A 115,343-nucleotide genomic window follows, 5' to 3' on the forward strand; every position below is an offset into this window, starting at 1 on the left:
AATAATCTTCTCGAGACATTATACATCCATGCAATTCATTTGGTTTCGACAGGATTTACGCATTCAAGACCATGCAGCTCTTTGGCATGCCACACAAGCGGGATCCTGCATTGCATTGGTCATCATCTCACCTGAACAATGGGCTTTACACAGTGACGCCGCTGTTAAAATAGATTTTTATTTAAGACAGCTTCAGGCGCTTAAAACACAGCTAAAAACGCTGAATATTCCCTTAATGATTCGGCATATTCCTTTTTGGAAAGATGTTCCGCAAGGCATTTTGCAGCTTGCACAGCAACTCAATATCAATAGCATACATGCCAATATTGAACTGGGTGTAAATGAGTTAAAGCGCGATGCCCAGCTTCAAAAGCTCCTTGATAAATATAATAAATCACTTGAGCTGTATCATGACCGCACTTTATTTCCTGTGGGCAGTATTCGCAATAAGAGTCATCAACCTTATCAGGTTTTCAGCGCATTCAAGAAAAATTGCTATGAACGACTCAGTGTGAGTTTACCGCAGTGTTATCCTCAAATTGAAGTACAGGCTGATCTTCAACTTGACTCTCTCGAGGATGAGCCGGTTTGTACTTTTGCAGAATTATATCCAGATCATCCTTCGATAAAATTACAGGATCGTTGGCCCGTCAGTGAAGAATATGCCCTAACTTTATTGGATGATTTTATCAGTGATAAAGTAATTCACTATGAGAATGAGAGAGACTTTCCTCATCTGGACTCAACCAGCCAATTATCACCCTATTTAAATTTAGGCATGATTTCTATCCGTCAATGTATTCAGGCCTTATTTCATCGACAGCATGGACATTTCCATATAGAACATTTAGGCCAGCAAACCTGGCTAGATGAATTATTATGGCGCGAGTTTTATCAACATATCTTATTTGATTTTCCGCAGGTGTCTAAACATCAGCCCTTTAAGGCAGATACACAAAAAATCCAATGGCGTGACGCACCTGAAGACTTGGCTGCCTGGCAGCAAGGGCAAACTGGTATTCCGATTGTAGATGCAGGGATGCGCCAATTATTGGCAACGGGCTGGATGCATAACCGTGTTCGCATGATCACAGCCATGTTCCTGACCAAAAACCTGCTGATTGACTGGCGATTGGGTGAACAATGGTTTATGCAACATTTAATTGATGGTGATTTGGCAGCAAATAATGGCGGGTGGCAATGGTGTGCTTCTACCGGCACGGATTCAGTGCCCTATTTCCGTATATTTAACCCCATCAACCAGTCGCAAAAGTTTGATGCGAATGGTGACTATATTCGCCAATGGGTTCCTGAACTGGCCCATTTGGATGCCAAAACCATCCATGAGCCTTATGCCAAAAATTCTAATTTGGCTTTAAATTATCCCAAACCGATTGCGGATTTGAAACAAACCCGAATTCGGGCAATTGAGGTTTTTAAAAGTATTTAAATCAATCCGCATGAGTTATTTAAGCTGAAATAGCAGAATCAATACACAATAAAAAATCCCAACATGACTGTTGGGATTTTTTATCTCTTTGCGCTGCCTTACTTCCCTGATCTTAAAACTTATAATTTTTTGTTTTTTGTTCCGGAACATCCTGTTCCTGATGTCTTGATCATAAATAATAGTCTATTTGCAAAATATAAGAGATAGACTTGAATTTCTGTCAGTTAAAACTGACAAAAAATAATTAAATTTTTCCATACAAATTGGAGGTTATTTTTGGCTTTAGTAGAAGGCTAAATCGCCACCAAATCTTTAATTCCTTTCTCAGGCATTTCACTTCCCACACCATGAGCAATCACTTGCCCACGTGCCATGACCGTATAGCCATCCGCGAGTTCTTCAGCGAAGTCATAGAATTGCTCAACTAAAACAATCGCCATTTCCCCACCATCCGCAAGTTTACGAATCACCTTGCCAATATCTTTAATAATCGATGGCTGAATGCCTTCAGTCGGTTCATCTAAAATCAATACACGCGGTTCAGAAGCGAGCGCACGTGCAATCGCAAGCTGCTGTTGTTGACCACCCGATAAATCTCCACCACGGCGATGTTTCATTTCATCCAAGATGGGGAAAATTTCATAAAGATGCTCAGGCACTTTCTTGGTTTTAGCGCCTGAAAATTTAGCCATCCCAATCAGGATATTTTCTTCCACAGTCAAGGTCGAAAAAATATCCCGTCCTTGTGGGACATATGCCAAGCCAGCACGAACACGTTGTTCAGGACTCATTTTTGAAATATCTTTTCCATCTAGCAGGATCTGTCCCGATTTGATTGGCAAGATGCCCATCAAACATTTCAATAAAGTGGTTTTTCCTACTCCATTGCGTCCAAGGACAACCGAACATTCGCCTATAGGGGCTTGCAAGGATACGTCACGTAAAATATGACTGCCGCCATAAAACTGATTGACGTCTTTGACTTCTAACATGGTCTACTCCTTAACGTCCTAAATATTTTTCAATCACATCTTCATTGGCTTGAACTTCTGCCAATGTACCTTCCGCTAAAATTGCCCCTTGAGCCAATACCGTCACTTTTTCGCTGATGCTATTAATGAAACTCATGTCATGCTCCACTACAATCAAGGTATGGTTTTTTTTGAGTTCCAGACAAAGTTCAGCAGTTCGTTCCGTTTCGGCATCAGTCATTCCTGCCACGGGTTCATCTAGCAAAATCAGTTTTGGACGTTGCATCAATAACATGCCAATTTCCAACCATTGCTTTTGACCATGAGACAATAAGCCGGCAGGTTTGTTAATGAATTCTTTTAAACGAATTTGCTCGAGTGACTGTTCCAAAGCAAGTTGAGCATCTGGCTCTAGCCTGCTGAAAAAACTTTTCTTTACCTGTTTATTTTTAGGTGCGGCAAGCAACAGGTTTTCCATCACGGTGAAATTTTCAAACACGGTGGGTTTTTGAAATTTACGTCCAATCCCTGCTTCAGCAATTTCTTCGGTACTCATTTTCGCGAGGTCATAGTTTTGACCGAAAAATGCTGTGCCTTCCGTTGGGCGCGTCTTCCCGGTAATCACATCCATGAGTGTGGTTTTACCTGCCCCATTTGGACCGATGATGCAACGTAACTCACCTTCCTTGATGTAAAGCGACAAATCGTTTAAGGCACGAAATGCATCGAACCAAACACTGACTTTTTCTAAATATAAAGCGATGCCATGGCTAAAGTCAGGTCCTGCTTCTTTTAAACGTCCATAGCCTTCGCCCAGTTGACCGCCATGTTGTTGTGCGTTTAATCCTAAATCTGACATTTAGTTTTTCTCCTTTTTAAAGCGGTCGAACATGCCAATCACCCCTTTGGGGAGGAAAATCGTCACCACAATGAAGAGTGCTCCTAAAATCAGCAACCACGCTTCTGGATATGCCACAGTGAAATAGGTCTTCACGCCATTAATTAAACCTGCACCTAGAATGGGTCCAATTAAAGTTCCCCGGCCACCTGCCGCAACCCACACAGCCATTTCAATAGAATTCACCGGATTCATTTCACTGGGGTTAATAATCCCCGCCTGTGGGACATAAAGCGCTCCTGCAATGCCCGCAATGACTGCAGAAAGTACCCATGCAGACAGCTTGTACCAAAGGGTACGATAACCTAAATATTGCAATCGGTTCTCGCTATCTCGAATTGCCCCCAATACACGTCCATAAGGTTTATTCATTAAATGACGTAAGCCGATAAAACACAGTAACAATACTAAAGCGGTGATAAAGCATAAGCTTGCACGCATTGAAGTAGAGGTAATATCCATACCTAAAATGGTTTTAAAACCGGTAAAACCATTGTTCCCGCCAAAGCCGGTTTCATTGCGGAAGAACAACAATGCGGCTGCGAAAGTCATGGCCTGGGTGATGATGGAGAAATACACGCCTTTGATTTTTGAACGGAAAGCGAAATATCCGAAGATAAAAGCGATAAGTCCCGGAACTAAAATCACCAAGCTGAGTGACCATAAAATATGGTCTGTTCCCACCCAATACCACGGCAGTTCCGTCCAGCTTAAAAAGCGCATAAAGTCAGGTAAACCGTCCCCTGCGGATTCACGCATCAGGTACATGCCAAAGGCATAACCGCCGAGGGCAAAGTACAAACCATGTCCAAGACTTAAAATGCCGGCATAACCCCACACCAAATCAAGCGCTAAAGCCACCAGGGCCAAACACATGATTTTGCCAATGAGGGTCACCCAATAAGCAGAAAGATGCAGACTTGAATCGCTTGGCAATAAATGAAACCAGGGTAAAATCAGCATGATGGCAAAACACACCGCAATGGCCACTGCGCTATAAGGTTTATCGGATAGGAAAGATGTGATTTTCATAGTGCTTACTCCACAAATCGACCTTTAATGGCGAATAAACCTTGTGGGCGTTTTTGAATAAACAAAATCACAAGAACCAGTAAAATAATTTTTGCAAGCACAGCTCCCATTCCAATCTCAAGTACTGTACCGCTGATCCCTAAACCGAGTGCTGCAAGAACTGCCCCCCAGACTTGTCCTACACCACCGATGACAACAACAAGAAAAGCATCAATAATGTAGTTTTGACCCAAGTCAGGGCCAACGTTACCGACTTGCGCCAAAGCACAACCTGCCAGGCCTGCTAAACCTGAACCCAAACCAAAAGCCAGCATGTCGATACGGCTTGAACGAATTCCCACGGCACGTGCCATTTGACGGTTTTGAGTTACAGCACGAACGAATAAACCAAAACGTGTTTTATTCAGTAGATAAACCAAAAACAGAAAAACTGCCACAGTAAAGACGATAATGGCGATGCGGTTATAAGGCAGCATCAGGCTTGGGGTGATTGAAATGCCCCCTGAAAGCCATGAAATATTGGAGACTTCGACATTTTGTGCACCAAAAATCATACGCACCAATTGCATAAGAATCAGGCTGACACCAAAAGTTGCCAATAAGGTTTCAAGTTGCCGACCATATAAGGGACGAATCACGGTTCTTTCAATCAACATGCCAATCAATGCACTGACCACAAATGCTGCAGGAATTGCAGCAATTAAGTACCAGTCGACATATCCTGAAAAATGGGTCTTGAACAGGCTTTGCACCACATAGGTGGTATATGCACCAATCATGATCAGTTCGCCATGCGCCATATTGATGACACCGAGCAAACCGTATGTAATGGCTAAACCTAAGGCAGCCAACAATAAAATACTGGCTGTGCTCAAACCTGAAAAGACATGTCCTGTCCATTCACTGGCTTGAAGTCGGGTTTTTATACTGCTTTTAGCATCCACTAATGCCGCTTTTAATTCTGGATTTAAATTCGGTTGTTGGAGTTCTTGCTCAACCAAAGCCAGTACATCGGGACGATTCGATTGTTTGAGTACTTTTACCGCTTGGATCTTGACCAATACATCGGTACTGCTATAGTCCAAACGTGCTTTGAGTTGTTCTAATCGGGCTTTAACCTTGTTATTCGTTTCATTTAAATACAGCGCATTTACCATTGCTGTATCTAATTCGGATAAATTATTTTCCAAAATATCAATAGCTTCTAAACGCTGAGAAGCATCTTCAGACTGTAATCTTACTTTGGCTTGTCCAAAGCTCAAGGCCTTACGCAAGGTGTTCACCAAGGTGACTTGAGATAAATCTGATGGCCAAGTCTCTATGACTTGTTCATTTGGATAGCTGAATAACTTTTCATCATTTTTTAAAATATAGGTTTGTCCAGAACCATCTGTATACAGTTCATTATTATTTACATAGGCAACCAAACGATCGAGCTCTTCAATGCTGGCTGGCCATTGGTTTAACATATTGCGACGTTCAGAAAATCTCGCATGGACAAATTGTTGGATCGCATCACCCGATGAGGCAACTGCCTTATGCATGTTTTCAGTCTGAGTAATGACTTGAGAATTTTCTGCTGAAGAAGAATTTGGCGTCTCTGCATTCAAATTTTGCAGGAAAAAAAATTGAATAATAATGAATAGAATAGTAGGGTAATTTATTCGATAAATCATGCTAAGCCTCCCTATTAAGTGTTAATCCCATGAGGGAAAAATAAATCAAAAAAGCCTGCTGCACCTGCAACAGGCTTAGGGAAAACTTATTTAGGAATATACGGGCTCCATGGCTCCGCTTTTATAGCATTCGGTGTTTTGTAAACGATATCAAACTGACCATCACCACGAATCTCACCAATCATGACCGGCTTATGTAAATGATGATTGGTTTCATCCATTTTTAAGGTATAACCCGATGGAGCCGCAAAAGTTTGCCCCGCCATTGCTTCACGCACTTTATCTACATCTGTAGTCCCCGCTTTTTCTACCGCTTGCTTCCACATGTTAATACCGACATAGGTCGCTTCCATTGGATCATTGGTTACAACCTTCGCTGCATTGGGGAGCTTGTACTCCACTGCAAATTGTTTGTATTTATCAATAAATTTAGTATTAACCGGATTTTTCACGGTCATGAAATAGTTCCATGCCGCCAAATGTCCCACTAAAGGCTTGGTATCAATGCCGCGGAGTTCCTCCTCACCCACTGAAAATGCCATAACAGGAATATCCGAAGCTTTTATACCTTGGTTACCCAATTCACGGTAAAAGGGTACATTTGAATCGCCATTGATTGTGGAAATGACTGCAGTCTTTTTACCGGCAGCAAATTTCTTCACATTACCCACAATGGTTTGATAGTTGCTGTGACCGAAGGGTGTGTACTCTTCCATAATATCGGCTTCGGCAATACCTTTGGATTTTAAGAATGCACGCAAGATTTTGTTGGTGGTTCGTGGGTAAACATAGTCTGTACCTAACAATACAAAACGCTTAGCGTTACCACCCTCTTCGCTCATAAGATATTCAACTGCGGGAATTGCTTGTTGATTTGGGGCAGCACCGGTGTAGAAAATATTTTTTGATTGTTCTTGTCCTTCATATTGAACTGGATAGAACATTAAGCCATTTAATTCTTCAACTACTGGAAGTACGGATTTACGCGATACTGAAGTCCACGCACCAAAAATCACTGCCACTTTATCTTGAGTGATTAACTGACGTGCACGTTCTGCAAACAAAGGCCAATCGGAAGCAGGGTCAACCACGACAGCTTCCAGTTTTTTACCCAAGACCCCCCCATTTGCATTAATTTCATTGATCGCCATTAAAGCGGTATCTTTTAACGATGTTTCAGAAATTGCCATCGTGCCTGAAAGGGAATGTAAAATACCGACTTTGATCGTATCGCCACTTGTTGCAGCTGCTTTTGCTTCAGGCTGAGTTGCTTCATTTTTTTCAGCAGGTTTTGAGCATCCTGCAAGTGTAATACTTGCCAGTAATGCAGCAGTAAGTAAACTTTTAGAAATCAATTTTTGTTGCATCATCATTTATTCTCCGACCCTTTTTAAGGCATTTTCTTGTAAAGTCAGAATGTGTTATTCAAATAATGTGCCAACTGTGACTATACACACTTAAATAAATGATCATTATAAATGTTAACGATTAAATGGTCGGCGCTTTCTATTCTATGAGCACTAAAATGGAACGAGCGCTACACCATAGAAATGGAATAAATATAAGTAATTGACAGATGATGATGCAGAATTGAAAGTATCCAGGTTGAATTCATTTTTTCAGTAGAGAATAAAAATATTTAAAAAAAATAAAGCCTTATAGTCTCTCCCAAAACTATAAGGCTTAGATCTGTTGCTTCCTCTTCATAACTTACCTTATAAGAAGGTAAGTTATGTGTTTATAATTATTATTATGCGATTTCCATCTATACATGATGGAATTTATTAAATGAATAATTACATATATTTAAGCTAAATTATAGCGACAATTACTTGTTTTCTTGTAAGCATTTACCTACAAAAATAAAGCGCAATCAATTCTATAGCGCTATTTTTAATCATCTATTTGCAATAGACATCCAATGATTTGTACGAAACGAAAAATCGAAGTAAAACTCCCAATCCTCTACTCGATTTTAGGATTGAGTCCTATTTTTCCATGCTGACTTAAAATATATGAAGTGAGCCACATTATAATTGATGAGGCTTTTATTAATTAAAAGTGAGTAGAAACCATGACACCTGAACAGCGCTTGTAAGCAATATTTGCCAAATCAATACAACATGATGGTGAGCAATCTTATCGATCTAAATTGGAAAATAAGCTGGTTGCAACAAGTCATGAACTTAAAGAGTTAGCGAATAAAATTGAAGAAAAAGTCACAAATTTAATATTTATTGAGATGGATAAATTCTTGGAATCTCAAGGATGGATTTCAGAAATCCATGATGCAAAGAATAAAAGATATACGCAAGCTTTTAAAAACATTTATATAAGTGCTATAAAACCGGCAAGTGGAAAATTCGAATTTATTATTAAGCATGACCTATTTGAGAGCATAGATCATCGTATAGAAGTATCTTTTAAAGATAGTACAACTACAAGTCATTTTAAAACAGCTACTCAAAGTCTAAATATTAAAAAAGACATGTCTATAGAGGTGCTTGAGGATTGGGTGAAAGGCTTACAATCCACTCATCAAAAACTAAAAATAGAAAGTGAAAAATTAAAACTTGAAGATTTGACCTTTGAGGTGATAAAAGTTGGTCAAAGTCACCGAAAAAAACGACCAAACTTTATTGAAGCATTTTTATCAATTTTGGAAAATCAATAAGCCCTTTTATTAAGTAAGCTTCCTCTTATTATGTGCACATATGAAGGGTGGTATTGCTAAAATAAATCAGATCATTAGCGATGTAATTGTTTATATACCCATGTCAGAAACTCGTTTTTATGCCTTATCGGAGGCGCTAAATTAATATTGATTATTTGTCGACTCCCAAATTTACCGATAATTTTAGAAGGTGAATCAAGCCTGACCCCTGTTTTTTGATCCTGCTGTATTTCTGAAAAAAATTCCAATAATAGATCGAGCTCCGCCTTAGTTTTAAAATTTGGTTGCTCTGCTATAAAATTATAAACTTGCTGTAACATCTGAAAATTAGCGGCACTTTTCATTTTTCATTGCTCCAGCAAGCATATTCATTCAATAATATACACCCGAAGAATTTCAAAAATATTCACTGCATTTGTTAGCTGATTGTTCACATTTAGTTATAAAAAAACCAACCTTGCAATGAGTTTTTAATTTCTTGTTTATACATCAATCACTGTTAAAAAAATCACCCCCAACTTGCATGAGTGATTTTCTTAGAGACTGGATCAATCGTAACTGTAATATGAAGAAAATATTTGATGATATGAGCCAGATTTTAATTAAATATAAGACAGTGAATATAGGATTCAATGCCAAGGCTCTATTTACTGCTCACTTTATCTTGGCAAAGACTACAAACATAAATATATAAAAAATCCATAATAACGACTATTTTTTTTATAATAATTCTCATTGAACATATCTTCTTCTTTTCCGAGTAGAAGTCTGGAATGTGTAATACAAAACTTCTATTCATTTTAAAGAAAAAACTTACTCAAATCAGTTGAGGTCTAATGATGATAAAAACAACTCTAAGCGTATTAGGACTATCTCTAGTGTCTAGCCTTGCTTTAGCTTCTGATCCATTACATGGCACTAAATGGAAAACCATCGATGATGAAACCAAAAAGCCATTATCGATTGTTCAATTTTCTGAAACCTCGAACGGTGTCCTTTCTGCAAAAATTTTAGATGTACTAGACGGTACTGAAGGTAAAAAATGCACGAAATGTGCAGGTAAATTCCATAACAAACCAATTGAAGGTTTGCAGATTGTTTCAGGTCTGAAAAAGACTGCAAAGAATGTTTATGATGGCGGAAAAATTACCGACCCTAAAAATGGTAAAACTTATAGCTTTAGGGTCAAATTATCCAATGATGGTAAAACCTTAGCAGGTCGTGGCTATATTGGTATTTCTGTTTTAGGACGTAGCCAAACCTGGATTCGTATGAACTAATCCTGATTGATGTATCAAAAAAAAGCGACTGATTAAAGTCGCTTTTTTATGGGAGGATTACTATGTCTGCTCCTCCCATTATTTAATAATATCGGGAGGTATGCAGATGGTGCTAGCCCATATTGAATCAATATTAAGCAATATCTTCCAGTAAATTCAGTTCCTGACGCATCAATTCCTGTAATTTGAATTTTTGCGCCTTGCCTGAAGCGGTCATTGGAAATTCAGTAAAGAAGCGGACATATCGCGGTACTTTATTGTGAGAAATATGCTCTGCACAATACTTACGAATCGCTTCTTCATTTACCTGATGATGCTCATGCAGAATAATACAAGCGCAGAGTTCTTCACCATATCTGGCATCCGGTAAACCAATGACTTGTACATCCGAAACATCAGGATGGGTATACAGGAAATCTTCAATTTCTTTCGGGAACAGGTTTTCACCGCCACGAATGACCATATCCTTAATCCGGCCTTTAATTTTAACAAAGCCTTCTTCGTCCATTTCTGCAATATCACCAGTATGCATCCACTTGGCAACATCAATGACTTCCTGGGTTTTGTCATTGTCTTCCCAATAACCGAGCATGACTGAATAGCCGCGTACACAAAGTTCACCGAGGTTTCCACGCGGGACAACTTTGCCATTTTCATCGACAATTTTGATTTCAAGATGTGGATGAACCCGGCCAACCGTACCGACACGACGTTCCACAGAATCTGCTGTTGAACTTTGTGCACTCACAGGCGCTGTTTCAGTCATACCATAACAGATCGTAATTTCTGACATATGCATACGGTCAATCACACGCTGCATAATTTCACGTGGACACGGGCTGCCCGCCATGATGCCAGTACGTAAGCTGCTCAGGTCAAATTCATCAAATTGTTCATGTTCAAGCATGGCAATAAACATGGTCGGAACGCCATACGCCGCGGTACATTTTTCTTGCTGGATAGTTTTTAAAGTGTCGAGCGGATTAAACACAGCCGATGGATAAACCATGGTTGAACCATGCGTAATACAGGCCAAGTTCCCCATCACCATGCCAAAACAATGGAATAAGGGAACCGAAATACAGACCCGATCCTGTGGGGTTAAATGAATCGCTTCACCGACAAAATAGCCATTATTCAAAATATTATTGTGCGTCAACATGGTTCCTTTCGGATTACCCGTAGTACCAGACGTAAATTGAATATTAATGGTTTCATCAAACTGTAAATCAGCGGCAATCGCGTGTAACTGATCTAACTGTGCAGCCGTGGGTTCTGGCAATAAATCAGCAAAACGGTGAATACCGGTATGCTGCTCATGGTCAATTTTAATAATGTGCTTTAAATGCGGCAGGCGTTTTGCAGAAAGCTGTTTATCTGTCGATTGGGTAATTTCAGGGGCAATTTTCGTCAAGATGTCCTGATAATTACTGGTTTTAAATTGTGCTGCAATGACCAAGGCCTTGCAGGATACTTTATTCAGCACATATTCAAGTTCACTGCTTTTATACGCTGGATTCAAATTGACTAAAATCATACCGGCTTTAAAGGCTGCAAATTGTGTAATGGTCCATTCCACACAATTTGGTGACCAAATCGCGATTCGATCGCCCTTTTCCAAGCCTAATTGAAGCAGGCTGCAAGCAAATGCATTGACTTGATCCTGTAGCTGTTTATAGCTTAAGCGTACATTTTGATACACGCTGACCACAGCATCTTGTTCAGCATATTGCTGGCAGGCCTGATCAAACTTTTCACCAATGGTCATCCCAAGTAAAGGCTGACTGCTTGTTCCATAGGCATAACTTAACCGTACTTGTGTCATTGAATCACTCTCCTTGATTCTTTGTAATTATGATTCTTTCACTTTAATTGTTTTGACTCAGACAACTTTCCCAAACAACCTTATTTTTTTGTGTTTAACTGATCAAGCACCCTCCTTTAAGCAAACTCCACTTACACAAAAATCGGCAATCTGTTTGACAAAATAGTCCTTATAGGCCTGATCAAACCTGACATTTTTAGAAGGATTCAACGGTTCAATCACCACAAAAGTCATTGCGCCAACCACGCACAGCGCTGCGGTATTTAAATCTTCAAATCCAAACTCACCATTGATTTTACCTTCGGCAAGTATTTCATTAATGCTTTGTTTAATCAGTTGCTTACTACGAAAACGCTCATGTTCTATCGAAGGATCGACAGGTTCAAACATCAGCGAATACGCAAGCTGGGGACTATTCAATGCACGTTTAACGAAAGTTGATACTGCCTTATGTAATTTTTCAGCGACGGGCAGATCACTTGCAGCAATGTTATTCAAAATTTGAATTTCATGCTGAATTGCATCCGACAATACTTCAATTAACACTTGGCTTTTATTATCGAAATAACGATAAACCAGACCACTGGAAACGCCAGCACGCTCCGCAATCGCCTGAATTTGTGCATCTTTAAATCCCCCTTGAGCAATCAGTTCACGAGCAGACTGCAAAATCGTTTGACGATTTTGATCCATTCGTTCCTGCATCAATGATGATCTTTTATAACTCATAATCTTATTCTCAACCAGATAAAATGAATTGTAAATCATTTTGTGAATTTATATTCACTTTTTTGAAAAATAGTTGTATTGTAAAAATCAAGCACAACAAAAATGCTTTTTGGAACAAAAAATATAACCATCAGGATGAATGAAGAAATGAATCTACAAAGCTTAAATTTCGGTTTGGATGAAACGCTAGTTGCCTTACAAGATTCAATCGCAGCATTCTGTGCAAAGGAGATTGCACCGATTGCTCAGCAAGTTGACCAAGACAATGAGTTCCCTGCTCACCTTTGGAAAAAATTTGGTGATATGGGTCTGCTTGGCCTGACTGTAAGTGAAGAATACGGTGGTACTAACCTGGGTTATTTGGCCCATATTATTGCCATGCAAGAAATTTCCCGCGCATCAGCATCGATTGGCTTGTCCTACGGGGCACATTCTAACTTATGTGTAAACCAAATTAAGCGAAATGGTAGCGAAGAACAAAAACAAAAGTATTTACCTAAACTGGTTTCCGGTGATTTTGTCGGTGCCCTGGCAATGTCGGAGCCTAATGCCGGTTCGGATGTGGTGAGCATGAAATTAAAAGCCGAAGACAAAGGCGATCATTACCTGCTCAATGGTTCAAAAATGTGGATTACCAATGGTGGCGACGCTGACGTATTGGTGGTGTATGCCAAAACTGATCTTCAAGCCGGCTCTAAAGGCATGACGGCTTTTCTGGTTGAAAAAGGCATGCCAGGTTTTAGCCATGGCACTCATCTGGATAAATTGGGGATGCGCGGTTCAAACACCTACCCGCTTTTCTTCGACAATGTTGAAGTGCCGAAAGAAAATGTGCTGGGTGGCGTGGGTAACGGCACCAAGGTTTTAATGAGTGGTTTGGACTATGAACGTGCAGTTTTAAGTGCAGGTCCACTGGGCATTATGGATGCCTGTCTAGACACGGTGATTCCTTATATTCATGACCGTAAACAGTTTGGTCAGGCACTGGGTGAATTCCAGTTGATGCAAGGCAAAATTGCCGATATGTACTCCACCTGGCTGGCATGTAAAGCGCTGGTTTATGCCGTGGGTGCTGAATGTGACAAGGCTGAACATAGCCGTAGCTTACGTAAAGATGCAGCAAGTGCCATTTTATATGCTGCTGAAAAAGCCACCTGGATGGCAGGTGAAACCATTCAAACCTTAGGTGGCAATGGTTATATCAATGAATTTGCAGCGGGTCGTTTATGGCGCGATGCCAAACTTTATGAAATTGGTGCGGGAACTTCTGAAATCCGTCGCATGCTGATTGGTCGCGAACTGTTTAATGAAACAGCTTAAATCACGATTTATAAGCACACTGAATAACAAGGAAGTTCGAGAATGAATATATTACAAAGCAAAATTAATATTCGAAGCGAAGATTTTAAAACCAACCAGGCTGCCATGCAGATTTTGGTTGATGATTTGAAACAAAAAGCGCAGCAGATTGCTTTAGGCGGCGGCGAAAAAGCCCGTGAAAAACATTTGGCTCGTGGCAAACTGTTACCGCGTGAACGGGTTGATCATCTGATTGATGCCGGAACTGCCTTTTTAGAAATTGGGCAATTGGCAGCTTATAACGTCTATCCCGATGATGTACCTGCTGCCGGTGTGATTGCCGGAATTGGTCAGGTGAATGGCGTGACCTGCATGATTGTGGCGAATGATGCCACGGTAAAAGGTGGAACCTACTACCCGCTGACGGTGAAGAAACATTTACGTGCCCAAGAGATTGCAGAACAAAACCATTTACCGTGTATTTATCTGGTTGATTCAGGTGGTGCTTATTTACCGATGCAGGATGAGGTGTTCCCGGATCGTGATCACTTCGGTCGTATTTTCTATAATCAAGCCCGTATGTCGAGCCAAGGCATCGCGCAGATTGCGGTAGTGATGGGTAGCTGTACCGCAGGGGGTGCTTATGTGCCTGCCATGTCGGACGAAACCATTATCGTGCGTAATCAAGGCACGATTTTCTTGGGTGGCCCGCCATTGGTGAAAGCCGCGACCGGTGAAGTGGTCAGTTCTGAGGACTTGGGTGGTGGTGATGTGCATACCCGTCTTTCTGGGGTTGCTGATCATCTGGCTGAAAATGATGAACATGCGATTGCGATTGCCCGCAATATTGTGGCGAACTTAAATAAAAAAACCAATAAAACCGCAGATGAAATTGAAGCACCATTATTTAATGCAGATGAGTTGTACGGCATTGTACCAAGTGATGCGCGTAAGCCTTTTGATGTGCGTGAAGTGATTGCCCGTATTGTCGATGGTTCACGTTTTGATGAATTTAAAGCCCGTTTTGGTACCACGCTGATCACAGGCTTCGCTGAACTTTTTGGCATGAAAGTCGGCATCATTGCCAATAACGGCATTCTATTTTCAGAATCTGCACAAAAAGGTGCGCATTTCATTGAACTGTGCACCCAGCGCAATATTCCCCTACTCTTTATTCAGAACATTACCGGTTTTATGGTCGGTCGCCAGTATGAAAATGAAGGCATTGCAAAAAATGGCGCCAAACTGGTGATGGCGGTTGCCAACGCCAATGTACCTAAACTGACTTTGGTGATTGGTGGTTCATTTGGTGCCGGTAACTATGGCATGTGTGGTCGTGCCTATTCTCCACGTTTCCTGTGGACTTGGCCAAACTCACGTATTTCGGTGATGGGCGGTGAGCAAGCTTCAAGCGTATTGTCTACCTTAAAACGCGACCAGATTGAACAAAAAGGTGAAACTTGGTCAGCCGAACAGGAAGATCAATTTAAACAACCGATTCGTGATCAATACGAGCGCCAAGGTCATCCTTATTATGCTTCAGCGCGTCTTTGGGATGATGGTGTGATTGATCCTGCGCAAACGCGTCAGGTCTTGGGCTTAAGTTTGGCAGCTGCTTTAAATGCACCAATTTTACCAACCAAATTTGGCGTATTCCGCATGTAAGGGGTAAAAATAATGAGCTATCAATTTTTACAATTCGAACAACAGAATCAGGTCGCTACGGTGTGGATTAACCGCGCTGAATTGCACAATGCCTTTAACACCCAAGTGATTGAAGAACTGCACGCCTGCTTTCAGTCTTTAAATAACCGTGATGATGTACGTGTGGTGATTTTGGCGGGTCGAGGCAAGAGCTTCTCGGCCGGCGCCGACCTGAACTGGATGAAACAGGCGGGACAAGCTTCGCAAGTGGAAAATCAAGCTGATGCGCTGAAACTGGCGAAAATGTTGCAAAGTTTGGCGACTTTAAAACAGCCAACCATTGCCCGGGTACACGGTATTGCCTTTGGCGGCGGTATGGGTCTGGCTTCAGCATGTGATATCTGTATTGCCAGTACAGATGCCAAGTTTGCCACCTCGGAAGTTCGTCTAGGTCTAGCACCTTCGACTATTAGCCCTTATGTGATTCGTGCCATTGGTGCCCGTCAGGCTTCGCGCTATTTCTTAACCGCAGAACGGATTACAGCTGAACAAGCCAAGACTATCGGTTTAGTGCATGAAGTCACTCCTGCGGATGAGTTAGATGACAAGATTGATGAAATTGTTCAAGCCTTGCTCTTGGGTGGGCCTGAAGCACAGACAGCATCCAAACAACTGATTCAACTGGTCGATCAACAGGTTCTAACTGAAGAATTACTGCTGCAAACAGCGCAACATATTGCTCACGTACGCCAGGGATCAGAGGCGAAAAATGGCTTGAGTGCTTTTTTAGATAAGCAAAGTCCTTCCTGGATTATCTCTACAGCACAACAATAATAAGGATCATACAATGTTTGAAAAAATCTTAATTGCCAACCGTGGTGAAATCGCCTGCCGTGTGATTCGTAGCGCAAAAAAACTTGGAATCGCAACGGTGGCTGTCTATTCCGATGCCGATGCACAATCGCAACACGTCAAACTTGCCGATGAAGCAATCTATATTGGCGAATCACCGGCGGCACAAAGCTATTTACAGATTGATCGCATTATTCAGGCAGCTGTAAAAACTGGTGCACAAGCCATTCACCCGGGCTACGGTTTCTTGTCGGAAAATGACCAGTTTGCCGAAGCCTGCCAAGCCAATAACATCACTTTTATTGGTCCACCGGTAGCAGCCATTTTGGCCATGGGTTTAAAAGCGACGTCTAAAGCCTTGATGGAAAAAGCCGGTGTTCCGCTTACACCGGGTTATCACGGCACCAATCAAGATGCCGATTTTTTAAAACAACAGGCCGATATGATTGGCTATCCGGTGCTAATTAAAGCCAGCGCTGGCGGTGGCGGTAAAGGCATGCGTCTGGTTGAACGCAGTGAAGATTTCTTAGGTTCACTGGCTTCTTGTAAAAGCGAAGCTAAATCCAGCTTCGGTAATGATGAAGTTCTGATTGAGCGTTATGTGATTAATCCGCGTCATATTGAAGTACAGGTATTTGGCGACTCACACGGCAACTATGTGCATTTATTTGAACGGGATTGCTCGGTACAGCGCCGTCATCAAAAAGTGCTTGAAGAAGCGCCTGCCCCATTGGTTTCACAAGATAAACTCGATGCCATGCGCCAGGCTGCTATTGATGCCGCGCGTGCGGTTGATTATATCGGTGCCGGTACGGTCGAGTTTATTGTGGAGCAAGACGGCACCGCGTATTTCATGGAAATGAACACCCGTCTACAAGTTGAACATCCAGTCACTGAAATGATCACCGGCGTTGATCTGGTGGAATGGCAATTGCGTGTTGCCTTTGGCGAGCCATTACCGAAACAGCAAGATCAGTTGAAAATTCATGGTCATGCCATCGAAGCCCGCGTCTATGCAGAAGAACCTGAAAAAGGCTTTATTCCTGCGATTGGGCAAATCAGCTATTTACACTACCCTGAACAGAACCAGCATGTCCGGGTTGATAGCGGTATTGTTCAAGGCGATGAAATCAGCAGCTATTACGATCCGATGATTGCCAAACTGATTGTCTGGGGCGAAAATCGTGAAGCCGCTTTATTGCAAATGCATCATGCTTTAGGACAGTTCCATGTCGATGGTTTGGGTAACAATATTGCCTTCCTGGACCGCATCATTCGCTGTGACTCTTTTAAAAATGCCAAACTGGATACCAACCTGATTCAGCGTGAAGATGAATTTTTGTTTAAAAATATTCAATCACTGCAACCTGAGCTGGTTGTGGCGACGGCATTGACCGAATTATTGTTGCGTTTTAGCAAAAATAAACCAGCCAGCAATCCGGTTTGGCAAAGTGAAACACTATGGCGCGTGAATATCAGCCCAAGCTATGCCATTAAGTTGAAACTCGATGAAGCGCTTGTTCAAGTCAATTTAAGCGCTGAAAAAGAAGGTTTTGTGGCTGAATATCTAGGTGAAAAATTCCATATTTCTGGACAGCTTTTAAATAGCAATACTGCACATTTCAACATTAATGGCAAACAAGACAAAATTGCGTTTAGTCAAAATGCACACGGCCTGACCATTTTCAAAAATGGTCAAAGCCATAAGTTTAGTTATCTGAATCAGAAATTCAGTTCTGAGGATGCACAAAGTACTGAAGGCAATTTAAAAGCACCGATGCCAGGCGTGATTACTCAAGTTCTGGTTGCCGCCAATGATCAGGTGAAAAAAGATGATGTGCTGATGACCCTTGAAGCCATGAAAATGGAATATTCAATTCGTGCACCGCATGACGGCATTGTCGCAGCTTCCTATTTCCAAGCCGGTGACCAGGTCAAAGCCGGTGATGAACTTGTGGAATTTCAGGTACTGGTGGAGGAAGTCGCATGACTGATTTCGTCAAAATTGTAGAGGTCGGGCCACGCGATGGTCTGCAAAATGAAAAAACACCCCTCACCCTGGATGATCGAAAAAACCTGATTCTGGATTTAATGAAAACCGGTTTGCAGGCGATTGAAATCGGTTCCTGTGTTTCGGCAAAGTGGGTGCCGCAAATGGCAGACAGTGATGCACTGTTTGCCCAATTGCCGCAAGATCCCAATATTCAATTCAGCTTGCTGACACCGAATTTGAAAGGTTTTGAGTCTGCATTGACTGTGGGATGTAAAGAGGTTGCGGTGTTTACCGCAGCTTCTGAAAGTTTTACCCGTAAGAACATCAACTGTTCCATTGATGAAAGCTTTGAAAAGTTTGCCGATGTGATGGCAGCAGCCAAAGCCAATGATATCAAGGTTCGCGGTTATGTTTCCTGTATGGTCGATTGCCCTTATGAAGGTGCGATTGATCCGCAGCAAGTCGCCAAAGTCAGTAAACGCTTACTGGATATGGGCTGTTATGAAGTGTCCTTAGGAGAAACTATTGGCACTGCTACCCCGAATCGGGTTAAAAAAGTGTGGGAAGCTTGCCTTGCCGAATTAGACAGCCAGGTTTTAGCCGGTCATTTTCATAATACTTACGGCATGGCGATTGCCAATATCTATCAATCGCTTAATCAAGGCATTCGGATATTTGATTCTTCGATTGCCGGTTTAGGTGGCTGCCCCTATGCCAAAGGTGCTTCGGGCAATGTAGCAACGGAAGACTTGTACTATTTATTGTCCAAGATGGGTTTTGAAACCGGTATCAACTTGGATGCCTTAATGCAGGCCAGCCGTAACATCAGTCAGGTATTAAACCGTAATAATCCATCGAACTATGCCAATGCCTATTGGCAAACAAAGTGTGCTTAAAACAAAACTGCATGATTTTCTCATGTTTAAAAAGTCATGCAGGAAATTTATAAAAAGTTGCAATTCGGTCATACCCAGGACTGACCAGGAATAAAAAGAGGGATCAAATGCCAAATAAAGTTTATGAAAATGCACAGGCTGCATTACAAGATATTGTTCAGGATGGTCAAACCCTGGCGGTCGGTGGCTTCGGTTTATGTGGTATCCCGGAAGCGTTAATTGCGGCACTCAAAGACACAGGTGCCAAACAACTGACCTGTATTTCCAACAATGCCGGCGTCGATGGTTTCGGTTTGGGTCTTTTACTGGAAACCAAACAAATTAAAAAAATGATTTCATCTTATGTCGGTGAAAACAAAGAATTTGAACGTCAATATCTAAGCGGCGAACTGGAAGTCGAACTGACTCCGCAAGGTACACTGGCTGAAAAACTTCGTGCTGGCGGTGCAGGTATTCCTGCCTTTTTTACCCAAACCGGTGTCGGCACTTTAATCGCCGAAGGTAAAGAAGTTCGTGAATTTGAGGGCAAGGAATATATTCTGGAAAATTCCTTAACTGCCGATATTGCCTTGGTCAAAGCCTATAAAGCCGATAAAGCCGGAAATCTGATTTTCCGTAAAACCGCACAAAACTTTAATCCGGTCTGTGCCATGGCTGGCAAAATCAGCATTGCTGAAGTCGAAGAAATTGTCGAAATTGGCGATTTGGATCCTGATGAAATTCATCTTCCTGGCATTTATATCAACCGGATTATTTTAAATAATAATCCTGAAAAGCGCATCGAACAAATGACATTAAAAGCGGAGGCGGTATAAATGGCTTGGACTCGTAATGAAATGGCACAGCGTGCCGCTTTGGAACTGGAAGATGGGTTCTATGTCAATTTAGGCATTGGCTTGCCGACGCTGGTTGCAAACTATATTCCTGAAAATATGGATGTCTGGTTACAGTCAGAAAATGGCTTGCTCGGGATTGGTGAATTCCCAACTCAGGAAACGGTCGATGCAGACTTGATTAATGCCGGCAAGCAAACCGTCACTGCCCGTAAAGGCGCGGCTTTTTTCTCCAGTGCTGACTCTTTTGCCATGATTCGTGGCGGCCATGTCAACATTGCCATTTTAGGCGCCATGGAAGTTTCCCAAACCGGCGATTTGGCCAACTGGATGATCCCGGGCAAAAAAGTCAAAGGCATGGGCGGTGCTATGGATCTGGTTGCAGGCGTACAAAAAGTGGTGGTCTTGATGGAACACTGTGCTAAAGATGGCACGCCAAAAATTGTACAGCAATGTGCCCTGCCTCTGACCGGTAAAGGCGTAGTACACCGGATTATTAGCGACTTGGGTGTACTCGATATCACCGCCGACGGGGTCAAACTGGTGGAACTGGCGAAAGACGTCAGCTTTGAAGATATTCAAAAAGTCACTGGGGTCAAACTGCTTCAATAATGCTGTCTTGATGTGATCTTCTATTCTCCTTCTCCCCTTAAAGCTGACTAAAGTTTTAAGGGGAAATCATTTTGGTAGGAATACCGGTCGAACGCTTAGCTATATTCCAGCTACTTTTTAACAATAAAATATAGAATTAAGGGCATGTAACTATGCCCTTTTTTATGCTGAGTTTCATGCGATATCGCTTTAATAAATATCCCGCTGATAACGTCCTTCAAGTTTCAGTTGTGCTAATTGTTCAGTACCTAGAAAGCCTTAATAAGGCTTGCTCAACTTCTTGCACCATGCTTTTAAACTGCCACATTAAAACGCTTTAACATTACAAAATTTGATTTACCTAAAGAAAGTACTTACCGTATCCGCACTCAAGATGTGCTGGGTAATAGTGGTAAATATGCCTTGGTTGATGGTCGCTGGTTACACATCCGTCCGGTTCGTGCCCTTATACAAGCGCCTGCAGCTAAACCTGCTGAAACAGCAAGCATTCAAAAACCGGCCACTGAAAACTTTACTTATGGTTTAACGATTGAAGTCACAGAATAATGTTGATGAATAGATAAAAAATGATTCATATAAAAAAGCCTCCATTTGAAAATAGAGGCTTTTTATTTTAGAAAGATTAAATATTAAAAATTATAAATCGCTACCATATTAATTCGATTGTCTTCACCCGTTTTACTGCCATTAGGTGTAGCAGCACCAAAAGCTTCACGTTCACCATAAACATATTCAAGACCAAAACTTAAAGGCTTGGTTGGGCTATAAAAAACATTGGCCCAAGCTTGCCATAAGTCTTTATTGGCTTTCGTCTTATCCGTTGCAGTTAGAGCATCAATATAGTTTTGATTTTCATCAAAAGTCATATAACCATATCCCAAAGTACCACGTAGTTTTTCATTAAACTGTTGGGTCAAACCGACAGTAATCGAATCAAACTCACTTTGAGCAGCAATACGGCTATTTGCTGTAATTGCCCCATTATTATTCAGATTAGTAACCGCTACACCACTGTTGGTAAAGGAAACAAAACTGCTATCGCCTTTGACATGGTAATAATCGGCTTTTAAGGTTGTTCCCGGCACCACATCATACTTGGCACCTACGCCTACGCCCCATGCCATTTCTTCATCAGAATTAACCCGTTTTTCATGCCCCATGGCACGTGCACTGATGTTGAAATTATCAGCAAACTGATGGTTTAATCGTGCCGTTAATGCAGGAAAACGCTGTGTGCTTAACTTATCTTTCGGATCTTCAGCCGCTAATACCAAATTGGTTTGTGGACTAAATTTGCTGGTATAACGCACTTGTGGGGTTCGTTTCACAGCACCACCAACAAAAGCCAAGGCATCAATGGTTTCTGGCATGTAGTCAGGTACTGCAAAGTTTGACCAGGTTTGCCCCATCAGCCAGTTACCATAATTCACATAGGCATGACGGATACGCAAATTATCAAGGTTGGCTCCACCCAGGAAGTCGACTTCAATTTTACCCTTCACCTCTTGCTCAGCAGCCTGAGTTTTAAAATCCAGACCTAAACGCGTCGCAGATAAAGTCGATCTGAAACGATCGCTATTCCCAGCAGCACCTTCTAGTGGCACGCTATTGATCTGGTTATATGGCATATCCACACCACCACCTTCAGCCTGATAGGATGCATCTGCACGGACATTACCATACAGATTAAACTCGGCACCTTTGGCAGTTTTCAGTACAGGAGTTGCTGTAGCCACAGGCGCTGGGCGTTGAACCGCTGCAATAGCAGTTGCAGTCTGTGCTGTCTGTACTTTTTGCTGTTCAACCAGATTACGTAAAGCTTGAACTTCCTGTCTGAGTTGTTCAATTTCTTTTTGCTGTTGGGTTTGGGCTTGGGCCGCTACGCTGACTCCACCTAGACTTAGGGCAATCATGCTCATCATGAGCGTACGTTTCATTGTCGGTTGCGTGGTGTTCATCCTAAACTCACTTGTTGTTGTTCGATCAAATATTAGCAATAGATTTTCACTACTACGATGGCAATCTATTTCACTTAGACTATGGTCTTTATTGAAAATGATAAGAGATTATTGGGTTGCTTTTTGCGTAATTGGTTTAGCTTTAACTTCATGTGCTGCAAGGGATTGACCATCGACAGACGCTTTTAAATTAACCAGATAAATAGCCACGGCAGCAATAATTCCAGGAATAGCGATGGCTAAAAAATTTATTTGATGAGGTAATTCAAAAGTAAGCAAGGTGCCAGTTAAGACAGGTCCAACAATGGCACCAATTCGTCCAATTCCTGATGCCCAGCCCATACCTGTTGAGCGAACTGCAGTTGGGTAAAATTGTGCAACAAAGGTATAAAGCAGAATTTGTGAGCCGATGGTTGCTGCGCCAGCAATGGCGATCAGAACATATAGCACCGCTTGTGGGCTGTTAAAACCAAGCAAGATTAAGGCAATCGCACCCACAGTAAACATAATGCTCAGTACCGGTTTTAAATGGAATTTATCTGCAAGCACTCCACCACCAATTGCGCCGATCATGCCGCCAATATTCAGGGCAAACAGGAACATTAAACTTGCACCCAATGAATAACCGGCCTGAATCATCAGTTTTGGCAACCAGCTGCCTAATGCATAAACCATAAGCAAGCACATAAAGAAGGCTGCCCAAAACATTAAGGTACTGAACATACGGCCTTGCTGAAATAATGCGCGTAATGGAGCATCATCGCCAGCAGTCGGTTCATTCAGAACAAAAGTCGTTTGTGGACCAATCTCTTGTTCTGGTGCAATTTTTTTCACAATTACACGAGTCTTTTCTGTTTCACCCTTTTTGGTCAAAAACATCAGGGATTCTGGGAGATATTTCCAGATAACCGGCAAAAGTAATAAAGGCATACCGGCAAGAAGGAACATGATTTTCCAGCCAAACTGCGGTACCAACCATGCACCCAATAATGCAGACGACATTCCACCAATCGCATAACCACTGAACATCAGGGCAACAAGCGTGCTGCGGATACGTTTTGGTGCATATTCGGTCATGAGGGCAACCACGTTTGGCATGACTCCGCCAATTCCCAAACCCGCTAAGAAGCGAAGAATACCGAACTCAGTAGGGTTACTAGCAAAAGAACCTAAAAAGGTAAAACCACTGAAAAGTGCAACACAGATCATAATGGTTTTTTTACGGCCAATTTTATCGGATAGGGTTCCGAAACTCATGGCACCGAACATCATGCCGAATAATGCGGTACTAGCCAGTAAACCCGCCTGTACTGTATTGAGTGCCCATTCCTGCATTAACAATGGTAGAGCCACTCCATAAATCACCAGGTCATAACCGTCGAAAATAATAATCATTAAACACCAAATCAGGACTCCCCAATGAAAACGGGTAAATTTGGCTTCATCCACTAAAGTGTTTATGTTCAGTTTGTTGGTATTCACTGTGCGCTCCTGCATATGAATCTTTAGATTTGTGGCAACAATGCAGCAAAGTGTTTTTTTTGTCCAAAACCGATTACATATATATTCATACCTTAAAAGTTAGAGGAATGAGATTAAAAACAAAAACAATACTTTATAGATATATAAAAACTAGATTCTGCAGGTTGTGACATTTTATTTTCTCTATTGAGCTTTATTTTTCTGAAAAAAAATATGCCTACTGATCAAATATAGACAATTTGATCAGTAGGCATATTTCAAAAATCACGGTCTGATTTGCGAATGACAAGGCTAAAAATTAAGGCTAGAAACTGTAGCGAGATGAGACTTTGGTCTGTTAAATCACGGCACGATCATAAACAATCGCTTCAAGGTCATAAACCTGATAAATACAATCAAATAATGAGCGGATATCTTCACTTTCATCCATGCTGCGTATCGCCAGAAAAATAGGACTGACCGCAGCATCATCGAGTAAAGGAATATAGTGCAAATGCGATAACTGAATGGTTCTAGCACTTTCAGGAACAATGCAAATCCCTTCACCTGCGGCAACCAGCCCCAAAGCCAGCTGAATTTCGCGAACCTCTTTTAAGCTTTTTGGATCGAGACTGTATTCTGAAAAAAGCGATCGGACTTGCGTAGAAAAGTTAGGTTTAGGGTGACTTGGATATAAGAACAGGTTCTCATCCACAATATCGGTCAGAAAGACGCCTTTCTTTTGTGAGGCAAGTGGATGGCTGGCATGCACAGCGACCATTAAAGGCTCTTCACGTAAAAGGATTCGTCTAACTGCAGGATCCGAAATTCGTAGTCGACCAAAGCCTACATCAATCCGCCCTTCCTTGAGCGCCTGAATTTGATCTTTGGTGCTCATTTCAATCAGTTCAATTTTTAAATGGGGTTGTTGTTGACGAAATAAATACACTATTTTCGGTAATAAACCATAAAGTAGAGAACCGACAAAACCCAAAGTTACAGTTTTTTCGACCATTCCCACACGCTGGGTCATAGCCTTGATTTCTTCGGCATTAGACAAAAGTTTAACAGCGTGTTGATAGAAGAACTGACCCGCTTCAGTGGTCAGTAATGGTCGACTTCCACGCTCAAAAAGCTGTATACCCAGCTCAGCTTCAAGGTTTTGTATCTGACGGCTTAAAGGAGGCTGAGCAATAAACAGTTTTTCAGCCGCTTTGGTGAAACTTTGTTCTTCCACCACAGCAACAAAGTATCGTAAATGTCTTAGTTCCATAATTAACCATACCTTTAAAGCATAATAAAATGCAAAATTGATCTTAGACAGCAAATGTTTATTCTTTTAAGGTATACCACATGAGATAGACAAAGCAAGATTGGGAAGCTTAAAGATGTACAAATCCATAGAAACGTTGCTTGTTGAAATTCCAACCATCCGTCCGCACAAGATGGCTGTGGCAACCATGCAAACCCAAACATTAGTGTTGGTAAAAGTCACCACTGAAGATGGTTTCATCGGTTGGGGCGAAGCGACCACGATTGGTGGATTGGGATATGGCGATGAAAGTCCGGAAAGCGTTAAAACCAATATTGAAACATATTTTGCACCATTACTGAAATCACTTTCAGGTCTGAATGTCGCTCAAACGATTAAAACCCTTAAACGCAATATCAACGGTAACCGTTTTGCTAAATGTGCCATTCAAACTGCACTACTTGATATTCAGGCACAACGCTTAGGTTTGCCGTTAAGCGAAATCCTCGGTGGCCGTCTGCGTGATAGCGTGCCGGTACTCTGGGTACTTGCTTCAGGTGATACTGAGAAAGACATTGCCGAAGCGAAAAAAATGATTGAGCTGAAACGTCATAACGTATTCAAACTCAAAATCGGTTCACGTCCTGTAGAAGACGATGTTGCCCATGTTTTAGCAATCAAGAAAGCTTTGGGTTCAGACATCTCGATTCGTGTCGATGTCAATCGTGCCTGGTCAGAACTTGAAGCGGTTAAAGGCATTCAGTTATTGCAAGATGGTGGTGTCGACCTGATTGAACAACCATGTGCAATTGAAAATCTGGATGCAATGCAGCGTTTAACCCGTCGCTTTGATATTGCGATTATGGCGGATGAATCATTATACGGTCCGCAGAGTGCTTATCAGATTGCCCGTAACAACGGTGCATCAGTATTTGCAGTAAAAATTGCCCAGTCAGGTGGTCTGATTGAAGGCTGTGAAGTTGGGAAAATTGCCAAACTTGCAGGCATTGATCTGTACGGTGGCACCATGCTTGAAGGACCAGTCGGTACGATTGCTTCAGCGCATGTATTCTCAACTTTCGAAAGCCTGGCTTATGGCACAGAGTTATTTGGTCCACTACTGCTGACTGAAGAAATTTTAAAAACACCGCTTCAATATCAAAACTATGAGTTGGTTTTACCAACTGTGCCTGGTTTAGGTATCGAACTGGATTTAGACAAAATTGACAACTTACGTCGTCAGTAATTGAAGGAGTTAGACATGCTTTTCCAAGTACGCATGGATGTAAATATTCCGCTAGATATGCCAACTGAACAAGCCAACCAAATTAAAGCGGTTGAAAAAGCTTATTCACATGATTTACAGCGTCAAGGTAAATGGCGTCATATCTGGCGCATTACGGGTCAGTACTCAAACATCAGTATCTTTGATGTCGAGAGCAACGAAGAACTACACAATATTTTACAAGGTCTTCCTCTATATCCGTATATGAATATTGAAGTGATGCCATTAAACCGCCATCCTTCTTCTATTCATGAAGACGACCGCTAAGTTTTAAACATGCCAGATGGCGAACTTCTTCTCCATCTGTGCAAAAAACAGCATTCAAAGGGTAATTAAACAAGGACTGTGGCAGCCAGTGATCTCAAAACAAACACTGAGAAACTAGCCACCCAAAACCATACTTCCAAGGAGTAACAAAATGGATCGTCAAACGATTGAAAATGTAGTTAAAGCTTGTAACGTGGACACTTCTGAAGGTCCAGTAAATGCACGCGTACAACAAGTACTGGTACGTTTAGTTACAGATTTATTCCAAGCGATTGAAGACTTAGATTTAAGCCAATCAGAAGTTTGGAAAGGTATTGAAACTATTATCGACATTGCAAAAGCAGATGAGTTTGCATTGATGGGTTCTGCAGTAGGTCTTGAACATTTCCTTGACTTACGTGCTGATGAAGCAGATGTAAAAGCAGGTTTAACTGGTGGTACGCCACGTACGATCGAAGGTCCACTTTATGTTGCAGGTGCACCTGAATCAACTGGTTTTGCACGTATGGATGATGGTTCTGAAGAAGGCAAAATCCCGACGCTTATCATCGACGGTACAGTAACGGATACTGATGGCAACATCATTCCGGGTGCTAAAGTTGAAGTATGGCATGCAAACAGCCACGGCAACTATTCATTCTTTGATAAGTCACAAAGCCACTTTAACCTACGTCGCTCAATCTTGACAGACGAAAAAGGTCAATACACTGCGCTTACTACTATGCCTGTAGGTTATGGCTTAAACCCTGAAGGTCCACTTCAAGGCGTATTAAACCAGATCTCTCGTCATGGTCAACGCCCTGCTCACGTGCACTATTTCATCTCTGCACCGGGCTTCCGTAAATTAACGACTCAGTTCAACATCGAAGGCGACAAATACCTTTGGGATGACTTCGCATTCGGTACACGTGAAGGTTTGGTTGCAGAAGCTGTTGATGTTACTGATGAAGCTGAAATCGCGCGTCGTGGCTTGAAAGGTCCTTTCAAACACATTCAATTCAACGTCGTTCTTCAACACGATAAAGAAGGTGCACCTTCTACTGAAGTTGAACGTCGCCGCGCAAGCGCTTAATAAGCTCATGATAAGGAACCGAGATGTCAATTTAATGACATTTCGGGGACTTACCCAAATTTGGAAAGTCGGAGAACGGACATGCCACGTATTCCTGTAATTAACACCAGCCATCTCGATCGCATTGATGAATTACTTGTTGAAAACTATGAAACAGGTGAATTCAAGCTTCATCGTTCAGTATTCACAGATCAAGCCTTATTCGATTTAGAGATGAAATATATCTTTGAAGGCAATTGGGTTTACCTGGCACATGAAAGCCAAATTCCGAATAATAACGATTTCTATACCACTTATATTGGCCGTCAACCAATCATCATTGCACGTAACCGTGCAGGTGAATTGAATGCAATGATTAATGCCTGTTCACACCGTGGCGCACAATTGTGTCGCAACAAGAAAGGCAATAAAGCGACCTATACTTGCCCATTCCACGGTTGGACATTTAACAACTCGGGTAAATTGTTAAAAGTTAAAGATCCTTCTGATGCAGGCTATTCAGACTGCTTTAACAAAGATGGTTCTCACGATCTTAAGAAAGTGGCCCGTTTTGAAAGCTATAAAGGTTTCTTGTTTGGTAGCTTAAACCCAGATGTTCCACCGCTAGAAGAATACCTTGGCGAAGCGACTAAAATCATGGACATGATTGTAGGTCAGTCTGATCAAGGTCTTGAAGTTTTACGTGGTGCTTCTACCTACACTTATGAAGGTAACTGGAAGTTAACTGCTGAAAACGGTGCCGATGGTTACCACGTGTCTGCAGTACACTGGAACTATGCTGCAACAACTCAGCAACGTAAAGAAAAAGAAGCCGGTGACAACATTCGTGCCATGAGTGCGGGTTCTTGGGGTAAACAAGGCGGTGGTTCTTACGGTTTCGACAATGGTCACATGTTGCTTTGGACTCAATGGGCGAACCCTGAAGACCGTCCAAACTTCGCTAAAGCAGAGGAATATACCGAGAAATTCGGTGCTGCAATGGCGAAATGGATGATCGAGCGTTCTCGTAACCTGTGTATTTATCCAAACGTATATTTCATGGATCAGTTCGGTTCACAAATTCGTGTACTTCGCCCGTTATCTCCAAGCAAAACTGAAGTGACCATTTACTGTATCGCCCCTGTTGGTGAAGACAAAGAAGCGCGTTCACGCCGTATTCGTCAGTATGAAGACTTCTTTAATGCTTCAGGTATGGCAACTCCAGATGACTTGGAAGAATTCCGTGCATGTCAAGCTGGTTATGCCGGTATTGCGCTTGAATGGAATGATATGAGCCGTGGTGCAAAACACTGGATTCAAGGTCCAGATGATGCAGCCAATGAAATTGGTTTGAAACCAAAACTTTCAGGAATTAAAACTGAAGACGAAGGTTTGTATCTTGCTCAGCATGAACACTGGTTACATCTGATGAAAGACGCGATTACTTCTGAAAAAGAACTTGCTGCAACTGAAGGAGAAAACGCATGAGCGCGATTACTTTAGAAAAAATTGCTCAATTCCTCTACAAAGAAGCCCGTTTTCTGGATGATGAACAATGGGATGACTGGTTACAGTGCTATGCCCCATCAGCAGAATTCTGGATGCCATCTTGGGATGATGATGACAAACTGACTACAGATCCTCAGTCTGAAATCTCTTTGATTTATTACCCTGACCGTCAAGGTTTAGAAGACCGCGTGTTCCGTATCAAGACTGAACGTTCTTCTGCAACCATGCCGGATACCCGTACCAGTCACAACATTTGCAATATTGAAATTGTTGAGCAAAACGGTGATCAAGTCACTGTGCGTTTTAACTGGAATACGTTGAGTTTCCGTTATAAAACCAATTATAGCTACTTCGGTATGTCACGTTATGTGATTGATTGCTCAAGCGAGCAGTTCAAAATCTTGAACAAATACGTGGTTCTCAAAAATGATTACATCAATCAAGTGATTGATGTGTATCACCTCTAAGACTGCTCCCACAGACGAAAAAACCTTTCAGCCAGATGGAAAATTGGCTGAAAGGTCCAGATTTAAAGATTTATATAGGATATTCAGCCATGTCAAACCACAATGTTGCACTTCAATTTGAAGATGGCGTTACACGTTTTATTTCTGTTTCAGACGGAGAAACCCTGTCAGACGCAGCTTACCGTCAAAAGATCAATATTCCTTTGGACTGCCGTGACGGTGCATGTGGAACGTGCCGTGCGTTTTGTGAATCAGGTTCATATGACATGCCTGAAGAAACTTATATTGAAGATGCATTAACTCCTGAAGAAGCAGCTGAAGGCTACATCCTAGCTTGTCAGTGTAAACCGACTTCAGACGCAGTATTCCAAATTCAAGCTTCATCAGAAGTTTGTAAAACTGAAATTCATGAATTCCAGGGTACTTTGGCGCGTGTAGAAAATTTATCTGACTCGACCATCACCTTTGACATCCAGTTAGACGAAGGTCAGCCGGATATTCATTTCCTTGCTGGTCAATATGTCAATGTGGGTATTCCAGGAACTACTGAAACCCGTTCTTATTCTTTCAGCTCTAAACCGGGTAACCGTTTAACCAGTTTTGTGGTACGTAACGTACCAAACGGCAAAATGAGCGAGTTTTTAAGTGCTAATGCCAAAGCTGGTGACAAAATGACCTTCGCGGGTCCATTTGGCAGTTTCTACCTACGTCCAGTGACTCGTCCTGTGTTAATGCTTGCTGGTGGTACGGGTATTGCACCATTTATGTCAATGCTGCAAGTGCTTGAAGAAAAAGGTTCAGAACATCCAGTACGTTTAGTTTTTGGTGTAACCAATGACTTTGACTTGGTGGCCATTGAAAAACTGAATGAACTGCAAGAGAAATTCCCGTGGTTCGAATACCGCACAGTGATTGCTAACCCAGAATCTGCACATGAGCGTAAAGGTTATGTGACAAGTCATATTGAAAATGACTGGTTAAATGCAGGCGATGTTGATATTTATCTATGTGGCCCTGTAATGATGGTAGAAGCCGTGCGTGGCTGGTTAGAGGCTGAAGGCGTTAAACCTGCAAGCTTCTTATTTGAAAAATTCTCTGCAAACTAAGTTTAAGAGACTGAGCCGGAGAATAAAATGAATCGTGCAAAAAGATTTGAAAATAAAGTTGTGATCGTAACCGGTGCCGCTCAAGGCATCGGTCGCGGTGTCGCGCTGCAAGTTGCCAGCGAAGGCGCACAAGTCGTTATGGCTGACCTCTCCCCATATGTGGAAGAAGTGCTGGCTGAAATTGAAGCCACTGGTGGCGATGCGATTACCGTCAAAGCCAATCTGGAAACTTTTGCCGGTGCCCAGTCAGTCGTTGAAAAAGCATTGGACACTTATGGCCGTGTTGACGCATTGATCAACAACGTGGGTGGTGCAATCTGGATGAAACCTTTCGAAGAATTTTCTGAAGAGGAAATTATCAAGGAAGTGAATCGTTCATTGTTCCCGACCCTGTGGTGTTGCCGCGCAGTGTTACCTGAAATGATTAAAAATCAAAAAGGTACGATTGTAAACGTTTCATCTATTGCAACACGTGGTATCAACCGTGTGCCTTACTCTGCTTCTAAAGGTGGCGTAAATGGTTTAACGGCTGCCCTCGCATTTGAACATGCCAAAGATGGTATTCGTGTCAATGCGGTGGCAACTGGTGGTACAGAAGCGCCACCACGTAAAGTGCCACGCAATGCCAATCCTCTGACCGAGTCAGAAAAAGAATGGATGCAGCAAGTTGTGGATCAAACCATTGACCGTACTTTCTTGGGACGCTATGGCACCATTCAAGAACAGGTGAATGCCATTGTATTCCTTGCTTCAGATGAATCTTCATATATGACAGGAACTGTGGTTCCTGTAGGTGGTGGTGATCAGGGTTAAACCTGATCTCATCAAAATTCAACAGGATCATTGAAATCTAAGCATGGAGGCAATAGCGCAATGACAACCCTGTTACAAACATTAAAAGATGATTGGTCCATTTCAGCCACTGTCGCAGGATTTTTGGCAGTGCTGATTTCCTATTCAGGTCCACTCATCATTTTTTTCCAGGCTGCCCAAAAAGCGCAAGTCTCCAGTGCCATGATGATTTCGTGGATTTGGGGAATTTCAATTGGTGCAGCGGTTGCCGGTATTTTTCTTTCGATTAAATACAAAGTTCCCGTGATTACCGCATGGTCTGCACCGGGAACGGCATTATTGGTGACCCTGTTCCCCAATATTTCATTGAATGAAGCCATTGCCGCATACATCACTTCTGCTGTGGTGATTTTTTTGATTGGAATTACCGGTTATTTTGACAAATTATTGAAATGGATTCCCCAAGATGTCGCAGCTGGCATGATGGCCGGAATCCTTTTTCAGTTTGGTCTAGGGCTTTTTACTGCAACTGACACCATGCCGATGATTGTTTTTGGCATGCTGATGGTGTTTCTCGTTGCAAAGCGTTTAGTGCCACGCTATGCCATGGTTTGGGTGCTCGTTTCAGGTGTGGTTCTGAGTCTGGTTTTAGGCAAGATGAATCCGGTGGATGTCAATTTCACTCTCGCCATTCCGCAATTTATCGCCCCTGAATGGACCTGGAATTCAACCCTGAATTTGGCCATTCCCCTGATTCTGGTCAGTCTTTCCGGTCAGTTTTTACCGGGTATGGCCATCATGAAACTCAGTGGTTATGACACTCCGGCTAAACCGATTATCACGATAACCAGTATTGCATCCTTAGCAGTCGCTTGTGTCGGTGGGATTACCATCGTTCTGGCTTCTATCACTGCTGCTTTATGTATGGGTAAAGATGCACATGAACTGAAAGACAAACGTTATATCGCCGGAATCGCCAACGGTATTTTTTACATTTTAGGCGGTTTATTTGCCGGCAGTATTGTCATGTTGTTCAGCTTACTGCCTAAAGAGCTTGTCGCTGCATTAGCAGGTCTTGCTTTACTGGGTGCGATTGCAACCAATATTTCTGTCGCGATGAAAAATGAATCTCATCGAGATGCAGCTCTCATCACTTTTTTAGCCACTGCCTCTGGCATGCATTTTTTAGGGCTCAGTTCCGTATTTTGGGGTATTTGTATCGGTATCATTGCGCATTTAGTTTTAAATAAACGTGAACCGAATAGCACTGCTCTCCCTTCAACTCAAAGCTCTAAAAGTTAATGGGCAAATGATTGTCTAGGAAACATTATGATTGATAAAAGCTCCGCTTCACTGACTGAAGCACTTTCCCAAATTAAAGATGGTGCAACCATCATGATTGGTGGTTTCGGTACGGCTGGACAACCGGCTGAACTGATTGATGGCTTGATTGAACTGGGTGTTAAAGACCTGATCATCGTCAACAACAATGCCGGTAATGGTGATTACGGTTTGGCTAAACTGTTAAAAACCGGTGCGGTACGCAAAATCATCTGCTCTTTCCCTCGTCAGTCAGATTCCTATGTGTTCGATGAAATCTATCGTGCCGGCAAGATTGAACTGGAACTGGTACCGCAAGGCAACCTGGCCTGCCGTATTCAGGCTGCAGGTATGGGCTTAGGTCCAATCTATACCCCAACCGGTTTTGGTACTTTGCTGGCTGAAGGCAAACCGACCCTGAGCTATGAAGGCAAAGACTTTGTGCTGGAAAACCCGATCAAGGCTGACTTTGCCTTGATCAAGGCGCATAAAGGCGACCGCTGGGGCAATCTGGTGTACCGTAAATCGGCACGTAACTTTGGCCCGATTATGGCCATGGCAGCCGATGTCACCATTGCCCAGGTTTCTGAAGTGGTTGAACTGGGTGCACTGGATCCAGAGCACATCATCACCCCAGGGATTTTTGTTCAACACGTGGTTGCAGTAAAACCTGCACAGTAATTGGCATTGGAGTATTAAAAGATGAGTTATACCAAATTAAGCCGTGACCAGATTGCTGAACGTGTGGCACAAGACATTCCTGATGGTGCTTATGTGAACCTCGGGATTGGCTTGCCGACCAAGATTTCCAGCTACCTGCCTTCAGACAAAGACGTGTTTTTACATTCTGAAAATGGTTTATTGGCTTTCGGTCCTCCTCCTGCTGAAGAAGACCGTGATCCAGAGTTAATTAATGCCGGTAAAGAATTTGTCACCTTGCTTGAAGGCGGTTCATTCTTCCATCACGGTGATTCCTTCGCCATGATGCGTGGCGGTCACCTGGATATTGCTGTGCTTGGTGCATTCCAGGTCGCTGAAAATGGTGACCTGGCCAACTGGCATACCGGTGCACCGGATGCCATCCCAGCGGTGGGCGGTGCGATGGACTTGGCTGTTGGTGCAAAAAAAGTCTTTATCACTACAGACCACGTGACTAAAAAAGGCGAGCCAAAAATCGTCGCTGAGTTGTCTTACCCTGCGACTGGCTTGAAATGTGTCGACCGCATTTACACCGACCTCTGCGTGATTGATGTCACCCCTGAAGGCATGAAAGTGATTGAGAAAGTTGAAGGTCTATCATTTGAAGAATTGCAGTCATTGACCGGTGCCAAACTGATTGATGCGACTCAATCCAATTAAGGGGAAGTCCCTCCTTTATTAAAGGAGGGATTTAGGGAGGATTTGAGGAATAAAACTACTTCATTAAATCCCTCCCGACCTCCCTTTAAAAAAGGGAGGAGTTTTCTTCTTTTAAATATGTGAGCAAATACACAATGAAAAATGCATATATCGTAGATGCCATCCGTACCCCATTCGGCCGTTATGCCGGTGGTCTGGCTCCTGTTCATGCCGATGACCTGGGTGCACTTCCAATCAAAGCCTTGATGGAACGCAATCCATCAGTGAACTGGGAACTGGTTGATGATGTGATTTATGGCTGTGCCAATCAGGCCGGTGAAGATAACCGTAACGTCGGTCGCATGTCATCTCTGCTTGCAGGTCTGCCTTATCAAGTGCCTGCAACGACGGTCAACCGTTTATGTGGTTCATCGCTGGATGCTTTAGCAATCGCTGCACGTGCCATTAAAGCTGGTGAAGCCAATCTGATTATTGCCGGCGGTGTGGAATCCATGAGCCGTGCACCCTTGGTGATGGGTAAATCGGAAACTGCCTTTGGTCGTAGTCAAAAACTTGAAGACACCACCATGGGCTGGCGTTTTATCAATCCAAAACTGAAAGAGATGTATGGTGTCGAAACCATGCCGCAAACGGCTGAAAATGTGGCCGCACAGTTCAACATTAGCCGTGCAGACCAAGACCAGTTCGCTTTCTCAAGTCAGCAGCGCACGGCAGCAGCACAAGCAAAAGGTTTCTTTGCCAACGAAATCGTGCCTGTGGTGATTCCACAACGTAAAGGCGAGCCCGTTGTAGTGGATACCGATGAACATCCACGTGCTTCGACCACCCTTGAAGCCCTCACCAAGCTAAAACCGGTAGTGAAAGCCGAAGGTACGGTAACGGCAGGTAATGCTTCCGGGATCAACGATGGTGCAGCAGCCCTGCTGATTGCTTCGGATGATGCTGTAGCACAGTATGGTTTAAAACCACGGGCCAAAATTATTGGCGCAACGGTGGTGGGCGTTGAACCTCGCATCATGGGCTTTGGTCCTGCACCTGCGATTAAAAAGTTGTTGAAACAAACCGGTTTGACTTTAGAGCAGATGGATGTGATTGAGCTGAATGAAGCCTTTTCTGCTCAAGCCTTGGCGGTAACCCGTGACCTAGGTTTGGAAGATGGCTCAACCAAAGTCAACCCGAATGGTGGCGCGATTGCATTGGGTCACCCTCTCGGTGCATCGGGTGCACGTCTGGTGACGACTGCTTTAAATCAGCTGGAACAAACGGGTGGCAAGTATGGCCTTTGTTCAATGTGTATTGGTGTCGGTCAAGGTATCGCTTTGATTATTGAACGCGTTTAAAAATAGAATCCTTCAAAAACCCTTCCTGTGCTTTTTTTATAGCAATATTTAAATTTTGTACAAGAAGGATTGAAGAAGGATAAGTAATAAAAGGAATATCTATGCCAACTTTTAGCTCGAATGGTGCTGAAATCAATTACCAAACCTTTGGTAATGTGACTAAACCTGCGATCATTTTTTCAAATTCGCTTGGGACGAATTATGCAATGTGGCAACCTCAAATTGATCATTTTAAAGATGATTTTTTTGTGATTTGTTATGACACACGCGGTCATGGTGCATCATCAGCTCCACAAGGCCCCTATACCCTTGAGCAATTGGGTCAAGACGTAGTGAACTTGCTTGACCATCTTAATATTGAAAAAGCTGTTTTTTGCGGTATTTCAATGGGTGGCTTAACGGGTCAATGGCTTGCCGTTCACAAGGCCAAACGTTTTAACCAAATCATTGTCTGCAATACTGCAGCGAAAATTGGTCAAGAACAAGCGTGGAATGAGCGCGCAGCACTGGTGCGTGAGCAAGGTTTACAGCCGATCGCTTCAACTGCAGCCGGGCGCTGGTTTACGGATAAATTTATTCAAAGCAATGCAGCAGAAGTTGAGAAGTTGCAAAACAGCTTGGCAGCTGGTAGCGCCGAAGGTTATGCAAGTTGCTGTGAAGCTTTAGCAAAAGCAGATTTACGTCAACAGTTAGAAGAAATTCGTGTACCGGTACTGGTTATTGCAGGTCAAAAAGATCCAGTGACTACAGTTTCAGACGGTCAATATATGGTAAATCATATTAAAAATAGCGCATTATTTGAAATTAATGCCTCGCATATTTCAAATATTGAATGTCCAAACGAGTTCAATCAGGCTGTTCAGCAGTTTATTGCTCAATAGAAAAATAACACAATTAGCCCTCACAAATTTGTGGGGGCTTTTTTTATAGCGGCTCAAAAGTAAAATTGCAGTGCTCTATAAAACCTATCAAAACCTGAATAATTTATGATACGTTTATTTAAATCAAAGACAAAGAACTTAAAAAAATGCCAAAAATCGTGATCTTTTCAGGTGCAGGAATGAGTGCAGAAAGTGGAATCAATACATTTCGTGATCATGATGGGCTCTGGGAAAACCACAAGATTGAAGAAGTTGCCACGCCCGAAGCATGGCAAAGAAATCCGCAACTGGTGCAACGCTTTTATAATGCACGACGCAAAAATGTCTTGGAAGCACAGCCAAATTTAGCACATCAACTCATTGCCAAAATTCAAGACTTTGCAGAGTGTTATGTGATTACCCAAAATATAGATGACTTACATGAACGCGCTGGAAACCAGCATGTTTTACATTTACATGGCAATATTCGCTTGGCCAAAACCTCTGCGCCTGGTGCCCAGTATTCTGAGACTTTCTATCCGATTCAAGGTTGGGAATTAAACTTGGAACGAGATAAATGTCCGCAAGGCTATCCGCTGCGTCCGCATGTGGTCTGGTTTGGCGAGGCAGTTCCGGCTTATGAACACGCCATGCAACTGGTTCAAGATGCCGAAATTTTTATTGTGATCGGCTCCAGTTTAGTGGTTTACCCCGTTGCCGGACTGATCCATGAAATACCTGAAAGCTGTGAAGCCTATTATATCGACCCTAAAGCCGATCACCTTCGAGTACCGCAGCAGTATCATTTGATTCCCCAAACAGCAACTCAAGGCATGCAAATCCTGTTTACCCAGCTTGAAGAAAGATTTTCCAATAAAAACTAAAATAAGGAAATTTTGTCCTTCAATCTTTGCTCCGATTGAGACGAGATATCATTCAGGTCATTCAACTCAACAAAAGATTTGGCAGCATTATTCAATTTTATCAGTTAAAAAAGATGTCATGAACAATACCCTTTCATGACATCTTTTGTATTAAGACATTGCAGCAATGATTATTTTACTTTTTTATAGATTGAGCCTGAACCCACCAGATTTCCGGTTTTTTCGTCAATCGCAAAATCAACCACACCGGCACCTGCATTCACCTCAAGTAAACCATTCTTGCTGACTGAGGCAGGAACAGGATTTTTCTTTTCAGTTTTACCGGTTGCTTTGTCTTTTAAAGTATTGGTAATGAAATAATTGTCACCATTTTTGCTAATCACGAGTGAATTTTCAAGTTTTGGATTTTCTAGGGTATTTTTCCAAGTGCCCTGATAATCCGGTGCTTTGGCACAAGCAGTTAACAGAAGTAATAACGTGATTCCTGAAAAATATTGAATATATTTCAAAATTTTGACCCTGAGTATTGCAAAGTGGCCATTATAGAAAGAACAATCTTTCGGTTAATCGGGTTCTTGTTGGCAAAGCGTTTCAGCAGTATTGCATCTGTTTTGCTTTCGTCATTTTTTGAAATTTATATCCACATTTCATTCATAAAAATTAAAAAACCCATCATTTGATGGGTTCTCTCATGTTCTAGCTAGATGTGATCTTATGCAGTTTTTTGCATGCTACCTGTTTCTTCAAATTGTGCATGCCAAGACAAAGCTTCTTGCAAAATATGCGGCGTGTGTCCGCCCTTTGCACAAGCACGGTCAAAATAGTCGTTTAATGCATCACGATAGCTTGGATGCGCACAGCAATCAATAATCTTGCGTGCACGTTCACGCGGTGCCAAACCACGCAAATCTGCCAGACCTTGCTCTGTCACCAATACATCAATGTCATGTTCAGTATGATCGGTATGACTGACCATTGGAACCACTGATGAAATTGCACCGCCCTTGGCAATCGACTTGGTCACAAAAATCGCCAGATGTGCATGACGGGTAAAGTCACCTGAACCGCCAATCCCATTCATCATTTTGGTGCCGCTGACATGGGTCGAATTTACGTTGCCGTAGATATCAAACTCAAGTGCCGTGTTAATCGCAATGATCCCTAAACGGCGGATGATTTCAGGATTATTGGAAATTTCTTGCGGACGTAGCACAATCTTGTCTTTGTATTGTTCAAAATTGCTCATGACACGCTTGGCACAAGCGTCAGAAAGCGTCATTGAACAACCTGAAGCAAAGGTCATTTTGCCAGAATCAATCAATTCGAAAGTACAGTCCTGCAAGACTTCCGAGTACATTTCCAGATGATGGAAGTTTGAATGCTCAAAGCCCGAAAAGACTGCATTGGCAATTGAACCCACACCTGACTGCAATGGACCCAGATTTTCCGGCAAGCGCCCTGCTGCCACTTCATCCTCAAAGAACTGAATCAGGTGTTTGGCAATAGACAAGGTATTGCTATCGGGTTCATCCATATTGAAGGATGTATCTGGAATATCATTCAGTACAATCGCGGAAATCTTTTCAGGACTGACCTGAATTCCAATCGTACCAATACGATCGCCGGCGTGAATCAAGGGAATCGGTGCACGGTTTGGACGGGCTTTGGGCACATAAATATCATGCACGCCTTCAAGCACAGGATTGATTGTATTATCAATTTCGATAATGACATGATCAGCCATTTCAATAAAGTTAGCCGAATTACCGCATGAACCTGTTGGAATAATCTGGCCATCTTCAGTAATGGCAGTTGCTGCAATGACAGCCACATTAATACGCGGTAAATTATGATGACGAATGTTATCTGCCATTTCAGACAGATGCTGATCGATATACATCACTTCACCGGCGTTTATGGCTTTACGCAAGCCAGGATCAGCTTGATAGGGATAACGGCGCCCAATGGCATGGGCTTCATTTAAACGGCCATCAATTTGATTGCCTAAACTTGCACCGGTTGCCAGGGTGATTTTTAAAGGATGTTGCTGAGCATAATCAGCCAAAGCCAAAGGCACTGTTTTGGCTTCACCGGCCCCACCAAAACCACTTAAACCCACTACAGCACCGTCTTGAATCAATTCAATCGCTTGTTGAGCAGACATTATTTTGTCGCGAAGGGAGACTAAGCGAATGCGTTCTAAACCATTCATAATAAAAATCTCAAAAATAAACATATTTGTTGCCACTGTCCCAGCGGGCCGAAAGAGTGGCTTTTATTGCTTATCGAATTTCAAATTTGTTACTTATAGATTTACTTGATAAAAACTTTTTAAATGAGTTCAATGGCAACGGCTGTTGCTTCACCACCGCCGATACATAAACTGGCAATCCCTTTTTTGCCACCGGTACGTTGAAGTGTATGGATTAGCGTGACAATAATACGTGAACCCGATGAACCCAGTGGATGTCCGAGTGCACACGCACCACCGTTCACATTGACCTTGGCTTCGTCTAAATTGAAAGCATCCATAGCGGCCATGGTCACCATCGCGAAGGCTTCATTAATTTCCCAAAGATCAACTTCTGCAGCAGTCCAGCCAGTTTGCTTCAAGACTTTCTCGATTGCACCTACGGGGGCAATACTAAATTCAGAAGGATGCTGGGAATGGCTGGCATAGGCGAGAACTTTAGCAACGGGTTCAAGTCCACGTTCAGCTACAATTTTTTCCGAAGTGATCACCAATGCAGATGCGCCATCGCTGATTGAGCTGGAGTTTGCCGCTGTAATGGTGCCATCTTTTTTAAACGCTGGACGTAAAGTCGGAATTTTATCTGCTTTGGCATTCAGGGGTTGCTCATCTTGCTCAACCACCACATCGCCTTTACGGCTAGATACGGTTACAGGCGCAATTTCAGCCTTGAAATAACCATTATTAATTGCAGTCACGGCTTTATTTAAAGAGCTGATCGCAAAAGCATCTTGTTGCTCGCGGGTATAGCCTTTTTTATCTGCCATTTCTTGTGCAAGGATGCCCATGGAAAGACCGGTTTCTGCATCTTCCAGACCTTCCTGGAACATGTGGTCTGTGGTTTTCCCATGTCCCATACGGTAACCGCTACGTGCTTTTTCCAGTAAATATGGCGCATTACTCATCGATTCCATACCACCGGCAACCACAATTTGTGCAGAACCGGCTTTAACTGCATCGGCAGCTTGCATCACCGCTTTCATACCCGAACCACAAATTTTATTGATGGTGGTCGCACCGGTAGAATCCGGTAAGCCTGCCTGGCGCATGGCTTGACGTGCCGGACCTTGCTTTAAACCCGCAGGTAAAACACAGCCAAAAATCACTTCATCAATATCTGTAGGCTGTAAGCCTGAACGTGCAACCGCTTCTTTAATGGCCACTGCGCCTAAATCGGGTGCGGTACATGCAGAAAGTGCGCCCTGAAAACCACCCATCGCTGTACGTACACCATTCACAATAACAATCATTTTTTCCATCCTAATTTATAAATTTTGTTGTTTGATATGAGCAGAAGACCCTGCCCATCTCATTTCCTTCTATGTAAATCGAGGTTAAACCCAAGTGCTGAGCTTAAGATTGAGCAGTAAAGTAATCTTCTGGCAACTGCATCATCAAGTTTGAACCGGCTTTAATTTGGGTAATATGTGCAGTTAAGCCGGGTAACACTTTCTCTGCAAAGTACTGTGCCAAAATAAGTTTGTTTTGATAAAAGGCTTCTGTTTTAACCTGAGCTGCTTGCGAAATTTTCGCAAACATATAGCTGAAGCTAAGCAAACCCACTGCATGCAAGTAATCTACCGCAACACCATTGGCAAAATCAGCTGCGCCTTTCGCCTGCTCCAAAATGAACTGGGTAATCGCTTCCACTTCATTACACGCATTTAAAGTCGCGGCTTTAATCGCCAGTGAATCATCCAGTGTAGCGACAAATTCACGAATTTCAGTGATATATTCAGCCATATTCGCACCATTGTTGCGAATGGTTTTACGACCAATTAAATCCTGCGCCTGCACACCGTTGGTGCCTTCATAAATTTGTGAGATCCGTAGGTCACGAACGCACTGTTCCATGCCCCATTCACGGATATAACCATGACCACCAAATACCATTTGTGAATCGAGTACAGCATTTAATGCGGTATCGGTTAAATAGGCTTTAGCAATTGGGGTTAATAACGCCACACGGTCATTGGCTTTTTTAACCGCTTCGGCATCATTCGAAAATTTGGTGATATCCAGTTGCTGACCGACATACACCGCAAATGCACGCGATGCTTCATTGTTAGCACGACCATTCAGCAACATACGACGCACATCACCATGTACCAGAATTGAATCGGCAGGTTTCTCTGGCGATTTCACCCCTGTTGCACTGCGGCCTTGTAAACGGTCTGTCGCATATTGCGCCGCATTTTGATAGGCAAACTCAGATGCGCCTAAACCTTGAATACCCATAGACAGACGTTCATAGTTCATCATCACAAACATGGCCGCCAGACCTTCATTTTCTTTCCCTACAAGGAAGCCTTTCGCAGCATCAAAGTTCAACACACACGTTGCAGAACCTTTAATCCCCATCTTGTGTTCAATCGAACCGGCACCCATGCTATTACGTTCGCCCAATGAACCATCTTCATTAACCATAAATTTCGGCACGATGAATAATGAAATACCGCGTGAACCTGCAGGTGCATCCGGTGTTTTAGCCAGTACCAGGTGAATAATGTTTTCAGATAGGTCATGCTCACCACTGGTAATGAAAATTTTGGTTCCGCTAATGTCATAAGAACCATCTTCATTGCGTTCAGCTTTGGTTTTAATAATGCCTAAATCGGTCCCTGCATGCGGTTCAGTTAGACACATGGTACCTGACCATTCACCTGTGTAAATTTTAGGTAAATAGGTTTGTTTCTGTTCTTGAGAAGCATAGTTGTTCAGTGCCATACCTGCGCCCACAGAAAGTAACGGGTAAAGCATAAACGATGGATTGGTCGCCCAAATCATCTCATCGGCGAGTACCGTCAGCATTTTCGGCATGCCTTGGCCGCCCCATTCTTCTTCAGCACCCAGACCAATCCAGCCGCCTTCTGCATATTGTTTAAATGCTTCTTTAAAACCTTTAGGCGTGGTCACAACACCATTGCTAAATTGAGCACCGCCTTCTTCATCACTTGAGCGGTTTAAATCCAGAATCATATTTTTAGAAAATTTTGCCATTTCTTCTAAAATGGCATTGGCCGTTGCCATGTCAATGTGGGCTAAGTCGTCATTGCCTTGCCAAAAATCTTCAGCCTTAAATACGTCATTTAAAATAAAATCCATGTCTTTAAGAGGTGCGTTATAAATAGGCATATTGCTTTCCTTGGGTGAAGACTTCACATTGAATACTGAAGTACTTTTTTAAGTTGTAAGAACCTAAACTGAAAATAACGAGCTTTATTTCAACCCATATATATTTAAATAAAATTTAGGCGTTCAAACCGGTTCTCAATATCCATCAGGAGAAATGGCATTGAGCTAAAACTGAGTTTGAAGGACAGTCCCATCAAGGTTTAAGAGTTAAAATGTGTTCATCATCTGATGTTCACTCGAATGTTTGCTGAATAAAACATCTTTTCTGTAATTTACTTTGAATTGAACGATTCATCCTAAAACCTAATCTTTAAATCTACGGTTGAAATACTGTTTGATCAGCACATTATTCTGTTTGCGTTAAATCGGTGATTTCACGTTTCAGCGCAAAAAGACAATAAAATAATTATGGATCAATTGGAATTTTATTGGCGATTATTGACCTCTCAGGTTCTCATTTATTGACTTTTAATTTTCGCTATGCAATTGAGAGCTATGAAATTCAGAATAGGGTTAAATATAAATATCTATTTTAAATATTAATTTTCACCCATACCCGACAATGGTGGAATGGTCATCACGATTTTATGGGTATATGTTGAAGGCGCTTTTTTTAATGTCTGCTTGGGACGATTGCAATGAATACAGTACGCCAACAAAATTTTCTATTACGTAAAGAGAAAATTTTAGCCATGGCAGAAACGCTGTTGCTGGATAACAATCAGGATATTACGCTTGGAGAGTTAGCCTCTGAACTGGATATTGCCAAAGGTACAATTTATAAGCATTTTAAAAGCAAGAATCAGCTGTATTTAGAATTGATTATCTTGAATGAAAAAAGACTGTTAGAAATTTCAAAGAAATATAAAAATAATATTAAAACCTATGTCTCCCAGTACATGCTTTACAACATGTTAAATTCCAACCGCACGATTTTATTACATGTGATTGAAGACCGGCTAACCAATAATGAAAGAAAATTAAAAGAATTATTTGAAGAATTATATCAAGTCCGTGAAGAACGGATTATTGAAATTAAAGACATGACCGATGAATATTTAAAATCATTAGATAGCGCCATGTCGATTCGCGATTATTTATCTTATATCTGGACGGTGACCTATGGTGCCTCGTTATTACTCAATTCCACCCATTATCAAAAATCCATTGGTTCACGTGAACGCTTAATCAAGCTTTATATTAATCAGGCGCTCATGACCCCGGATAAAATTTCTTCGGTGGATTAATAATAATCCATGATTGAGCTGGTGGTTCTGATTAGTGCTGAATGATTCCATGAGCTGAACAATCGAGTTCATTCATTTGGCTAAATAATTCATGGCACATCTGACGCAACCATTGATGGCTGGTTTTGTGATGACAAGACATATGCCAATATTGTTTAACCGCATAGGTGGGAAAGGTAATCGGTGCTTCAAAAATTTGTAAATTCCCGCGTGATAATAAGACCTCACTTAAATAATAAGGCACCGTCGCAATTGCATCGGTTTCCTGAACCACCAGCCCGACCCCTAAATAGCTCGGTAAACGCATCAAGATATTACGTTTTAATTCTAAATTTAACAGCTCATTTTCAATATGGTAATGCCCCATGCCGGCATCAATATCAATATGCTGTTCACTAATATATTGTTCCGTGCTTAAACGGTTTCCACTCAGCCTTGGATGATCCTTGGATGCAATCACCACATAATATTGCTCAAATAATTTTTGCTGATAAAAACCATTTTCCAGATTCGGTAAAAAACCAATGGCTAAATCAATTTCCCCATTGGCCATTTGGTAACTGGTTTCAGAAGTAATCGCACGCACATTTAAGCGAATATGGGAGGCATGTTGTTTTAAATACTGGGAAATTTTAGGTAATAATACCAAATGCGACACATCGGTCATGGCAATGGTGAATTTCTGCTGTGAGGTCGACTGATCAAAATTAATGGTGAAATTATTGATGATCTCGACCTTACTCAGCGCCTCACTCACCAAGGGGAAAAGCTGTTTAGACAGTTCGGTCGGCACCATCTCGTTGCCAATTCTTAAAAAAAGCGGATCGTTATAATGCTGGCGGATTTTATTCAGGATATTACTGACCGTCGGCTGGCTCATCGCCAGATATTCAGCTGCAACTGAAACACTTTTATATTTATAGATATAAAGAAAAACACTGAGTAATTTACAGTCAAGTTCAAACACGAATCAAAATCCCTGATCTTCTATTTTTAAAACTGAGATATCATCTGCTTTTTTCGACCTATTTCCAATGTTCATTTATATCGAATATGGCATGTAATTGTAATTAAATTGAGGCTTGATCATATAAGCATGAATAAGAATTCAATATTTTTATTTTATGAATCAAGCTCTAAACTGTATATCTTTTCGTCTAAGGCTTCGGTAAGATCAGTTTTAATAGGTGATAAAAACAATAGAAATATCACTTAAAACAAAAATGACATTCAAGAATAAATAACAGGAACAAGATCCTCTATGGAAAACCAGACGTTTGATTATATTGTCATTGGTGGCGGCAGTGCCGGCTGTGTATTGGCGGGGCGTTTATCCGAAAATCCAGACATATCGGTGTGTTTATTAGAAGCTGGTAGTCATGGCAATACATGGACGGTGAATACACCAGCGGCCGCAGTGATTAGCATTCCAACCAAAATCAATAACTGGGCCTTTGAAACCGTGCCGCAAAAAGGTCTGAATGGCCGTAAAGGCTATCAACCACGCGGGAAATGTTTGGGCGGTTCATCTGCCATTAACGCCATGATTTATGTGCGTGGCCATCAAAAAGACTACGATCAATGGGCAGAACTCGGCAATCACGGTTGGAGTTATCAGGAGGTGCTGCCCTATTTTATTCGCTCGGAAAACAATCAGGATATTGAAAATGAATATCATGGCAATACCGGGCCATTGTCGGTATCGAATTTGCGCACTGACAGCCCATGGCATGAGCGTTATATTACGGCAGCCAAAGAACAGGGTTATAAAATTCTGGATGACTTCAATGGTGCTGAACAGGAAGGTTTAGGCGTGTATCAAGTCACGCATATTAATGGTGAGCGCTGTAGTGCAGCACGTGCCTATTTATTTCCGCATTTGCAACGCCCCAACCTGACCATTTTCACCCATGCATCCACGCAGCGCATTTTAATTGAAAATCAGATTGCGGTTGGCGTCGAAGTCAAACATGCTGGTCAAATCAAACAGCTGCGTGCTAATAAAGAAGTGTTGTTAAGCGCAGGTGCGATGCATTCACCGCAGATTTTAATGCTCTCCGGTATTGGCGATGAAAAAGAGTTACTTAAGCATGATATTGAGGTGACTCAGCATTTACCGGGTGTCGGTAAAAATTTTCACGATCATCCCGACTTTATTTTTAGTTATACCGTCAGTGAGATTGCCGGCACTTTTGGCGTGTCACTGGCCGGTACGATCGATCTGGTGAAACAAATTTCGCGCTATCGTAAAGAACGCCGTGGCATGCTCAGCACCAACTTTGCAGAATGTGGCGGCTTTTTAAAAAGTACACCTGAAAAAGACATTCCGAATCTACAGCTGCATTTTGTGGTGGCTTTGGTCGATAACCATGCCCGCACTTTCCATGCCAGCCACGGTATTTCCTGTCATGTTTGCCTGCTGAATCCGAAAAGTCGTGGCAGCATTAAAATCAGCGGTCCAAGCATCGATGATCCTTTGCTGATCAATCCGAATTTCTTTGATCATGAAGATGATATTGAAGATATGGTCAATGCCTATAAGGTCACAGAACAACTGATGCATTCACCGGCCTTAAAAAGGCTGCATAAAAAAGATCTGTTTTGTGCTTCGGTCAAAACCGATGATGAAATTCGGCATATTTTGCGTGAACGTGCAGATACCGTGTATCACCCGGTCGGCAGCTGTAAAATGGGCGTTGATGAAATGGCCGTGGTTGATCCGCAGCTTTGTGTCTATGGCATTGAAAATTTACGTGTGGTGGATGCCTCCATCATGCCAAATGTGGTCAATGGCAATACCAATGCGCCAACCATCATGATTGCTGAAAAAGCGGTGGATATGATACGCAATAAACAATTGCACGCTTAATTCAAACAGCAAGCTCAATTTATTCTCACCTCACTTAGAGTGACTTGTTGACATATTGGAACTCTTCATAAAATATTTATAATAAATTCAAAGTTATAAGCAAAGTGAGAATAACCAAATCATAATCAAAAATTCAGGTTATTCTCTCTCACCAAAGGCAAAGGATATGTAAGATGTTGAATCACAAAATGGATCAAAATACAGATCAAAATATCTCGATCGAATTACAGCAATTATTCGAGAAACAACAACAGGCATTTACTGAAAACAGTTACCCGAGTTTAGAACAGCGTAGACAGCATCTTAAAACCTTGCAGCAATTGATTCTGCAGAATAAAACCGAGATTAATCTGGTGATTAGCCATGATTTTTCCAACCGAAGTCATTCTGAAACTGAAATGTTCGAGGTCATGACCAGCGTACTCGGCATTAAATACGCGTTAAAAAATTTGAAAAAATGGATGCGTCCCAGCAAACGTCATATTGGTATTCTTTTCCAACCTGCGACAGGTTATGTCCTGTATCAACCTGTCGGTGTGGTGGGTATCGTTGTGCCATGGAATTATCCGCTGTTTTTAGCCATTGGTCCCCTCTGCCAAGCACTCGCTGCAGGAAATCGAGTCATCTTAAAAATGAGCGAATATACGCCTGAATTTTCTGCATTATTCAAGCAACTGATTGCGCAAGCCTTTCCTGAGGATTTGGTTAGTGTGGTCAATGGTGATGCAGAAGTTGCACAGAAATTTACTCAATTACCTTTTAATCACATCTTATTTACCGGTGCCAGTGAAGTCGGTAAACATGTGATGCGTGCAGCAGCCAACAACCTCACACCAGTGACGTTGGAACTCGGTGGAAAGTCTCCAGCACTGGTTTTAGCCGATGCCAATATTCGTGAAAGTGCACGACGGATTGCCTTTGGCAAAGCCATGAATGCCGGACAGACCTGTGTTGCGCCCGATTATGTGCTGATTCCTGCGCAATTGCAGGCCCAATTTATTGAAGAATATGCGACTGCGATTCAGGAGTTTTTTCCAAAATTAGCCGATAACCCTGATTACACCGCGATTATTAACGAGCGACAGCTCAATCGTTTAAATCACTATCTTGAAGATGCAACTGCAAAAAATGCGACTGTTCATGTCATTACCGATGCCTCTTCAGGACGACGTTTAGCACATTATGTTTTAAGCAATGTCACAGATGATATGCAGGTGATGCAAAATGAAATTTTTGGTCCATTATTGCCAATTGTTACTTATCAGCAGCTTGATGAAGCGATTAACTATATTAATCAAAGACCGCGTCCTTTAGCTTTATATTATTTTGGTTATAACAAGCAAGAGCAGCAAAAAGTCCTCATGCAAACCCACAGTGGCGGTGTTTGCCTCAATGAAACTTTGGTTCATGTCGGACAGGAAGATCTACCCTTTGGCGGTGTAGGTACATCAGGACTGGGCAATTATCATGGTTATGAAGGATTTGTCACCTTTAGTCATGCGAAAGCCGTGTTTAACCGACCAAAATTTAGTTTGATGCGATTGTTCTATCCGCCTTATGGCACATTTATTCAAAAACTGATTTTAAAACTGTTTATCCGTTAAGGTTTTGTGATTCATACAAACTGAATAAAAAAGGCTGAAGATCAACTTCAGCCTTTTTACTTATCATCAGAAAAATTCGTGCCGCATTAATCGGCAGAAATATCTTCAAACAAAACCGAAGATAAATAACGCTCACCTGCATCCGGTAAAATCACCACAATGGTTTTTCCGGCATTTTCAGGACGTGCTGCCAGTTGTGCTGCCGCTGCCATTGCTGCACCACTTGAAATACCCACCAGAATGCCTTCATGGGTCGCGGTTTTACGCGCCCATTCAATCGCTGCTGAACTTTCAATTGCAATGACTTCATCAACCAAATCTAAATCCAGATTTTTCGGAATAAAGTTTGCGCCAATACCCTGGATTTTATGCGGTCCTGGAGTTAATGACTCACCACGTTTAGTTTGTCCAATAATCGGTGATTCAGCCGGTTCAACAGCAACCGAATAAAGCGGCTGATTTTTGACCTGCTCAAAATAACGTGAAATACCTGAAATGGTACCCCCTGTTCCCACACCCGAAACTAAAATATCAACTTTACCACCGGTTGCTTCCCAAATTTCAGGACCCGTAGTTTGCTCATGAATTTTAGGGTTGGCCGGATTTTCAAATTGTTGCGGTAAATAATACAGTTCCGGTTGTTCAGTGGCTAAACGCACTGCTTCATCCACTGCACCTTTCATCCCTTTAGCCGGTTCAGTCAGGACCAGATTTGCGCCAAATGCCTTTAAAACTTTACGACGTTCAACACTCATACTTGCAGGCATGGTTAAAGTGATGTCATAGCCTTTTGCAGCCGCTACGAATGCAAGTGCAATTCCAGTATTACCACTGGTCGGTTCGACAATATGCATGCCGGGTTTAAGCAAACCTTTTTCTTCAGCATCTGCAATTAAAGCGGCACCTACACGACATTTCACAGAAAATGCAGGATTACGGCTTTCAATTTTAGCCAGTACCGTTGCAGGTGAAGAAATTGAGCGATTGATACGAATTAATGGAGTGTTGCCAATAGATTCAGCATTATTACTATAAACCGCAATGCCTAAATTATTTGGTGTTGGAAATGCAGAATCTGTACTCATTTTAACTCCTTGAGCGATCTTTTGATTTTAAAGCCATGCCTTTCATCATAAGCCATTTAGACCCTGAAGATAAGATTTTCTATTCCAATTTTTTCGCCTTAAGCGTACTTTTAAGCCTAAAAAAAAATATTTTTTCACATCCTCACCGCTGGGTTTTTCTTAAATAGTTACAACTTAAATGACTTATTTGTCGTCAATAAGATTTGTATTTATCCTTGTTATTGCACACAATATCAAGCAAATGAAAACTGATTTAGGGAATACAATGTCTAATAAGGGTTATAGCCGATTCTATCGACAATTTACGCAAAAGATTCTAGATAAAATCGTGACACCTCAAGTCTTAGGCAATACTGAACAATTAGAAAAAACCATAGAACAGCAACTCGATAAAAAAATAATTTGTTATGTTTTACAAGATGCCTCCATCAGCAATACCGTCATCATTGATACTGAAGCCCAAGCACGAAAACTGCCTTCGGTTTTTACACCATTAAGCATTCAGGAGTTTAAAGAAGATGACTCCATTCTGGCCTTAAATGTACCGAGTTCCAAAAATGAGGCCTACCATTATTCGGCAAAACTCATTCGACTGATTGAAGCTTTGGAAAAATACCCTGAATACGATATTGAACTGGTACCGGTCACCGTTTTATGGGGACGCTCACCTGAATATGAAAATTCCTGGTTTAAAGCTTTATTTGCGGATGCCTGGGCGACCCCATCCAAATTAAAACAAGCCTTGAATATTTCATTATATAGTCGTGAAAACTACATTGAATTTCATAAACCGATTTCGCTTAAATCAGCGATTGAAAAAGCCAAAATTGAATATCCAAACTTTTCTCCGGCACATTCGATTGTCAAAGAACTCAATACCAATTTTAATAAACACAAAGAAGCGATTTTAGGACCCGATTTATCAGACCGTCGTAATCTCATTAATAAGTTAATGAAAACCGAAACGGTTCAAGATGCCATTCGCAAAGAAAGTATTGATCATAAAATTAGTATGTTTGAGGCGGAAAATCGCGCTAAAGGTTATTTAACCGAAGTGGTTTCGGATTTTTCCTATTCAACCTTACGTTTCGCGGAACTTGCCCTGACCAAGTTATGGACGCAACTTTATGACGGTATTGAAGTGCATAATTTCGATACGGTGCGTGAATTAGCCAAGGATTATGAAATTGTCTATACCCCATGCCATCGCAGTCATATCGATTATTTATTGCTCTCTTACGTGATTTTTAACCGTGGACTCATGGTTCCACACATTGCCGCGGGAATTAATTTAAACCTGCCTATTGTGGGTCAAATCATGCGTGGCGGTGGTGCCTATTTTATTCGCCGTACGTTTAGTGGTAATGAACTTTATACTTCTGTTTTTAAAGAATATTTACACAGTCTTTTATCACGTAACACGCCTTTGGAATATTTTATTGAAGGTGGACGTTCACGTACTGGATTATTATTGCCGCCTAAAAAAGGCATGCTTTCGATGACAGTACAAAGTCATTTACGCGGTGCGACCAAACCGATTGCTTTTATTCCGACCTATTTTGGTTATGAAAAGCTGATGGAAGGTACCTCGTACTTAAATGAACTGAATGGCAAACCCAAGGAAGCCGAATCGATCTGGGGTATTTTAAGTTCAGCGCGTAAAATTGAAAAAGTCTTTGGACAAGTCCATGTTAATTTTGGCGAACCCATTTTTCTGGATAAAATTTTAACCGCCAATCGCGCAGATCAGATTAAATTAAATATTAATGATGAATTACCTCAACCTGTCGTTCAAAGCGTGAATCAGGTCGCGAGTTCAATTTTAGAAAATATTAATAAAGCGGTTGTGGTTAATCCTATTTCACTGATCTCACTGATTTTACTCAATGTTGAAAATCATGCTTTAAGTGAAAATGATTTAATCTCGCAGATTGATCAATATCGTCAATTATTAAATGACACAAAATATGATTCCAGAATGATGATGACGGAATTATCCAGTGCTGAAATTATTCAATATGCTAAAAAATTAAAACAGGTTGAAACTTTTAATCAAAATAATGAAAACTGGATTCGTGTGGCTGAAAGTCAAAAAATTCTGTTAAGTTATTTTAGTAATAATATTCTGCATTGTTTTATTGTTCCTGCATTAATTGCCATGCTGATTCAATCTTATAAAAAGATCTCATGTCATTATTTAATCGATAACGTTAAAAATATCTATCCGTATTTTAAAGAAGAGTTTTTCTTAAAATGGAATCTCGATGAACTAGAAAATGAAATTGGATTAATTTTAAATAGTTTGGAACAGTTAGGCTGGATTGTTCAGCAAGACAACACGGTATCCATTGCATTAGATGAACAGATGCAAAATAAGCTGTTATCACTTGCGCATCTATCTAGCTCTAGCCTGAATAACATGATCATGATTTCAGAATTACTCAAGCAGTACGCTCCGACTCAAGCGCTGAGCATGAAAGAGTTAGAGAAAATGGGGAAAGCAGTCTTGCAAAAACTTTTCCAAACTCAAAAAATCCAATCTGGCTATTATTTTGACAGTGCGACCTTAAAAAGCTTCATTTCAATACTGAAACAAAACAGCTTATTAAATATTCAGGATGATCATTTTGTGATGAGTGATGATTTTGAAGAAAAAATATCGGCCATTTTTAATTGGTATGACCTTGATACTCGTCAAGCCATAATCGAAGCACTTCATTTTAATGAAAAAGAATTAAAACAATTTAAGCAGCCGGCTAAAAAATAAGTTCCGCATTTTTAGCGCTGAAATAAGGCATGGAGTTAAAACTCCATGCCTTATTTTATTTATATAAGAATATTTGATATTTAGCTTCATTAAAAACCATTGAAAATATTCCTTTTTCCTCATGTATTCAATTATGCAGCCCTTATACTGCGTATATGACTGATGAGTAGTATGGAAATGCTGTATGAACACCGATCTTGAAATTGCCTCTATGCATGGTTCTGTCGATATCGTTGTCACGATATTAAAATCACTCGCCAATACAGATCGACTACTTATTTTATGTCATCTTGCTAAACACGAACTTAATGTTTCGCAAATTGAAGAAATGACCCAAATTAATCAACCCACCTTATCTCAACAGCTGATGATGTTACGCAAAAGTGATGTGGTTTCGACCCGTCGTGACGGCAAACAGATTTTTTATTCGATTAAGGATGAAAAAATGGTGCAGCTGTTAAATACTTTATATGATTTGTATTGTCCTAAAATATAATTTAATTAAATGAATATCAATTATTTATATTAGTCATTTGAATAGCTTAAGACTTCTTAGCACTTTTTATGCATAATATATCTAAAATAGTGATTTAGTTTTAGATATGTCAGATTTAAAGACTCGCTTAACGACGTTGTTGCCCGCTTGGCAATGGCTGCAAAAATACAATCAAGCCAAATTTAAATCTGACCTGCTTTCTGCACTGATTGTCATTGCAATGCTGGTTCCGCAAGGTATGGCCTATGCCATGCTTGCAGGCTTACCGCCTATCATGGGCTTGTATGCCAGCATTCTGCCGATGATTATTTACGCCATGGTCGGTGGTAGCCCTACGCTATCGATCGGTCCGGTTGCCATTATTTCCATGATGACCTTTGCCACTTTAAATCCACTATTTGAAGTCGGCTCTCCGGTTTATATACAAGCCGCCTGTCTGCTTGCAGTGATGGTCGGTGTCATTTCATTATTGCTCGGGATCTTTAGATTTGGCTTTCTGATTCAACTGATTAGCCATCCCGTGATTAAAAGTTTTATTATTGCTTCTGCTTTGCTGATTGCATTAGGTCAATTCAAATTTCTGGTCGATGTACCCTTGCAAGCCAATAATATCCCTCAGTTTTTACTCAGTTTTTGGCACTATATTCGTTATAGCAATATTGAAACCTTTATTTTTGGCATTCTTGCATTACTGTTTCTTCTCTATCTGCCTAAAGTTTTAAGTTCCAATGCGGTTACAAGTCGCATCGGTTCTACCGCGTTTCTTTCTAAAGCGTTGCCTTTAGTACTCGTGGTTGTTTCAATTGCTGCGGTTTATTTTCTTAACTTGCAAGAAATCGGCATTAAAACCGTTGGAGAAATCCCTTCAGGATTTCCTCCTATTACTATGCCATTTTGGAATTTTGACTTGGTCATCACCTTATTACCGGGTGCTGCGATGATCGCCATGATTAGCTTTGTCGAGTCTTTATCCATCGCACAAGCAACTGCATTACAACAGCGCAGTCATTTAAACAGCAACCAGGAACTGGTGGCTTTAGGTTTAGCCAATTTAAGTGCCGGTCTGAGTTCTGCCTTTCCTGTCACAGGCAGTTTATCTCGAACTGTGGTAAATGCAGACTCTGGTGCTAAAACACCACTGGCAGGTGTGATGTCATCACTGCTGATTGTTCTGGTCAGCCTTTATTTCACCGGATTTTTCCGTGATTTGCCTTTAGCCATCTTGGCTGCAACCATTATTGTTTCAATCTGGAAACTGGTCGATTTCAAACCTTTTATCGAAACCTGGCGTTATTCAAAAGCCGATGGTATCGCCATGTGGATTACTTTTTTTGGCGTGATCTGCATTGATATTACGACCGGTTTAATTATCGGTATTATCTCCACCTTTATCCTTTTATTGTGGCGTATCAGTCGTCCACATATTGCAGTAATTGGTCTGGTTGAAGGCACGCAGCATTTTAGAAATGTGCAACGTCATCAGGTACTGACCTCTGCCAAAGTTATTTCCCTGCGTATTGATGAAAATCTTACCTTCTTAAATACCAATACCTTTAAAGGTTTTTTAATTAATGCGATCAGTCCGTATGCTGATTTGGAACATGTGGTGATTAACTGTTCGAGTATTAGTGCAATTGATTTCAGTGCTTTAGAAATGCTGGAAGATATCAATGCTGAATTTAGCAAACTTGATATCAAATTGCACTTTTCAGAAATCAAGGGTCCAGTAATGGATAAATTGCAGCATTCAAAACTATTAAAGCATTTAAGTGGTCAGATTTATTTGTCCCATTTCCAGGCCATGCAGCAGCTTTCACCTGAAGTTTTTTTAAATGAATGAGATAAATACCCAACTATAAATTGATCCAGCCTATTCACCATCATGGACTAGATTAAATCTAGTCCATGATGGTGAATAAATGAATCACTTCTAGAAAAAATTCCGACACAATATTTGATTTTTTTGAGTTGAAAAATATTTAAAAATAAAAATATCAACTTTAAAAATAAGTATTTAGTTTTTATATAAAAATTAATTTTTAGCAGCAACTCTTTTAGGTATAAAATGGCGAGCATATTTGTGAATTTTTTTAGTCCTCGTATTTGTAACAAGGCACCCTTATGTTCTCTGCTTTAATGCGTTTGAGTTTAGTCTCCCGAATTATTATCGCCATTATTTTAGGTATTGGTGTTGCTGTTTTGTTCCCTAATGTGGCTCCCTATTTAAGCCTGTTGGGTGACTTGTTTATTAAAGCTCTTAAATCTGTTGCACCTATATTGGTTTTTGTGTTGGTTTTATCGTCTATTGCTAATTTTAAAGTCGGACATAGCGCTAAAATCAAACCGATTATGGTGATGTATAGTGTTGGGATGTTATTGGCTGCATTAAGTGCAGTAATTGCCAGTATCATTTTTCCAAGTACCTTGTTTCTGGATATCCCTGCAAACACAGACTTGCAACCGCCAGGTAGCCTGATAGAAATCTTAAAGAATCTTCTTTTAAGTTTTGTGGCGAACCCTGTTGTGGCGATTAGTGAAGCGAACTTTATTGGTATTTTGGCTTGGGCTGTTGCTTTGGGTGCTGCATTCCGTCATGCCAATGACACCACAAAAGTGTTGCTCACCGATGCTGCAAATGCCGTAAATACAGTGATTCGTCTGGTGATTAATTTTGCCCCTGTCGGTATTTTTGGTCTGGTTGCTGTCACCGTTGCAGAAGCGGGATTAAGTACCTTTGAAAGCTATGCACAATTATTGGCTGTGCTGATTGGCACCATGTTTTTTGTGGCATTGGTGGTTAACCCAATCATGGTGGCATTTGTTACCCGTGCAAACCCCTATCCGCTGGTTTTACAATGTCTACGTGAAAGCGGGATTACCGCCTTCTTTACCCGTAGTTCGGCTGCAAATATTCCAGTGAACCTGGATTTAGCCAAACGTTTAGGCGTGAGCGAATCTACCGCAAGTGTAGCTATTCCGCTCGGTGCAACGATTAACATGGCGGGTGCCGCAGTCACCATTACCATTCTTACCTTAGCCACGGTCAATACTTTAGGTATTTCGGTTGATTTCACCACCATGCTGGTTTTATCTGTGCTTGCAACCGTTTCTGCTTGTGGTGCATCTGGTGTTGCCGGTGGTTCTTTACTGCTGATTCCTGTCGCGTGTGGCCTGTTTGGCATTAGTTCTGATATCGCCATGCAGGTGGTTGCGATTGGTATGGTCATCAGTGTGTTGCAAGATTCGACTGAAACTGCATTAAATTCTTCTACAGATGTGCTATTTACTGCTGCTGTAGACCGCGGTTTAGATTAATATAGTCATTCTTAAGATTTTTTTATGACGTTATGCCTCTTCAAACTTTACCGCTTTGGGTTCAATTAGGTGCTTTTTTTCTTGCAATGAATGCAGGAATGATTAACGTCCTCGGACTGGTGACCGTGTTGCATCAGTCCGTTTCACATATGACCGGAAATGTCAGCATGTTAGCCATGGCCTTGCTGCATTGGCAACCTGAACAGATCCTCTACTTGAGCTTGGTTGTCCTATGTTATGTGATCGGCTCCTGTTATAGCGGATTGATATTGGGAAATAGCCAGTTTAAGTTAGGAAGCCGCTATGGTTACCCTTTAAGCTTGGTGGCTTTTTTTATCCTATTGTGTTGGCTTTTACTCCCCTATTTCCCACGTTATGCCTTACTTTGGGCATGTGGCGCCATGGGCATACAAAATGCTATGGTGAGTCATTATAAGGGTACCATCATTCGAACAACGCACTTATCTGGCGTTTTGACCGATTTGGGTTTAGCGTTAGGTTATCGCTTACGTGGCTTAGATGTAGATCGCAGACGGATTATTCTCCACTTGCTCATTTTATTTGGATTTTTCATCGGTGGTTTGCTTGCCAGCGTGATTTATCCTTATTTAAAATTAAACGCCTACCTTGTCCCAGCGATGTTAAGTTGGACCCTTAGCTCGATTTATTGGGTTATTTATTATCGTTATCGACAGACTCAAGAGTAATATCGGAATTTATTATGGTCAAAAATGCATTACAGGCTCAATTGCTAAAAGCGGGTTTAGTCGATAATAAAAAGGCTAAAAAACTGTCTAAACAGGCGGTTCATGAGCAACGTACTGGACAAAGCAACGAAGCCGAATTGAAAGCGAAAATTGCGCAAGACAAGCAAGAGAAACTCGCGAAAGACCAAGCCCTGGATTTAGAGAAAAAACGTCTGCTGCAAGGCAAAGAATTAAAAGCTGCCATTATCCAGATGATCAATCAGCACAAAATTCACGACATTGATGGTGAAGTGGCTTATCAATTTATTGACGAGAGTAAAATCAAAAAGATTTACCTGAATCAGCAAATTTATAATGCGCTGGTTTCAGGTTCATTGGTGATTGCCAAAGAAAGCGAAAGTTATGCAGTTTTACCTAAAGCTTTGGCAGATCGTATTAATGACAAAATGGAAGGCTTCATTATTGTCAATAATTCTGAAAAGAATGAGCAAATCACGGATGAAGAAGATCCATACGCAGCTTATGTGATCCCTGATGATTTGATGTGGTAAGTTCAACTAATCTTTTTATCTTTAATGAAAAATAGCGATGTCAATATACGTATTGGCATCGTTCTAAAATTAAAAACAAGACGGAATAAAATTCCAAAAATACTCGCAGCCTGATCTCAATATGACGCAAGGTCGTTAATTCAGTTTGGGTTCCTGTAGCTAAAACGTTATCTTTAGCGATGATCAAAACATAACTATATAAACTATAAAGAATTTTTAAACTTCTATATTGAGGGTGCAGTTTTGCAGCATTTTGCTTTTATCCAGAATATTCAAGATTGGTCAGATCAATATCCATGGTTGGAGATGCTGACCTCTTTAAGTATCTTGATTTTACTGGCAGTTCTTGCAAATTTTATTGCCAAGCAGGTGGTGGTTCGGGGGATTCGCAAGCTTGTCTCCAAGATGAAGTCGGCGAATTCGAGTATTTTTGCTGAACATAATGTTATCCGCCGTATTTCCAACATTGTGCCTGCAATTGTGATTATGAATGGCATCGTGACCGTTCCGCACCTTTCAGAAAAAATAGTCACCTTTATTCAAATGGGTGCGCAAGCCTTTATTTTTCTGACTCTGGCGCTAGCCATCAGTGAATTTTTAAGCATTTTCAATCTGATTTATCAGCGTAATCCCAAATCAAGAAATAAGCCGATTAAAGGCTATTTACAACTGGTTAAGCTGATTATTTTTATTGTCTGTGGCTTGATGATTTTAGGCACGTTCCTGAAAAAAGATGTCTTTACGTTGCTCGCAGGCTTTGGTGCCATGGCGGCAGTGCTGATGTTGGTGTTTCAAAATACCATTCTCTCTTTAGTTGCTTCAGTGCAGATTTCATCTTATGACATGGTGCGTATTGGTGACTGGATTGAAATGCCGACCCTGAATGCAGATGGGGATGTCATTGATATGTCATTACATACCATTACCGTGCAGAACTTTGACAAGACTTTTACCACCATTCCGACCAACAAACTGGTGACGGATACCTTTAAAAACTGGCGTGGCATGGCTGCTGCTGGTGTACGCCGTATCAAGCGCTCTATCTATATTGATCAGAGTAGCGTGCATTTTATGACAGAGCATGAGCAACAAAAACTCAAAGAATTTTTGTTGCTCGATCAATACTTAGATACCAAACATAATGAACTGGAAAGCTTCAATCAGCAATTGTCGAATCAGGCTTCCTATAATCAGCGCCGTTTAACCAATTTAGGGACATTTCGTGCCTATATCGAGTTTTACTTAAAACAGCATCCCGGCATCGCACAAAATCAGTCTTTAATTATCCGTCAATTACAACCGACCAGTGAAGGTTTGCCACTGGAGATTTATGCTTTTACAAATACCACTGTATGGAAAGATTATGAAGCGATACAATCAGATATCTTTGATCACCTGATTGCGATTATTCCAGAGTTTGGTTTGAAAGTGTATCAGGCTCCTTCTGGCGCAGATTTTAAGCAGTTCTCGGCTGTTTCAGCACCGGGAGCAGAACAAAATGATCCATCAGTTTAAGTTTTAAATTAAAGAGAATGTTATATGTTGCAGTGGTTTGAAAAACTGGTTGATCCTTATCCCACCAAAGGTTTAAACGAACCACTTCCAACGCGCTTTTTCCCTTTTGTCTGGCAAGCGGCGAAAGGCGTTCGCCGGTATTTGCTGTTGCTGGTGTTATGTACTGCAGGCGCTGCAAGCTTTGAAGCCATTCTTTATTCAAAAATTGGCGATTTGGTCAACTGGTTGAGCAAGAGCCAACCTGAAACATTTTTAGCAGAACATACGCAAAATTTGACCCTTTTGACCTGTATTTTGCTGGCCAATATTTTATTCGCAAGCATGCAGTCGATTATCAAGCATCAAATTTTATACAGTTCCTTCCCGATGCGCCTGCGCTGGCGTTTTCACAACCTGCTTTTGCTGCAAAGTCTGGATTTTTTCCATAATGATTTTGCCGGTCGTTTATCTGCCAAAGTCATGCAAACTTCGCTTGCGGTACGTGAGTTCTGGGTAATTTTGGGTGACATGCTGGCCTATGTGCTGATTTATTTTGTCACCATCAGTTTTGTTCTGGGTGCAATCTCCCCTCTGCTGATTGTGCCACTTATGCTGTGGTTGGTGCTGTTTATTACTGCTGCCTGCTATTTTATTCCACGCTTAAGCAAAATTTCCAATAAACAGGCTGATGCACGTGCGGTAATGACCGGTCGTGTAACGGATGCCTATACCAATATTCAAACCGTAAAACTGTTTGCCCATGCGGGTCGTGAAAGTCAGTATGCCAAAGAATCCATGCAAGGCTTTATGATCACGGTTTATAAGCAAATGCGCTTAGGGGTTCGGTATGAAATCAGCATTAATTTACTCAGTGTGGTTTTATATGTCGGTGTTTTAGGAACAGCAATTTGGCTCTGGATCAATGGGCAAGCTCAGCTGGGTATTATTGCTGCGACTACCGCGATGATCTTAAAACTCAACAGTATTGCTGAATTTATGATGTGGCAATCTTCCGCACTATTTGAAAATGTCGGTACCATTCAAGACGGCATGAAAACCATGAGTCGCCCGATTAGCATCCAAGACAAGAAAGATGCTCTGCCCTTACAGGTGCAACACGGTGAAATCAAATTTGAAGATGTCAGCTTTGCCTATAACAATAAAAATGTCATTGATCATTTAAATTTAACCATCAAACCGGGTGAAAAAATTGGCATTGTTGGCCGTTCCGGTGCAGGTAAATCCACCCTGATCCAACTGTTATTGCATTTTTATACCCTGAACCAAGGCCGTATTTCGATCGACGGTCAAAACATTGCAGATGTGACTCAAGACAGTTTGCGTAAAAGCATTGCCTTGGTGACTCAAGATACCTCTTTATTGCACCGCACTGTGGCTGAAAATATTAAATATGGTCGCCCGCATGCAAGCGATGAAGAAATGTTTGAAGCCGTTCGCAAAGCCAAAGCAGAAGATTTTATTCCGCAACTTACCGACTTGCGTGGCAAAACGGGTTATGAAGCCTATGTGGGTGAACGTGGTGTCAAACTCTCGGGTGGACAACGTCAACGTGTGGCGATTGCGCGGGTATTTTTAAAAGATGCGCCAATCTTGATTTTAGATGAAGCGACCAGTGCTTTAGACTCCGAAGTTGAAGCTGCAATTCAATCCAGTCTAGATGATTTAATGGAGGGTAAAACTGTTATTGCGATTGCCCACCGTCTGTCGACCATTGCCCAAATGGATCGTTTAGTTGTGCTGGATGAAGGAAAAATTGTGGAACAAGGCACGCATGATGAACTTGTCGCCCTGAATGGTATTTATGCGCATTTGTGGCAAAGACAGACCGGCAGTTTTTTGATAGAACAACAAGCATTGAAGAAAAAGGAAGCACATTAATGCTGTATTTAGAAGATATAAAAATCGGTGATCGTTTCATCAGTCGTGAATATGAAATGACCCTGGAAGAAATCAAGCAATTTGCGCATGCGTATGATCCGCAAGTTTTCCATACCGAGGAAGATCAAGCTAAAGAGCATCCTGTTTTTCAAGGGATTGCAGCCAGTGGCTGGCACACTTGTGCCGTGACCATGCGTTTATGGACAGAATGTTTTCCGGTGGCTTATGGCCTGATTGGTTCGGAATCCAACCTGCGCTGGCCACGACCGACTCGCCCTGGCGATAAAGTTCATGTTGAAGTGGAAATTGTTGCGATTACGCCATCAAAAACCAAAACTGACCGCGCTATAGTGAGCTATGTTACCCAGGCATTGAATCAAAATAATGATGTGTTACTGATTTCTACAACGAAAATTGTGGTCTTTAAAAAGGCATTTAAACCTGTTTAATTGATGGACTTTGAACAAGTTGTCGAACAATTTTAATAGGATGCTGTTTCTTTTCATGCCAATATGAAAAATTAACAAATAGAAAAAATGACTAAAGTGCAATGGATAGCGCATGAAAACAATTTCTCCAAGACAAGATCAAGGAATACCTGGGGTTTACGGTCTGCTCCTTTTAGATGTGGTGTCACGTTGGGGCTACAATGCAGAAGCATTGTTTACCCCTTTTCATTTAAGCAGTGAGCAGTTGGCGGAGCCAAATTTTCGTATTCCAACACCTGTTGCCAATGAACTGGTTAAACACGCATTATGTTTAACCGGTGAACCGACGTTGGGTTTTCATTTGGGTACCCAAATGCGAATTTCCATTCACGGTTTTATTGGCTATGCCATTATGACTGCGCATGATATTAGCGATGCCTTGGTCTTGGCCAACCGTTTTATTCAGCTACGGTTGCCTTTTTTACAGCTTTATTTTTCTACTTTTGGTGACAAAGCTACGCTGCAATTGCAATGTGATTTTGAGATTGAGCCTTTAAGAACTGAAATTGCCATTGCCTTGACCTTTGGCATTATCAGTATGGCAAAAGCCTTGACTGGCTGTGATGAATTATCTGGCGAGATTGATTTTGATTTCCCAAAACCGCCCGGTTTTGAGCGTTATATGGCAAAATTCCCATCACATACTTTCCGTTTTGAACAGCCACATTTACTCTCCAGCTTTGATAAAAAATACCTGAGTTTAAAAATGGTCAATGCCGACCCCCTTGCCAGCCAGATTGCGATTAACCAATGTGAAGCTGAACTATCGGCATTAGGTGAACGTCGACGTTTGGCCATGCGGGTGCGTGATATTTTGACCAATTCAGAACAGCATTATTTAAGCATCGAAAATGTCGCGGATCGACTGCATATGTCCGATCGGACTTTAAAACGTCAATTGGCTGCCGAAGGTACCTCCTTTTCAACCCTCGTGGACGAAGTGCGTTATCGTCATGCCACATCGCTGCTTTCCCGAACCGATTACACCTTAGAGCTGATTGCAGATGAACTGGGTTATAGTGATGTGGCCAATTTTAGTCGTGCATTTAAGCGTTGGAGTGGCCGCAGTCCAAGCAATTGGCGTAAAGATCCTTACTTATAAACTTTTGTTTTTATCAAAAAACCTGTATAAAACATGGCAAAAATGATTTGAATATTTTAAAGGAGTCATCAATGAATCACCCTTCAGAATTAAAGTACGCCAGTACGCACGAATGGGTCAAAATTGAAGGTAATCTGGTTGTTACCGGTATTTCCGACCATGCACAGGATGCTTTAGGGGATTTGGTCTATGTGGAAGCGCCAGAAGTAGGACAACAAATCACTGCAGGTGAACAAGCGGGTGTGGTGGAGTCGGTTAAAACAGCTTCTGATATTCATGCGCCTGTTTCAGGCGAAGTAGTTGAAGTGAATCCAGCGCTTGAAGATGATCCGGACTTTGTCAATGATGATCCGTATGGCAAAGGCTGGATTTATAAAATCAAGCCAAACAATATGGCAGATATCGAAAAGTTACTTTCAAGCAGTGAATATGAAGCAGGTCTATAATCCTGTTTTATATAAAAAAATCAGTCTTTAGGACTGATTTTTTTATTTCAGGTAATTCTAATTTAAAAAATTATTTCAAAATCACAATATGATATTAAGCACCAATAAAAATACCAATATTGATTAAATCATTATATTGTATTCTTACATAACTGTACTTTCTAGTAATATTCTTCTAGAATTAATCCCATCCAACGATGATCTGACTTATCTTCAATTACAAAAATGATTTATAACTAAAAAATAGTGACCTCGATAAGCCTCTTTAGTCGTCTTTTTCTTATAAATTTAGGTAAATCATGACTCCAGTAAATACACAACAGTTATGGAATAAGTCCTTTATTCTATGTCTAGCCAATAATCTATTTTTGTTTATATTTTATTTTGCACAAACCACAATTTTACCGATTTATATTGTAAATGAATTAGATGGAACTTTAGCGCAAGCGGGTTTAGCCATGACGTTATTTATGGCCTCCTCGATTGCAGTTCGTCCTTTCAGTGGTTTAATTATCGAGAAAATTGGTCGAAAAAAAGCGCTTTATATTTCAGAAACTTTGTTCTGTCTTTTTTCATTTGCCTATATTTTTGCAGATAATCTGACTTTTCTTTTAGTCATCCGCCTGTTACACGGTATCTGGTTTAGTATTTTAACCACGGTTACCGTTCCGATTGCCAATGACTTTATTCCTGCAAACCGTAAGGGTGAAGGCATGGGATATTTTGTCATGTCAGTCAACTTGGGGATTGTACTCGGTCCTTTAATTGGTCTTAGCTTGATTCAGCCACTTTCTTATCAAATGGTTGCAGCAATTTTAGCCGGAATTATTTGCGTAGGCTTTGCATTTTGCTTCCTGATTCCGATTCAAGAAAGCATAAAAAGCCACGTTGAAACCGTTAAACGTAAATTATCTGTTCATGATTTTGTTGAAAAGAAAGCCTTACCCATTTCTATTATGGCCATGATCATCTCTTTTTCTTATGCCAGTATCATGTCCTTCATTTCGACTTTTGCCGAATCAAAAAATTTACTTGCCTATGCCAGTTTATTCTTTGTCATCTTTGCGATTTCCATGATGAGCTTGCGACCCATCACCGGGAAAATTTATGATCGTAAAGGGCCAAATTCTGTGGTTTACCCTGCTATTGCGCTATTCTCCATTGGGCTGATTGTTTTAAGCCAAATCAATAGCGTGACTGGATTGATGATTGCAGCAGTATTTGTCGGTATGGGTTTTGGTTCAGCTCAACCCTGCTTGCAAACCATTTCCATTCAGCACTCACCAAAAGATCGAATTGGGCATGCAACCTCAACCTTCTTTACCTGTTATGACATCGGTATTGCGATTGGTTCAATCTTGCTAGGTGTGGTGATTGCTCATCAGGGCTACAGCTTTGCCTATCTACTCTGTGCATTGATCACGGCATTAAGTTTGGTTTTTTATAAATTATTTGTAGATCGTAAACATACAGCGGCATAAAAAACTTCAAACCAGACTCATATAATAAAAATATGCATCGCCCTAAAATTGGATGATGCATATTTTTTATAGTTTCGCTTTATAATATTAAAATATTCCTCAACTAAGCTTGGTTCGTCTCCTTGGTTTCACTTTCTTCAGGATTACTTTCCTCCATCATGCTAAATGATGGGGCTGAACCAGCTACAGATTGATCGTCTCTTGGACTTTCTAACTTGATCTGTAAACGCAATTCATTCATGGAATCTGCATTACGTAAGGCTTCTTCATAACTAATCGCACCTTCGTTATACAAGTCAAATAAGGCCTGATCGAAAGTTTGCATGCCCAATTCACGGGATTTTTTCATGATTTCTTTGATTTCATGCAATTGGCCTTTCAAAATAATATCGCCGATCAAAGGAGTATTCAGCAAAATTTCAATGGCAGCTCGACGACCGCTGCCATCTTGAGTTCGCACCAGACGCTGGGAAATAATCGCTTTCATATTGGAAGACAAATCCATCAACAATTGATTTTTTCGTTCTTCCGGGAAAAAGTTGATGATTCGATCAAGCGCCTGGTTGGCATTGTTGGCGTGTAGTGTTCCTAAACATAAATGCCCGGTTTCCGCAAAAGCAATCGCATGTTCCATGGTTTCGGTATCACGGATTTCACCAATCAAAATTACATCGGGTGCTTGGCGTAAGGTGTTTTTCAAGGCATTGTGCCATGAGTGGCTATCTACACCCACTTCACGGTGAGTCACCATCGATTTCTTATGCTTATGGACATATTCGACCGGATCTTCAACGGTAATGATATGCCCTGCTGAATTTTCGTTACGGTGATCAATCATCGCCGCTAAAGACGTGGATTTACCTGAACCCGTAGCTCCAACGACAAGAATCAACCCGCGTTTTGCCATCATTACGTCTTTTAATGTTTCAGGCAGTTTTAACTTGGTGAAATTTGGAATTTCCGCGGTAATGGTTCGAATCACCATACCGACTTGTAACTGTTGTTGAAATACATTGATCCGGAAGCGTGAAACATCGGGAACGCTAATGGCAAAATTACATTCGAGTTCTTTTTCAAATTCCTGACGTTGTTTTTCATTCATTAAACTGTAGGCAAACAATTTTGTCTTATCTGCAGTTAATACCTGTTGCCCAATTGGTTTCATTAGGCCTTGATGTTTAATGCTGGGCGGAAAATCGGCTGAAATAAATAAGTCCGAGCCGCCATATTCCACCACCTTAGTCAGCATATGAAATATTATTTTACGAGCTTCTTCCAGTAATTCCGCACTATACATATTTTTCCCCCATTTAAAATTATTTCAAGTACTCAGCAATATCTATATTAAATTGTATTTATTAAACAATTAGTTATTACTGAGTATCAATTTCAATTATTGTGCCTAAAGAAGCTAGACGACTCAAATTTGTTAATTCCAATCAGTTAAAAGAATTAATAAAAAATGTATAGAGCATCAACAAAGTATTGTTCTAAATTTAAACAGACAACATAAATGTGCTTATAAGAAACAATAAAGCCCCGATCAATGGGGCTTTATTAGAAAATAATCATGCTTTTAAAAAATATTAAGCACTACGCTTTAATTGAGAAATACGCAATGAATCTGCAATTTCCAATAAAAGTTGCTGGGTTTTATCCCAACCTAAACAACCATCAGTCACAGATTGACCATAGGTCATCTCACATGAAATCTTTTGCTGACCATCAACCAGATAGCTTTCTAGCATCACGCCACGAACATTGCTTTGTACGCGTTCATCTACAATGCTACGTAAAACTTCAGGTTGCAATAAGGGATTTTTGTGACTATTACCATGACTACAATCAATCACCAAGGCCGGCAATTCAGCTTTGGATTTTTCTTTAATGTTCTCAATTTCAGCCAATTGGTAATTAGGACCCGAATTTGCACCGCGTAAAATCAAATGCGCTTTTCGATTGCCTTGTGATTCTAAAATACAAGGTAATCCTGATTGGCTCATTCCTAAGAATTCATGTGGATGTGAAGCCGATTGAATGGCATCAAGCGCAATTTGAATAGAGCCATCCGTGCCATTTTTGAAACCAATGCTGTAAGGCATGTGGCTTGAAATTTCACGGTGAATTTGCGATTCGCTGGTACGGGCACCAATTGCACCCCAAGCCAGTAAATCATCGAAATATGCAGTCGCCATTGGGCTTAAAATTTCCGATGCAATCGGCAAACCTATTTCTATAATTTGCAGATATAACTCACGTGATTTTTCCAAACCCAATTGCATGTTGGATGAACCATCTAAATTTGGGTCATATAAAAAACCTTTCCAACCAATCGTGGTACGTGGTTTTTCAATATAGGCGCGCATAACCAGAAAAATTTGATCTGATACTTTGCTTTGTAATTGTTGTAGTTTTTCAGCATATTCAAGTGCAGAAATGGGATCATGAATTGAACATGGACCGGTCACCACCATTAAACGATGATCTTTGCCATCTAGAATATTTTGAATGGTTTGACGCTGCTCGGCAATTTGTTGAGCCAGTTTTGCAGATAAAGGGAATTGCGCCTTCAATTGATGAGGCAAACTTAAAGTAGTTTCTTTCGCAGTTGTTTGCGTTTGTTGTAAAGCAGTATTTAAAGCATTCATTGGTCTTTCCTGGGGACTTTTTTCAGTCCAATCTTTTATTTGAGCGTTATGGGTCTAATGGATTGCAAGGCAAGCGTCATCATTTGACTAAAGTAAAACCAATAAGAGTTGCTAAAATATGAGTAATTTAATGTTTTCATGAGCTAGCTCCAAAAAGTGTAAGAAAAATAAAGCATAAAAAAACCTGATCAGGGTTGCCGATCAGGTATTAACTTGGTGGGCAACCATTTCTTGCCCGAACGCATTCAGGCAATTATCTAAATTGCCAAAAATAATAACGTGCGTTTGAGATGACTGGTTGCTTTAACATCTTTATTTCTTCAAAAAAGTATGTGTCTTAAAATTAAAATACGCTGTATTCATCAATTTGACAAGAATTTTATATAAAATAAAAATACATAAATCAGTCAACTTTTACTTATATATTGTTTAAAAATAAAGCGCGCTTCTCAAACTTCAATTTAATCGTTTTTTTACATTTTTTAGATCAATTTTTTAATATCTGAATCCTGCTGAACAGTTTCTATAAAAATAAAAGACCACCCAATGCCATTAAAAGATAAAATGCGTTCTATACCGAAGGCTTGATGTGTTTACCACATATAACGAAGGATGTATTCATGTTCCAACATGTTGATAGTTATGCAGGTGATCCGATTCTTTCTCTTATGGAAGAGTTTGGAAAAGACCAACGCTCTCATAAAGTTAATCTAAGTATTGGACTTTATTACAATGAAGAAAATATTGTTCCTCAATTAAATGCCATTAAAGCCGCCTATAAAAATATTGAAGCGAGCAATGATCAGGTCAAGCTCTATTTACCGATGGATGGTTTGAAATCTTATAACCAAGCTACTCAAGCTCTTGTTTTAGGTCAAGATAGTCCAGCCCGTCGTGATGGTCGTGCGGTAACGATTCAAACCTTAGGCGGTTCTGGCGCACTTAAAGTCGGTGCCGATTTCTTAAAAAAATATTTTCCGGAATCTGATGTTTGGGTCAGCCAACCGACCTGGGAAAATCATATTGCCATCTTTAATGGCGCTGGTATTCACTCGCATTTCTATCCTTATTTTGATGCAGCGACCAATGGGGTTAATGTGCCCGCTATGCTGGAAAAATTAAGCCAGCTTCCAGCAAAAAGCATTGTGCTGTTACATCCTTGTTGCCATAACCCGACAGGTGCAGATTTAACAACTGCTGAATGGGATCAAGTCATTGAAGTATTGAAAAAACAGGATCTGATTCCTTTCCTGGACATTGCCTACCAAGGTTTTGGCCAAGGTTTAGAACAAGATGCTTATGCCATTCGTGCTTTAGATCAGGCAGGCATGAATTTTATTATTAGTAATTCATTCTCTAAAATTTTCTCACTTTATGGTGAGCGTGTGGGTGGCTTAACTTTTGTTTGTGATGATCAAGCTACTGCACAAAAAGTATTGGGTCAATTAAAAGCCACTGTACGTCGTATTTACTCAAGCCCTCCAACTACAGGTGCCTTGTTGGTGGATAATGTTCTGAATGATGCTGATCTGACTATACAGTGGGAAGCTGAACTGAAAGAAATGCGTGAACGTATTATTAAAATGCGTCAAATTTTGAATGAGAAATTAAGCCAAGCTTTGCCTGAACGTGACTTTAGTTATCTGGTCAAACAGCAAGGGATGTTTAGCTACACAGGCTTAACGGCTGAACAGGTTGATATCTTAAAAGATCAATATGGTATCTATCTCGTTCGCAGTGGTCGTATGTGTGCAGCCGGTCTAAATTTAAACAATATTGATTATGTCGCTGAGTCTATTGCAGAAGTGATTAAAGCAACGGCTTAAACAGGCTGATATAAAAAACGGGCTATATATGCCCGTTTTTTATTTTGAAGAAGATTAATCTTTAAAATGTACGACTGTACGAATTGATTTACCTTCATGCATCAAGTCAAAAGCTTCGTTAATTTTGTCCAGACCCATGGTATGCGTTACAAAAGGTTCAAGTTGAATGTCGCCTTTCATTGCATCTTCAACCATGCCCGGAAGTTGTGAACGACCTTTCACACCACCAAAAGCGGTGCCTTTCCAGGTACGACCAGTAACCAACTGGAACGGACGGGTCGAGATTTCCTGACCTGCACCCGCCACCCCAATAATCACGGATTGTCCCCAACCACGGTGTGCACATTCGAGTGCTGAACGCATCACATTGACGTTACCAATACATTCAAAGGAATGATCTACGCCCCAACCGGTCATTTCAACAATGACTTCCTGAATCGGTTTGTCATATTCTTTTGGATTTAAGAAATCTGTCGCACCGAATTCTTCAGCCAGTTTGAATTTTTCTGGATTGGTATCGACCACAATAATTCGACCTGCTTTAGCTTGGCGAGCACCTTGCACAACCGCAAGACCAATACCGCCTAGACCAAACACCGCAACTGAGTCGCCTGCTTGAACTTTTGCAGTGTTATGTACCGCACCAATACCTGTGGTTACGCCACAACCCAATAAACATACATGTTCAGGGTTTGCATCCGGGTTGATTTTCGCCAAAGACACTTCAGCAACCACGGTATATTCACTGAAAGTTGAACAACCCATATAGTGATAAATCGGCTGACCATTATAAGAAAAACGTGTTGTACCATCTGGCATTAAGCCCTTACCTTGAGTCGCACGAACTGCGACACACAGGTTGGTTTTTCCAGATTTACAGAATAAACATTCACCACATTCAGCGGTATAAAGTGGAATGACGTGGTCGCCCGGTTTAACACTGGTCACGCCCTCTCCGACTTCTACAACAATTCCGGCACCTTCATGACCCAGTACCGCCGGAAAAACACCTTCAGGATCCTCACCGGATAAAGTAAAGGCATCGGTATGACATACGCCGGTATGGGTGATTTTCACCAAAACTTCACCTGCTTTCGGTGGAGCAACATCCAGTTCAACAATTTTAAGAGGTTGACCCGGACCAAATGCGACTGCAGCACGTGATTTCATGAAATACCATCCTTTATTTGATTATTTAACAGATGAGCTACAGTAACCGCTTTTTATTGTCCGATTCAACCTATAACATGATGATAATATGTACGTATAACTTTATGACTTCATAACAATTATGCAAATTAGACACTCTACTCAAGTTGTCTTACTTTCATTTGCAGTCATCACACTGACAGGATGCAGTTTGCCGATGAATGAATCAAAAAAGCAGTCTCCAATTCAGGTTCATGCCGAGCACTGGTTAAACGGTTCCAATGTTGATACACAAATTACTCAGGGCTTAACTGCCTATCTGTCTTTAGATGATGCTTTTATCAGTATTGCCTCAAGACTGCATCTGATTAATAAAGCCCAATATAATATCGATTTGCAATACTACATCTGGGAAGATGACTCGATTGGTCACATGATGCTGGCTGAATTGCTCAAGGCCGCAGATCGTGGGGTAAAAATCCGTTTATTGATTGATGACCAGAACGGTTCTCAACTCGATGCAACCTTAAAACAACTGGCACAGCATCCCAATTTTGAAATTAAAATATTTAATCCGTATACCTTTAGAGCTAGAAAATTACGCTTCTTTGATTATTTTCTTCGTTTCAACCCAATCAATCACCGTATGCACAATAAGCTGATTATCGCAGATGGCGCGATTGCGGTTACCGGTGGGCGAAATATCAGCCGTGAATACTTTGATGCAAGTGAAAATTTCCAGTTTACCGACATGGATATTCTGTTCTATGGAAATGCAGTCGACCATGCCAATCAAGTGTTTCAAGACTTCTGGAATGATGATTTAAGCTATTCAGTCCAACAACTGTTGGGCGATGCCAAGCCAGAACAACTTGCCAAATTGCGCAAATATTATGAACTAACGGCTTTACAAAAAGATCAGCTGAAAAAACGGATTGAATTGGCAGAAAAACAAATTAATCAGCACTTAAAAGACAGTCCTATCAATTGGGCAAAAGCACATTTTGTCGCAGACTCACCAGATAAAATTCGTGGAAAGACAACGCATGATCAGCTCATTTATCATCAGATGCTGAATATTATGGGTGAACCGAAGCAGCATCTTGAACTGGTTTCTGCCTATTTTGTACCGACCCGTAAAGGTACAGATTATTTAGCCACGCTGGTCAAAAACAATGTTGAGGTTCGAGTATTGACCAATTCATTCTTGGCCAATGATGTTCCTTTGGTACATGCCTTTTATAAAAAATATCGTCATAATTTATTGCAAAATGGGGTCAAACTTTATGAGTTTAAGCCCTATATTGAACGACATAAACGTACCTGGTATGAAGTGGTCACAGGCAATGTGATTCCCGCCAAAAATAAAAATGCCTCAAGCTTGCATGCAAAATTCTTTGATATTGACGGTATGGTGTTTATTGGTTCATTTAATTTTGACCCACGTTCAGCCAATTTAAATACTGAAGTCGGATTGGTGGTTGAATCAGATGTGCTTCAAGATCAGATTTCTACATCACTGGATCAATACCTGCCGCAAATTGCTTATGAGTTAAAACTCAACCCACAAGGGGAAGTCATTTGGCTGGATCATCAAAAAAATGGTTCTATCGTTGAATACAATCAAGATCCTGAAAGCACCAAATTCCAAAGATTTGCAATGAAAGTGGTGTCTTATTTTCCGATTGAATGGCTAATGTAATGACAGGTGAATGACATCAAAATACACATCGTCGTTTTAGTTCCAGTAGTACTTCAATATTGTTATGACTTATAAGATCTTGAAGGCTATTTATACATATTTTAGATCAATCAACACAATGATTTTACTCATTTCCTGATTTGCTTTAACATTCCATTTTTCGAGTTTTTAACTCATTTATCTCCTGATCGTGACCCTCTGCAATGCAATTTTTTGATTTAAGTCGTCAATTTAATTTAAGTGACATTTTAACCCCCTACAAAACACTGAATCAGCTTGGACAACAAGAATGGTTTTTAGCCAAAGTTCGTGTGGAATATGACTGCTTGTCTGATTCTGAAATTCTTGAAGGTCAGGCGGTTTTGAAATCTAGTGAAAATATTCAACTGGAATTGGAATGGATAATTCAGGATACCGGTTCGGAATTACAAGTCTTATTTAAAGGCATTGAAACTGAAGCAAATGAAGAAACCTTGCTCTTGGTTAAAGGCGCTCAAATTGTCGATAGTGAACAAAAGAAAATTTCTGTACAGGCTTTAAGCCTTTGGATTGATGGCACATTACTACCGATGCTACCGAATATTCGCCGTGAAATTAAATCCCGTTTAAATTTATGGGACTATGTTGAATATGATGGATAGGTGTTGAAATCCATTCAAACTGATTTAAACAGCTTCATTTAATTTTTGAAGCTCGATTTTGGCATGAATGACCAGTCAGATCGCTAAAAACTGTATTCAACTTTTCCTCATATTGCTGAATAATATTAAAAATAATAAAAAGGAAATCAAAATGAATCATCATGAATGGTCACATATTCACAAAGTCGTGAATGATGCGCAAAAAGCAGCAATGCACTGCTCTATTGCCACTGTTGATGCACAGTTGCAACCTACCATCACGCCTATAGGCACTCTATTTCTTAAAGACAATCAAACCGGTTTTTTCTTTGATACTTATGCTGAATCTTTTAAAGAAAATTTGCCCCAGAATAATAAAGCCTGTATTCAAGCGATTAATAGCAGCCGATTATTTTGGTTGAAATCTCTATTAAAAGGTCGATTTAGTGATTACCCGGGTGTGCGGCTCTATGTCGAAATTGGGGAACTACGCCCTGCTACTCATGAAGAATTAGCTCAAATTTAACAGCGTATTCAAAGTCTGAAATGGACGAAAGGCAGTCAACTCATCTGGTCTGATTTTACTCAAGTACGGGATTTTCGCGTACAGTCTTTTAGATGGGTGAAATATCCAAAGATGATGCCATTCAATACTTAAACTTACTTATAGTAAGCCTATTTCATTAAATAACTGACTATAGGATTCGGCTTTCTTTTCTATTGCTAGAGGATATGCTCTTGAAGATGAAGGCATGCGATATAAAGTCAGGTCGCGTTCAGCAAAATAAGCTTTAGAAGATTCACCAATCACCGGTTTAAGTGTTCCCTCAGGCATAGAAAGCATTAAAGTATCTGTGGCTTTATCGCCTGTGGTCATGATGCTATGACATTGAGGAATCTGCTGTAGCAGCTTGGCTATATCAGTTGGCTTGGCAATTTGCAGGAATTTATCCGAAGCATTGCCTTTGAGGCGAACGATTTGGTAGGCCGTATCAAAAATTGCGATGCCTTTTTCCATTAAAAAGTCACGGATCTGCTGTTCCTTGAAATTTTTATTCGCGATATCTAAAAAGTGTTCTTTATTTTGAAAGAAAACCAAACCAAAAATCTTCCACATGTCATTTTGATAGTTTGGATAATAGAACTCCATTTTCCAGCGGCTTTTAGGCGGTGGAAAACTCCCCATCATGAGCAATTTGGCATTTTTGGGTAAAAAGGGTTCAAGTGGATGAGTTTCAATTTCCAGTTCGGTGGTCATAACAGCCCATTTATCAATCTTTAGCCTAATTTAAAACATTTGACGGATTTTATCTGCCACCTGTTCACCCCAAAGTGCATAAATTTCCTTACTTGGATGAAAGCCGTCTGCTGCCATTTCCAAGTTTAAGCTTTTAAATCGTGCCAGATCATATTCAATCCATTGCATATTAGCTTGCTGCTGCACGAATTTGCCAAGAGTTTTATTCATGCCTTTGGCATATTGTCCAAATAGCCATGCCAGTGGATTGGGTAAAGCTGGAAACATGTTCATCGGCGGTACACCAGCGGCAATAATCAATTCAGGTATAAATTTCTGGTTAATCTCTGCATAAAGTTGTTGCTGTTTTTGAATCCAGTTTTTAGGGGGTGTTAGTTTAGTAATGTCATTTACCCCGACAGAGGTAATCACCACATCAAAGTGTTGAGCCGGCATATTTTGGGCAGTTTTAATGACTTGTCCTGTGGTATGCCCTGTTTTCGCTTCCAGCGTATAACTGATTTGGTATTGATCTTTTAACTGATTCAACACAGCACCCAATAAAGCATCCTCCTGAATTTCAACCCCGACACCTGCTGCTGCCGAATCGCCTAAAATTAAAATAGACAGCGGTTTTCCTGTTCCGATAATCCCCTGACGGTTTCCTTCGGGTTCTGCTAAGCGTAAAGTATTTTTTTTGACTGCATTGCCTTGAATAATCAGGGATGGAATAAGGGCGATAGTCGAAATTTTTAAAAACATAAAGGATGCAAATAGCAGAAAAATCCAGATCAATATATGATTTTGCCTTGTTAAAAGCATTGACCCAATGTGCATATTGTTAGAAATATCACGAGCGTCTTCATTTGCTTGATCTTTTTGTTAATACGATTCGAGCATGATCATTTCATTGATCAGAGGTTAATAATAAGCCGTTACTGTTTCATCTAAAGCGGAACTTCTATTCAGGATATATCTTCTTTCAATTATTCTAAAAATTCAGTTTGATCTGATTAGACTAAAAAATCAGCTTTTCAGTAAGTTAATAAATATTTATTCATAAAAAAGCTAAAGGACTGCATTTTTTGGAAAAATTACTTACTTTTTTTCTGGAATTCATATTAAAGTATCATTTGGAAATTTAAACACGAAACTCTCATAAATTTATTATTGACTTAGCGAAGAGTAATCAATATGGACTATTGGAATAGTGTTTTATTAATAGCAATAATTGCAATAGTTGGGCTCAGCGTTATCACCTTGATCGTCGGCTGTAAAATTTGGAAAAATCTTGTCGTTACGCTTATTATTGCAACTCTTATCAGCTTTCTCATTTTATGCGCGATTAGCTTTTTGTGGAGTCAGGGTATTTATGTACCTTGGAGCAATAATAATCTTTGGAATGAGGTTTTGACTGTTGAAATGGGACTCATGAGTTTTGTCATAGGTGGCGTGAGCACTTTCATGATCATGTTAGGCATCCTGATTTCTAAAAATAATAGATAATTGCGTCGCTATGACGATCTGAATGTTTATTAAAAAAATCCTGGAAAAAATAAAAGGCGCATTCAGCGCCTTCAATTCATTCGCTCCTCAACCCAACTTATTTACCCACTTTAGTGGCAATACTTTCATTGCCAAACCTAATGGCAACCAAGGCCATTCTGGGACATAAGCTTTGACGGGTGCTTTTTCAATGGCTTTCACCAGTAAATGCGATCCTGTTTTTTCATCGACTTCAAAAGGTAATTTCTTCGCGCCTTCATTCAGTTCAGTACGAATATAACCCGGGAAAATGGTGGTGACTTTAATGGGCGTATCAATCAGTTCTGCACGAATACCTTCAGCCAAGTGTGCAACCCCTGCCTTGCTTGCACCGTACGCAGTTAAATGTTTTGGCATGCCACGCATTGCACTCATCGATGAAATCATCACCAGATGACCAGAATTTTGCGCACGGAAAATTTCAACAGCCGCTTCACATTGCGCTAAAGCAGAAATAAAGTTGGTTTCTACCGTGGCACGGTTAATTTCAAAATTGCCTTTGCCAATACGATGACCATCTCCAACACCTGCGTTTACGATCACACGGTCAATCGTGCCAAATTCCTCTTTGAAAGCTTTAAACACTTCAAAAACTTGATCGTAATTGGTCACGTCCAAAGTTTTCGCACTCACTTTAATGCCATATTTGCTTTCAAGTTCTTGCTTTAAAGTTTCAAGACGCTCCAAACGACGTGCGCAAATGGCCAGGTTATAGCCTTTTTGTGCAAATTCACGTGCCATTCCCGCACCAATACCTGAGCTTGCCCCAGTAATTAAAATCGTTTTTGCCATGATCTATTCCTTGTCTATTTTTTTAATATCAAATCCATGTCAGTAATTGAGGATCTTCAGCTTTAATGAAATGGTGTTCATTTAAACTCAGCAATTGCGGCTCGTTTCCAACCAGACGTAATGTGGTCATACTGGTATTGGTAATCGCCCAGTTCAATGCAAAAGTACGATTTGGATTAAGCTCAAGTAATTTTCCTGCAGCCACCGAAATTACACCACCCGAGGTAAATACCACGGCATAACGCGGTTTGGTTTTTGCCAATTCATCACATAAATTTTGCAGTGCCGTTTCTACCCGGCTTTTAAAATCTGGCCAGGATTCATCATATTCATGGTGATAGTCACCACCGGTCCAGCGCTCAATGGCACCTTCAAAAATTTTAGCTAAATACGCCCGTGGATTGACTTCATTTTCGACATCCTGTTTTAACAAATGCGGTTCATTAAAACGCGGTTCATATTGGGCAAAAACCTGTTGATGGTTGAACTCGTTCCATGCACTGTCGGTTTGAATTACTGCCTTGGGAAAACATTCAGCCAAAGCAAGATTGGCAGTTTGTTGATGGCGCTGCATTGAACCGGCAACGACATAAGGTTCTTCTTTCAGAATTTGATTGAAATACTGACCCAATAATTTCGCCTGTAATTCGCCATTTGGTGAAAGTTTGTCATAACTTTCCGCACCAAATGAAGCCTGTCCGTGACGAATCAGATAAATTGTGGTCATTTTACTTTTCCTAAAATTTCCTGAAGTTTTACTTTATATTTCTGTGCAATGTCATTGGCTTCGAACTTCTGTTTACCAATCAGTTTTAAGGCACGAATATGTAAAGCATGAATGACGATCCAGAAATCCTTAAATGCGGGGTTATTGGTTTGTTTATGATGATAACGGTAATAAATTTGTTGCGCGATTACGGCTAAACGGAAAATTCCGAACACTTCATAGAAGGTCCAGTTTTTAGGCTGCAGCCCCGTTTTCTCCAAATAATAATCGACCACTTCTTTGCGGGTAAACATGCCTTTTAAATGGGTGGGCTGACGACGTGTCGCTTTAAAAATTTGATTGTCAGCCTCTTCCACCCAATATGCCAAAGCTGAACCTAAATCCATCAGTGGATCGCCCAAAGTGGCCATTTCCCAGTCCAGCACGCCAATGACCTGAGTGGGATGATTCGGATCTAAAATCACATTATCTAAACGCCAGTCATTGTGGATGAGACAGATGGTTGAATCCGCAGGAATATTGTCTTTAAGCCAGTTACGTACATATTTAAATGAAGGCACATTGAAGGTTTTGGCTTTTTCATAACGTGCATCCCAACCTTCAATCTGACGACGACAATAACCGTCGCCCTTACCCAGTTTTTCCAGCTCCGTCCTTTGATAAGGTACTTGATGCAGTTCAATCAACTTATCAATGACATTGGTACACAATTCGTGAACTTGAGCTTCATTAAAATGCAGTTCTTTGGGTAAATTGGCCCGTGGAATAATGCCTTCTATGCGTTGCATTACATAGAAGTCACAACCAATCACGGATTCGTCCTGACACAATGCCACCATTTTAGGCAATACAGGATAGAACGGTGCCAGATTTTTTTGCACATTGTATTCACGTGCCATGTCATGGGCAGATTTGGCTTTAGTCCCTTTAGGCGGACGCCGTAGAATCAAATCAGCATTGTCATATTTCAAACGGTAAGTCCAGTTTGAAGCTCCACCTGAATATTGAGTGACTTCTACCTTCCCTTGTAAATCAATACCTTGTTCCTTTAACCAGTTTTCTACTGCAATTACATCCAGTTCTTCGCCCGGACGAACATTTCCACTCACATCAATGACTGACATTGTTATTTTCCTAAATCTTCAATTTCAAAAGACTTCTTACATTATCTTATTTATACCTTTTTCATTTTCTATTGACAGGAAAATTTGTACAAAGTTGTAAGAAGTCTCATCTACAATATTTTTTAGATATTACTTGCGACGTGAACCGTAACCACGTTTTGCCAGTTCAAGTTTGGCAATCATGCCTTTATGCACTTCATCGGGACCGTCGGCCAAACGAAGGCTACGTGCTTGAGCAAAGAAACCTGTCAATGGTGTATCACGCGAAACCCCAGCACCACCGTGAATTTGGATCGCCATATCCACCACTTTCTCCAGTACACTTGGCGCAACCACTTTAATCGCAGAAATTTCAGTCAAAGCAGCCATATTGCCTAAAGTATCCATTTTATACGCGGCATACAAAGTTAAAAGACGTGCTTGATCTATGGCAACACGGGCTTCAGCAACTCGTTCCAGGTTACCGCCCAATTTTAAAATTTCTTTACCAAAAGCAGTTCGGCTCATGCCACGATCAATCATCAATTCTAATGATTTTTCTGCTGCGCCAATACAGCGCATGCAATGATGAATTCGACCAGGTCCTAAACGACCTTGAGCAATTTCAAAACCTTGGCCAGCCCCGCCAATAAAGTTAGCAACTGGAACACGCACATTATTGAAACTAATCTCGCCGTGTCCATGGGGTGCATCATAATCACCAAACACCGGCAGCATCCGTTCAATTTTCACCCCCGCAGTTTCTACAGGAACCAGAACCATGGAATGTTGATGGTGACGGTCTTTGCTTTCATCTGGCGTATGTGCCATGAAAATGATGATTTTTGCGTTGGGATCACCTAAACCTGACGACCACCATTTACGGCCATTTAAAACAATTTCATCACCTTCAATGACCGCCGTCGCCTGCATATTGGTTGCATCACTTGAAGCGACATTGGGTTCAGTCATACAAAATACGGAGCGGATTTTGCCTTCAAGTAAGGGGGTTAACCACTGGTGTTTTTGTGCATCAGAACCATAACGCCACAACACTTCCATGTTGCCACTGTCAGGCGCATTACAGTTAAACACGACCGGTGCAATTAAGCTGCGGCCTGTGAGTTCGGCAATATGGGCATATTCCTGTACAGATAAACCTTGACCTAAAACAGGATCAGGCAGAAACATATTCCAAAGCCCAGCTACTTTGGCTTTATCTTTAAGAACTTCTATTTGCGCTGGCCACTGCCATGTGGTCCAGTCACCACCTTGATTCAGCGTATGAACTTCATTCCAAAATTCAGTTTCAATCGGTTCAATTTCATTTTTTATAAAGGTTTTGGTACATTCTACAAAATCTTGTGCACGTGCTGATAATTCAAACATGCTAACTTCCCTCTAAATATTGTCATCACTGCTCTTTACAGCACCTTAGCTTGAAAACTACTATGAACAAAATGATTTAATTCAATACAAGACTATGAACAGTATTCATAATAAAAGTACGATGGGTAGTACCGTTGATATGGCAATTTTCCACCGTATCGATATTAATTTATATCCACTTTTTATTGCTATTTATGAGCAAAGCAGTATCTCTAAAGCTGCTCAAATTTTATGTATCACCCAATCTGCTGCCAGCCACGCCTTACAACGGCTAAGACAGCATTTGCAGGATGATTTATTTGTCCGTGCAGGCAGCAAAATGTTACCCACACCCTTTGCTGAACAAATTTATCCGGTGATTAAAAATGCCTTGATTGCAATTCAAAGCATTTCAATACAAAAACAAAATTTTGACCCGAGCATGGTACAGACCTTAAAAATTGCAGTGCATGATGAAATCGAGCCGATTATTTTCCCTAAACTGGTGGAACATTTTCATCAACTCAATTTAGCGATTCAATTTTCCAGTATTAAGTTAGACCGTAAAAATGTCCTGACCGATCTTGCCACTCAGCAGATTGATTTTGTGATTGATTTAGAACAAAACTTTGGGGACAAAATTCAATTTGAAAAACTCGTGCAAGACCAATTTGTGGTGTGTACTCAACAGCAAAGCATGACTGAAGATATTTATCTGGCTTCACCGCATATTGGCGTTTCATCACGACGTACCGGGGTTTTGGTTGAAGATATTTATTTGAACCGAAAACAACTTTCCCGTCAGATTTTTTTACGTTGCCAACATTATTCAACTGCCCTGCAGATTTTAAGCCAACAGCCTCAAGCTATTCTCACCATTCCTAAAAATATATTGGTTCATTTACAACTGGCCGATGGTCTGAATATTTTTGATGTTCCTGTAGAACTTCCAAATATTGATTTGGGAATGTATTGGCATAGTGATTTAGAATTAAATTCACGGCATAGTTTTTTGCGAAGCGAAATTTCTAAAATTTTTGCTTAGGCTATTTCATAGAGATTTATTATTTGCTTAGGCTATTTTACCACTACAAAATAAAACACTGACTGTTTAGCTTTTAAGCCGTGCAAATAGTGGCTTTCACCTACAATGCTCCATCTCCAAGCTGTGTCGATATACGGCTAATTTTTAAGGATTTGGGTTATAACTTTGTTACATCTCTCTACAACCTGGCAAATTGTGCTAGGGCTATTCGCTTTATGTATTTCCTATTATTTACTGCATAAAATCACCCTTTACTTAAAGGATATATTTCGTCCGTTTAAAAAAGGTAAAAAATATTGGTGCCGTGTTAATGCAGTGAGCGACGGCGATACCCTCACCTGCTACCGTTTTAATATCAGACGTTCTGAAACCAAGTTACGCTTTGCTTATGTGGATGCACCTGAATCTAGTCAAAGCTATGGCAAGGAATCCCAGCGACTGGTCCAAAGCATGGTTAAAGGTAAAATGGTTCGGGTCAAAATTACCGATATCGACCGTTATGGACGCTGTGTCGGTGTGGTCTATCGTTATCGTAAAAATATCAATGAAGAGATGGTCAAACGTGGTGCGGCATGGGTCTATGAAGAATACATCAAAGATAAAAAACATCTACACCATATGATGTCACTTCAAGACAAAGCCAAAAAACAGAAAAAAGGTTTATGGAAAAGTTCCCGTCCTGTACGTCCGAGTGTTTATCGTAAACAGAATAAATAACCGGATTCAATTTTTATTATAAAAATATCAGATTGTTTTATATCAGGCGCGCCAATTCATTGTGTATGAGTTGGCGGAGTTCTTTCATACACAGTTTAATTTCAGTATCGTTAAGTGAACTAAAACCAAGCACAAAACCATATTCACGATCATATTCATAAAACTGGCTTAGACGTGTAATGGCAATATTATGTAGCTCTGCACCCTTTACCAAAGCTTGTTCAAGGGTATTTGGAATTTCTGCTTTAAAATAACACGCGACCTGCATACTGGGATGATGCTGTTTCACAAAACAGAATTCAGATAAATACAATTCAAAACAAGTCATAAATATTTGGTAGCGCTTTAAATAGAGCTGTTGCATCTGTCTTAAATATTCAGCGTAGTGCCCGCGTTGCATAAAATTTCCAAGTAAAACCTGAAAATATTGAGACGGCGCACTGCCATCAATATAATTGCGATAGCGCTTAAATGGCTCAATTAATGCTTTGGGTAAAATTAAATAAGAAAGTCTTAAACTCGGTAGAATATATTTACTAAAAGAACCCAGATAAATCGTTCTTTGGTAAGGGTCTAAACCTAAAATGGCGGTGTTTTGACTTTTATTCAGTAATAGCGAATCATAGTCATCTTCAAGAATATAACAATTATTTTTTTCTGCGTATTCAATAATTTGCTTTTTGCGTGTTGCACTCATTTGAATGCCGCTGGGATACTGATTCGCCGGAGTCACATAAATTGCTTTTGCATCCTGAATATCGTCACAATCCTGTATTTTCAAACCTTCACGATCTAAACCCATACATTTTAAATCCAGATTCATATGCTTAAAAAGTTGATAGGCATTCGAATAATATGGATTTTCCATAATGATTTTATCATTCGGATTAAATAATACCCGTCCACAAAGATATAAAGCTTGCTGTGTGCTATTCACAATAAGCACTTGCTCTGCAGATATTTGGGTATTACGATTTAAATTAATGTGCTGGGCAATTTCCTGACACAATAAATCATCACCAGCAGCATTATCTTTTAAAAAAATATTTAATCCATATTGGCTTAGCGCATTTTTTTCAGTTTCGTACCATTTTTTAAACGGGAAATTACGTATTTCAGGCATGCCATCGGCAAAAAAATTCAGGTTTTGATCAAAAAATAGATTTTCTAATTGCTCGGTATTCTCTGGAAGTCGGTATTCAACTGCTTCAGATGCTAGCTGTTCTACTTTTACGTGTGCCCTAATAAACGTACCTTTGCCTTTAATCCGTTGCAATACACCTTCTTGTTCTAATTGGGCATACACTTTTTCTACCGTGTCACGAGATATCCCTAAATATTCGGATAAAAACCGTGTAGATGGACATTTAAAATCGGACTGCAGGTTTAATTTTGGCAAGGTTGCTTTAATGGCTAAATATATTTTGGTTCTTAATTTATTTTCATTGGTCTGTGCAAAATTTTGGCTTAACAATTGGATAAATTCATTTTGTTTCATTTCACAACCTGCACGCATCCAACTTATATTTATTTCACAATAATCAAAAATGCCTTATCGAAACAAGGCATTATTTTCAGAAGGTCTTCATCCTGCGAGCGAATCATCTATTGATTTGTACCTTGGCTGCTTCAGCCAGCTTCTTCTGATGTGAAGGCATATACTCTGGCTCATTGGTTACTGCCAGGAAGAAAAACCCAAGGAACATGCAGCCTAATAACAGGCTAATTCCCACCACTAAATACGGGAAAGGTTTTTTAGGTTCGTTCATTAACATACCTCAATTTCGATTCAAGATTGTTTTTAAAGATGGTTTCAGTAAATTCACCAAAGACGGATAATTTTTCAAAAAGATGTTCGCTATACATTAAATCGTCAATCAAATGCGCTGCATCATCTAATTTCATATGAAACTGGCGGCTGACTAAAGGTGCATTTTCCTGCGCGATGCTTTGACAGACTTGTGCCAATTCTGGTGTCTTTCTTTTCCAGAATAGTTTTTTAAAATCAATTTCCGGCAAATTAAACTGGTTATGATCCAGTACAATTTCATCTATCCGGACTTGGAATAAACTTTCTAATTGTTGTTTTGTGGCCGGATTCAGCCCACTTTGTCCGATCATCGTCAGATGCTGACAAGCAGGATCAAGTAATGCTTTAGCTAAAGCATATATTCCAAATTCAGCCGCATTAAATTCTGTTGGCACCAAATCCAGACATAGATTCATTTCAGTAACCGATTGCTGATTTTCCAGTTCTAAAGCATCGAGACGGAAATAATGCGCATAGACCTGTTCAACAATATTTTGTCGTGGAGCGATATAAATCGTATTTTGATTCAACACTGCATGAATAAAAGGCGTAAATAAATAACTTAGGCTATTTTCTAAAGTCGAACTTTGAATGATGTAATTATGGGATGATTGCTGCGCAGATCGAACCGCTAGGCTTTGCTGAAGAATAACATCAAATTCGTCAAGGGATTCAATCCCCAGTCGTTGCAAAATTTTTGTAGAATCAATTTGAGTAAATTCAAAAAAATCTAAAATAAATTGGAAGCTTAGGCTTCGCAGCATGATCGCCTCGGACAATACGCACTATAAAATGAATAAACATAATATAGAACTTAAACCTCGATAAAGTGGTCTGCTCTACAAAAACAAAGTGGTCTGTTTTTAGCAGACCACTTTTAAAGTAACTTTCTTTCGTTATTAAATATAGGCCAACTGAATTAAGAGCCGGAATGCCCCAGCCACTAGAGCTAAAGCAAAAAATCCGCCTAGCCACAAAACAATAAACCACTGGGTTTGTGAGAGTTTCATATTCACTCCTTAATGATAGCCTTTATCACCAATTCGTACTTTATCGCGGAATACCCAATAGGATAATCCTGTATAAATCAGAATAATCGGAATCAAAAGCAGTGCACCAATTAAGGCAAATAACTGACTGCTTTGCGGTGCAGCTGCATCCCAAATCGTAACGGATGGCGGAATGATATAAGGCCATAAACTGATGAGAAAACCGGTATATGCCAAAAACACCAAAGCCAGAGTGTAGATAAATGGACTGAGTTCTTTGCGTTGCTTGCAAGCGCGTAAAGCCAGAAAGGTAAACACCAAAACCAGAATCGGGACTGGACTAAAATAAGTGAGTTGCGGTTGATTGAACCAGCGTTCTGCAATTGCCGGATGCGCCAAAGGTGTATAGATACTGACGCCGCCAAAAATAATAAATAAGGCAATAATCATCTTCGGCATGAGTTGATACATTCGATTTTGCAAGTCCGCATCAGTTTTAAAGATCAGCCAGCCACAACCTAAAGTGGCATACAGCACCACTACACCGATACCCGTAAAGACTGAAAATGGCGTTAACCAGTCCAAACCACCTCCGGTATAGATTCCATTGGTGGTTTTAATCCCTTGAATATATGCACCCAGAATAATCCCCTGCAAAAATCCGGTTAAAATGGAACCGCCAATAAAGGCCATGTCCCAAAGATGTCGGTTACGTCTGGATTTAAAACGGAATTCAAAAGCCACGCCGCGGAAAATAAGTGCAATCACCATCAGAATGATGGGGAGATATAGCGCAGAAAGCACCGTCGAATACACCAGGGGAAATGCAGCAAATAAGCCTGCCCCACCCAATACCATCCAGGTTTCATTGCCATCCCATACCGGAGCAACAGTATTCATCATCACGTCACGTTCTTGTTGGGCTTTAAAGAAAGGAAACAAGATGCCGATGCCTAAGTCAAAACCATCCAGTACCACATAAATCAGTACACCAACGGCAATAATTACAATCCAGATAAAAGATAAATCAATCATTTGTCATTCTCCTGGTGATTGTCGAGAGGTGGACCATCCAGCTCTTCATCGGTACTGCCCAATGGACGATGTGAGGCTTGAATGACCTTTTCTTCACTATGCGGTACTGAATGAACAAATTCCGGACCTTTATGCATGATTCGCAACATGTAATAAATGCCGATCCCAAAGACCACGCAATACACCACGACAAAAATAATCAGGGTTAATCCGACCTGTTCTGCCGATACCGGTGATAACGCATCTTTAGTCCGCATTACACCATAGACCACCCAAGGTTGACGTCCCACCTCTGTCGTAAACCATCCAGCCAGCATTGCAATAAAACCGGAGGGTCCCATAATCAGTGCAAAACGGTGAAACCATGGACTTTCATAGAACCGGCCAGTTTTCCTAAGCCATAAACCGATTAGCGCTAATAACAGCATCAACACGCCCAGACCTACCATGATCCGAAAGCTCCAAAACACAATGGTTGAATTTGGTCGGTCTTCAGGTGCAAACTCTTTCAAGCCCTGAACTTTGCCATTCATGGAATGGGTTAAAATCAGGCTTCCCACATTTGGAATACCTATCGCATATTTGGTTTCTTCTGCCTGCATATCTGGAATACCAAATAAGTACAAAGGCATGCCTTCATTATGATTGGTTTCCCAGTGCCCTTCTATCGCAGCGATTTTTGCAGGTTGATACTTTAAGGTATTGATACCATGCATATCTCCAATCAGAACCTGCAAAGGTGTAAGAACCAATATCATCCATAAAGCCATGGAAAAAGACGTTTTGACCAATGCATCACGGCGACCTTTGATTAAATGCCATGCTGCTGTGCTCGCAACCAGCAAGGCCGATACCAAGAATGCAGCCATTGCCATATGCGCCAAGCGATATGGAAACGAGGGATTAAACACAATCGCAAGCCAGTCCTGCGGCACGATAATGCCATTTTCAATGCTGAAACCTTGGGGTGTCTGCATCCAGCTGTTAGAAGACAGAATCCAAAACATGGAAATACAGGTGCCGACTGCCACCATGACGGTGGCAAAGAAATGTGCCCGAGGACCAACACGCCCCCAACCAAATAGCATAATGCCCAGAAATCCGGCTTCCAGGAAAAAGGCACTCAGCACCTCATAGGCTAAAAGTGGTCCGGTTACACTGCCTGAAATACGGGAAAATTCACTCCAGTTGGTTCCGAACTGGTAACTCATGACCACGCCAGAGACCACTCCCATACCAAAGGCAATGGCAAATATCTTGACCCAAAACTTGAACAGGTCTTGATAGACCGGATTTTGAGTTCTAAGCCAGCGCCACTCTAAAACAGCAAGGAAGCTCGCTAGACCAATCGAAATTGCAGGGAAAATAATATGAAACGAGACGGTGAAAGCAAATTGGATTCGTGCCAGTTCAAGTGCGGTTAATCCTAGATTCATAACATCACCTTTTTAAATTCGTTAATGTGGTGATTGAGCACGCAGATACACAGTCGCGCTATTTTGTTGTTTTGACCTGTTTCAGAATACCCTCGAAACTTCATTGAAGTATGTTGATTTATTATTTCACCATCATTTAAAAAAACTAAAATTTGGGCAAAAGCTGTCTGTTTCCTCGCATATGAAGGAAAGAAATGAATATTCATACTGATCTCGATAAAATGGTTGGTCAGTTGCACGTCTAAAATATGGAATGCAATTTTTATAGAGATAAAGGCGGAGCTCGACCCTGCGGCATTAAAAATAGTCGTTGCAGCTCGAAATAAACGTGTTTAAAGGTCTGTACTAATACGGAGACAGGCAACTGAATTCGATCCATCCCTATTTGAATAGCAAAATCAGAGGTCACAACCAAGTCAACATAGACCTTACAATACTGACGTAGCAACCCACGACGTAGAAACAAAATTCTATTCCAAACATATATACACTGGACGATTCACTAGAAAGTGTTTGAACCTATACTTTAAATTCCAAGCACTTCAATACACTCTTCCCCCTACTCACTACAGTTTATAAAGAAGCATTTTAAAAGTGGTCTGAATTCATTTATGTGATGGGTCTTTTTTTGCCTATAAATCCTGCTTTCAGCTTGCTTAATACTTGAACAACCGTTTAAAGAGGCGTAAAGTTTAATTAATTTAGTTACCCTAGCTAACTATTATGTCTCCCCAACTTAAATTCCGTGCTTCATTATTGCGCTGCGCGCGCCTAATGAGTGATGAAATCAATACCATTTTATTGCCCCATCAATTGAATTACTCCTTATGGCAAGTGCTGTATGTGATTCAGTTAAAACAAGGCTGTACCTCTATCGACATTGCGGAATATCTGAATGTCTCCAAGCCCTCCATTGCAAAACGTATTCATGCACTGATGCAACTGGAAGTACTTGAACACGTGGATACTGAAGATAAACGGCAAAAGAAACTGATCCTGAGTGCAAAAGGTATAGAACTTTTTCAAATTTGCTCTGAAAAAATGGATGTGTTTGAACAAAAACTGTTATTGCCAGTAGATCAAAATTCACAAAATTGCACATTAGACACCCTTCATACACTTATGGAACATCTGCAAGAGCTTAAATCAGGTACACAACCATGAATGAAAATGCTCCCTTATGGTCAAAAAATTTTATTCTTGTCAGCTCGATTAACTTTCAGCTTGTACTGACTTTCTATTTGTTGGTGGTGGTTATTGTCGGTTATGCTGTTGCTGAACTCGGTGCCACCACGGCACAAGCAGGTCTAGTCTCGGGTTTATTTATTGTCGGTACGCTGATTGGCCGTTTGTTTGTTGGTAAATTTCTGGAACGCTTTGGACGTAAAACCACGCTGATGGTGGGTTTAACCGGCTTCCTGATCTTTTCTGGCTTCTACTTCATGAAGTTCGATGTCGGCATGCTCTTGCTTGTACGATTTATGCATGGCTTTATGATGGGCATGGCCTCCACTGTTTTAGGCACCATCATTGCACAAATATTGCCGCCAACTCGTCGTGGTGAAGGCATTGGTTACTACAGCATGAGCAGTACTTTGGGAACGGCGATTGGTCCTTTCCTCGCCATATGGATGATGCTGCACATTGGTTATGATGCCATTTTTATTGTTTCAAGCATTATCGCGGTGAGCTGTCTGGTGGTTGCTCTTCTGATTCAAGTGCCGAATCTTCCGCAACAAAACAACCCACTGGATATTTCTGTACCCGCTAAGAAACCCAGCTGGATTTCCCAATTTATTGAACACAAAGCACTGCCGATTTCATTCATTATGTTATTGGCTTCCATTTGCTATTCAGGTGTGTTGTCCTTCATCAACTTTTACGCCAAAGAAATTGATCTGGTTGAAACAGCCTCTTTTTTCTTTTTGATGTATGCCATTGCCATCTTGATCTCGCGTCCATTTACCGGCCCACTAATGGATCGTAAAGGCGAAAATATCATTATGTATCCTGCTTTTATCATTATGGCAATTGCTCTGGTTTTATTAAGTCAGGTGCAAAGTTCGTTTATGCTGTTGCTTTGTGCGAGTTTACTGGGTTTCGGTTATGGCAACATTCAGTCAGTTTGCCAAACGGTTGCGGTAAAAAGTGCCAGTATTGAGCGTATGGGTTTTGCCACTTCGACCTTCTTTATTTTTCTGGATGCAGGTTTAGGGTTTGGTCCTTATTTCATTGGTCAGGCACTGGATTACATCGACTATTCACAACTGTATTTCTACAGTGCAATGTGTGTTTTAGTCTGTATCGTCATCTACTACCTATTGCATGGTCGCAAGGCAAGTAAACACCAACACGCCTCTGCTTAAAACAAGCCTCTAAAAATAGCGATGATAGAAAGTTCCTTCTATAAAGACAGATTCAAAAAAGAGAGGTCATATTGACCTCTCTTTTTTATTTTTTTCTTATAAAATCAACAATTATTTAAAGACTTTAAAACGAACTGCATCATCCATGTAGCCTTTGTCTTTGGCTTCACCTTCTACAGAACCAAACACGAGCTGGGCACGAAGTTTCCAGCTTGCAGGAATATTCCATTCAGCATGCACTTGTTCATCCACAATCGGGTTGTAATGCTGCAGTGATGCACCTAAACCATCCGTATGTAACGCAGTCCAAGTCGCAAATTGTGCAATTGCTGTGGAATGTTCTGCCCAAACCGGGAAATTGTCGGCATAAGATGGGAACTGCTCTTGCAAGCCTTTAATCACATCCATATCTTCAAAAAATAAAACCGTACCGACACCGGCAGCAAAGCTGTCCATTTTGGCACTGGTTTTTGCAGCAGCTTCTGCATCTGTTGCATAAGACTTGAGTTTTTCTTTTACAAAGCCCCAAAATTTTTCGTGCTGCTCATTAAATAAAATTACGGCACGTGAAGATTGCGAGTTAAAAGATGATGGACTTTGTTTAATAGCATGTTGAATCAATTGAGTTAAATATTCTGGGCTTTGCTCTACATTTTTACCCACTGCATAAATGGTACGGCGTTTATTAATTAAATCTAAAAACTGATTCGACATTGAATGAAATCCTTTGATATTTCCTCGGGAAGATTTGAAACAATCTGCTTACACTGTTAAGAAAATGTGAAATATCAAATTTTATAACCATGCAGATGCAAATTTATTGCTGTCCTACCATATGCAATAATAATTCCAATATCTAGTACATTTTATTGATAATTAAATCTTTAATTTTTTATATAGAATCTTGCCTACAATTTAGCTAGGTCTTTGATAAATTCAGCAACCATAAAAAATCCCCCAATATTTGGAGGATTCTTATTACATTTTAGGGTGTTTTAGAATTTAGCATTCAAGACACTTTGCGATACCTTATGCTTCCAGATATCACGTAAGGTTGGTAAATAGAATTTTTCACCAATTTCAACCAGTTCGGCATCAATCAATGCATGAATTTCATGCATAAATAAATAATCCAGTTCAACTGTTTTCAGCATCTTATTGATTTTAGCAAACTCTTTACGTTTTTGTTGCGCAGTTTTAACCAATTGATCGGCATAGTTCTTATTTTTAAATTGGCTAATCGCATTTAAACGTAATTCAATTACGCCCCAGCCACTTAACAGTAATTTGAACAACTCAAAATCTTTTGTGGTCGATTCCCAAGTCATTTCATCCAAATTTTCATCGTTAGGAAGCACTGGAAGAAGCAGTTCCATCACACTCGGAAAAATCTTTTTAAAATTCAAAATAAATTTAACAGGATGCTCACCCGGATAATCCTTAAATTGCACTTTTTTCTGAACATCTGTTAAATAAACATCAAGCATAATCAATCATCAGCAGTTAATTTCTCGCTATATTGTACGCATATATGCCTCAGATAAAAACCACTGATGATCAATAGATCAGTGTTCAAGCCTTTAGATGCTTATTTCACATTAGCTGAAACCATATTTTCAGGGATCACCACAGCATCAAACTGTTCTGCAGTGACCAAATTCAATTCAACTGCCACCTGTTTTAGTGTCTTGCCTTCTTTATATGCGGTTTTCGCGACTTTCGCGGCATTTTCATAGCCGATTACCGGATTTAAAGCAGTAACCAACATGAGCGAGTTATGCAGGAAATAATCAATTTTTTCTCGGTTTGGCTCAATACCGACTGCGCAATGATCATTAAAGCTATTACATGCATCGCCCAGTAATTGAATCGATTGCAATAAGTTAAATGCAATCACTGGCATAAATACGTTCAACTCAAAGTTACCCGAAGCTCCAGCGACATTGATTGTCGTGTCATTACCCAAAACTTGAGCAACGACCATGGTCATGGCTTCACTTTGGGTCGGATTCACCTTGCCTGGCATAATGCTTGAGCCGGGTTCGTTTTCAGGAATGCGAATCTCACCAAATCCACAACGAGGACCACTGGCTAACCAGCGAATATCATTGGCAATTTTATTTAGACTGGCTGCCAATGTTTTCAAAGCACCCGATGCAAATACCGCAGCATCACGCCCTGCCAAAGCTTCAAACTTGTTTGGTGCAGTGACAAAAGGTAAATCGGTTAAGCTTGCCAATTGTGCCGCTGCTTTTACGGCGTAATCAGGATGTGCATTTAAGCCAGTTCCGACTGCCGTACCGCCTAAAGGTAATTCATATAAGCCCAATAAGGCATAGTGTAAACGTTTTAAGGCATGATCGAGCTGCGCCACATAACCACTAAATTCTTGCCCCAGCGTTAACGGGGTTGCATCTTGTAAATGCGTACGTCCAATTTTCACAATGTCCGAAAACTCTTTCGACTTTTCATCTAATGTATCGCGTAAACGTTGTACTGCTGGAATAAGCAGTTCATTGATTTGCAAACTCGCTGCGACATGAATGGCAGTTGGAAAAGAGTCATTGGTCGATTGTGCACGGTTCACATGATCATTCGGGTGTACTGGTTTTTGCGAACCTAAAGGATTGCCCAATTTTTGATTGGCAATATTGGCAATGACTTCATTACAGTTCATATTGCTTTGTGTACCTGAACCTGTTTGCCACACCACCAATGGAAATTGTGCATCCCATTTCCCAGCAATCACTTCTTCCGCTGCATTGACAATATAGTGTGACAATTCATGAGGAATTTGATCTAACTCGGCATTGGTGAGGGCTGCCGCTTTTTTTACCAGACCCATGGCCCGAATCATGGATCGGGGTAAGCGTTCTTGCCCTATTTTAAAGTTTTGCAAACTACGCTGTGTTTGCGCCCCCCACATTGCTTCACTCGGAACTTCAACATCACCCATGGTGTCATGTTCAATACGTGTTTGCATCATCAACCTCATTTCCATGTAGTTTTATAACTTTAGCCAATTCATCTGTTTTGACATATTTAATGATCTTAATCAAACATTTTACAATTACAAATGATTATTATTTACATAAATTTTCTTTAACGTCCTTTTAGGGTTTGCTGATAAAAACGCCAGGAATCTTCTATGATTTGGGTAATCGTGCGTTTAGGCTGCCATTTTAAAATTTCACGTGCTTTCCCTGCGGTTGCCCCAACCTGGTCTAATTCAGCATAGGCGTAAAATGGTGCATCTATGGTTTTAATTTCGCTCTTGGTGACTTTGGCGACTTCACTCAGTAAAGCACGAATGGACATATTCTGCCCTGCAATATTAAAAGCATCACAGGTGTAAGGCTGAGTTCTGAGCCACTGTAAAGTCGCTATAATCGCATCACAGCAATCCAACACATGTAAGAAGCTGCGTTCAACGGTGCGGTCTAAGGTCTGAGCTTGCTGACGTAACTCGATATAGTCTCGTTGCTTGGCTGCAGCTTGCAGTGCCAAGGGAATAATATTTTTAGGCAAGGGTGCAACAAACTCACCTAAAACAGCATGTTCAAATGCACCTGAAATATTGCTTAATCTCAAGATCGCAATTTTCCACTCACTGTCTGTGAGTGCGGTATCTCGTATGATTTCTTCTGCCATTTGTTGCGACTTGATATAAGGATTCGGATAAAAATAGTTAAAAGGTGTATCTTCTGACAGGGTCGAACTCGACTGTCCATACACGGTCAAACTGGATAAATGGATTAAGGTTCTGACTCCAGTGCGCTGCATGGCACGCAGCAAACTCATAATGCAACTGACATTATCGTTATAGTATTCCAGCGGCTTAAGTGCTGATTCTTCAATTGATTTAAAGCCTGCGGCATGAATGACCGCTTCTACAGAATATTGTTCAAAAACTTTGTTTAAAGCCGGTGTATTTCGAATATCAATTTTGACAAATGGCACATACATGCCTGAAATATATTCAAGTCGTTCTAAGGTTTGTAAATTTGCATTGGATAAATTATCGACAATAATGACTTCTTGCCCATGCGCCATCAGGCTTAAAGCAATATGTGAACCTATAAAGCCTAAACCACCAGTCACTAAAATCATTGTATACTACCTTTTTCTTATGAAGTCTGGATGCATCAACATTGGATTGGGCATTCCTCAAGTGAATTTCAATGAGTACCTTATTACTAATTACCTCCGCTCCGACCTCGATCTATGCTTGGCATGCCCTTGGTTTAGCACAGGCTTTACACGCTAAAAACCAAGCATTTCGCGTTTTTTTCTATCAGGACGGTGTTTCTGTTGCGAATGCCTTACAGTGGACTCCTGATGATCAACGTCATCTGACTGAAGAGTGGCAAAAGTTGGCCATTCGTTTGCCGGTTTGTGTCAGTGCTGCATTGGCACGTGGTATTACCGATCAGGAAAATGCAAAACGACATCAAATTAGTCAACAAAATCTTGCTCAAGGCTTTGAATTGGTTGGACTGGGTGAACTTGCCGATGCCGTCCAATCAGCACAACGTCTGATTCAATTCTAAGACGTTATTTTTTGGAATTTGTTGCTTTTAAAAGGTAAATTGTGTGAAATCTGTACTCGTTATTTTAACTCAAGCCAATCTTGCCAATTTACAAGTGCATGAAAGCTTGTCTGCCACCATGGTGCTGGCGACTTTCGGCTGTGAAGTCAAAGTCTTGCTGCAAGATGCAGCTTTAAGTTTACTCAACTCAGAACTGCAATTTGAACAGCTTAAACATGCCTTCAAAGTAGCATCCAATATGGTCGATAGCTTTGAGTTTTATGACCTCACCCCTGTGTTAGTGGAAAAGAAAAATCAGCACGCTCACTTTGTGACTCAAGCTCAACAGGATATTGAATTTGTGGAGCTGAATAGTGAGTTTATTCAAAATTTTGATTTTGTGCTGTACTGGTAAAGATGATGAGTGAAATAATCATGTCGAATAAAAGCTTATATTTAGTGCAAAGTAATTTTTCAGCGACCCCATCGGTACTGACAAAACTCGAACAACTCTACAGCCCTGAAGATAGCGTGATTTTAATGGGTGAATCGGTATTACAGTTTCAACAGCCTTTCTTGCAACAATTGAATTGCCTCTATGTATTGGAAACTGATGCTGAAATTTTGGCAGGACAAAAAACTGAGAATATGAAGATTATTTCTTATGCCGAATTTGCAGACATTTGCCTGAACCATACCCGTTGTATTCGTTTGAACTAATTTGAGATTAATGATGAATTTAGAACTCGATCAAGATGGTCACTTAGTCGATTACACTATTTGGAATGAAGAAGTTGCTCAAGAGCTAGCAAATACTTTAAGTTTAGAACTTACAGCTTGGCATTTTGAAGTCCTGCATGCGGTACGCCAGTTCTATCAACAGTTTGGTCATTCACCTGCGACTCGCCCCTTGATTAAATTTCTGATGAAAACGGTCAGTTCTGACATTAATAATGCAGTGTTACAAGACAAATTTAATACTGGTTTGGTGGCACGTCATTTAAGCCGTTTGGCAGGTATTCCTAAACCACCGAATTGTCTATAAATAGGATTGATCCAGGTTTAAGACTGGATTTTATGTCGTTCTAAATAGCTGGTGTGATCAGCTCATTTTATTTGGCAAAGTTATTCAGCTTTAATCAAGAAACCACTTATAGCTTAATGGCACGTTCTATTTCGACACCCTTTGCCATGGAACTGACTTCAAATATTGGCGGTTTGGTTGAACTGGTAATTTTATTTACCATGATTACCGGTATTGCGGGAGTGGCCATGGCAGATATGATTTTGCTGGCTTTAAAGCTTAATTGAAGCAAAAATATTTAAAGCCAAACCACAGGTAAATAAAAACTCAATATCACCAAACACAACAGACTCACAGCCTCACAAATTTCAATACTTGCTCCGACTGTATCACCAGTTATTCCACCAATTCGCTGAATAAATTTGTAGCGTAAATAGATTAAGATGCTTATAAATATTATTGCAGTTAAAATCCCCGCCCAAGAAAAATATGCAGATGCAACCAAACACAATATAAATAGAATCACTGCGCCCGTTTTAGGAATAAATTCTGCGATTGAAGATCCTAAACCTTTTTCACGCACGTATTGGGTAGTCAAAAATAAAAATAAGGGGGCTAAACGACCCAATATCGGAAATAAAATCAGCGCAGAATAGAGTTGTTTTTCTAACAATACATACAGTGCTGACCATTTAATCAGACATAGGATAATTAAACTTAAAACCCCAATAGGACCACAACTCGGGTCTTTCATGATTTTTAATGTGCGCTCTTTATCGCCAAAACCACCGACCCAGGCATCGGCAGTATCAGCTAAACCATCAAGGTGTAAACCACCTGTCAACCAGATCCAGACCACTAAAATCAAACTGCTTAGCAAGATTACCGGCAATGCATGCAGCAGCGTGGCAATAGCAAATAAAATTACACCAATCATCAAGCCAATCAGTGGATAAAACAGTAAAGATTGACCATTTTGCTGTGTGCTCGGCATTTCTTTCAACTGAACAGGAAATGTCGTTAAAAACTGCAAGGCAATAAAAAATGGTGTCATTGCTGTTATTCCTTGAGCAAATGAATTGAAGCATCTTCATGAATTGCAAAGGAATTGAGTTGTCCTAATTCTGCAGTCATTTTTAAAATATCATCCAGTGAGTGATTTAAAGCGATACATTTTAAAAGTTTAATCACACCGCCATGCGTCACCACTAAAGCATGCTGCCAACCATTTTCCAGCATCTGTTGTTGCATTTTTTCCAGACTATTGCAGATGCGTTGATAAAAATCCTGCATATTTTCTGCATTCGGCGGACTGAATATAGTCGGTTGTTGCCAAAAATTCGCCAGTAATTCAGGTTCATTTTCATAAATCATTTGGATGGATATACCTTCCCAATCGCCAAAATGCATTTCTTGCAAACCTGCATCGTAAAAGATAGGTCGTTGCTTTTGATCGGCGACCGATTCTGCAAATAAACGGCAGCGTTTTAAGGGCGAACTAAAGATCACATCCCATTGCACCGATTTATGCATAGAATCGGGCTTAACTGCATGCCAAGACTGATCTATGGTCTGCTGCATCTGCGACCAACCCAATTCGGTTAAGTCATCATCTGTAGAACCGCGCAAGGTATGACTTAGAGTCGTTTCACCATGGCGAAGCAGATCAATCTTTAACATGTTCAATATCCTGTTGAATACTTTTAAGATTAAACCTTTTCTCCAATAACGGCTGCTTCTGCAAAAGTGGCCATGTTGTTATGCAGACTGCACGCCAGTTTAATCACGCCTAAAGCAGCTCCTGCACCACTACCTTCGCCTAAACGCAAGTCCAGTTTGAGTAATGGATTTTTTGCATTCAGTTCCTGCAATAAACGCTGATGTCCATATTCAGCCGATTGATGTCCAAACAGCATCCACTCACGGACTACAGGATTTAAACGTACCGCTACAAGTGCTGAAACTGTGGTTATAAAACCATCTACCAGCATAGGCAAACCGAGCTGTGCACAGCGAATATAGGCACCCGTCATTGCTGCAATTTCTAAACCACCGACCGAGCAAAGTGCTTTAAAGACATCCTGAGCAACATAATCTTGGTGTAAAGCGATGGCTTGGTTAATGACATTTTTTTTATGAATTAATTGTTCTTCACGAATACCCGTACCTACACCTGTGAGCTGTTCAGCAGGTTCATTCAGTAAAAAACAGGCAACTGCTGATGCAGAACAGGTATTGCCAATGCCCATTTCCCCAGCAACATAAATAGATGCACCATAAGCAACGGCATCTTCTACGCTTTTACATCCCAGATTCATGGCTTCAATACACTGCGCTTCAGTCATGGCAACGTGTTTGGCAAAATTTGCTGTTCCCGGAATAATACAATAACGTTCTACGCCTGCATATTCATAGGCATCACCCACAGAACCACAGTCAATGACTTGTAATTTGGCATTATATTCTTTAGCAATCACGCTGATACAAGCGCCGCCCGTGGTGAAGTTTTGTAGCATTTGGCGTGTCACGGCTTGTGGATAGGCAGAAATATTTTCTTCCATTACGCCATGATCACCAGCAAAAATCGTAATCCAAGGCTGGTCTACATTGGGACGTGGATTGTCTTGCAAACTTGCCAATAGCACCGCGGTATTTTCAAGTTCAGATAATGAGCCTGTTGGTTTGGTCAGTTGTAATTGATGTTCTTCAGCCAGTTTTTTTGCTTCCGCACTTGGCATTTTACACGCATCCAACCACCAGTTCATTATTTCTCTCCTTTTAAAATCATGGGAAAACCTGCAATACAAAACACCACTTTATCGGCAATTTGCCCTAACTGTTGATGCAAACGTCCCGACTCATCAACAAATTTACGGCTAAGTTCACCCATCGGGATCACGCCCAAACCTGTTTCATTACTGACTAAAATAACGTCTGACTCTAATATCGGTAAAATATCCAGCAGCTTTTGGCATTGGTGCATCTGTAATTCAGGATTTTCATGCATCAATAAATTGCTCATCCACAAGGTCAAGCAATCGACCAGAATCACTTGATTAGGTTGATCCAGCTCGATTAAACAATTGGCTAAATATAAAGGTTCTTCAATTACAGTCCAATGTGCTGGACGTTGTGCTTGATGATGATGAATACGTTGCTGCATTTCGGCATCGAATGCTTGTGCGGTTGCAATATAAGTTACATTAAGATTTGAATCTTTTGCGATTTGTTCCGCAAGGCGACTTTTACCAGAACGTGCGCCACCTAAAATGAGTTGCATCATACGTCACCCAATTGAAATTGATGAAATGGATAGAGCTGACCTTGCAATATTTTTGCGTTATATGTGCCAAAAGTCAGTTGATCGACTGAAAATTCAAAGCTTTTTTGTTCAATGCTGTTGATACGATTAAAAATTAAATCGCTATTAAAATCTTGATGATACAAACCTAAAGTAAGATGTGGACAATAGTCGAGCGGTGCAATTTCATCGGCACTTTGTCCGAGTAAATGACGCAATTTTAAAAGGATGCCATTTTCATCAATAATTTCGACAAATAAGGCACTTTCAAAACTGTTGATGCGACCGGTTTTTAATTGAATTTTATTCTGAAAATCATCTGTTAAATGTTGAATATGTTGATGCATCTTTTCAATACAAAAATCATCATCCCAAACTGGGTTTTGCTCGGTGAGGAAACCACAAATAAATAAAGTAATGTGAAATTGGCGGGTATTGGGCGTGTATAAAAAATCTGAAAAAACCGAACGCAGCTGATTTAAATACTCTAATAATTCTGGATGCTCAATTTCGATATACCATAACGAAAAATGCTCGCGTCCGCGATGCCATTCAGGATAATCCCCTGCAAGTGTAGGAACAACGGGCGTAGAAGGCTTTAAGAACACACATCAAATCACTTTAAATTCAATCACCTTATTAAAGCATGAATGATATTAATTTTCTCGGGGCATTGATTTAGTAATATTCAACCAACACTGAATTATATTCAGCTTTTTCATACTTAAATCGTGTCACAAACTTCATTGCTTTATCAATAAATCCCCAGCCACCAACTTAGAACTATAATTGCATGAACATAATCACACCGGAACTGAAGATGGCTGCATATTCTTTTGATAACACAGGAAATAAACAGCAAGAAGCATAAACATGATCATTAATAAATAAAATGGATAATCGCTATGCCACTGATACAAACCGGTACTGACCAATGGACCAAATACAAAACTTAAAGCCTGGGTCGCAGTACAAAAACTGGCAACTTTAACCTGGAGTTGCTGTGGTGCAGATTGGGCAGCACCTGTGGTAAATGCTGGAGTAAGGCAAGCCACAGCAACACCATATAAAACATAGGCACTTTGGAAAATATGAATATGTGTGGTGCGAATAGAGATCAGCAAGCCCAGCATCATGCACACCAGCCCAATCCACAATAAGCGCTGCACAGACCATTGTAAAAACCCGGAAATAGCCGTTTGCATAATCACTAATGATATTCCGGCAATCAAAGAACATTGGGCAAAGTAAATTGCACTCTGCTGAGTTGAAATTTGAAATTGATCTTGTATATAAAAACCTGCGGTGAGATTTAATGTGACAATCGCCATATAGAGACTAAATCCTAATACAAACCACCCCATACTGTTACGCAAAGAAAACGCTTCATTGTGGGCGAATGTCATATTTTCAGTGGGTATAACCTGCTCAGAAGTATGAGAAACATCAGCTTCCTGACGATCAAATTTCAGTACAATATAAAGGCTAATAAAAGCAAAAATAATAAAGGCAACCCATAACGGCGTCAGCATGCCCCAAGCCAATAAAAGCGTCGTTAAAAATGGTCCCAGCACCAAACCAGCACTATTTAATGCTCCAAACTTCGACATGGCCTGGCTACGATGTTGTTCTGAGCTGTATTTGGTCATGACGTAGGTTTGTAAAGCGATTTGTGGCATCGCCATAAAAATGCCCATACTTGCCCGAGCTAACAATAACAAGGTAAACAGCAGCATCGTAGCAATATGATATTCAATCCCATAAGCCAAAACTGTGGTAAATAAGCCCCAAGTGAGGGTCATACCGATAAAACCAACACTTAATAAGCTATAAATACTGTATTTATTTTGCTGTTTAGAAATGTAGATCGCCCCGATCGCCATCAATAATGCGCCCGCCGAAATCAAGGCTCCACCTTGCAATTCGGTCATTTTCATTTGACGAACCAAAGGTGCAAGTATGGGCAAAATCATCGAGAAACAGCCACCATTCGCTAGGCTTGCAGCGATAAGAATCTTATTGTTTTGATTCATTATTCAATTTAACCAAATTTTATTTTTATACACGCAACAATAGCAGTTTAATGAATTTTGTCCATTTTATATTCAACTCATATTTTTTGTTTTTTAACGGGTTGATAATTTTCAGTAATCATAAAATTTTCAAGTCAGCTGTGACAAGTGATTCCAAGTTACTCAGCGTGTACACGAATTAAATTTTAAAATATTGTTTTATATAATTAATTTATTTATATATTTTAAATGTACCGTAAAAAATAAAAGTGACTAGGATTCTAGTCTATTTTTAGATAATTATACCAAATAAAGCATAGGTGATACGCCTCAATTTTCGGACAGGCTTTTAAGTGCTTGTCAGCAACTGAAATTTGATAGCTTAATTATTGTGTATTCTTCTTTCTTGCTGTTTGCAGTAACACAGCAAAAACATAGAGAAATGGTTTTTTTGGTGGCTCTTTTAGTCTGTACAGGGATATATAAAATATCGAAAAAACTTTAAGCTTTTAATTAATTGATCATCTCTTGACCACTTTAAAATAAATAATCAATATAGATATACTAAAAAATACAGAGAATAACCGATGATAGATTTAACAAAGATTGTAAAAGATACAATTGGAGCAGAATCATTCTATCCACTAGAAAAAACACAAAATGCAATTTTTAGCTGTGATTCAACAGATATAAATTTTGTTAAAGACATGCTAAATACGTTCAAAAGAAATTATGAAAAATTGAATCAAGAAATTAAGAATGAAGATTTTTATGATGATTACTACTTTGATATTGAATTTAAAACTCTTTTTTTAGCAATAGACAGGTTGTATAGCTTATTATGTAACAGCCAGTCTGAAGAAGATCGACTAGATGCTACAATATATCAATCATATATTAGAAGCCAAGATAAACACCTAAGAGCAGCTCTTGAAGAACTATAAGCTAATGCCTCTGTCAAAGCCCTCAATTTAGGGCTTTTTCATACTCAATTAAAATTTTCGAAATTTCTTTCGCAATCAGCCCACCATGGGCTTTAAACAACTCTGTCAAAATCTCATCTGAATGATCTTTATCTTTAATAAAGTTTTCAAGTACTTTTGCATGCATCGCCCAAGTATCAAAGTCCTTCATTTGGATCTGACAGACTTCAATATCAATATCCAAAATAGGAACTTTAATACTTCGATTTGTTGCTAAGAAAAAATCATTCATGATGGAATCTCGGGGAAAAATTTAAGCATTAAAAAAGCACCATGAGGTGCTTCTCTTTTCGTGTTAAAAAACTAAAAGTGGTTGATATTCCATAAATGCATATGACATGGTTTTTATCATAAATCAGTTTTATAATATAAAGGTGACACTTTTATTTTTTGCTATTTAGGCTTTTTCATGAAAAATAACTCCTCATCAGATGACTCAGAATCAACCATTTTAGGTTGGAAATTCGTTGCCATAGTTGGTGCTATAACCACTATCTTTTTTACTTTTCTATACTTAGCCATGACCAGCGACCCAGACTATATGCCTAACCGCAAACCCAAGGCAACAATTCAAGAAGCTGCCCCAACCAGCACACCCCAACCACAAGAAAAAACCACGCCTAAGTAATAAAAGAGCAAACAACCACAAATTCTACATATAAGCAGTATTAAAAAAGCACCCTAGGGTGCTTTTATTATTAATGGCAGTGTCGTGTTCCTGTACTTCTTTCATTGTGACATCCATCACTAGCTGTGCGACCACTATGCGAATAAGCTATAGTTGCAACCAAAGTTAAAAGCACTAAAGCTATAATCTTGTTCAAAATATCCCTACATTTTAAAGTAAAGATTCATTTATAGCTGAAGCAGGTTATTTATCAAGCATTAAAAAACCACCCGGAGATGGCGAGAGTGTGGTTTTTATTCAAATAAGCATGGCTGCATAAGTCTCTCAACTTCAGTATTTGCAGTCATTAATAAATCTCTTTTCTTGCGATAACTTCCTAAAACACTACCCGCTAGGCTTGCATCTGATTTAGCCAGATCAAATTGAAGTGATAATTTGTTGTAATATTGTTATAGCTTTGGTCTTGTGAGCGAATAAATTCTCTTGTTTCAAAGAATGCCTTAACTAATGCCCATCGCTACAGCAATAGGATTCACAGTACGACCGCTTGAACTTGTGTTTGTATATAACCATGCCCCAAATTGCAGTAACCATCCCTCTAAATCAAAACGTGACCCTTAATGCGGCTTTTGTTATTTTAAGGGAATAGGAAAAGTGAGTAATAATGTGAGTAACACCTAAAACCATACTCAAATTAATAGTGTTAAATCACATGATTATTCATCAATAATATCGGCAAATTTAGCACCTAAAACCCGAGCTAAATCATCAGGCTTCACCCCTATATCCAACCCCCTTCTTCCACCACTGACATATATCTTGTTCAATAACGCTGCAGACCCATCAACTACCGTTTTTAATCGCTTTTTTTGCCCGACTGGACTAATCCCACCCACCAGATATCCAGTTAAGCGTTCGGCATCTTTAGGATCTGCCATATGTAATTTTTTAGCGCCTACTACTGCAGCTATTTTCTTTAAACTTAATTGATGAGCTACAGGTAAAACGGCGACATAGTAATTTTTATCATCGGTTACCAATAAGGTTTTAAAGACCTCTTTGACTTCTAAATTTAACTTTTCAGCCGCTTCTAGTCCAAAACTTTTTGCATTTACATCATGCTCATATTCATGGATAGAAAATTCGATTTTATTTGATTTCAAAATTTTGCAAGCAGGTGTCATTTTCGATTATATAAAAAACGGGATAAATAAATTATATGCTTTTTCAAAGTCAATGTTTAGCATGCTTAGGCTATTTTTAGCTTATCAACTCATCTCTGGGACACTTTGTCTGAGAACCTAAGTGAGTAAATATCCATATACGAGATTGTATTTAATAAAATCTGTATTTTGAGATTAAGAGAATAAAAATATTTAAATAATTTTATATTTATTAATATGTTATGAATAGAAACAGAGAAATAAAATAAAAACTCAAGCTTCAGTTTTCACTCAACATTGAAACTTATATCTTTCTTGTGGGAAGCTCTCTCAAGGCAGAGCCCCCTATGACTTCCTGACCATTTATAAAAAATATTCCCAAATGACGTAACCTAAACCGAATCCGATGAATGAATAAAGTGTAATGATGAAGAATACAAAGCTAGCTTTATTTTTCTTTTTTAAAAAATTCATATTGATCCTCAAGGCTTGGTCTAAATTGCATCTTATTATTGCACTAATTTAGAGCATATTAAACATTAATAATTTCAACTACGTAGTACAGGCAATACAATGAGCTTAGCTGCAATACTAATTTGTATTTAGATGCTCTTGTCTGGATTCGAGACGAGAGGAAATAGCCCCGAATCCTTACGAGCTAAAACTGCCACAATTGACTAAGAAACAACCAAATTGTTTCAAAACCGGTTTTACACCTGTTTCTTGCTCAGAAATTAATTTTTAAGTCATTGATATTTATATTAATACATAAGTGTTGCAGTGAAAACACTCTGATGGATAGAATCGACATCAGATCCATACCTTTTTGACTTCTTGTAACAACTATACTACTAAACAAACTATAAAATAGGATTTTGGCTATAGGACATTTCCATGGCTTGGCTTATCACTAAGTACGCTATCACGGCAGGTATGATTGTACTTATTTCAGAAGTGGCTAAACGTAGTGACCGCTTAGGAGGACTAATTGCAGCCTTACCTATCGTGACGGTACTTGTACTGATATGGATGAAACTTGAGCAGCAAGATCCACAAAAAATTTCAAATCACGCTTGGTATACATTTTGGTATGTAGTGCCGACCTTGCCTATGTTCTTAGCCTTCCCCATACTTTATCAGCGTTATGGATTTTGGCCATCTATAGCCATTTGCTGTGTAATGACTGTTCTTATCTTCATTTTATGGGCTGCTATATTGCGACATTTCGGCATTGATCTACTGTAAATAAAAGAAAGGGAATTATGTTGGTTTTCCTAAAATCAACATAATACACGTTATACGGAATGTAATTAAATTGTCATATAAAATCAGTATAATACGATGCTGTAAAAAGCCCATTCACCCTCGAATGGGCTTTTTTATGATTTATCAATTAAAGACGTATTCAAAAAATCTTAAATGTTCAGCTTACTGCCCGTTATTCTTTATTTAACAGTCGATCAAGCACGCCAAATTTCTTGAAAATTTTCGCACGGCGTTTTGGATGAATATTGGCTTTATTTAAATCGCCCTCGTAATGGTCAAATACACGTTTATCCATCATTTTAAACCATAGCGATGGAATTAAAGCCGGCAATAACATGGTTGCATAACCACTTGGCAGTTCAGGCGCTTCATCAAAATTACGTAGCGCCTGAAATGGACGTGTCGGATAGGCATGATGATCTGAATGGCGCTGTAATTGGTACAAAAACAAATTGGTGGTAATGTTATTATTATTCCAGCTATGTTCTGGCATAGTACGCGCATATGAGCCATCTGGTTTTTTATCACGCATCAAACCGTAATGTTCAATATAGTTAATAATTTCAAATAAACTCACTCCGTAAAAAGCCTGTGTCGCCAAATACGGAATCACATCCTTACCAAACAGCTTCACCATGCTGGCATGAAAACCTGCACTCATCGCCCAGCCTTGAAACAGTTCATTTTCTTTACTAAAGAAAGATAAACCTTTACGTTTTAAACGGTTTTTTTCAATTTCAACTGCCGATTTAATGCCACCGAATACCGTTCTTGGCCAAAACTCATAAAAGGTTTCCCCCATTTTAGAGGATGCCGGATCTTCAGGTGTTGCCGCACGTTTATGATGCCCATAAGGATGCTCAACACGAAAATGGTTATAAAACAGCGGCATTAATGTGGCATGAGAAAGATAATGATCTTTTTTATTCGGACGGTGTGATAATTCATGGGCAGTATTGACCCCCACACCATTAATTGCCCCCATGGAAACCCCCAAAAGGATTTGATCCAAAAAAGAGGTTTCTTTACGACTCACCACATAGCCTGCAAATAGATTGGCTGCCATTTGCAAAGGAATAAACAGTTTTACAATACGATCGTAATAAGGATCGTTCACTAATGAGGTAATTTGGTCATCGCTTGGGTTGTTACTGTCATTGCCTACAATGGCATCAACACTGGGAATAATCACATGCAGCAATAGAGGACCACCTAAAGCAAATATTTTTTTCGTCGCCTTTGGACCAAACTGATAGCCTGCCAAAATCCCCATGCCAATCACAGGTAAACCGGGACTTAATAACCACCAATAGCGTTTTTTATCGAGGGCTAAACCTGAAGCAGTGGCTAAGGGCTGAATTGTAGTTTGATTTAAATTTACTGGTGCATTCATGCTGGCGATCTTCCCTATTTTTTGTTCTACCGTTATATTTCTAGAAATGGGCCATCAAGAACAGTTTTAAACGTCCAAAAAAGCTATGCAAACGTCCTTGGCATCAATAGCCAATATTTGACCTGAAAACACATGCTTGAGTGAATCAAAGCTTTTGATAATTTTTATTAGATGATGACAGAACGATAATACATGGATGCTTTAAGTAAAATTTTTGATGATATTCATCTAAATAAATCTGAATATATTTATTTAAAACCGCAAGGTGACTGGGCATATTCGTATCAGGAACAAGATGCCATGATTGGCTATGTAGTTCTGGTGGGCAATATGACGATTCAACTGAATCTACACACCCAACTTCAGGTCGAAGCAGGTGATCTGGTGCTGATCCCTTCAGGGCAAAATCACTCTTGTCACAGCAGTCATAAAAGCAACTTAGTTGAAGCCTTAAATATCACTGAACTTTTTGATCAAAAAAGACAGGAAACCATCGAGTTTGGAAGTACAAGCGGTAAACCTGCGCTCATTTTAGCGATCCGCTGTCATATCGATACCATTATGGCGCGGCCTTTACTGAATGCCCTGCCCAACTATATTCATATTCACCATATTACTGGCAGTACCGCACCGGAATGGTTACAAATTGGCTTACATTTTTTGGCGGTTGAAGCCTATCAAATTCGACCGGGTCGCGACAAAATTCTCGATCATCTGGTCAGTATTCTATTTATTGAATGTGTCCGTGACTACATTGCGCAATTACAGGATTGCAATAACTGGCTCAGGGCTTTGGCGCATACCGAACTGGCGAATGCTTTGGCTGCTATTCACGGCAAACCGGAACAGGCCTGGACGGTTGAAAGCTTGGCTGAACAATACTGTATGTCTCGCTCGAAGTTTGCCCCTTTATTTAGCAATATCGTGGGTGAAACACCGTTGGCGTATTTACAGCAATATCGTTTTCGTTTGGCATCGCAGCATTTACGTGAAGGACAATTATCCATACAGCAAATTGCCCATCGCGTTGGTTATTCTTCAGAAACGGCCTTTAGCCAAACCTTTAAACGACTGTTTGATTTAACCCCTAGCCAGTATCGGCAACAATTTCAGTAAATTATTCTGGGTTTGATGTATTCACCGGATTTAAGATGTTCAAAATGGCTTGAACAGGATCTTCACTATTTCCAGAAAGCAACTTCTTGTGCATGGTGATGTGCTGCATCGCCTGAATTTGTGCAGTTTCAACATTCATCAATTTTTCAATTTCAGCTGCCAAATTTTCCGGCGTTGCATCACTTTGGATCAATTCCCGAATGACTTTTTTACCGGCAATAATATTCGGTAAAGAATAATAAGGAATTTTGATCAGGAATTTGATTACCACATAAGTCAGCCAATTCAACTTATAAAAGGTCACCATCGGACGATGCAATAACATCGCCTCTAAAGTTGCAGTTCCTGATGCTAAAGCCACAATATTTGAGGCATTCATGACCTGACGACCAATTTTAGATTCCGTGTCTGTATTTTCCATCAAGCAAACTTTAGCGACAAAATCAGTGGGATACTGTTTTAGCAATGCTTCAATCTGCTGCTTGCGTGCATCATTAATCGCAGGAATCAGGAACACATATTCAGGGTACTTTTGACTCACGATTTTAGCTGCATCCAGTACCAAGGGACCGAGTCTTTCAATTTCACCACGGCGACTGCCCGGTAAAAGTGCAATATGTTTATGTTCAACATTTAAGTCAAGTTCTTGCTTGGCTTCAATCAGTGGGTTTGTGAGCGGCAGTTGACTTGCCAATGGATGACCGACAAAAGCAGCGGGAACATCAAATTGCTTATAAAAGGCTTTTTCAAACGGAAATAAGCACAGCACCAAATCAATACTGGCTTTAATGCTATGTACCCGTCCCTGACGCCATGCCCAAACTGAAGGACTGACATATTGCACGGTTTTAATCGGCAGATTTTTCTGTTTTAAGCTTTTAGATAAGCGTAAATTAAAGTCTGGTGCATCAATCCCTACAAACACATCGACCGGATCTTTAGTCCAGGTATCGACCAGTCCATCGCGGACGGCAAACAGTTTTTTAATATCTTTTAAGACTTCAACAATCCCCATAACCGATAAAATATCCATCGGATAATAACTCTTGAAGCCTTCTGCAATCATTTGCGGACCACCAATACCTTCAAATTCGGCATCAATTCCTTGCTCACGAAAACTACGGATGAGTTTAGCGCCAAGCGTATCTCCAGACACTTCCCCAACCACGATACCGATTTTAAGCTTCCGATTTTGCAAGTGTTTATCCTCAAATTTTTTAAAGTTTAACATAGCTGATCTTTCAGATTAATCATGATAGCGGTGCAAAGCTATTTTTTCTCATCAGAAATGAGGCTTTATCGTCCTGCCTGATCAATGCTATTTTCTATTTCTTTTTTTAGAATAAGTAAATCAATAATCAAGACAACGACTTATATGGAAAAGTCATAACATATGCACGTTTTTTGATATTTGGCATATAACCATGTTTGGTCCACTCGAATTTATTTTAGCAGGTGTTTTGGTCGGTTTCTGCGTTGGAATTACAGGTGTTGGTGGAGGTTCATTAATGACTCCCATCCTGATTAGCCTGTTTAGAATCGAGCCACATATCGCCATTGGAACAGACTTACTTTATGCCGCAATTTCAAAATTCTGCGGTTCAATTGTCCATGCAAAAAAAATGAATATTGTCTGGCCGATTGTCCTTTGGCTTGCTGTGGGTAGTATTCCCGCTTCGTTTGCAACCCATTGGGTTTTAGAAAATTACCTCAGTCATTCAAGTAGCTATAAAGCTGTTTTGACCATGGTCTTGGGCTTTATGTTGACCCTGACCGGTATTTCTATCGTGTTCCGCGGTCACATTGAACGCTTCTTTAACAAGTTCCGTAAGGATGTCCCTTTGGATATGACGCAGGACTTGGAAAAGGTGAACCTGCAAGCGAAAGACAAACGTGCTTATATTATCATTATGGGTATTGTACTTGGCGTATTTGTGACCCTTTCTTCAGTCGGTGCTGGTGCCTTTGGTATCATGGCGCTTGTGCTGATGTTCCCGAATTTACCGATGATCCGTATTATCGGTTCCGATGTCGTCCATGCCGTGCTTTTAACTTTAGTCGCAGGGCTTGGACACATGAGCTCGGGTAATGTAGATTTACATTTACTCGGATGGTTATTGGTCGGTTCAATTCCTGCAATTATCGTAGGAACTTTGATTAGTTCGCGCCTGCCAGAAAAAATTATCCGTAAAATTTTGGGGATTACCCTATTCGCATTAGGCATGAATTTTATGCTTCATCCGGTCAAAGCAAAACCTGTAGAAAAACCGGCTACAGCGCAAGTGATCATTATTGAAAAAACGATGAAAGTTTAATTTAACTATACGATTCATCACTTTTTTTTGACCTATATATTGATCTTTTTTATAACATTGTGAACATACATTCGTGTTATATTCAGATTGAAAATAAACTTTTGTATGATCGAACCAGTGACGGCAATGAATACACTACAGTCAAATCCTATTACACAATCAGACATCGATGACGTGAATGTACAAAGCATTCAGCCTTTGGTAACTCCTGCTGAATTAAAAAAAGAGCTGCCTCTGACTGAACATGCCTATCAAACCGTGCTAAAAGGTCGTGAAACCATTCGCAATATCCTTGATGGTAAAGACAAGCGTCTATTCGTGGTCATTGGTCCTTGCTCAATTCACGATACGGTTGCTGCACATGAATATGCGGATCGTCTCAAAGTTTTAAGCGAAAAAGTGAAAGATACCCTCTACATTGTAATGCGCGTTTATTTTGAAAAACCGCGTACGACTGTGGGCTGGAAAGGTTTAATTAATGACCCTGACATGAATGACTCTTTCAATATTGAAAAAGGTCTTCGTATTGGTCGTCAGCTTTTGGTTGAACTGAATGAAAAAGGATTACCATGTGCCACTGAAGCACTTGATCCTAACTCGCCACAATATTATCAAGATCTGATTTCATGGTCAGCCATTGGTGCACGTACCACCGAAAGCCAGACGCATCGTGAAATGTCTTCAGGCTTATCTTCACCTGTAGGTTTTAAAAATGGTACTGATGGCGGTTTAACCGTTGCGACCAATGCCATGCAATCAGTTAAACACGGTCACAGCTTCTTGGGTCTGAATGATCAAGGTCAGGTTTCTGTCATTCGCACCAGTGGTAACCAATATGCCCACGTGGTACTTCGTGGTGGTAATGGCAAACCGAACTACGATGCAGGTTCTGTTGCAGAAGCTGAAAATGCTTTAGCGAAAGCCAAAGTCAGCAACAAAATCATGATTGATGCCAGCCATGCCAATTCAAACAAAGACCCGTACTTACAACCGCTGGTATTGAAAAACATCACAGAACAAATTCTGGATGGCAACAAGTCGATTGTGGGGCTGATGGTTGAAAGTCATCTGAAAGGTGGTCGTCAGGATATTCCTGAAAATCTGGATGATCTTGAATACGGCAAATCAGTGACTGATGGCTGTATCGACTGGGAAACCACAGAAAAAGCCCTGCTCGATATGCATGAAGCACTCAAAGACGTTTTATCAAATCGCTAAGAGATTTAAAACGCCATCTAACCAGATGGCGTTTCTACTTTAACCTTAGGAAAAATTTTATCTTATGAATGAAGAAATTGAAAATGCATTAAGCCACATCGAGAATTTCCAGTTTATTCACCAACACCTATTCACCTCAGCTCAGCCCAATGCCGAACAGTTACAACTAATTAAAGAATACGGCGTGACCACGATTGTGAATATGGGATTGTCTGATGCAGAGCAACATTTAGCTCATGAAGATAAAATTTGTTTAGAGTTAGGCTTAAATTATATTCAACTACCGATTTCACCAGAAACACCATCTGATGACCAATGTTTACTGATCTTAGACATGCTGGCGCATTTAGTACAAGAACAAATGGTGTGGGTACATTGCAGCAAAAATCATCATGTCAGTAGTTTGATCTATTTATATCGTCAGTACTATATGGATATGGACATGCCTACGGCACAAGAGCTGATGCACAATATTTGGGAACCGAATGAAACCTGGACAGGTCTCATCCATGCGGTAGCTCTACAACTGCAAGGTCGCAAAGCCACCCAAGAATTACAGCAGTCTTTGATGCATCCAGATCATTTTGCCTGATGCGAAATCAACACGGTTGCAGTCGATAAAATACCTTCTTCACGTCCGGTAAAGCCTAATTTTTCTGTGGTTGTGGCTTTAACGCTAATTTGTGTGACATGCACATCCAGAACATCTGCAATACTTTGACGCATTTCTAGATTATGTTTCGCCAATTTTGGGCGTTCACATGCGACTGTAATATCGGCATTATTTAACACATAACCACGATCTAAAATCAGTTGATAGACATGTTTAAGCAAAACACGGCTATCAGCACCTTTAAATTTCGGATCGGTATCTGGAAAATGCTGTCCGATATCACCCAAAGCCAAAGCACCCAATAACGCATCACATAAAGCATGCAACACCACATCACCATCTGAATGCGCTTTTAGGCCTTGAGTATGTGGAATTTTAATCCCTGCCAAAGTGACAAAATCACCTTCTTCAAAGGCGTGTACATCCATTCCCTGACCAATCCGAATTTGTGCGACCACTTTGAGCATCCTTAAGAAATAAATGATTGAGATGTTGTATTCACGCTTTCTATTTCGCTATAGTTACATCAGCGCAACATAGTGAAATTATAAGCGATCATGCTGGTGAATACCGATATTAATCTCATTAAAACATTAAGCACATTATTCAGTATTGGCTGTTTGTGCTCAACTTTGGCTCATGCTCAAAAAATTGACTGTTCTAGCCCCAATACTTCGTCAATGAAACAGATTTGTGCTGAAAATTTTACCCAATCGCGAGAGAAATTAAACAATCACTATATCACTGCATTTTTGGTCAGTGATGCACCAGTTCACCTGTTAGAAGATACCCATACTTTATGGTTTAAGCGTTTACAACAATGTAAAAGTCTGGACTGTTATAAGCAACAATTTGAACTACGTATTGAAGATCTCAACTTTTATACCTCACTGAATCAGAGTTTAACCAATCATTATTTAAAATTTGAAAATGGGCAAATCGCCAGTCAACCGGTGCATTTACAAGTCCATCAACTCAGCAAAGATAGAATTAAAATTGAAGGCATCGCCTACCGCAACCCAAACAATAAACTAGAAACACAAACGATTCCTTTCTTAGCCTATACAACGCCTGACCAGAAAAGTGAGATCATGGATAACGAACATGATTGCAAATATCAGTTCGATTTTAATAAAGCCATTTTATCGGTGAAAACTGAACAGAAAGGTTGTGAGCGCTTTGTGGGTGTATATCGGATTTATGATTAATTACTCAGTTTAATTTTATAAAAAGTGTGGTTCTGATGGATGATCATTCGATTCAGAGAATTGCCATTGAGACAGCTATAAACCTAGTCGCGGCTGAACATTCACAACCTTTTGGCTTTTGGGTGGATGTATACAAAGTCTCGGATAAAATTTTTATGATGGCGATGACCTATCAAAATGAAAAAATTGTCACTCTAAAATGCTCTCCGCAAGACTCTGAAATGCTGCGTGATATCTATCCGTCGATTCGTCCCGGATATCACATGAATAAAAAGCACTGGATCACGATTTATCCAGATAAGGAAATCACCAGGGAATTGGTGCAAGATTTAGTCATTGCCTCATATGAACTGGTAATCAGTAAATTACCTAAACACCAGAAAAAAGGTTTAGAAGCTATAAAATAAAAGCATGAAGCCAATAACTCCATGCTTTTTTAAATTGCTTAAACTGGATGTTGTGAAGCCACTTGCTGACTAATCATCACGGCTGTCGCTGCGGATAATGTCCAACCTAAATGACCATGTCCGGTATTATAAAAAACCCGTTCACGCTTTCCACGGCGTACAATCGGCATCATATTCGGCATCATCGGACGTAAACCTGCCCAAGGTACGACATTTTCAGTGGTAATATTAAAATTCTTGTTCACCCAATCGGTCAGCGGCTGAATACGATCTGCCCGGATATCCCGGTTATAACCATTAAATTCAGCCGTGCCTGCAACACGTAGACGATCTGCGCCTAAACGTGAAGTGACAATTTTCGCACTTTCATCCAACAGGCTCACCCACGGTGCATTCTTGATGCTGTCCTCATCATTTAAATCTAGCGTAATGGAATAACCCTTGACTGGATAGACATTGACGCGATCACCCAATAAATTTGCCAAGTGATAGCTTCCGACACCGCCACAAACCACCACAGCATCCGCTTCCAAAGATTCGACTGTCGCTGCATCTAACAGCATATTTTCATTACTGGCATGGTAAAGCACAGTGACACCTTTGGCATGATGCTTGACATCAGTTACTTCCATACCAAACATGTATTTCACACCATATTTTTCAGATGCTTCGGCAAGCCCCTTGGTAAATTTATGAATATCGCCTGTGGCATCACCGGGACAATAAAAACCACCGTAATATTCGCCTTTCAAACTCGGCTCTATACTTTTAATTTCTTCCGGTGTAACCGGAATTCTTTCTAAACCACCCTCTGTAAGCAAAGTATTCACCCGAGTTGCCACTTCATAATCAAGCTTGCTGTGATAAAAATGTAGAATTCCACGCTTTTCCAAATCAAACTGAATATTTTCTTGTTCAGCAACAGCAAATAAACGCTCCCGGGCTAATAACGCCATTTTTACGGTATCGCGAGTATTGGCTTCGTAATTTTTAATATTGCCAAGGAATTCCATTAACCAGCCATATTTATGCAGGTCAAATGAAGGGTTAAGCAACAGTGGTGCATTCTTATTCGACATCCACTTAATACCTTTCAGTACTGTGGCTTTTTGATTCCACACTTCCGCATTACAGGCAGACAGTTGTCCGCCATTGGCAAATGAGGTTTCCATGGCTGGATATAAATGTTTATCCATGACGGTAACTTTATAGCCCAATTTTGCCAGCTCATAGGCAGAAGTAACACCGGTAATTCCTGATCCGATCACAACGATATGACACATACGACACTCCCTGAAAATGTGTATACATTTCTTCTGAGCCCCATCTGTCATTGATACCTGAGAGCTTCGATCATGACGTTAAAAACTTAACGCTGACCATCCCCTTCGGTGAGCATATTGACTGAATATGCTTCTCTCCAGATTTTTGAAATTATTACAGTCCTTTTGCCTGAGAGTTTCCGGGGTCGTTGCTCCTTCGGCGTGTTCACAGAAGAACATCTCTCCTGCAATAATTACTTATATTAATATGAGCAACTTTTGTACCATTCGCGAGCACTAAATTCATTTATTTGTTAATTAATTCATCTTAAATAAAAATAGTCATATTAATCAAATAATTAATATAAAAATAAATTTAATAAAAACTAAATATCATAAAAATAAAATGAAATCAGTTATTCAAATTCTACTGTTGTATTGATTTAAATGCACCGTTTTAGACATCTTATTTACATCTCTTTAATTACCGACTTTGTCATATGCTGTAATTTCAAATCAATCACAGGTTGCCCTACATTTGCATGAATCGGATACGACTCCACACATGCTGTTTTTGAATAGCCACACCGTTCGTAATATTGAATCAGCTCTGTTCTGGCATCGAGTACAAACATTTCATAACTGATTAAGGTTGGACAAATTGCGAATGCTTTTTGTTCAGCATATGCTAAAATTTGCTTCCCAACACCCTGATTTTGCCAGTCTGAAGCTACACAAAAAGTTCCTATTTCAACGGCATTTTGCTGAAAGGTTAAACCGATACAGGCCACTAAAGCAGAATCTAAATCTTCAACCATTTCAGCAACAAATAGAGAAAAATTCTGCTGGCTCAAACTATCCAATAACTGCTGACGATTGATTCGATCTCCAGCAACAATATCCTGTTCACTGGTCCAACTAGCACCTGTAGTTGTACGATATGCCTGATTAATCAATCCTATGAGGTTGTTGATATCATTTAAATTTGCGGTTCTATATCTTAATGACTTCATTATTTTTCTAAAAAATTGAATTGAAAGAAAATTACCACAAAGCATCATTAAACAAAATTCTATCCATAAAAAAACCAGACTTAAAGTCTGGTTTTTTTATCATTAAAGCTCGTAGCCTTAACGAGTTACTTCGGTTTAAATCGGTGCAAATGGCACAACCACATCCGCATTTTGTGCACGATGGCGCATGAAATGATCCATCAACACAATTGCAAACATCGCTTCAGCGATTGGGGTCGCACGAACACCGACACACGGATCATGACGACCTTTGGTCAATACGTCGGTATCTTCACGATCGATATTAATGGTTTTACCTGGCGTGGTAATACTTGCAGTTGGTTTCAGTGCAATCGCCACACGAATGGTTTGACCACTCGAAATTCCGCCCAAAATACCACCAGCATGATTGGCCAAGAAACCGTCTGTGGTCAATTCATCACGCGATTCATGACCAAACTGTTCTGCAACCGCAAAGCCATCACCAATTTCTACGCCTTTAACTGCATTGATGCTCATCATGGCATGTGCAATATCCGCATCTAAACGGTCAAATACTGGTTCGCCCCAACCTACCGGCACATTCTCTGCAAGAATTTCAAGCTTCGCACCACAGCTAGTGCCTTGCTCGCGAAGTGAAGTGACTAATGCTTCAAAACGTGGAACTGCATCCGCATCACCACAGAAAAATGGATTGTTTGGAACTTCATTCCAATCCAGTTTTTCGGTTTTTTCAGTACCAATTTGTGTTACATGACCACGAATCACAATACCAAACTTTTCAGCCAGATATTTCTTCGCAATTGCACCGGCAGCCACGCGCATCGCAGTTTCACGTGCGCTTGAACGACCGCCACCACGGTAATCACGGAAACCATACTTTTGGGTATAAGTATAGTCAGCATGACCCGGACGGAAAGTCTGCGCAATATTGCCGTAGTCTTTGGATTTTTGATCCGTATTACGAATCAATAAACCAATTGATGTACCTGTGGTTTTACCCTCAAATACACCAGAAATAATTTCGACTTCATCCGGCTCTTTACGCTGAGTTGCAAATTTAGAGGTACCCGGTTTGCGGCGGTCTAAATCTTTTTGTAAATCTGCTTCAGTCAGTTCGATCCCAGGCGGCACACCATCGACAATTGCCATCAGGCCAACGCCATGAGATTCACCACAAGTCGTTACACGGAACAGTTGTCCAATACTATTACCTGCCATGTTCACAACTCCTTATGCTTGAACAGATTGTACAAATAAATCAC

General features: G+C 40.4%; 112 protein-coding genes, 4 pseudogenes and 1 riboswitch (1 of these 117 only partly in view). Of the genes and pseudogenes, 62 read left to right on the forward strand and 54 right to left on the reverse strand.

What is annotated here, in order from left to right:
* The first annotated feature begins 28 nt into the window (after positions 1-28).
* Positions 29-1,450: a cryptochrome/photolyase family protein gene (locus tag E0409_RS02085; RefSeq protein WP_131287110.1), complete on the forward strand. Its 1,422-nt coding sequence runs from the start codon at positions 29-31 to the stop codon at positions 1,448-1,450.
* A gap of 293 nt (positions 1,451-1,743) precedes the next feature.
* Here E0409_RS02085 and urtE read toward each other — a convergent pair whose 3' ends face one another.
* The 5 genes from urtE to urtA all read right to left on the reverse strand — a co-directional run bounded on the left by urtE (position 1,744) and on the right by urtA (position 7,394).
* The gene (gene urtE, locus E0409_RS02090; RefSeq protein ID WP_131287112.1) at positions 1,744-2,442 is read right to left on the reverse strand and encodes an urea ABC transporter ATP-binding subunit UrtE; all 699 of its coding nucleotides are present in this window, start codon (positions 2,440-2,442) and stop codon (positions 1,744-1,746) included.
* A gap of 10 nt (positions 2,443-2,452) precedes the next feature.
* The gene (gene urtD / locus E0409_RS02095) at positions 2,453-3,280 is read right to left on the reverse strand and encodes an urea ABC transporter ATP-binding protein UrtD (RefSeq protein ID WP_131287114.1); all 828 of its coding nucleotides are present in this window, start codon (positions 3,278-3,280) and stop codon (positions 2,453-2,455) included.
* Positions 3,281-4,351 (reverse strand): urea ABC transporter permease subunit UrtC, encoded by a 1,071-nt coding sequence (gene urtC, locus E0409_RS02100; RefSeq protein ID WP_131287116.1) that lies wholly within the window; start codon positions 4,349-4,351, stop codon positions 3,281-3,283.
* Positions 4,352-4,356: 5 nt separating this feature from the next.
* The gene (gene urtB / locus E0409_RS02105) at positions 4,357-6,027 is read right to left on the reverse strand and encodes an urea ABC transporter permease subunit UrtB (RefSeq protein ID WP_131287118.1); all 1,671 of its coding nucleotides are present in this window, start codon (positions 6,025-6,027) and stop codon (positions 4,357-4,359) included.
* A gap of 86 nt (positions 6,028-6,113) precedes the next feature.
* Positions 6,114-7,394, reverse strand: coding sequence for an urea ABC transporter substrate-binding protein (gene urtA, locus E0409_RS02110; protein WP_131287326.1), 1,281 nt, complete (start codon positions 7,392-7,394; stop codon positions 6,114-6,116).
* 785 nt (positions 7,395-8,179) lie between these two features.
* Between urtA and E0409_RS02115 the strand changes: the two genes are divergently transcribed.
* Complete coding sequence (locus tag E0409_RS02115; protein ID WP_131287120.1) at positions 8,180-8,701, forward strand: hypothetical protein; 522 nt, start codon at positions 8,180-8,182, stop codon at positions 8,699-8,701.
* A 74-nt stretch (positions 8,702-8,775) separates the two neighbouring features.
* On the opposite strand, the gene E0409_RS02120 is transcribed toward E0409_RS02115, so the two are convergent.
* Positions 8,776-9,045, reverse strand: coding sequence for a hypothetical protein (locus E0409_RS02120; protein ID WP_131287122.1), 270 nt, complete (start codon positions 9,043-9,045; stop codon positions 8,776-8,778).
* Positions 9,046-9,579: 534 nt separating this feature from the next.
* On the opposite strand from E0409_RS02120, the gene E0409_RS02125 reads away from it, so the two are divergent.
* Positions 9,580-9,981, forward strand: coding sequence for a DUF2147 domain-containing protein (locus tag E0409_RS02125; protein ID WP_502699780.1), 402 nt, complete (start codon positions 9,580-9,582; stop codon positions 9,979-9,981).
* A gap of 133 nt (positions 9,982-10,114) precedes the next feature.
* On the opposite strand, the gene E0409_RS02130 is transcribed toward E0409_RS02125, so the two are convergent.
* Together E0409_RS02130 and E0409_RS02135 are read right to left on the reverse strand one after the other, a co-directional pair.
* The gene (locus tag E0409_RS02130; RefSeq protein ID WP_131287124.1) at positions 10,115-11,806 is read right to left on the reverse strand and encodes an AMP-binding protein; all 1,692 of its coding nucleotides are present in this window, start codon (positions 11,804-11,806) and stop codon (positions 10,115-10,117) included.
* A gap of 102 nt (positions 11,807-11,908) precedes the next feature.
* On the reverse strand, positions 11,909-12,535 hold the full coding sequence (locus E0409_RS02135; RefSeq protein ID WP_131287126.1) for a TetR/AcrR family transcriptional regulator: 627 nt from the start codon (positions 12,533-12,535) through the stop codon (positions 11,909-11,911).
* A 147-nt stretch (positions 12,536-12,682) separates the two neighbouring features.
* On the opposite strand from E0409_RS02135, the gene E0409_RS02140 reads away from it, so the two are divergent.
* The 8 genes from E0409_RS02140 to E0409_RS17040 all read left to right on the forward strand — a co-directional run bounded on the left by E0409_RS02140 (position 12,683) and on the right by E0409_RS17040 (position 21,210).
* Complete coding sequence (locus tag E0409_RS02140) at positions 12,683-13,855, forward strand: isovaleryl-CoA dehydrogenase (RefSeq protein ID WP_131287128.1); 1,173 nt, start codon at positions 12,683-12,685, stop codon at positions 13,853-13,855.
* Positions 13,856-13,897: 42 nt separating this feature from the next.
* Positions 13,898-15,499 carry a carboxyl transferase domain-containing protein gene (locus E0409_RS02145; protein WP_131287130.1) on the forward strand — a complete coding sequence of 534 codons (1,602 nt, stop codon included), beginning with the start codon at positions 13,898-13,900 and terminating at the stop codon, positions 15,497-15,499.
* A gap of 12 nt (positions 15,500-15,511) precedes the next feature.
* Positions 15,512-16,312, forward strand: a complete 801-nt coding sequence (locus tag E0409_RS02150) for an enoyl-CoA hydratase/isomerase family protein (RefSeq protein WP_131287132.1) — start codon at positions 15,512-15,514, stop codon at positions 16,310-16,312.
* A 13-nt stretch (positions 16,313-16,325) separates the two neighbouring features.
* Complete coding sequence (locus E0409_RS02155) at positions 16,326-18,320, forward strand: acetyl/propionyl/methylcrotonyl-CoA carboxylase subunit alpha (RefSeq protein WP_131287134.1); 1,995 nt, start codon at positions 16,326-16,328, stop codon at positions 18,318-18,320.
* Positions 18,317-19,219 (forward strand): hydroxymethylglutaryl-CoA lyase, encoded by a 903-nt coding sequence (locus E0409_RS02160; protein WP_131287136.1) that lies wholly within the window; start codon positions 18,317-18,319, stop codon positions 19,217-19,219. The genes E0409_RS02155 and E0409_RS02160 overlap by 4 nt, the downstream gene beginning before the upstream one ends.
* 107 nt (positions 19,220-19,326) lie before the next feature.
* Positions 19,327-20,034, forward strand: coding sequence for a CoA transferase subunit A (locus tag E0409_RS02165; RefSeq protein ID WP_131287138.1), 708 nt, complete (start codon positions 19,327-19,329; stop codon positions 20,032-20,034).
* Positions 20,035-20,664 (forward strand): CoA transferase subunit B, encoded by a 630-nt coding sequence (locus tag E0409_RS02170; RefSeq protein ID WP_131287140.1) that lies wholly within the window; start codon positions 20,035-20,037, stop codon positions 20,662-20,664.
* 375 nt (positions 20,665-21,039) lie between these two features.
* Positions 21,040-21,210, forward strand: a complete 171-nt coding sequence (locus E0409_RS17040) for a hypothetical protein (protein WP_502699781.1) — start codon at positions 21,040-21,042, stop codon at positions 21,208-21,210.
* An 83-nt stretch (positions 21,211-21,293) separates the two neighbouring features.
* Here E0409_RS17040 and E0409_RS02180 read toward each other — a convergent pair whose 3' ends face one another.
* From E0409_RS02180 to E0409_RS02190, 3 genes are all read right to left on the reverse strand, one after another.
* On the reverse strand, positions 21,294-22,622 hold the full coding sequence (locus E0409_RS02180) for a DcaP family trimeric outer membrane transporter (protein ID WP_131287142.1): 1,329 nt from the start codon (positions 22,620-22,622) through the stop codon (positions 21,294-21,296).
* Positions 22,623-22,730: 108 nt separating this feature from the next.
* Entirely contained in the window at positions 22,731-24,104 is a 1,374-nt protein-coding gene (locus tag E0409_RS02185; RefSeq protein ID WP_131287144.1) for an MFS transporter, read from the reverse strand.
* A 337-nt stretch (positions 24,105-24,441) separates the two neighbouring features.
* Positions 24,442-25,356 (reverse strand): LysR family transcriptional regulator, encoded by a 915-nt coding sequence (locus tag E0409_RS02190; protein WP_131287146.1) that lies wholly within the window; start codon positions 25,354-25,356, stop codon positions 24,442-24,444.
* Between the two features lie 115 nt (positions 25,357-25,471).
* On the opposite strand from E0409_RS02190, the gene E0409_RS02195 reads away from it, so the two are divergent.
* From E0409_RS02195 to E0409_RS02255, 13 genes are all read left to right on the forward strand, one after another.
* Complete coding sequence (locus E0409_RS02195; protein WP_131287148.1) at positions 25,472-26,581, forward strand: muconate/chloromuconate family cycloisomerase; 1,110 nt, start codon at positions 25,472-25,474, stop codon at positions 26,579-26,581.
* A 15-nt stretch (positions 26,582-26,596) separates the two neighbouring features.
* A complete protein-coding gene (gene catC, locus E0409_RS02200; protein WP_067722604.1) occupies positions 26,597-26,887 on the forward strand; it encodes a muconolactone Delta-isomerase in 291 nt (96 codons plus the stop codon).
* Positions 26,888-27,038: 151 nt separating this feature from the next.
* On the forward strand, positions 27,039-27,959 hold the full coding sequence (gene catA / locus E0409_RS02205) for a catechol 1,2-dioxygenase (RefSeq protein WP_131287150.1): 921 nt from the start codon (positions 27,039-27,041) through the stop codon (positions 27,957-27,959).
* An 81-nt stretch (positions 27,960-28,040) separates the two neighbouring features.
* Positions 28,041-29,426: a benzoate 1,2-dioxygenase large subunit gene (gene benA, locus E0409_RS02210; RefSeq protein ID WP_074944446.1), complete on the forward strand. Its 1,386-nt coding sequence runs from the start codon at positions 28,041-28,043 to the stop codon at positions 29,424-29,426.
* Positions 29,423-29,914, forward strand: coding sequence for a benzoate 1,2-dioxygenase small subunit (benB, locus tag E0409_RS02215; RefSeq protein ID WP_086193257.1), 492 nt, complete (start codon positions 29,423-29,425; stop codon positions 29,912-29,914). Before benA ends, benB begins: the two co-directional genes overlap by 4 nt.
* A gap of 89 nt (positions 29,915-30,003) precedes the next feature.
* Complete coding sequence (gene benC / locus E0409_RS02220; protein ID WP_131287152.1) at positions 30,004-31,020, forward strand: benzoate 1,2-dioxygenase electron transfer component BenC; 1,017 nt, start codon at positions 30,004-30,006, stop codon at positions 31,018-31,020.
* Between the two features lie 27 nt (positions 31,021-31,047).
* Positions 31,048-31,833 carry a benzoate diol dehydrogenase BenD gene (gene benD / locus E0409_RS02225; RefSeq protein ID WP_131287154.1) on the forward strand — a complete coding sequence of 262 codons (786 nt, stop codon included), beginning with the start codon at positions 31,048-31,050 and terminating at the stop codon, positions 31,831-31,833.
* A 60-nt stretch (positions 31,834-31,893) separates the two neighbouring features.
* Positions 31,894-33,114 (forward strand): benzoate/H(+) symporter BenE, encoded by a 1,221-nt coding sequence (benE, locus tag E0409_RS02230; RefSeq protein ID WP_131287156.1) that lies wholly within the window; start codon positions 31,894-31,896, stop codon positions 33,112-33,114.
* Positions 33,115-33,141: 27 nt separating this feature from the next.
* Positions 33,142-33,813 carry a 3-oxoacid CoA-transferase subunit A gene (locus E0409_RS02235; protein WP_131287158.1) on the forward strand — a complete coding sequence of 224 codons (672 nt, stop codon included), beginning with the start codon at positions 33,142-33,144 and terminating at the stop codon, positions 33,811-33,813.
* Positions 33,814-33,834: 21 nt separating this feature from the next.
* Positions 33,835-34,491 (forward strand): 3-oxoacid CoA-transferase subunit B, encoded by a 657-nt coding sequence (locus E0409_RS02240; protein ID WP_131287160.1) that lies wholly within the window; start codon positions 33,835-33,837, stop codon positions 34,489-34,491.
* Positions 34,492-34,625: 134 nt separating this feature from the next.
* Positions 34,626-35,831, forward strand: a complete 1,206-nt coding sequence (gene pcaF / locus E0409_RS02245; RefSeq protein ID WP_131287162.1) for a 3-oxoadipyl-CoA thiolase — start codon at positions 34,626-34,628, stop codon at positions 35,829-35,831.
* Between the two features lie 101 nt (positions 35,832-35,932).
* Positions 35,933-36,712: a 3-oxoadipate enol-lactonase gene (pcaD, locus tag E0409_RS02250; RefSeq protein WP_131287164.1), complete on the forward strand. Its 780-nt coding sequence runs from the start codon at positions 35,933-35,935 to the stop codon at positions 36,710-36,712.
* A 146-nt stretch (positions 36,713-36,858) separates the two neighbouring features.
* Positions 36,859-37,575 (forward strand): SIR2 family NAD-dependent protein deacylase, encoded by a 717-nt coding sequence (locus E0409_RS02255; protein WP_131287166.1) that lies wholly within the window; start codon positions 36,859-36,861, stop codon positions 37,573-37,575.
* Positions 37,576-37,745: 170 nt separating this feature from the next.
* Here E0409_RS02255 and E0409_RS02260 read toward each other — a convergent pair whose 3' ends face one another.
* From E0409_RS02260 to E0409_RS02275, 4 genes are all read right to left on the reverse strand, one after another.
* A complete protein-coding gene (locus E0409_RS02260) occupies positions 37,746-38,084 on the reverse strand; it encodes a hypothetical protein (protein ID WP_131287168.1) in 339 nt (112 codons plus the stop codon).
* Between the two features lie 203 nt (positions 38,085-38,287).
* The gene (gene scpC, locus E0409_RS02265) at positions 38,288-39,787 is read right to left on the reverse strand and encodes a succinyl-CoA:acetate CoA-transferase ScpC (RefSeq protein WP_171458774.1); all 1,500 of its coding nucleotides are present in this window, start codon (positions 39,785-39,787) and stop codon (positions 38,288-38,290) included.
* A gap of 119 nt (positions 39,788-39,906) precedes the next feature.
* Positions 39,907-41,076 (reverse strand): thiolase family protein, encoded by a 1,170-nt coding sequence (locus tag E0409_RS02270; RefSeq protein ID WP_131287170.1) that lies wholly within the window; start codon positions 41,074-41,076, stop codon positions 39,907-39,909.
* A 103-nt stretch (positions 41,077-41,179) separates the two neighbouring features.
* Positions 41,180-42,961, reverse strand: a complete 1,782-nt coding sequence (locus E0409_RS02275; protein WP_131287172.1) for an acyl-CoA dehydrogenase C-terminal domain-containing protein — start codon at positions 42,959-42,961, stop codon at positions 41,180-41,182.
* Between the two features lie 638 nt (positions 42,962-43,599).
* On the opposite strand from E0409_RS02275, the gene E0409_RS02280 reads away from it, so the two are divergent.
* Positions 43,600-44,208 (forward strand): TetR/AcrR family transcriptional regulator, encoded by a 609-nt coding sequence (locus E0409_RS02280; protein ID WP_131287174.1) that lies wholly within the window; start codon positions 43,600-43,602, stop codon positions 44,206-44,208.
* Between the two features lie 31 nt (positions 44,209-44,239).
* Here E0409_RS02280 and E0409_RS02285 read toward each other — a convergent pair whose 3' ends face one another.
* Positions 44,240-45,175, reverse strand: coding sequence for a LysR family transcriptional regulator (locus E0409_RS02285; RefSeq protein ID WP_131287176.1), 936 nt, complete (start codon positions 45,173-45,175; stop codon positions 44,240-44,242).
* Between the two features lie 294 nt (positions 45,176-45,469).
* Here E0409_RS02285 and E0409_RS02290 point away from each other — a divergent pair, with 294 nt between their 5' ends.
* Both E0409_RS02290 and E0409_RS02295 read left to right on the forward strand, forming a co-directional pair.
* Positions 45,470-47,077, forward strand: a complete 1,608-nt coding sequence (locus tag E0409_RS02290; RefSeq protein ID WP_131287178.1) for a GMC family oxidoreductase — start codon at positions 45,470-45,472, stop codon at positions 47,075-47,077.
* 173 nt (positions 47,078-47,250) lie between these two features.
* Entirely contained in the window at positions 47,251-48,681 is a 1,431-nt protein-coding gene (locus tag E0409_RS02295; protein ID WP_252151761.1) for a coniferyl aldehyde dehydrogenase, read from the forward strand.
* 86 nt (positions 48,682-48,767) lie between these two features.
* Here E0409_RS02295 and cysK read toward each other — a convergent pair whose 3' ends face one another.
* Complete coding sequence (cysK, locus tag E0409_RS02300) at positions 48,768-49,766, reverse strand: cysteine synthase A (protein WP_131287180.1); 999 nt, start codon at positions 49,764-49,766, stop codon at positions 48,768-48,770.
* A 265-nt stretch (positions 49,767-50,031) separates the two neighbouring features.
* Here cysK and plsB point away from each other — a divergent pair, with 265 nt between their 5' ends.
* The 12 genes from plsB (at position 50,032) to E0409_RS02360 (ending at position 64,512) form a co-directional block, all read left to right on the forward strand.
* Positions 50,032-52,533 (forward strand): glycerol-3-phosphate 1-O-acyltransferase PlsB, encoded by a 2,502-nt coding sequence (gene plsB, locus E0409_RS02305; RefSeq protein ID WP_131287182.1) that lies wholly within the window; start codon positions 50,032-50,034, stop codon positions 52,531-52,533.
* A 184-nt stretch (positions 52,534-52,717) separates the two neighbouring features.
* Positions 52,718-53,029, forward strand: a complete 312-nt coding sequence (locus tag E0409_RS02310; protein WP_131287183.1) for an ArsR/SmtB family transcription factor — start codon at positions 52,718-52,720, stop codon at positions 53,027-53,029.
* A 106-nt stretch (positions 53,030-53,135) separates the two neighbouring features.
* Positions 53,136-54,869: a SulP family inorganic anion transporter gene (locus E0409_RS02315; protein ID WP_131287184.1), complete on the forward strand. Its 1,734-nt coding sequence runs from the start codon at positions 53,136-53,138 to the stop codon at positions 54,867-54,869.
* Positions 54,870-55,150: 281 nt separating this feature from the next.
* The gene (gene sstT / locus E0409_RS02320) at positions 55,151-56,344 is read left to right on the forward strand and encodes a serine/threonine transporter SstT (RefSeq protein WP_131287185.1); all 1,194 of its coding nucleotides are present in this window, start codon (positions 55,151-55,153) and stop codon (positions 56,342-56,344) included.
* Positions 56,345-56,376: 32 nt separating this feature from the next.
* A complete protein-coding gene (locus tag E0409_RS02325; protein ID WP_131287187.1) occupies positions 56,377-57,051 on the forward strand; it encodes a YoaK family protein in 675 nt (224 codons plus the stop codon).
* Positions 57,052-57,065: 14 nt separating this feature from the next.
* Positions 57,066-57,602: a DUF2058 domain-containing protein gene (locus E0409_RS02330; RefSeq protein WP_131287189.1), complete on the forward strand. Its 537-nt coding sequence runs from the start codon at positions 57,066-57,068 to the stop codon at positions 57,600-57,602.
* Positions 57,603-57,845: 243 nt separating this feature from the next.
* Positions 57,846-59,117, forward strand: a complete 1,272-nt coding sequence (locus E0409_RS02335) for a mechanosensitive ion channel family protein (protein ID WP_131287192.1) — start codon at positions 57,846-57,848, stop codon at positions 59,115-59,117.
* A gap of 24 nt (positions 59,118-59,141) precedes the next feature.
* Complete coding sequence (locus E0409_RS02340; protein ID WP_131287193.1) at positions 59,142-60,995, forward strand: ABC transporter ATP-binding protein; 1,854 nt, start codon at positions 59,142-59,144, stop codon at positions 60,993-60,995.
* Positions 60,995-61,444 carry a MaoC family dehydratase gene (locus E0409_RS02345; protein ID WP_131287195.1) on the forward strand — a complete coding sequence of 150 codons (450 nt, stop codon included), beginning with the start codon at positions 60,995-60,997 and terminating at the stop codon, positions 61,442-61,444. The genes E0409_RS02340 and E0409_RS02345 overlap by 1 nt, the downstream gene beginning before the upstream one ends.
* 112 nt (positions 61,445-61,556) lie before the next feature.
* On the forward strand, positions 61,557-62,585 hold the full coding sequence (locus E0409_RS02350) for a helix-turn-helix domain-containing protein (protein WP_131287197.1): 1,029 nt from the start codon (positions 61,557-61,559) through the stop codon (positions 62,583-62,585).
* A gap of 71 nt (positions 62,586-62,656) precedes the next feature.
* The gene (gene gcvH / locus E0409_RS02355) at positions 62,657-63,031 is read left to right on the forward strand and encodes a glycine cleavage system protein GcvH (protein WP_131287199.1); all 375 of its coding nucleotides are present in this window, start codon (positions 62,657-62,659) and stop codon (positions 63,029-63,031) included.
* A 299-nt stretch (positions 63,032-63,330) separates the two neighbouring features.
* Positions 63,331-64,512 carry an MFS transporter gene (locus E0409_RS02360; RefSeq protein WP_131287200.1) on the forward strand — a complete coding sequence of 394 codons (1,182 nt, stop codon included), beginning with the start codon at positions 63,331-63,333 and terminating at the stop codon, positions 64,510-64,512.
* Positions 64,513-64,615: 103 nt separating this feature from the next.
* Here the strand turns inward: E0409_RS02360 and E0409_RS02365 are convergent, their stop codons facing one another.
* Complete coding sequence (locus E0409_RS02365) at positions 64,616-65,809, reverse strand: PilT/PilU family type 4a pilus ATPase (RefSeq protein ID WP_131287202.1); 1,194 nt, start codon at positions 65,807-65,809, stop codon at positions 64,616-64,618.
* 289 nt (positions 65,810-66,098) lie between these two features.
* Positions 66,099-67,160 carry a 3-deoxy-7-phosphoheptulonate synthase gene (locus tag E0409_RS02370; RefSeq protein WP_131287204.1) on the reverse strand — a complete coding sequence of 354 codons (1,062 nt, stop codon included), beginning with the start codon at positions 67,158-67,160 and terminating at the stop codon, positions 66,099-66,101.
* 620 nt (positions 67,161-67,780) lie between these two features.
* On the opposite strand from E0409_RS02370, the gene E0409_RS02375 reads away from it, so the two are divergent.
* Positions 67,781-68,986 (forward strand): amino acid aminotransferase, encoded by a 1,206-nt coding sequence (locus E0409_RS02375; protein ID WP_131287206.1) that lies wholly within the window; start codon positions 67,781-67,783, stop codon positions 68,984-68,986.
* A gap of 54 nt (positions 68,987-69,040) precedes the next feature.
* Here E0409_RS02375 and E0409_RS02380 read toward each other — a convergent pair whose 3' ends face one another.
* On the reverse strand, positions 69,041-70,156 hold the full coding sequence (locus tag E0409_RS02380; protein WP_131287208.1) for an S-(hydroxymethyl)glutathione dehydrogenase/class III alcohol dehydrogenase: 1,116 nt from the start codon (positions 70,154-70,156) through the stop codon (positions 69,041-69,043).
* 121 nt (positions 70,157-70,277) lie between these two features.
* On the opposite strand from E0409_RS02380, the gene E0409_RS02385 reads away from it, so the two are divergent.
* From E0409_RS02385 to E0409_RS02395, 3 genes and pseudogenes are all read left to right on the forward strand, one after another.
* Positions 70,278-71,837 (forward strand): phospholipase D family protein, encoded by a 1,560-nt coding sequence (locus E0409_RS02385; RefSeq protein ID WP_131287210.1) that lies wholly within the window; start codon positions 70,278-70,280, stop codon positions 71,835-71,837.
* Between the two features lie 203 nt (positions 71,838-72,040).
* Entirely contained in the window at positions 72,041-72,478 is a 438-nt protein-coding gene (locus tag E0409_RS02390) for a hypothetical protein (protein ID WP_131287212.1), read from the forward strand.
* Between the two features lie 151 nt (positions 72,479-72,629).
* A pseudogene (locus E0409_RS02395) lies at positions 72,630-73,115 on the forward strand (pyridoxamine 5'-phosphate oxidase family protein).
* A 6-nt stretch (positions 73,116-73,121) separates the two neighbouring features.
* On the opposite strand, the gene E0409_RS02400 reads toward E0409_RS02395, so the two are convergent.
* Both E0409_RS02400 and E0409_RS02405 read right to left on the reverse strand, forming a co-directional pair.
* Positions 73,122-73,715 (reverse strand): uracil-DNA glycosylase family protein, encoded by a 594-nt coding sequence (locus E0409_RS02400; protein WP_131287214.1) that lies wholly within the window; start codon positions 73,713-73,715, stop codon positions 73,122-73,124.
* 30 nt (positions 73,716-73,745) lie between these two features.
* On the reverse strand, positions 73,746-74,456 hold the full coding sequence (locus E0409_RS02405) for an SGNH/GDSL hydrolase family protein (RefSeq protein ID WP_131287216.1): 711 nt from the start codon (positions 74,454-74,456) through the stop codon (positions 73,746-73,748).
* 432 nt (positions 74,457-74,888) lie between these two features.
* On the opposite strand from E0409_RS02405, the gene E0409_RS02410 reads away from it, so the two are divergent.
* Complete coding sequence (locus E0409_RS02410; RefSeq protein WP_131287218.1) at positions 74,889-75,200, forward strand: hypothetical protein; 312 nt, start codon at positions 74,889-74,891, stop codon at positions 75,198-75,200.
* 87 nt (positions 75,201-75,287) lie between these two features.
* On the opposite strand, the gene E0409_RS02415 is transcribed toward E0409_RS02410, so the two are convergent.
* The 4 genes from E0409_RS02415 to E0409_RS02430 form a co-directional block, all read right to left on the reverse strand.
* Complete coding sequence (locus tag E0409_RS02415) at positions 75,288-76,031, reverse strand: SDR family oxidoreductase (protein ID WP_131287220.1); 744 nt, start codon at positions 76,029-76,031, stop codon at positions 75,288-75,290.
* Positions 76,032-76,059: 28 nt separating this feature from the next.
* The gene (locus E0409_RS02420; protein WP_131287222.1) at positions 76,060-76,758 is read right to left on the reverse strand and encodes a histidine phosphatase family protein; all 699 of its coding nucleotides are present in this window, start codon (positions 76,756-76,758) and stop codon (positions 76,060-76,062) included.
* A complete protein-coding gene (locus tag E0409_RS02425) occupies positions 76,755-77,882 on the reverse strand; it encodes a phosphotransferase family protein (protein WP_131287224.1) in 1,128 nt (375 codons plus the stop codon). The genes E0409_RS02420 and E0409_RS02425 overlap by 4 nt, the downstream gene beginning before the upstream one ends.
* A gap of 129 nt (positions 77,883-78,011) precedes the next feature.
* On the reverse strand, positions 78,012-79,250 hold the full coding sequence (locus E0409_RS02430; protein ID WP_131287226.1) for an acyl-CoA dehydrogenase family protein: 1,239 nt from the start codon (positions 79,248-79,250) through the stop codon (positions 78,012-78,014).
* Between the two features lie 94 nt (positions 79,251-79,344).
* Here E0409_RS02430 and E0409_RS02435 point away from each other — a divergent pair, with 94 nt between their 5' ends.
* Both E0409_RS02435 and E0409_RS02440 read left to right on the forward strand, forming a co-directional pair.
* Complete coding sequence (locus tag E0409_RS02435; protein WP_131287228.1) at positions 79,345-80,274, forward strand: LysR family transcriptional regulator; 930 nt, start codon at positions 79,345-79,347, stop codon at positions 80,272-80,274.
* Between the two features lie 165 nt (positions 80,275-80,439).
* Positions 80,440-80,991, forward strand: coding sequence for a thermonuclease family protein (locus E0409_RS02440; RefSeq protein ID WP_131287230.1), 552 nt, complete (start codon positions 80,440-80,442; stop codon positions 80,989-80,991).
* A 37-nt stretch (positions 80,992-81,028) separates the two neighbouring features.
* Here the strand turns inward: E0409_RS02440 and E0409_RS02445 are convergent, their stop codons facing one another.
* The 7 genes and pseudogenes from E0409_RS02445 to E0409_RS17045 all read right to left on the reverse strand — a co-directional run.
* Positions 81,029-82,489 (reverse strand): aminotransferase-like domain-containing protein, encoded by a 1,461-nt coding sequence (locus E0409_RS02445; RefSeq protein WP_131287232.1) that lies wholly within the window; start codon positions 82,487-82,489, stop codon positions 81,029-81,031.
* Between the two features lie 103 nt (positions 82,490-82,592).
* Positions 82,593-82,760, reverse strand: a complete 168-nt coding sequence (locus E0409_RS16455; protein ID WP_165541289.1) for a cbb3-type cytochrome oxidase assembly protein — start codon at positions 82,758-82,760, stop codon at positions 82,593-82,595.
* Complete coding sequence (locus E0409_RS02450; protein WP_131287234.1) at positions 82,747-83,565, reverse strand: hypothetical protein; 819 nt, start codon at positions 83,563-83,565, stop codon at positions 82,747-82,749. The genes E0409_RS16455 and E0409_RS02450 overlap by 14 nt, the downstream gene beginning before the upstream one ends.
* A 135-nt stretch (positions 83,566-83,700) precedes the next feature.
* Positions 83,701-83,811 carry a DUF2474 domain-containing protein gene (locus E0409_RS02455; protein WP_086193303.1) on the reverse strand — a complete coding sequence of 37 codons (111 nt, stop codon included), beginning with the start codon at positions 83,809-83,811 and terminating at the stop codon, positions 83,701-83,703.
* Between the two features lie 9 nt (positions 83,812-83,820).
* Positions 83,821-84,825, reverse strand: coding sequence for a cytochrome d ubiquinol oxidase subunit II (cydB, locus tag E0409_RS02460; RefSeq protein WP_131287236.1), 1,005 nt, complete (start codon positions 84,823-84,825; stop codon positions 83,821-83,823).
* Positions 84,822-86,261, reverse strand: a complete 1,440-nt coding sequence (locus E0409_RS02465; RefSeq protein ID WP_131287238.1) for a cytochrome ubiquinol oxidase subunit I — start codon at positions 86,259-86,261, stop codon at positions 84,822-84,824. Before E0409_RS02465 ends, cydB begins: the two co-directional genes overlap by 4 nt.
* A 262-nt stretch (positions 86,262-86,523) precedes the next feature.
* Positions 86,524-86,604: pseudogene (locus E0409_RS17045) on the reverse strand (DUF2946 domain-containing protein); the annotation flags it as partial.
* A 377-nt stretch (positions 86,605-86,981) separates the two neighbouring features.
* On the opposite strand from E0409_RS17045, the gene E0409_RS02470 reads away from it, so the two are divergent.
* Positions 86,982-87,425, forward strand: coding sequence for a MarR family winged helix-turn-helix transcriptional regulator (locus E0409_RS02470; RefSeq protein WP_502699783.1), 444 nt, complete (start codon positions 86,982-86,984; stop codon positions 87,423-87,425).
* On the forward strand, positions 87,422-88,627 hold the full coding sequence (locus tag E0409_RS02475; RefSeq protein ID WP_131287240.1) for an MFS transporter: 1,206 nt from the start codon (positions 87,422-87,424) through the stop codon (positions 88,625-88,627). The genes E0409_RS02470 and E0409_RS02475 overlap by 4 nt, the downstream gene beginning before the upstream one ends.
* 111 nt (positions 88,628-88,738) lie before the next feature.
* On the opposite strand, the gene E0409_RS02480 is transcribed toward E0409_RS02475, so the two are convergent.
* The 4 genes from E0409_RS02480 to E0409_RS02495 form a co-directional block, all read right to left on the reverse strand.
* Positions 88,739-89,341: a nitroreductase family protein gene (locus E0409_RS02480; protein ID WP_131287242.1), complete on the reverse strand. Its 603-nt coding sequence runs from the start codon at positions 89,339-89,341 to the stop codon at positions 88,739-88,741.
* Positions 89,342-89,622: 281 nt separating this feature from the next.
* Complete coding sequence (locus E0409_RS02485) at positions 89,623-90,114, reverse strand: hypothetical protein (RefSeq protein WP_131287244.1); 492 nt, start codon at positions 90,112-90,114, stop codon at positions 89,623-89,625.
* A 101-nt stretch (positions 90,115-90,215) separates the two neighbouring features.
* Entirely contained in the window at positions 90,216-91,610 is a 1,395-nt protein-coding gene (gene fumC, locus E0409_RS02490; protein ID WP_131287336.1) for a class II fumarate hydratase, read from the reverse strand.
* 119 nt (positions 91,611-91,729) lie between these two features.
* Complete coding sequence (locus E0409_RS02495; protein ID WP_131287246.1) at positions 91,730-92,737, reverse strand: SDR family NAD(P)-dependent oxidoreductase; 1,008 nt, start codon at positions 92,735-92,737, stop codon at positions 91,730-91,732.
* A 71-nt stretch (positions 92,738-92,808) separates the two neighbouring features.
* Here E0409_RS02495 and tusD point away from each other — a divergent pair, with 71 nt between their 5' ends.
* From tusD to E0409_RS02520, 5 genes and pseudogenes are all read left to right on the forward strand, one after another.
* Positions 92,809-93,177 (forward strand): sulfurtransferase complex subunit TusD, encoded by a 369-nt coding sequence (gene tusD / locus E0409_RS02500; RefSeq protein ID WP_131287247.1) that lies wholly within the window; start codon positions 92,809-92,811, stop codon positions 93,175-93,177.
* A gap of 43 nt (positions 93,178-93,220) precedes the next feature.
* Positions 93,221-93,571, forward strand: coding sequence for a hypothetical protein (locus E0409_RS02505; RefSeq protein ID WP_131287249.1), 351 nt, complete (start codon positions 93,221-93,223; stop codon positions 93,569-93,571).
* A gap of 5 nt (positions 93,572-93,576) precedes the next feature.
* Complete coding sequence (locus E0409_RS02510; protein ID WP_250850203.1) at positions 93,577-93,876, forward strand: DsrH/TusB family sulfur metabolism protein; 300 nt, start codon at positions 93,577-93,579, stop codon at positions 93,874-93,876.
* Between the two features lie 13 nt (positions 93,877-93,889).
* Positions 93,890-94,201 carry a TusE/DsrC/DsvC family sulfur relay protein gene (locus E0409_RS02515; RefSeq protein ID WP_131287338.1) on the forward strand — a complete coding sequence of 104 codons (312 nt, stop codon included), beginning with the start codon at positions 93,890-93,892 and terminating at the stop codon, positions 94,199-94,201.
* Between the two features lie 44 nt (positions 94,202-94,245).
* Positions 94,246-94,461: pseudogene (locus E0409_RS02520) on the forward strand (LrgB family protein); the annotation flags it as partial.
* Between the two features lie 17 nt (positions 94,462-94,478).
* On the opposite strand, the gene E0409_RS02525 reads toward E0409_RS02520, so the two are convergent.
* From E0409_RS02525 to E0409_RS02550, 6 genes are all read right to left on the reverse strand, one after another.
* Entirely contained in the window at positions 94,479-95,234 is a 756-nt protein-coding gene (locus E0409_RS02525; protein WP_131287252.1) for an adenosylcobinamide-GDP ribazoletransferase, read from the reverse strand.
* 5 nt (positions 95,235-95,239) lie between these two features.
* Positions 95,240-95,860, reverse strand: a complete 621-nt coding sequence (locus tag E0409_RS02530; RefSeq protein ID WP_131287254.1) for a histidine phosphatase family protein — start codon at positions 95,858-95,860, stop codon at positions 95,240-95,242.
* A 29-nt stretch (positions 95,861-95,889) separates the two neighbouring features.
* Positions 95,890-96,945, reverse strand: a complete 1,056-nt coding sequence (cobT, locus tag E0409_RS02535; RefSeq protein ID WP_131287256.1) for a nicotinate-nucleotide--dimethylbenzimidazole phosphoribosyltransferase — start codon at positions 96,943-96,945, stop codon at positions 95,890-95,892.
* Positions 96,945-97,463, reverse strand: a complete 519-nt coding sequence (cobU, locus tag E0409_RS02540; RefSeq protein WP_131287258.1) for a bifunctional adenosylcobinamide kinase/adenosylcobinamide-phosphate guanylyltransferase — start codon at positions 97,461-97,463, stop codon at positions 96,945-96,947. The genes cobT and cobU overlap by 1 nt, the downstream gene beginning before the upstream one ends.
* A complete protein-coding gene (locus E0409_RS02545; protein ID WP_131287260.1) occupies positions 97,460-98,089 on the reverse strand; it encodes a 2'-5' RNA ligase family protein in 630 nt (209 codons plus the stop codon). The genes cobU and E0409_RS02545 overlap by 4 nt, the downstream gene beginning before the upstream one ends.
* A gap of 195 nt (positions 98,090-98,284) precedes the next feature.
* On the reverse strand, positions 98,285-99,514 hold the full coding sequence (locus E0409_RS02550) for an MFS transporter (protein ID WP_131287262.1): 1,230 nt from the start codon (positions 99,512-99,514) through the stop codon (positions 98,285-98,287).
* Between the two features lie 566 nt (positions 99,515-100,080).
* Here E0409_RS02550 and E0409_RS02555 point away from each other — a divergent pair.
* On the forward strand, positions 100,081-100,437 hold the full coding sequence (locus E0409_RS02555) for a hypothetical protein (RefSeq protein ID WP_131287264.1): 357 nt from the start codon (positions 100,081-100,083) through the stop codon (positions 100,435-100,437).
* Between the two features lie 82 nt (positions 100,438-100,519).
* Here the strand turns inward: E0409_RS02555 and E0409_RS02560 are convergent.
* Positions 100,520-100,708, reverse strand: a pseudogene (locus E0409_RS02560) (hypothetical protein); the annotation flags it as partial.
* A 177-nt stretch (positions 100,709-100,885) separates the two neighbouring features.
* On the opposite strand from E0409_RS02560, the gene E0409_RS02565 reads away from it, so the two are divergent.
* Positions 100,886-101,104 (forward strand): hypothetical protein, encoded by a 219-nt coding sequence (locus E0409_RS02565; RefSeq protein ID WP_131287266.1) that lies wholly within the window; start codon positions 100,886-100,888, stop codon positions 101,102-101,104.
* 70 nt (positions 101,105-101,174) lie between these two features.
* Here the strand turns inward: E0409_RS02565 and E0409_RS16940 are convergent, their stop codons facing one another.
* The 3 genes from E0409_RS16940 to E0409_RS02585 form a co-directional block, all read right to left on the reverse strand.
* Positions 101,175-101,279: a YHYH domain-containing protein gene (locus E0409_RS16940; protein WP_350642246.1), complete on the reverse strand. Its 105-nt coding sequence runs from the start codon at positions 101,277-101,279 to the stop codon at positions 101,175-101,177.
* 541 nt (positions 101,280-101,820) lie between these two features.
* Complete coding sequence (gene ybaK / locus E0409_RS02580; protein ID WP_131287270.1) at positions 101,821-102,288, reverse strand: Cys-tRNA(Pro) deacylase; 468 nt, start codon at positions 102,286-102,288, stop codon at positions 101,821-101,823.
* A gap of 342 nt (positions 102,289-102,630) precedes the next feature.
* Positions 102,631-102,741: a hypothetical protein gene (locus E0409_RS02585; protein WP_086194801.1), complete on the reverse strand. Its 111-nt coding sequence runs from the start codon at positions 102,739-102,741 to the stop codon at positions 102,631-102,633.
* Between the two features lie 420 nt (positions 102,742-103,161).
* Here E0409_RS02585 and E0409_RS02590 point away from each other — a divergent pair, with 420 nt between their 5' ends.
* Positions 103,162-103,512 carry a DUF3147 family protein gene (locus E0409_RS02590; protein WP_131287272.1) on the forward strand — a complete coding sequence of 117 codons (351 nt, stop codon included), beginning with the start codon at positions 103,162-103,164 and terminating at the stop codon, positions 103,510-103,512.
* Positions 103,513-103,705: 193 nt separating this feature from the next.
* Here E0409_RS02590 and E0409_RS02595 read toward each other — a convergent pair whose 3' ends face one another.
* On the reverse strand, positions 103,706-104,926 hold the full coding sequence (locus tag E0409_RS02595) for an alkane 1-monooxygenase (protein WP_131287274.1): 1,221 nt from the start codon (positions 104,924-104,926) through the stop codon (positions 103,706-103,708).
* 192 nt (positions 104,927-105,118) lie between these two features.
* Here E0409_RS02595 and E0409_RS02600 point away from each other — a divergent pair, with 192 nt between their 5' ends.
* Positions 105,119-106,042: an AraC family transcriptional regulator gene (locus tag E0409_RS02600; RefSeq protein ID WP_131287276.1), complete on the forward strand. Its 924-nt coding sequence runs from the start codon at positions 105,119-105,121 to the stop codon at positions 106,040-106,042.
* A gap of 1 nt (position 106,043) precedes the next feature.
* Here the strand turns inward: E0409_RS02600 and lpxB are convergent, their stop codons facing one another.
* Positions 106,044-107,240, reverse strand: a complete 1,197-nt coding sequence (gene lpxB / locus E0409_RS02605) for a lipid-A-disaccharide synthase (RefSeq protein ID WP_131287278.1) — start codon at positions 107,238-107,240, stop codon at positions 106,044-106,046.
* Between the two features lie 226 nt (positions 107,241-107,466).
* Between lpxB and E0409_RS02610 the strand changes: the two genes are divergently transcribed.
* The 3 genes from E0409_RS02610 (at position 107,467) to E0409_RS02620 (ending at position 110,167) form a co-directional block, all read left to right on the forward strand.
* Complete coding sequence (locus E0409_RS02610; protein ID WP_131287280.1) at positions 107,467-108,357, forward strand: sulfite exporter TauE/SafE family protein; 891 nt, start codon at positions 107,467-107,469, stop codon at positions 108,355-108,357.
* A gap of 126 nt (positions 108,358-108,483) precedes the next feature.
* Complete coding sequence (locus E0409_RS02615) at positions 108,484-109,575, forward strand: 3-deoxy-7-phosphoheptulonate synthase (protein WP_131287282.1); 1,092 nt, start codon at positions 108,484-108,486, stop codon at positions 109,573-109,575.
* Between the two features lie 64 nt (positions 109,576-109,639).
* Positions 109,640-110,167: a phosphatase domain-containing putative toxin gene (locus tag E0409_RS02620; RefSeq protein ID WP_131287284.1), complete on the forward strand. Its 528-nt coding sequence runs from the start codon at positions 109,640-109,642 to the stop codon at positions 110,165-110,167.
* On the opposite strand, the gene ispF is transcribed toward E0409_RS02620, so the two are convergent.
* Positions 110,155-110,646, reverse strand: a complete 492-nt coding sequence (gene ispF, locus E0409_RS02625; RefSeq protein WP_131287286.1) for a 2-C-methyl-D-erythritol 2,4-cyclodiphosphate synthase — start codon at positions 110,644-110,646, stop codon at positions 110,155-110,157. The genes E0409_RS02620 and ispF overlap by 13 nt on opposite strands.
* Positions 110,647-110,745: 99 nt before the next feature.
* Here ispF and E0409_RS02630 point away from each other — a divergent pair, with 99 nt between their 5' ends.
* Complete coding sequence (locus tag E0409_RS02630) at positions 110,746-111,396, forward strand: A1S_1983 family putative colistin resistance protein (protein ID WP_131287288.1); 651 nt, start codon at positions 110,746-110,748, stop codon at positions 111,394-111,396.
* 35 nt (positions 111,397-111,431) lie between these two features.
* Positions 111,432-111,803 (forward strand): MmcQ/YjbR family DNA-binding protein, encoded by a 372-nt coding sequence (locus tag E0409_RS02635; protein ID WP_131287290.1) that lies wholly within the window; start codon positions 111,432-111,434, stop codon positions 111,801-111,803.
* 38 nt (positions 111,804-111,841) lie between these two features.
* Here the strand turns inward: E0409_RS02635 and E0409_RS02640 are convergent, their stop codons facing one another.
* The 4 genes from E0409_RS02640 to prmB form a co-directional block, all read right to left on the reverse strand.
* Positions 111,842-113,086: a D-amino acid dehydrogenase gene (locus E0409_RS02640; protein ID WP_131287292.1), complete on the reverse strand. Its 1,245-nt coding sequence runs from the start codon at positions 113,084-113,086 to the stop codon at positions 111,842-111,844.
* A gap of 147 nt (positions 113,087-113,233) precedes the next feature.
* Positions 113,234-113,323, reverse strand: a riboswitch (glycine riboswitch).
* A gap of 212 nt (positions 113,324-113,535) precedes the next feature.
* Positions 113,536-114,078 carry a GNAT family N-acetyltransferase gene (locus tag E0409_RS02645; protein WP_131287294.1) on the reverse strand — a complete coding sequence of 181 codons (543 nt, stop codon included), beginning with the start codon at positions 114,076-114,078 and terminating at the stop codon, positions 113,536-113,538.
* A gap of 135 nt (positions 114,079-114,213) precedes the next feature.
* Entirely contained in the window at positions 114,214-115,299 is a 1,086-nt protein-coding gene (gene aroC, locus E0409_RS02650) for a chorismate synthase (RefSeq protein ID WP_131287296.1), read from the reverse strand.
* 12 nt (positions 115,300-115,311) lie between these two features.
* Positions 115,312-115,343 carry the 3' end of a 50S ribosomal protein L3 N(5)-glutamine methyltransferase gene (gene prmB, locus E0409_RS02655; protein WP_131287298.1) on the reverse strand. 979 nt of this gene lie beyond the right edge of the window, so 32 of the gene's 1,011 nt are visible here — the last part of the coding sequence; the start codon falls outside the window, past its right edge; its stop codon occupies positions 115,312-115,314.

The organism is Acinetobacter sp. ANC 4862 (genome assembly GCF_004336635.1).
In the GTDB taxonomy this organism is placed as follows: domain Bacteria; phylum Pseudomonadota; class Gammaproteobacteria; order Pseudomonadales; family Moraxellaceae; genus Acinetobacter.

What these genes read in the sequence shown, in the direction of transcription:
- E0409_RS02085 (WP_131287110.1), top strand. Translation starts at nt 29, where the DNA reads ATGCAATTCATTTGGTTTCGACAGGATTTACGCATTCAAGACCATGCA.
- urtE (WP_131287112.1), bottom strand. Translation starts at nt 2,442, where the DNA reads ATGTTAGAAGTCAAAGACGTCAATCAGTTTTATGGCGGCAGTCATATT.
- urtD (WP_131287114.1), bottom strand. Translation starts at nt 3,280, where the DNA reads ATGTCAGATTTAGGATTAAACGCACAACAACATGGCGGTCAACTGGGC.
- urtC (WP_131287116.1), bottom strand. Translation starts at nt 4,351, where the DNA reads ATGAAAATCACATCTTTCCTATCCGATAAACCTTATAGCGCAGTGGCC.
- urtB (WP_131287118.1), bottom strand. Translation starts at nt 6,027, where the DNA reads ATGATTTATCGAATAAATTACCCTACTATTCTATTCATTATTATTCAA.
- urtA (WP_131287326.1), bottom strand. Translation starts at nt 7,394, where the DNA reads ATGCAACAAAAATTGATTTCTAAAAGTTTACTTACTGCTGCATTACTG.
- E0409_RS02120 (WP_131287122.1), bottom strand. Translation starts at nt 9,045, where the DNA reads ATGAAAAGTGCCGCTAATTTTCAGATGTTACAGCAAGTTTATAATTTT.
- E0409_RS02130 (WP_131287124.1), bottom strand. Translation starts at nt 11,806, where the DNA reads ATGACACAAGTACGGTTAAGTTATGCCTATGGAACAAGCAGTCAGCCT.
- E0409_RS02135 (WP_131287126.1), bottom strand. Translation starts at nt 12,535, where the DNA reads ATGAGTTATAAAAGATCATCATTGATGCAGGAACGAATGGATCAAAAT.
- E0409_RS02140 (WP_131287128.1), top strand. Translation starts at nt 12,683, where the DNA reads ATGAATCTACAAAGCTTAAATTTCGGTTTGGATGAAACGCTAGTTGCC.
- E0409_RS02145 (WP_131287130.1), top strand. Translation starts at nt 13,898, where the DNA reads ATGAATATATTACAAAGCAAAATTAATATTCGAAGCGAAGATTTTAAA.
- E0409_RS02150 (WP_131287132.1), top strand. Translation starts at nt 15,512, where the DNA reads ATGAGCTATCAATTTTTACAATTCGAACAACAGAATCAGGTCGCTACG.
- E0409_RS02155 (WP_131287134.1), top strand. Translation starts at nt 16,326, where the DNA reads ATGTTTGAAAAAATCTTAATTGCCAACCGTGGTGAAATCGCCTGCCGT.
- E0409_RS02160 (WP_131287136.1), top strand. Translation starts at nt 18,317, where the DNA reads ATGACTGATTTCGTCAAAATTGTAGAGGTCGGGCCACGCGATGGTCTG.
- E0409_RS02165 (WP_131287138.1), top strand. Translation starts at nt 19,327, where the DNA reads ATGCCAAATAAAGTTTATGAAAATGCACAGGCTGCATTACAAGATATT.
- E0409_RS02170 (WP_131287140.1), top strand. Translation starts at nt 20,035, where the DNA reads ATGGCTTGGACTCGTAATGAAATGGCACAGCGTGCCGCTTTGGAACTG.
- E0409_RS02180 (WP_131287142.1), bottom strand. Translation starts at nt 22,622, where the DNA reads ATGAACACCACGCAACCGACAATGAAACGTACGCTCATGATGAGCATG.
- E0409_RS02190 (WP_131287146.1), bottom strand. Translation starts at nt 25,356, where the DNA reads ATGGAACTAAGACATTTACGATACTTTGTTGCTGTGGTGGAAGAACAA.
- E0409_RS02195 (WP_131287148.1), top strand. Translation starts at nt 25,472, where the DNA reads ATGTACAAATCCATAGAAACGTTGCTTGTTGAAATTCCAACCATCCGT.
- catC (WP_067722604.1), top strand. Translation starts at nt 26,597, where the DNA reads ATGCTTTTCCAAGTACGCATGGATGTAAATATTCCGCTAGATATGCCA.
- catA (WP_131287150.1), top strand. Translation starts at nt 27,039, where the DNA reads ATGGATCGTCAAACGATTGAAAATGTAGTTAAAGCTTGTAACGTGGAC.
- benA (WP_074944446.1), top strand. Translation starts at nt 28,041, where the DNA reads ATGCCACGTATTCCTGTAATTAACACCAGCCATCTCGATCGCATTGAT.
- benB (WP_086193257.1), top strand. Translation starts at nt 29,423, where the DNA reads ATGAGCGCGATTACTTTAGAAAAAATTGCTCAATTCCTCTACAAAGAA.
- benC (WP_131287152.1), top strand. Translation starts at nt 30,004, where the DNA reads ATGTCAAACCACAATGTTGCACTTCAATTTGAAGATGGCGTTACACGT.
- benD (WP_131287154.1), top strand. Translation starts at nt 31,048, where the DNA reads ATGAATCGTGCAAAAAGATTTGAAAATAAAGTTGTGATCGTAACCGGT.
- benE (WP_131287156.1), top strand. Translation starts at nt 31,894, where the DNA reads ATGACAACCCTGTTACAAACATTAAAAGATGATTGGTCCATTTCAGCC.
- E0409_RS02235 (WP_131287158.1), top strand. Translation starts at nt 33,142, where the DNA reads ATGATTGATAAAAGCTCCGCTTCACTGACTGAAGCACTTTCCCAAATT.
- E0409_RS02240 (WP_131287160.1), top strand. Translation starts at nt 33,835, where the DNA reads ATGAGTTATACCAAATTAAGCCGTGACCAGATTGCTGAACGTGTGGCA.
- pcaF (WP_131287162.1), top strand. Translation starts at nt 34,626, where the DNA reads ATGAAAAATGCATATATCGTAGATGCCATCCGTACCCCATTCGGCCGT.
- pcaD (WP_131287164.1), top strand. Translation starts at nt 35,933, where the DNA reads ATGCCAACTTTTAGCTCGAATGGTGCTGAAATCAATTACCAAACCTTT.
- E0409_RS02255 (WP_131287166.1), top strand. Translation starts at nt 36,859, where the DNA reads ATGCCAAAAATCGTGATCTTTTCAGGTGCAGGAATGAGTGCAGAAAGT.
- scpC (WP_171458774.1), bottom strand. Translation starts at nt 39,787, where the DNA reads ATGAATGGTTTAGAACGCATTCGCTTAGTCTCCCTTCGCGACAAAATA.
- E0409_RS02270 (WP_131287170.1), bottom strand. Translation starts at nt 41,076, where the DNA reads ATGATTGTTATTGTGAATGGTGTACGTACAGCGATGGGTGGTTTTCAG.
- E0409_RS02275 (WP_131287172.1), bottom strand. Translation starts at nt 42,961, where the DNA reads ATGCCTATTTATAACGCACCTCTTAAAGACATGGATTTTATTTTAAAT.
- E0409_RS02280 (WP_131287174.1), top strand. Translation starts at nt 43,600, where the DNA reads ATGAATACAGTACGCCAACAAAATTTTCTATTACGTAAAGAGAAAATT.
- E0409_RS02290 (WP_131287178.1), top strand. Translation starts at nt 45,470, where the DNA reads ATGGAAAACCAGACGTTTGATTATATTGTCATTGGTGGCGGCAGTGCC.
- E0409_RS02295 (WP_252151761.1), top strand. Translation starts at nt 47,251, where the DNA reads ATGTTGAATCACAAAATGGATCAAAATACAGATCAAAATATCTCGATC.
- cysK (WP_131287180.1), bottom strand. Translation starts at nt 49,766, where the DNA reads ATGAGTACAGATTCTGCATTTCCAACACCAAATAATTTAGGCATTGCG.
- plsB (WP_131287182.1), top strand. Translation starts at nt 50,032, where the DNA reads ATGTCTAATAAGGGTTATAGCCGATTCTATCGACAATTTACGCAAAAG.
- E0409_RS02310 (WP_131287183.1), top strand. Translation starts at nt 52,718, where the DNA reads ATGAACACCGATCTTGAAATTGCCTCTATGCATGGTTCTGTCGATATC.
- E0409_RS02315 (WP_131287184.1), top strand. Translation starts at nt 53,136, where the DNA reads ATGTCAGATTTAAAGACTCGCTTAACGACGTTGTTGCCCGCTTGGCAA.
- sstT (WP_131287185.1), top strand. Translation starts at nt 55,151, where the DNA reads ATGTTCTCTGCTTTAATGCGTTTGAGTTTAGTCTCCCGAATTATTATC.
- E0409_RS02325 (WP_131287187.1), top strand. Translation starts at nt 56,377, where the DNA reads ATGCCTCTTCAAACTTTACCGCTTTGGGTTCAATTAGGTGCTTTTTTT.
- E0409_RS02330 (WP_131287189.1), top strand. Translation starts at nt 57,066, where the DNA reads ATGGTCAAAAATGCATTACAGGCTCAATTGCTAAAAGCGGGTTTAGTC.
- E0409_RS02340 (WP_131287193.1), top strand. Translation starts at nt 59,142, where the DNA reads ATGTTGCAGTGGTTTGAAAAACTGGTTGATCCTTATCCCACCAAAGGT.
- E0409_RS02345 (WP_131287195.1), top strand. Translation starts at nt 60,995, where the DNA reads ATGCTGTATTTAGAAGATATAAAAATCGGTGATCGTTTCATCAGTCGT.
- E0409_RS02350 (WP_131287197.1), top strand. Translation starts at nt 61,557, where the DNA reads ATGAAAACAATTTCTCCAAGACAAGATCAAGGAATACCTGGGGTTTAC.
- gcvH (WP_131287199.1), top strand. Translation starts at nt 62,657, where the DNA reads ATGAATCACCCTTCAGAATTAAAGTACGCCAGTACGCACGAATGGGTC.
- E0409_RS02360 (WP_131287200.1), top strand. Translation starts at nt 63,331, where the DNA reads ATGACTCCAGTAAATACACAACAGTTATGGAATAAGTCCTTTATTCTA.
- E0409_RS02365 (WP_131287202.1), bottom strand. Translation starts at nt 65,809, where the DNA reads ATGTATAGTGCGGAATTACTGGAAGAAGCTCGTAAAATAATATTTCAT.
- E0409_RS02370 (WP_131287204.1), bottom strand. Translation starts at nt 67,160, where the DNA reads ATGAATGCTTTAAATACTGCTTTACAACAAACGCAAACAACTGCGAAA.
- E0409_RS02375 (WP_131287206.1), top strand. Translation starts at nt 67,781, where the DNA reads ATGTTCCAACATGTTGATAGTTATGCAGGTGATCCGATTCTTTCTCTT.
- E0409_RS02380 (WP_131287208.1), bottom strand. Translation starts at nt 70,156, where the DNA reads ATGAAATCACGTGCTGCAGTCGCATTTGGTCCGGGTCAACCTCTTAAA.
- E0409_RS02385 (WP_131287210.1), top strand. Translation starts at nt 70,278, where the DNA reads ATGCAAATTAGACACTCTACTCAAGTTGTCTTACTTTCATTTGCAGTC.
- E0409_RS02390 (WP_131287212.1), top strand. Translation starts at nt 72,041, where the DNA reads ATGCAATTTTTTGATTTAAGTCGTCAATTTAATTTAAGTGACATTTTA.
- E0409_RS02400 (WP_131287214.1), bottom strand. Translation starts at nt 73,715, where the DNA reads ATGACCACCGAACTGGAAATTGAAACTCATCCACTTGAACCCTTTTTA.
- E0409_RS02405 (WP_131287216.1), bottom strand. Translation starts at nt 74,456, where the DNA reads ATGTTTTTAAAAATTTCGACTATCGCCCTTATTCCATCCCTGATTATT.
- E0409_RS02410 (WP_131287218.1), top strand. Translation starts at nt 74,889, where the DNA reads ATGGACTATTGGAATAGTGTTTTATTAATAGCAATAATTGCAATAGTT.
- E0409_RS02415 (WP_131287220.1), bottom strand. Translation starts at nt 76,031, where the DNA reads ATGGCAAAAACGATTTTAATTACTGGGGCAAGCTCAGGTATTGGTGCG.
- E0409_RS02420 (WP_131287222.1), bottom strand. Translation starts at nt 76,758, where the DNA reads ATGACCACAATTTATCTGATTCGTCACGGACAGGCTTCATTTGGTGCG.
- E0409_RS02425 (WP_131287224.1), bottom strand. Translation starts at nt 77,882, where the DNA reads ATGTCAGTCATTGATGTGAGTGGAAATGTTCGTCCGGGCGAAGAACTG.
- E0409_RS02430 (WP_131287226.1), bottom strand. Translation starts at nt 79,250, where the DNA reads ATGTTTGAATTATCAGCACGTGCACAAGATTTTGTAGAATGTACCAAA.
- E0409_RS02435 (WP_131287228.1), top strand. Translation starts at nt 79,345, where the DNA reads ATGAACAGTATTCATAATAAAAGTACGATGGGTAGTACCGTTGATATG.
- E0409_RS02445 (WP_131287232.1), bottom strand. Translation starts at nt 82,489, where the DNA reads ATGAAACAAAATGAATTTATCCAATTGTTAAGCCAAAATTTTGCACAG.
- E0409_RS16455 (WP_165541289.1), bottom strand. Translation starts at nt 82,760, where the DNA reads ATGAACGAACCTAAAAAACCTTTCCCGTATTTAGTGGTGGGAATTAGC.
- E0409_RS02450 (WP_131287234.1), bottom strand. Translation starts at nt 83,565, where the DNA reads ATGCTGCGAAGCCTAAGCTTCCAATTTATTTTAGATTTTTTTGAATTT.
- E0409_RS02455 (WP_086193303.1), bottom strand. Translation starts at nt 83,811, where the DNA reads ATGAAACTCTCACAAACCCAGTGGTTTATTGTTTTGTGGCTAGGCGGA.
- cydB (WP_131287236.1), bottom strand. Translation starts at nt 84,825, where the DNA reads ATGATTGATTTATCTTTTATCTGGATTGTAATTATTGCCGTTGGTGTA.
- E0409_RS02465 (WP_131287238.1), bottom strand. Translation starts at nt 86,261, where the DNA reads ATGAATCTAGGATTAACCGCACTTGAACTGGCACGAATCCAATTTGCT.
- E0409_RS02475 (WP_131287240.1), top strand. Translation starts at nt 87,422, where the DNA reads ATGAATGAAAATGCTCCCTTATGGTCAAAAAATTTTATTCTTGTCAGC.
- E0409_RS02480 (WP_131287242.1), bottom strand. Translation starts at nt 89,341, where the DNA reads ATGTCGAATCAGTTTTTAGATTTAATTAATAAACGCCGTACCATTTAT.
- E0409_RS02485 (WP_131287244.1), bottom strand. Translation starts at nt 90,114, where the DNA reads ATGCTTGATGTTTATTTAACAGATGTTCAGAAAAAAGTGCAATTTAAG.
- fumC (WP_131287336.1), bottom strand. Translation starts at nt 91,610, where the DNA reads ATGCAAACACGTATTGAACATGACACCATGGGTGATGTTGAAGTTCCG.
- E0409_RS02495 (WP_131287246.1), bottom strand. Translation starts at nt 92,737, where the DNA reads ATGATTTTAGTGACTGGTGGTTTAGGCTTTATAGGTTCACATATTGCT.
- tusD (WP_131287247.1), top strand. Translation starts at nt 92,809, where the DNA reads ATGAGTACCTTATTACTAATTACCTCCGCTCCGACCTCGATCTATGCT.
- E0409_RS02510 (WP_250850203.1), top strand. Translation starts at nt 93,577, where the DNA reads ATGAGTGAAATAATCATGTCGAATAAAAGCTTATATTTAGTGCAAAGT.
- E0409_RS02515 (WP_131287338.1), top strand. Translation starts at nt 93,890, where the DNA reads ATGAATTTAGAACTCGATCAAGATGGTCACTTAGTCGATTACACTATT.
- E0409_RS02525 (WP_131287252.1), bottom strand. Translation starts at nt 95,234, where the DNA reads ATGACACCATTTTTTATTGCCTTGCAGTTTTTAACGACATTTCCTGTT.
- E0409_RS02530 (WP_131287254.1), bottom strand. Translation starts at nt 95,860, where the DNA reads ATGTTAAAGATTGATCTGCTTCGCCATGGTGAAACGACTCTAAGTCAT.
- cobT (WP_131287256.1), bottom strand. Translation starts at nt 96,945, where the DNA reads ATGAACTGGTGGTTGGATGCGTGTAAAATGCCAAGTGCGGAAGCAAAA.
- cobU (WP_131287258.1), bottom strand. Translation starts at nt 97,463, where the DNA reads ATGATGCAACTCATTTTAGGTGGCGCACGTTCTGGTAAAAGTCGCCTT.
- E0409_RS02550 (WP_131287262.1), bottom strand. Translation starts at nt 99,514, where the DNA reads ATGAATCAAAACAATAAGATTCTTATCGCTGCAAGCCTAGCGAATGGT.
- E0409_RS02555 (WP_131287264.1), top strand. Translation starts at nt 100,081, where the DNA reads ATGATAGATTTAACAAAGATTGTAAAAGATACAATTGGAGCAGAATCA.
- E0409_RS02565 (WP_131287266.1), top strand. Translation starts at nt 100,886, where the DNA reads ATGAAAAATAACTCCTCATCAGATGACTCAGAATCAACCATTTTAGGT.
- ybaK (WP_131287270.1), bottom strand. Translation starts at nt 102,288, where the DNA reads ATGACACCTGCTTGCAAAATTTTGAAATCAAATAAAATCGAATTTTCT.
- E0409_RS02585 (WP_086194801.1), bottom strand. Translation starts at nt 102,741, where the DNA reads ATGAATTTTTTAAAAAAGAAAAATAAAGCTAGCTTTGTATTCTTCATC.
- E0409_RS02590 (WP_131287272.1), top strand. Translation starts at nt 103,162, where the DNA reads ATGGCTTGGCTTATCACTAAGTACGCTATCACGGCAGGTATGATTGTA.
- E0409_RS02595 (WP_131287274.1), bottom strand. Translation starts at nt 104,926, where the DNA reads ATGAATGCACCAGTAAATTTAAATCAAACTACAATTCAGCCCTTAGCC.
- E0409_RS02600 (WP_131287276.1), top strand. Translation starts at nt 105,119, where the DNA reads ATGGATGCTTTAAGTAAAATTTTTGATGATATTCATCTAAATAAATCT.
- E0409_RS02610 (WP_131287280.1), top strand. Translation starts at nt 107,467, where the DNA reads ATGTTTGGTCCACTCGAATTTATTTTAGCAGGTGTTTTGGTCGGTTTC.
- E0409_RS02615 (WP_131287282.1), top strand. Translation starts at nt 108,484, where the DNA reads ATGAATACACTACAGTCAAATCCTATTACACAATCAGACATCGATGAC.
- E0409_RS02620 (WP_131287284.1), top strand. Translation starts at nt 109,640, where the DNA reads ATGAATGAAGAAATTGAAAATGCATTAAGCCACATCGAGAATTTCCAG.
- E0409_RS02630 (WP_131287288.1), top strand. Translation starts at nt 110,746, where the DNA reads ATGCTGGTGAATACCGATATTAATCTCATTAAAACATTAAGCACATTA.
- E0409_RS02635 (WP_131287290.1), top strand. Translation starts at nt 111,432, where the DNA reads ATGGATGATCATTCGATTCAGAGAATTGCCATTGAGACAGCTATAAAC.
- E0409_RS02640 (WP_131287292.1), bottom strand. Translation starts at nt 113,086, where the DNA reads ATGTGTCATATCGTTGTGATCGGATCAGGAATTACCGGTGTTACTTCT.
- E0409_RS02645 (WP_131287294.1), bottom strand. Translation starts at nt 114,078, where the DNA reads ATGAAGTCATTAAGATATAGAACCGCAAATTTAAATGATATCAACAAC.
- aroC (WP_131287296.1), bottom strand. Translation starts at nt 115,299, where the DNA reads ATGGCAGGTAATAGTATTGGACAACTGTTCCGTGTAACGACTTGTGGT.